Source organism: Nocardiopsis alba DSM 43377 (assembly GCF_000341225.1).
GTDB classification, from domain to species: domain Bacteria; phylum Actinomycetota; class Actinomycetes; order Streptosporangiales; family Streptosporangiaceae; genus Nocardiopsis; species Nocardiopsis alba.
Map to the genome: position 1 here is coordinate 113,472 of NZ_ANAC01000003.1, position 114,857 is coordinate 228,328.

The window sequence follows — 114,857 nt, forward strand, 5'->3', positions numbered from 1 at the left end:
CAGGTCACCCCGCTCGAAGGAGAGATCCCCGCCGGCGAGCACTACCTGATCCGCCAGGCCGCGGGCACCGGCGGCGGCGCCGACCTCCCCGAGCCCGACGCCGCCGGCAACACCAACATGTCCGCCACCGCGGGCACGGTGCTGCTCGTGGACGGCACCGGAGCCGTCGAGTGCCGGACCGCCGCCGACTGCGCCGCCGACGAGAACGTCGTCGACGTGCTCGGCTACGGCGCCGCGACGATCTTCGCCGGATCACCCGCGGCCGGCACCGGCAACACCACCTCCGCCTCGCGCGACGAGGCGTTCACGCACACCGGGGACAACGCCGCCGACTTCACCGTCGGCGAGCCCACCCCCACCAACTCCGTAGGCGAGACCGCCACCGAACCCGGCGAAGGCGAGCCCGGGGAACCGGTCGAGCCGGGCGAGGACCGCATCCACGACGTCCAAGGCGTCACCCGCACCTCGCCCCTGGCGGGGGAGCAGGTCACCGGCCTGCCCGGAGTGGTCACCGCGGTCAACGCCTTCGGCGGCGGCCGCGGCTTCTGGTTCCAGGACACCGAGGGCGACGACGACCCCCGCACCAGCGAGGCGCTGTTCGTCTTCACCGGCTCCACCACGCCCGACGTCGCGATCGGCGACGAGGTCCTGGTCGCCGGACGCGTGAGCGAGTACCGTCCGCAGGCCGGCGCCCAGACCATCACCCAGCTCGAACAGGCCCGCTGGACCACGCTCTCGCGCGGCAACGACCTGCCCGAGGCGATCCTCCTGGAGGAGGACACCCTCCCCACCGCCTACGCCCCCTCGGACGGCGGTGACATCACCGACAGGGAACTCGAACCCGACACCTACGCCCTGGACTTCTGGGCCGCCAACGAGCACATGCTCGTCCGGGTCGAGGACGCCCCGATCATCTCGCCGACCGACGGCTACGACGCCCTGTGGGTGACCACCCGCCCCGACGAGAACCCCACCCCCAACGGCGGCGCCCACTACGGCTCCTACGACGACCCCAACGGCGGCCGGGTGAAGATCGAGTCGCTGCTGGACCGCGCGGAGCGCCCCTTCCCCGAGGCGAACGTCGGCGACACCCTCGCCGGGGTCACCGAGGGTCCCGTCTACTACAGCCGGTTCGGCGGCTACCTGATCCGCGCCACCACCCTGGGCGAGCACGTCTCGGGCGACCTGGAGCGCGAACCGCTCCGTGAGACGGCCCGCCACGAGGTCAGCGTCGCCACCTACAACGTCGAGAACCTCGGCGGCGCCGACGACCAGGAGGCCTTCGACGACCTCGCCGAGGGCCTGGTCACCTACCTGCGCTCGCCCGACATCGTCGGCCTGGAGGAGATCCAGGACAACAGCAGCGAGACCGACGACGGCGTGGTCGACGCCGACGTCACCCTGGACCGTCTGGTCGACGCGATCGCCGCCGCCGGCGGGCCCACCTACGAGTGGCGCCAGATCAGCCCCGAGGACAAGAAGGACGGCGGGGTCCCCGGCGGCAACATCCGCAACGCCTTCCTCTTCAACCCCGCGCGGGTCCAGTACGTGGACGTGGAGGGCGGCGACGCCACCACCCCCGTCGAGGTGGTCGAAGGAGAACGCGGCGTCGAACTGTCGGTCTCCCCGGGCCGGATCAGCCCCGGCGACAGCGCCTGGAACTCCAGCCGCAAGCCCCTGGTCGGCCACTTCCGGGCGCTCAACCGCGACATCTACGTGGTCACCAACCACTTCAACTCCAAGGGCGGGGACCAGTCCCTGCACGGCGTGAACCAGCCGCCGAACCGTACCAGCGAGACGCAGCGCAACGCCCAGGCGGAACTGGTCCGCGAGTTCGCCGACGAGCTCCTGGCGGCGGACCCCCGGGCCAACCTGGTGGTGATGGGCGACCTGAACGACTTCCAGTTCTCCCGTACCCTCGACATCCTCACCGGCGACGGCGCCCTCATCAACCCGATGGTGGAACTGCTGGAACCGAACGAGGGCTACAACTACAACTTCGACGGCAACTCCCAGGCGCTCGACCACATCTTGGTCAACGGCGCCCTGTCCGGTCGGATCGACTACCGGATCGCGCGGATCAACTCCGAGTTCCACGATCAGGTCAGCGACCACGACCCCCAGGTGCTGTGGATCGACACCCGCGCCGGCACCTCGCCCGGCCGGCGCTGAGGTTCCGGAACCGGCGGGGGCATCACGCCCCCGCCGGTTCCGGTCATCCCACGTCCCGTCGGGACAGGACGAACGCGGACAGCCACCACAGGAGGCCGGTGAGGGCCGAGGCGGAGAGCACGATCGCGCCCACCGCGGACGGGTCGATCTCCGCCGAGCCGGAGACGGCCCCGTTCCCCAGGAACGACGCCGAGGTCACCAGGGCCTGGGGGACCAGGTAGGACACCACACCGCCCTCACCGCCGAGCATCGTAGCCACCCCGAGCGCGCACCCGAGCAGCCCCAGGGCCACCGGCGCGGTGAACGACCGGATCAGCATCGACAGCAGGGATTGCAGGGCCGCCACCGGCAGGGCCGCGACCACGGCGAGCAGCGCCACCGGCACGTACTCCCACGGAGGGGCACCCTCCAGCCCGAGCACCCACGTTCCGGTCAGGCCTATCAACACCAGCAGCACCATCTGCATCGCGGTCACCACGAGAGCGAGAGAGACGATCTTGGCCCCCACGATCGCGCTCGGACGCGCGGGCGTGGTCATCAACAGGTTCCAGTTGTTCCCCCGGTGTTCCATCCGCCAGGCGGCGGAGGCCAGCACCGCCACCCCCATCGACATGAAGAACAGCCCGTAGAACAACACCGCCTGGGAACGGTAGGGACCCCAGCCGGAGGAGAGGACGTCCTGGTTGCCGTGGTAGTTCAGGGTCCCGGCGGTGACGGCCAGAACCGGGAGGACGACCGCCACGATCCACAGGGACGAACGCCGGAGTTTGGCCAGTTCGGAGACGATCACGCGGGACCTCCCTCGGCACGGTCCAACCGTCGGCAGGCCGTGAGGAAGAGGACCGCGGCGCCGCCCAGGAACAGGGTGAACAGGACGGGATCCGGCTGGGACTCGATCAGCCGATCTCCCCCCTCCATGCGCAACGGGGAGATGGCCGCGTAGTACCCCCACGGCAGCGCGTACGCCACCCACGAGGGCATGAGCAGGGAGAAGACCGCGTAGAAGGCCCCGAGCAGCCCGACCCCCAGACCCACGAGCTGGTTGTCCACCCGGGCCGCCAGCCACAGGTGCAGACCCATCAGCGCCAGGTGCACCGCCGTCAGACAGAGCGCGTAACGACCCCACAGGAGGAGGGGCGGCGTCGGCTCGATACCGGCGACCGTCCCCGCCAGGATCAGCAGCGCGCACTGCGCCACCACCGTCGAGACCAGGGCCGTGCCCAGGACGAGGGCCTTGGCCCGGCACAACAGCCCCGGCCCCATCCCCGCCGTCCGGGCGAGCGTCCACCCCTGCCCCTGATGCTCGATGTCCACCTGGCGTCCGGCGAGCACCGCGACCAGGATCGGCGAGGTCATCGCCGCGACCATCACGTGGTTCAGCAGGAGCCGCTCCCACGGACGCGCGTCCGGATCGGCGAAACCGGCCCGCGTCGCCTCCGACCCCAGGCTCATCCCGGCCAGGACGACGACGGCCACCACCATCACCAGGCACAGCGCCCACACCCGCATTCGTCGCGTCTTACGGACCTCCAGGTCCACGGCGGTCCGGATCACGACAACCCCTCACGTCCGGTCAGGTCCATGAAGACCTCCTCCAGCGAACGCTCGACCCGGCGTAGACCGTGGACCGGTACGTCGTGGTGGACCAGGTGGCGTACCAGGGCGGCGGTGGACCCGCCGTCCCGTCCGGCCAGCCGCAACCCCTCGCGCACGCGCACGGCGGACAGCCCCGACGCCAGCGCGCGCTCGGGCTCGGGGGTCTCCACGATCAGATCCGGGGCACTGCGGTCGAACAGCTCCTCCCGGGTGCCCTGGAAGATCAGCCGCCCCTGACCGAGGATCCCCAGGACCGACGCCATCCGGTCGATCTCGTCGAGCAGGTGGCTGGAGACCATGACGGTGACGCCCTCTCCGGCCAACGACACCAGCAGAGCCCGGATCTCCTCGATCCCGGCCGGATCCAGCCCGTTGGTGGGCTCGTCCAGGATGAGCAGACGGGGTTCGCGCGCCAACGCCATCGCGATGCCCAGACGCTGCTTCATGCCCAACGAGTAGGCGCGCACCGGCTTGTCCATCTGGTCGCGCAGCCGCACGGTGGCCACGGCCCGCTCCACCCGGCGTTCGGACAGGCCGAGCATCCGACGGACGATCGCCATGTTCTCCCGTCCGGTCAGATGGCCGTAGCCGGGCGGTGACTCGATCAGCGATCCGATGAGCGGGGTGAGCTCGTGCCGGGTGCGGCGGTCCATGGGACGGCCCAGGACCCGGATCTCGCCCCGAGTGGGCCGCACCAGGGACAGCAGCATCTTCATCGTGGTGCTCTTCCCCGAACCGTTGGGCCCGAGAAAACCGTAGACGCGACCTTCGGGCACCCGCAGGTCCAGGGAGTCCACGACCGTGCGCGACCCGTAGGCCTTGGTCAGTCCCTCGGTGGTGATGACGTGACTCATGGAGCCTCCTTCCACCGAGAAGACTCCCGTCGAGGACCCGCGCCGCACATCGGGCCGGGGGACCGGATCCCGCCTCCTACCGGGGGAGGAGGGTGCCCTCAGCGGTCGCGGAGCAGCTCGTCACGGTCCACCACACCGGCCCGGAACGCGAACAGCACGGCCTGGACCCGGTCCCGCGATCCGGTCTTGTGCAGGACGTTGCCGACGTGGGTCTTCACGGTGGGCATGGACAGGACCAGGAGATCGCGGATCTCCATGTTGGTGAGACCGCGCGCCATCAGGGCGAGGACCTCCCGCTCCCGCGGGGTCAACGATTCCAACGCCCGTCGCGTGGCCCGGTCCGCGGGCGCGAACGGACCGGACCGGCCGCTCAACAGAGGGCGTACGTGCCGCAGCAGCCGCCCGGTGGAGCTCGCCGAGATCACCGAGTCGCCGCGGTGGACGGTGCGCAACGCCTCCAGCAGCTCCTCCGGAGGCGTGTTCTTGAGCAGGAAGCCGGCGGCGCCCGCCTCGATCCCCTCGACCACGTACTCGTCGACGTCGAACGTGGTGAGCACGACGATCCGGCACCGCTCCCCGGCGTCGACCAGGGCACGAGTGGCGGTCAGACCGTCGGTCCCCGGCATGCGCACGTCCATGAGCAGCAGATCCACCGGGTCGGCGCGCTGACGTTCGATCGCGTCCGAGCCGTCGGCGGCCTCCCAGACCACCGTCATGTCGGGCTGGGAGTCGATGACCATCGCCAGCCCCGCGGTGAACAGTCGTTGATCGTCGGCCAGCCCCACCCGGATCACGCGTCCTCCCAGGGAACGATCGCCCTCACCCGCCACAGACCCGTGGCCGGATCCTCGCCGACCTCCAGGGAACCTCCGTGGAGGGCGACCCGCTCGCGCATACCGATCAGGCCGTGTCCCGGAGCCTCGTCCTCGCCCTTCCGGCCCTCGGGCCCGGGCCGGTCGGTCACCGTGACCACGATCCTTCCGGGAGAGCGGTCCAGATCGACGCGCACGCTCACGGCCCCCGCGTGCTTGAGGGCGTTGGCCAGGGACTCCTGGACGATCCGGTAGACGGTCAGGGAGACACTGGCGGGAGGGGCTGCGACCTCTCCCGGCGGCGGAACGTCGACCAGCCGGACGTCGAGCCCGGAGCTCCGATGGTCGTCGATGAGTGAGGGAAGGTCGTCCAGACCGGGAACAGGGGAGGGGGCGGGGTCGTCCTCGACGCGCAGCACCCCCAGGAGTCGATGCAACTCCCGTGAGGACTCCCGACCCACACGGCCGATCGTCTCCAACGCCGTCACCGCCCGCTCGGGGGACGTCCGCGCCGCGTAACGCCCTCCGTCGGCCTGGGCGACGACGACGCTCAACGAATGCGCGAGGACGTCGTGCATCTCCCGGGCGATACGGGTGCGCTCATCGAGGGCGGCCAACCTCAGCTCCCGCTCCCGACCCTCCTCCAACAGGCGGGCGTGCTCCACGAGACGGTCGACCTCCTCCCGACGGCGCCGACGGACCGTGCCGAGCAGCGCGAACAGCAGCGTGGTGCTCCAACCGGCCACCACCGAGGTGAGCCGGGCACCGAGATCCTCGACCGGCGACAGACCCGGAACGAACAGGAAGGCCCAGGCCGTACCGGCCAACAGGAGGGCGAGGACCACACGGCGACCGGCCGGGCCCAGCTCCGTCCGCGACGTGTAGGCGCAGACCAGGACGCACACCACCGACAGCACCGTGAACATGCCCGACCACAGGACCTGGATCAACAACAGGACCGCCAACGCCGTCAACGCGGTCCACGGTCGGATCCGCCGCACGCTCAACGCGGCACAGCAGGCCAGGGAGAGAGCGATATAGAGGAGGGCGTCGACGGGCGTCTCCGAGGAGAACGGCCAGAGCGACATCGACAGGACGAACCAGAGGAGCGCCCAGAGCGCGTCCACGGCGAACACGTGGCGACGCGCCCAGGACGAGGCACGGTCCGGGAACGGGCGTGACGACGGGACGGGCATGCCGCCCCACGCTACCGAGGGCACCACCGGCCCGGCCTCATGCCCCGGTACGAGATCCACCGCGACGACCATGGCGTGGATCACCCGATGGGAGGCGCGGGGTTGCCTATCCTGGGAGGTCCGTACCGCCCACCCCAGGGAAGCGAACGATGAACGTACTGCTCACCGGTGGGGCCGGCTACATCGGCTCCCACACCGCCGTCGCGCTGCTCGAGGCGGGCCACGAAGTGGTCGTCGTCGACTCCCTGGTCAACAGCCACGAGGAGGCGCTGCACCGGGTCGAGCGGATCACCGGACGCGCGCTCACCTTCCACCGGGCCGACTGCACCGACCCCGAGGCGCTGCGCGAGGTGTTCGCCCGGAACGACATCGACGCCGTCATCCACCTGGCCGGCCTCAAGGCCGTGGGCGAGTCCACCGAACAGCCGTTGCGCTACTACCGCAACAACCTCGACGCGCTGCTCACCCTCTGCGAGACCATGGACGCCGCCGGCGTGCGCGACCTCGTCCTCAGCTCGTCCGCCACCGTCTACGGAGACCCCGAGCGGGTGCCCATCCCCGAAGACGCACCGCTGTCCACCACCAACCCCTACGGCAGCACCAAACTGTTCGCCGAACGGATCCTCGACGACCTCGCCACCGCCGACCCCCGTTGGCGGATCGTCTCCCTGCGCTACTTCAACCCGATCGGCGCCCACCCCAGCGGCCTGATCGGCGAGGACCCGCAGGGCATCCCGAACAATCTCTTCCCCTACATCGCCCAGGTCGCCGCCGGACGGCGCGACCACCTCAGCGTGTTCGGCGACGACTACGACACCCCCGACGGCACCGGCGTCCGCGACTACCTCCACGTCATGGACCTGGCCACCGGCCACCTGGCCGCCGTCGACCACCTGGCCGACGCCCCGGGCCACCGCGTCTACAACCTCGGCACCGGACGCGGCACCTCCGTCCTGGAGGGCCTGCGCTCCTTCGAACGCGCCACCGGCTCCCCGATCCCGCACCGGGTGGTCGACCGCCGCCCCGGCGACATCGCGGTCTGCTACGCCGACCCGGCCGCCGCCTCCCGCGACCTGGGCTGGAAGGCCGAACGGACCGTCGACGACGCCTGCCGAGACGCCTGGCGCTGGCAGTCCACCAACCCCGACGGCTACACGGACCGACCCGCCCCGGAGCCCGTGCCGGGCCGCACACCGGACCAGGCGTCCTGAGCACGGTGAACGGCCTAGACTGAGAGGACATCCCGATTTTCTGTGGAAGGTCCTCTCCGTGTCCGTTGGTGCTGAGAGCACGTTCGACACCGTCCTCGTCGTCGACTTCGGTGCGCAGTACGCGCAGCTGATCGCACGGCGGGTACGGGAATGTCACGTGCACAGCGAGATCGTCCCCTCGACCATGCCGGTCGAGGAGATGCTCGCGAAGAACCCGAAGGCCATCATCCTCTCCGGTGGTCCGTCCTCGGTGTACGCCGAAGGGGCCCCGAGCGTGGGGGCCGAGCTGTTCGAGACCGGGGTCGCGACCTTCGGTATCTGCTACGGCTTCCAGGCCATGGCGCGTGCCCTCGGCGGTGTCGTCGACAAGACCGACCTGAGCGAGTTCGGCCGTACCCGGCTGACCACGACCGGCGACTCGATGCTCTTCGACGGGCTCCCCGAGGAACTGAGCGTGTGGATGTCGCACGGCGACTCCGTCGTCCAGGCGCCCGCCGGCTTCAAGAGCACCGCCGGGACCGAGGGCGCCCCGGTCGCCGCCTTCGAGGACGCCGACCGCCGCCTGTTCGGTGTCCAGTTCCACCCCGAGGTCATGCACAGCGAGCACGGCCAGGAGGTGCTGCGCCGCTTCCTGTACGAGGGCGCCGGCTGCCGGCCCACCTGGACGATGGTGAACATCGTCGAGGAACAGCTCGACCGCATCCGCGAACAGATCGGTGACAAGCGCGTCATCTGCGCCCTGAGCGGCGGGGTCGACTCCGCCGTCGCCGGAGCGCTCGTGCAGCGCGCCGTCGGCGACCAGCTCACCTGCGTGTTCGTCGACCACGGCCTACTCCGCAAGGGCGAGGCCGACCAGGTCGAGAAGGACTTCGTGGCGATCACCGGCGCCCGCCTCAAGGTCGTCGACGCCGAAGAGCGCTTCCTCTCCGCCCTGGCCGGCGTGACCGACCCGGAGGAGAAGCGCAAGATCATCGGCCGCGAGTTCATCCGCGTCTTCGAGCAGGCCGCCCGTGAGGTCGTCTCCGAGAGCGGCGAGGACGGCAGCGAGGTCGAGTTCCTCGTCCAGGGCACCCTGTACCCCGACGTGGTGGAATCCGGCGGCGGCAGCGGCACCGCCAACATCAAGTCGCACCACAACGTGGGCGGACTCCCCGAGGACCTCCAGTTCACCCTGGTGGAACCGCTGCGCGAACTCTTCAAGGACGAGGTCCGCCGCGTCGGCGAGGAACTCGGACTGCCCCCCGAGATGGTGTGGCGGCAGCCCTTCCCCGGCCCCGGCCTCGGCATCCGCATCATCGGCGAGGTCACCAAGGACCGGCTCGACATCCTGCGCGAGGCCGACGCCATCGCCCGCGAGGAACTCAGCCGCGCCGGCCTCGACCGCGACATCTGGCAGTGCCCCGTCGTCCTGCTCGCCGACGTCCGCTCGGTGGGTGTCCAAGGCGACGGCCGCACCTACGGCCACCCCGTGGTGCTGCGCCCCGTCAGCAGCGAGGACGCCATGACCGCCGACTGGTCGCGCGTGCCCTACGACGTGCTCGCCCACATCTCCAACCGGATCACCAACGAGGTCCGCGAGATCAACCGGGTGACGCTCGACGTGACGAGCAAGCCCCCGGGCACCATCGAATGGGAGTAGACCTCCCCTGAACGACACGGAACCCGGCGCCTGAGGCGCCGGGTTCCGTGTTTGTCGGGGGGTTGAGGTGGGAGGTCGTGTCACCCTTACACCCTGCTGGGGTCGGGGTCCGAAAGTGTTTGCTTTGGCCCTCCGCCGGTGGTTCGGGCACTCCCTGGAGTTGATGTAGGAGAACACGTACCGGTCGCACCCCCTGTGTCTGCGGTAGGAGACCGTGTACTGGTTACACCCTGCTGTGGTTGGGGTCCGAGAGTGTTTGCTTTGCGCCTCCGCTGGCGCTTCGGCGCGTGTTCGGGCGCCAAGGGAGGCGGGAACCTTCGGCACCTACGGTGTGGCCACTCGTACCACGCGACCCCACCTACGGCACCTCCAGAACCCCGCCGGCGCCCGAACGGGCAACCCCCTGGAGTGATGTAGGAGACCGCGAACCGGTCACACCCCCTGGGCTTGATGTGAAAGAACAGGTACCGGTCCCACCCCCTCGTGGTGAGGTAGGAGATCGAGCGGCGGGTCGCACCCCTGGGGGTGAAGGTGGGAGTCCGCACCTTCCGGCACCCCAGGGGGTCGGTACACGCGGTCTCCTACAGCAACCACGGGGGGTTGCCCGTTCGGGCGCCGGGAGTGTTCTGCAAGACGAGTCAAGCCGCCCGCGAGGAACGAGCCAGGCGTAGACGAGGATGAAGAACGCTCCCTCCCTTGGCGCCCGAACACGGCCCGAAGCGCCAGCGGAGGGCCAAAGCAAACACTTTCGGACCCTGACCCCGGCAGGGTGTAAGGGTGACACGCCTTCCTACCTCAACCCCCTGGGGTGTGACGGCCACTCGACCCCCTACCTTCACCCCGGGCTCGCTCGAACCACCAGCGGAGGGCCAAAGCAAACACTTTCGGGCCTCAACCCGAGCAGGGTGTAACTGCCACGCGATCTCCCACCTCGGACACGGGGGTGCGACCGGTACGTGTCCTCCTACCTTCACTCCTTGGGGCGGGGTGGGGGCGGAGGACCCGGTCGGGGTTCTTACTCCTCGACGGTGAGGAGGTCGGCGCGGGTCGAATCCTCGTCCGGGTGGTGGTAGAGCTCCAGGGAATCGGGGTCCTCGTCCGCGGCGAGGACGAACACGAGCCTGCCGGCGGCGGCCGTTCCGGGTTCGATGGTGGACCACAGCGGGTCCGTCCCCTCGGTGGAGGTGGGGGACATGGCCTGGCGCCAGCGCCGCTCGCTGGTCACCATCTGTTGCAGAGCGGCGTCGAAGTCGATGGCCTGTTCGCCGAGGTTCTCCAACTTCATCTCGATGACGCAGTACTTGCCGTTGGTGGAGGAACGTCCGGCGAGTTCGTCGACGCAGTGGGCCTTGTCTATCTGGTAGCGGACCGTGCCGTCGGGTGACACGTACGCACCGTCGGCACCGGCGGAGGGCGGTTCGTTCTTGTCGGCCCCCTCGGCGGGAGGCACCGCGTCCTCGGGCGGAGCCGTGGTCCCGGGCTTGCCGTCGCCGGCCCCGTCGGAGCTCCCCTGGCCGGAGAGCTGACCGTTCAGCGCCAGGACGATCACCAGGAGGGTGCTCAACAACAGGACGGCGCCGCCGATGACCAGGCCCCAGAACACGCCCCTGCGTTTGCCGGGCGAGGCGGGGCGGTGCGGTGGCGGAGGCACCGGTGGCACGTACGGCTGCGGGGCCCGTTGCTGTTGCTGCTGCTCGGGCGGCGGCACCATCGGGATGGGGCCGGTCGCGGCGGGGTGTTGCGCCTGAGCCGGGTGGGCCTGTCCGGGCCCGTTCTGTGGCGGGTGCCCCGGATGCTGTTGGTGCGCCTGATGCGTGAAGTTCCCGGTCTGGTGCGCGGGCGGCGGCATGGGGGGCGCCGCCTGGTACTGGCCGGGCGCCGGGTGGCGCATACCGGTCATGGTCTGGTGGCCCGGATGCGGCATTCCGGGCGGTCCGGGAGGCATCGGGGGCAGGTTGGGGCGCCAGGACTGGTGCAGGGCGTGCGACACCATGTCGTTGGGGTTGCTGGTGTCCTCGCCGCCGGCGAGCTCCAAGAGCAGGTCCTGGGCGGTGGGGCGGCGGCCCGGCTCCTTGGCCAGGGCGCGCGCGACCAGACGGTCCAGGGGCGGGGCCAGCCCGGTGAGCCGGGGTTCGGCGAACAGCACCCTCTTGCCGAGCGTCATGGCGTCGCCGTTGCCGAAGGGGTGGGTCCCGCTTCCGGCGAAGGCCACCAGACAGCCCCAGGCGAAGATGTCGGCCGAGGTGGTGACCTTCTCCTCCAGAAGCTGCTCCGGAGCCATCCAGCCGGGACTGCCCATGACGATGCCGGTCTGGGTGTGGTTGGTGGCGGTGTTCATCGCACGCGCGATACCGAAGTCGATCACCCGGGGGCCGGAGATCGACAGCAGCACGTTGGCCGGCTTGAGGTCGCGGTGGACCAGACCGGTGCGGTGGATGGCGGCCAACGCGGCGGCCACGCCCAGGGCGAAGCCGTGCAGCGTGGAGGAGTCCAACGGACCGTTCTCCGCGATGTGCTCGGCCAGAGCGGTGCCCGCGATGTACTCGGTCACCATGTAGGGACGGTTCTCGAACGTCCCGTGGTCGAGCACCTTGGCGGTACAGAAGGAGGCGACCTTGCGGGCGTTCTCCATCTCGTCGCGGAAACGCGCCCGGGTCTGCTCGTCGAAGGCGAGCTCCGGACGGATGACCTTGATGGCTACCTGGTGGTTCTTCTCCGGCGTGCTACCCAGGTAGACGGTTCCCATGCCGCCGCTACCCAGCTTCCCGGACAGCACGTAGGGACCGATGGTGGCCGGATCTCCGGCGGCCAGCGGTTCCAGGTTCTTCGGGAGCCCATCCGACGGCAAGCGACCCTCCCCGACGGTGTCCAAACTCCGCCTTGCCCCAAGGTAGCGGTGTTTGTGCCCTGATTCCCACTCGTAGGCCGGATCGGGCCGCTTAGGGGACGGGCGGTAATTGACATGACAGTGGTTGCGAGTCCGGGGTCGTGGGGCCCGGTCGCCCCCGGGCGAACAGGTGTTCGCGCCGGTCGAAGGCGGTGAACACCAGGGGCCCCGTGCGGGGGTGTGTGTTCACACAAGGTGGGGGTTCCTTTACGATTGGGGACTCGTGACCGTTAATACCACCGTAACCGTGCGGGTCCCCGCGAAGGTGAACCTCCAGTTGGCGGTGGGGCCCGGCCGCGAGGACGGATTCCACGACCTCGTCAACGTGTTCCACGCCGTCTCGCTGTTCGATGAGGTTACCGTCAAGGAGGCGTCCCCGCGTCGGTCGGCTCCCCTCACGACGTTGACCGCCGAGGGTGAGATGGGATCTCACCTGGCCAGGGTGCCGCTGGACGAGAGCAACCTCGCGGCGAAGGCCGCCCTCGCGGTGGCGGAGGCGTCCGGTCTGGGCGCTCCGGTCGACATTCACCTGGACAAGCGCATCCCGGTGGCCGGCGGTATGGCCGGGGGCAGCGCGGACGCGGCGGCCGCCCTGGTGGCCTGTGACCGGCTGTGGGGTGCCGGTCTGTCCAGGGAGCGCCTGCTGGAGGCGGCGGCGGACCTGGGCAGCGACGTGGCCTTCGGGCTGGTCGGAGCGACCGCGCTCGGGACCGGTCGGGGCGAGATCCTGGAGCCGATGTCGAGCCCGGGGCGCTATCGGTGGGTGTTCGCCCTGTCCAAGCGGGGTCTGTCCACGGCGGACGTCTTTCGCGAGTACGACCGGCTGCGTCCGGACGCGCCGGCCCCGCGCCTGGATCCCGAGCTGGAGAAGGCCCTGGCCACGGGGGACGCGGAGGCGCTCGGCCGTGCCTTGAGCAACGATCTCCAGCCGGCGGCCCTGTCGTTGTTGCCGGAATTGGAGCGGACCCTGGCGGCGGGGAGCGCCGCCGGAGCCTTGGGCGCCCTCGTCTCCGGGTCGGGCCCGACCTGCGCCTTCCTGGTGGGCGGCGGTGAGGATTCGCGGGTTCTGGCCGAGCGAGAGGCCGAGGTGGTGGCGGCTCTGAACGGCACCGGGCTGTGCGAGCGGGTCGTGGCCGCGGACGGGGACGTTCCGGGCGCCATGGTCGTGTGATGCGAATCACTTCCGTTTTTCGGTGAAAGCGGGGCATTCCACCACTTGACCTCAACCTTGATTGAGGTCGAACACTGGTGTGCATGACGACGACAGCGACGTTCTCCAGGTACGCCGACCTCCCGGCGCTCATAGGACTCATGGAGGGGGACGAGAAGCACGACGGTGCCTCGCTCTCCACCGTCGACGTCCTCTGGGTGCTCTACGACCGTGTCCTCTCCACCACGCCCGAGACCGCAGAGGCCCCCGACCGAGACCGCTTCCTGCTCTCCAAGGGGCACGGACCGACCGCCTTCTACGCCGTGCTCGCCGCCAAGGGCTTCCTCAAGGTCTCCGCCCTGCGCGGGTGGGCCTCCTTCGACTCACCGCTCGGCCACCACCCGGACCGCGTCCTGGTGCCCGGGGCCGAGATCGGCAGCGGCTCCCTGGGCCACGGCCTCCCCCTGGCGCTGGGCAGCGCCCTGGGGCTGCGCGCCCAGGGCCTCCGCCGGGCCGACGGGGCCGAACCCCGCGTGGTCGTGCTCGTCGGCGACGGCGAACTCGACGAGGGCAGCAACCACGAGGCCATCGCGGCCGCCGCGCGGCTGGGTGTCGACAACCTGACCGTCGTGGTCATCGACAACGATTCCTCCCAGCACGGCTGGCCCGGCGGGATCGGCCGCCGCTTCGAGGTCGAGGGCTGGGAGACGCGCGAGGTGAACGGTCGCGACCACGACGCCCTCGAAAAGGCCTTCACACCCTCCGACGATGGACGTCCGCTGGTCGTCGTCGCCCGCATCCGCAACGGAAACCGAGGAGCCGACCATGCGTGAGACCTTCGTGAACACCGTCGAGAAGGCCCTCGACGAGGACCCCCGCACCGCGCTCGTCCTCGCCGCCATCTCCGCCGACCGGTTTCAGCGATCGGCCCGGCGCCACCCGGGCCGCGTCATCGACCTGGGCATTCGAGAGCAGGCGATGATCGGGGTGTCCGGCGGCCTGGCACTCTCCGGGATGCGCCCCATCGTGCACACCTACGCGCCCTTCCTCATCGAGCGCCCCTTCGAACAGATCAAGCTCGACCTCGGCCACCAGGGCGTGGGAGCGATCCTGGTGAGCATCGGGGCCTCCTACGACGCCGCCTCGGAGGGCCGCACCCACCAGGCGCCCGGGGACGTCGCCCTGATCGACACCCTGCCCGGCTGGACCGTGCGCGTGCCCGGCCACCCCGACGAGGTCCGCCAGGCCCTGGAACAGGACCTGCCCGGCGACCACTCCGTCTACATGCGCCTGACCGGGGAGACCAACCGCTCCGCGCTGCCGGTCGGACCCCGCCTCCACGTCGTACGCACCGGGTCGCGCCGCTCCGCCGGTGTGGTCGTCGCCGTCGGCCCGACACTGGACCGGGTCCTGGAGGCCACCGAGGGCCTCGACGTCACCGTCGCCTACACCTCCACCGTGCGCCCCTTCGACCGCGAGGGACTGGCCGCCCTGGTCGCCTCGGCCGGCAGCGCCGACGTGCTCATGGTCGAGCCCTACCTGGAGGGCACCTCCGCCCTGGAGATCTCCGAGGCGCTCGCGGACCGCCGCCACCGACAGCGCTCCCTGGGCGTGGGCCGCGGATCCGAACTGCGCGCCTACGGCACCCCCGAGGAGCACGCCCGCGCCCACGGTCTGGACGTCGAGGGGATCGCCAAGTCCGCCCGCGACTTCTTTCTCGTCTGAGACGTCGCCCATCGAACGCACCCGGGGCCCGGCGTGGTGAGGCCCCGGGTGTCCTCGTCCGGACGGGCGGTCCGCGCACCTTCGCGGGGGCAGCACAATGGAAGGTGATGACGAATCTGGTCAACCTTCAGGACGTGTCCCTGGCCTACGGGCCGCTCGTACTCCTCGACAAGGTGTCGCTCGGGGTCGACGAGGGCGAACGCATCGGCGTGGTCGGTCGCAACGGCGGCGGTAAGTCCACGCTGATCTCGGTGCTGTCCGGTATCACCGAGCCCGACTCCGGCCGCGTCGTGCACAACCGGGGGCTGCGCGTCGGTTTCCTGCACCAGCGCGACGACTTCCCCGACACCACGGTGGGGGAGTTCGTGCTCGGCGACATGGCCGAACACGAGTGGGCCGGCAACGCCCGCATCCGCGACATCCTGCGCGGCCTGCTCGGCGGCTGGGACCTGAACCTGCCGATGTCGGGGCTCTCCGGCGGTGAGCGCCGCCGTTCGGGGCTGGCGCGCCTGCTGGTGGACGACCACGACCTCATCGTCCTGGACGAGCCGACCAACCACCTCGACATCGAGGGCATCGCCTGGCTCGCCGGACATCTGCGCGACCGGCCCGAGGCGCTCGTGGTCGTCACCCACGACCGCTGGTTCCTGGACGCCGTGACCACTCGCACCTGGGAGGTCGGGCGCGGCGCCGTCGAGCGCTACGAGGGTGGTTACGCCGCCTACGTGCTGGCCAAGGCCGAACGCGACCGGCAGGCCGCCGCCGCGGAGGACCGCCGGCAGAACCTCATGCGCAAGGAGCTGGCCTGGCTGCGTCGGGGCGCCCCCGCGCGTACCTCCAAGCCCAAGTTCCGGATCGAGGCGGCCAACCAGCTCATCGCGAACGAGCCGCCGCCGCGGGACACCGTGGAGCTGGTCCGCTTCGCCAGCTCGCGGTTGGGCAAGACCGTCATCGACCTGAAGAAGGTCTCGGTCTCGATCCCCGACCGCACTCTCCTGGACGAACTCACCTGGCAGCTCGGCCCCGGCGACCGGGTCGGCCTCGTCGGTGTGAACGGCGCCGGCAAGTCCACGCTGCTCAAGATCCTCGCCGAGGAGCGCGAGCCCGACTCGGGCACCGTGCGCACCGGCCGGACCGTCAGGCTGGCCCACCTGTCCCAGAACGTGGCCGAGCTCGACCCCACCGCCCGCCCCCTCCAGGCCGTCATGGACGTGCGCGAGCACATCACCATCGGCAAGCGGGACTACACCGCCAGCCAGATGCTGGAGAAGTTCGGTTTCCGGGGCGAACGCCAGTGGACCCCGATCGGCGACCTGTCCGGTGGTGAGCGGCGCCGTCTCCAACTGCTGCGCCTGCTCATGGACGAGCCCAACGTGCTGCTGCTGGACGAGCCCACCAACGACCTCGACATCGAGACCCTCACCGAATTGGAGGACCTCCTCGACGGCTGGCCGGGTTCCCTGGTGCTGGTCAGCCACGACCGGTACTTCCTGGAGCGGATCACCGACCGTGTGCTGGCCCTCATGGGCGACGGGACGCTCGCGTTCCTGCCCGGAGGGGTCGACGAGTACCTGGAGCGTCGGGCCGCCGGCGCGGGCGACGCCACCGTGCCGTTGGGCGCCTCCGAGGTGGCCGCCGCGGAGAAGCCCGACGAGGGGCCGGTGGTCTCCGCCGCCGAGCGCCGCGCCGCCCAGAAGGAGATGCAGCGCGTCGAGCGGCGGATGGACAAGATCGCCAAGCGCGAGGCGCAGCTCCACGAGCAGATGGCCGAGGCCGCCGACGACTACACCCGGCTCGCCGAACTCGACGCCGAGGTCAGGACCCTCGCCGCCGAGAAGGACGAGCTGGAGATGGTCTGGCTGGAGCAGGCCGAACTGATCGGCGACTGAGGTCCTCGGGCCCTCAGGGACACCGAGGGCCCGCCGGCCGGCGGGACAGGCGGGTCAGGGCCACGTCGAGGGCGTCCTCGGCGGCGCACGGCAGATCCGGTACCACCCCGGAGCCCTCCCAGTTGGTGCCGGTGATCGGATGTACCGGGCGGCCGGTCGGCACGGCCACCTCCAGGTGGGGATGGATCCGAAAGCCCTCGCGCGGGTGGGCGCCGCCCCTGGTGCGTTCGCCGACGACCGTCGCACGTCCGTACTGCTGTAGGTCGTAGGCGAGCTCCTCCGCGCCGGAGAAGGTGTCCGCGCCGGCCAGGACCGCCAGCGGCCTCCGGCCGCCGAACGTGGGCCCGGACGGGGGCGGGGAGGCCCAGGACTGGACGGGCGCGGTCCCGTCCGCGAAGTGCATCGTGTGCAGGTGGGTCGGCTCGTCGAACAGGTGGCCGCAGATGAACGCCACCGTTTCGGGGGCGCCGCCCCGGTTGTGCCGTAGGTCGATGACGAGCGCGTCCGCGTCGGCGACCGATCGCAGCGCGGCGGTCAGCCGGTCCACCACCATCGACAGCGGGTAGAGCAGCGGTCGCAGCTCCAGGTGGGCGACGCCGTCCGCCGGCCGGTCGATCCCGGCGACCCCGCCGTCCTGTTCTCGGGCCTCACGGGTCATCATCTCGGTCAGACCGGCCTCGTCCGGCGACTCGGGGATCTCCTCCGCGTGGTGCTTCAGTCCCAGGTGCGCGTCGCCGTTGAAGGAGCGCAGGTCGGCGGTGACCAGCTCGGCGAGGGCGGCCGGGCCGTCCGCGCCCCGGTAGCGGCCCGAGGCGTGCCGGTCGGCCAACAGCCGTCGGAGCCGTTCGCCCTGTTCGGGGAAGACGTAATGCCGGGCCACCAGCCGGCCGGTCTCCGCGACGAGGTCGTCGATGTTCATGTCGTGTGCTCCTGCACTGTGACGCGGGGGGGGAGGGCGTTCAGTAGAGCACGGGGATTGACAAAGCGTCAATGATTCTTGACTCTTGGAATCATGACCGACCACTCGGACCCCCCGCTCTCCAAGCCGGAGCAGTTCAAGGCCCTCGCGCATCCCCTCCGGCAACGGATGCTGTTCGTCCTCGGAGAGCGTGAGGAGACCGTCAGCCGACTCGCCACGATCCTGGACACCCACAAGGGCAACATCGCCCACCACCTCAAGGTCCTCGTCGCCGCCGGCATGGTGGAGCCGGCCGGAAGCCGGAAGGTACGGGGCGGTACCGAGTACTACTACCGGCGCTCCACCGGACACGTCGCGATCGAGGAGGCCCACCCCGGACCGGCCGAGGCGATGCTCCGCGCCGTCTCCACGGAGTTCACCGAGGCGCCGGGCGATCCGCTGTTGGCCGTGCGCCACCTGCGACTCACCGAGGCGCAGGCCCGACGTCTCCACGACGAACTGTTCGCCCTGGCGTACGAGGCGGAGGAGGCGGGGGAGGGCGAGGCCCGGTACGGGATCCTGGTCGGCCTCTACCGCCAACCCTCCATGCCCGAGCCCGAGTGACCGACTCATAGGCTGTCCACAGGGCGCGTACGGTTCCGAACGCAAGGAGACGCCATGGCCGACCTGGACTCGATCCCGGTCACCCTGATCGACGGACGCGAGACCACCTTCGGCGAGTGGGCCGGAAAGGTGCGCCTGGTGGTGAACGTGGCGTCCCGCTGCGGACTCACCTCCCAGTACGGTGCGCTGGAGGAGCTCCAGAAGCGCTACGCCGACCGCGGTTTCACGGTCATCGGATTCCCCAGCAACCAGTTCCTCCAGGAGTTCGGCGGCGAGGACAAGATCGCCGAGTACTGCTCGACGACCTGGGGCGTCACCTTCCCGATGACCACCAAGACGAAGGTCAACGGACGCGGGCGCCACCCCCTCTACGAGGAGCTCACCCGGGTCCCCGACGCCGGGGGGAGCGCCGGACGGATCAGGTGGAACTTCGAGAAGTTCCTGGTCCTGCCGGACGGGACCACGCACCGATTCCGGCCGACCACGGTGCCCGACGCCCCCGAGATCGTCGACCTCATCGAGGGTTCCCTGCCCGAGGGCACCTGACCCGACCGATCACGCCGGGCGACCGACGCCCGGCGTCCGGTTCACGACGGGGCGAGCAGCCGGCCGCTGACGACGCTCCCGTGGAAGGTGCGCGTCGCGACGACGATCCAGGCGGCGACGAGCCCGACGTAGAGGACGGCGGCGAGCCAGGCCAGGGTGACCGACCCGGTGTGGCCGGCCAGCGCACCGACGCCGGTGACGCAGGTGCCGACGGGGAAGGTGAAGGACCACCAGGTCAGGGCGAAGGGCGCCCCGCCGCGGAACCGATGGACCGTCACCGCCGCCGCGACGCTCGCCCACAGCAGGGCGAACCCGAGGACGGGGAGCCCGTAGACCACGCCGAAGAGTTCGAAGGCGGTCGCGAGCCGTGCGGAGACGGCGTGGTGGGCGCTGTCGCCCAGGAGGTTCGCCGCGGTGATGGACTGCCCCAGAGGGCCCAGCACGATCCACAGCGTCGGCACCATGGTGGTCTCTCCGGGGCCGTGCTGAACGAGCCTGGTCCACAGCATGACGATGATCGGCAACGAGGCGACCAGCGAGAGACCGAACATGGCGTAGCAGGCCAGGAACATCAGCAGACGTGGCTCACCGGCGGGTATGTGGGGGACGAGCAGGGCTCCGGAGGCCGCCGAGACCATCGGCGGGACGACGGGCATCAGCCGGCCGCCGAAGGTCGACTCCACCGGGCTGTGGTTCCTCCCGATGAAGGTCGTGTAGGTGACGTACCAGGCGCACGCGAGCCCGAGGAGGGTGCCGAGCGTCCACAGGACGGCGTCGACGACGACCACGGTCCGCTGCCCGAGAAGGTCCCCGCCGAGCAGCAGGGTTCCGGTGCCGACGGTGAGCAGCGCCATGGGCGGGGCGCCCAGGAAGTGCGCCATCACCGGATGCGTGAGGTAGCCGCGCGCCTTGGAGGCGGCGACGCGTAAGTGGACGAAGAAGGCCACCGTCAGAGTGATCAGCAGGAGGGTGGCCAGGATCCACACGCCCGTCGCCCAGATCCGCAGGGCCGAGGACTGGAACGGCAGGGTCGCGGCGGCGACGGCGACGATGCCGGTGCCCATGATCGACGCGTACCAGTTCGGGGTCACCGAGCCGAACAGGTCCCTCACGTCGTCGACGTCACGCCACAGCCACCGGCCGCCGGATCCGCGGGCCGGAGCGGAGGGGGTGGGCGCGGACGTCGACGAAGGTGAGAAGGTCATGAGCCCAGAGTGCCGCCGCGCGGCGGTCCCGGGAAGAGTGATGTCCTTGTGGCGGCACAAGCGTTGTTTGTGAAGGGGGAGGCGCCATGGACCCGGTCGATCTGGACCTCGTCGCGCTCCGGGTCCTGGCGATGGTCGGGGACGGTCACAGCCTCACCGAGGCGGCACGGAGGTTGGGGGTGACCCAGCAGGCCGTATCGGCGAGGGCGAAGAAGTTGGAGGCACGGCTGGGCGTGACGCTGGTGGCGCGTGGCGCGCAGGGGGCGCGCCTCACCGACACCGGTGTGCTCGTCGCCGGGTGGGCGGGCGAACTCCTGGCCTCGGCGGATCGGGTGGCGACCTCCCTCGCGACCCTGCGCGGGGACGCGGAATCGCGGTTGACGGTCGCCGCGAGCCTCACCATCGCCGAGCACCTCATGCCGCGCTGGCTGAGGGCCATGCGTCAGGAGACCGGACGGGGAGAGCCGCCCGAGGTGAGACTGGTGGCGGCCAACAGCACCGAGGTCGTCGAACGGGTCCGTGAGGGGCGGGCGGACCTGGGCTTCGTCGAGACGCCCGAGCCGGTGCGCGACGTGGAGTACCGGATCATCGGCTCCGACGACCTGGCCGTCGTCGTCGCACCGGGACACCCTTGGGCCCGGCGACGTGGGCCGATCACGGCGCGCGGGCTCGCCTCCACCCCGCTCGTCCTTCGGGAGCCGGGGTCGGGTACTCGAAGCGCCTTCGAGTACGCGCTCGGGGCGCTACCGGAGCCGTTGGCGCCGGTAGCGCCGGCGGCGGAGCTGCCCACGGCGGCGGGCATCCGGCTCACCGCCATCGAGGAGGGGCTTCCCGCCGTGGTCAGCCGCCGCGCCGTCGAGGAGGATCTCGACGGTGGGAGGTTGCTCGAGGTCCCGGTGTCGGGGGTGCGGTTGACCAGGCCGCTCGCCGTGATCTGGGCCGAGGGGACGAGGCTCTCGCGAGCCGCGGAGGAATTGTTGAGGCACGTCCTCGCCGGCCCGCCCGGGTGAGGTGGGTGGTGGGGAGGTCTGGAGCCTCCGCCTCTCCACCCTCGCGCCCAAGGGAGCATGGGTCACTCGGGGAGGGGATCCACGAGAGGGAGAAGGTCGCCGATCGTACGGGCCTCCGTGAGGCCCGAGGCGGTGGCGACCCAATAGGACTGTGTGGCCTCCCCGAACCACAGGACCAGGTGCGGGTTGAGGGCCTGGAGTTCGGCGGCCCGGAGGTGTTCCCGAGCGAACTCGCTGCGGTGGCCGCCCAGCATGGGCAGGCGGCGGGCACGCCGGGTGCGGCAGGCGCGATGGCCGCAGGAGACACAGGAGGGGCCTGTCCGGGGGACTGATTCGCGGAAAGTCCTGCGGGAGGGGCGGGGCGCGAGCGTAGAATGCATCACTGATCCTGCTTTCTGGCTTTGAACGGGTTGGGACTTCGGGATCGCTCGGGCTCGGAAGGCGTTGCTGCGCCTACCGGGCCCTTTTCCATGCGTGGATGTATGCGGGATTGGTGGGGGCCGTCCGCTCCAGGGGCCTGTGGGGAGTAAGAGGCCTGAAGGTGTCAGGGGTGGAGAAGGGGCCAGCGGCTGTCCTCCAGGTCGTAGGCGAGGAAGAACCACACCTCCCGGTGGCTCGGGAACCCGTTGTCCCCCCAGTCCGTGGCCAGGGCGTCGATCATGGCCAACCCCCGTCCGGCGTCGGCCTCGGGGTCCAGACCGCCGGGGTCCGCCTTCAGGTGGAGGCGGTCGCGGACGTTCCGGGGGCGGTCGGCGGGCACGCCGCCGTCACGACAGATGAGCCGCAGCCCGTTCCGGTGGCGTTCGCACAGCAGTGAGTAGGAGCGGCCGGGAAGCCCGGAGAGGGAGTGCTTGAGGGCGTTACCGGCCAGTTCGCTCCCGAGCAGGGTGAACAAGTGCCGGTAGTCGGCGTTCTGTTGGGCGGCGCAGGTGTCGAGGAAGGCTCGGACCAGCGGCATGAGGGCCGGTGAGGAGCCGAAGTCGTAGCGACGGACCCGGTAGTGGGGTCGGTCGGGGCGGCGGTTGAAGTAGTGCCGGAGGGAGTAGGGGACCAGCTCGTTGAGGGCGATGGTCACCTGGCCCATCTGAGGCACGGGGGCGAGTTTGGGCATGACGAACAGACTCCTAGCGCGGGGAGAAGCGATGAGTGGTTCGGTGAGCGCCCGCAAGGCCGATGACCTTCACGATTTCCCTACGGAGGGAAAGGGGCACGGCGTAGCCTGACCAGCGGAGATCATCTCGACGGAGAGTGATGCTCATGTCACTGGCTACACATCCATGATGTTCTGGAGATTCTCCAGAGTCAAGCATTTCAGAGAATCTCTGGATGGATTTGATAGATTGCCCCCATGGACCCCTCCTTTAGCCCGACCATCAGGCGCCGCCGTCTCGCTCGTATCCTGCGTGATCTTCGTGAGGAGTCCGGGGACACTCTTGACGTCGCCGCCAAGAAGTCAGGGGTTCCGCGAGCGACCCTGGGCAAGATGGAGACGGCTTCTCTCAAGCGGATCAGCGCAAGTCACTTGGATTCCCTCGCGAGGCTCTACCAAGTGGACAAGAGCGTTTGGGAAGGCATGCACCAACTCGCGAAGGATGCGGTGGAACTGGGGTGGTGGTCGAAGTACAAGGATGTCTTCAGGCCAGGTGGGTTGCCGTCCTTCGAAGTCGAAGCCTCGTTCATACGCGTCTACGAGGCGCAGGTGATCCCTGGCCTGTTGCAGACCCCGGCTTATACGAAAGGTGTGTTCCTGGGGGCTAACGCCTACTCGGAGGAGCGCATACGACGCCACATCCAGGCGCGTATGAAGCGCCAAGAAATCCTGAGCCGCCTCCACCCTCCGGAGTACGCGGCGGTCATCGACGAAAGTGCTCTACGCAGGCGTTCCGGTGATGCTGAGAGCATGAGGGAGCAGCTACTGCACCTCACAACGATGGCGACGCGACCCAACGTCGCGATCCAAGTGCTCCCGTTCTCTGCCGGAATGCACGCTGCCAACCTGGGCAGCTTTCAGATCATGGAGTTCTCGGAGCCCAGCGACCCCACAATCGGATACGCAGAGACGCCAACATCCACCCTTTATGTGGAGACTCTGGAAGAGATCCGCCGATATGATGCGATGTGGCGTGAAGCGAGCAGTGCTGCTCTGACCGTGGCCCAGACCATAGACTTCGTGCATGACGTCGCCGAGTCGCTAGAGGATTGATCGTGACCGACCTCGTGTTCCTTAAGAGCAGTTACAGCGGCGCCGGTGAGAACTGCGTCGAAGTAGCCCAGATCCCCGCGAAGTTCAGGAAGTCCAGCTACAGCGGCGTCAATAACAACTGTGTCGAGGTCGCTGACCTGCCCTGTGGTGCCGCCGTTCGAGACTCGAAGAACCCGGCCAAGGGCCACCTGGCCTTCGACTCCGCGGAGTGGACCGCCTTCCTCCGCTCCACCCGCGATCTCTCCTGACCCTCGGAATCACCCGGCTCACGTCTGAACTCTCCTACCTCACCCCGGGGTTCGCCAAGGCGAGCTCCGAGGGAGGCGGGTGGCACGGCCATCGTTCATGCAGCTCTGGACGCCATGTACTCCGTGAACGTCAGAGCATGATGCCACGCGGCGTCTCGTGCTCGTAGCGTGGCCAGGACAAGCTCGGGTTCCTCGGTGAGGGTCGCACCGAGGAACCGATCGCCATCGAACTCCAAACGTGCCACGGTGGTGCTGTCGAAGACCCAGAAGTCGAAGTCGGGAAGCTCCTCGACGATCGGGTGTTCACGCGGCAGGTAGCGGATGTCCTCGCCCACCCCCAGGTTGTAGGGGGTGCCCCACAGCTCCCAACGCAGATAGTCCGAGGGAGGGTCGTCGATCAACCGCACCCGTTCCATGCGCTTACCGGTGGCGAGTTCCTCCCGCATCATGCTCAGCCAAGGCCTGAACCAGTCCAGCCCTGGGTCTTCGCCGGTAAGCCATTGCTGGAACGGTCGATCCTCGTTGAGCTTGCCGTAATGCGTGCGGGTCTCAAGACGCCAGGCGGTGTGACGGTACTTGCGAAAGAGCGCGTTGAAGTCCGCTCCGCCGATGATCTCGGACATCTCACTCCTTGGGGGTAGGGGGTCTGGAGGTTGTGGCCTTCCGCCCGGATGGGACCTCTGCCGGGACTTCCAACAGGAACGAGATCTCTGTCGAGCGAGCGGACACCCGTTGCCATCACCCCTGAGCCGGGCTCATGATCGTGCGAGCTGTCGGTACTCCGACGCGATGCGCTCCAGGTGGGCGACCGCATCGTCGCCGAAGTCGGCCAACTTCTCCAGCTCGCCGAACAACTCGACATATGTGGAAATGTCGGCAGTACCGGTCAGAGTCGCGGTCGCGGTCTCCGTGCCCACCATGACGGCGTCCTCGTCATAGATATGGAACGCATTGCGCGGGAAGATCCGGACAGGAGTACTCCACGGAATGATGCCGATACCGACCTGTCCGCCTGAGCGTGCGACCTCGGCGATGTCCTCCACCTGCTTGGCCATCAACTCGGCTGAACCGGCCTGCCAGCGCAAAGCCCCTTCGGACATGATGAGCCGGTATCGAGTGGAACCCGTGGTCAGTGCCTGACGACGTCCCTGCCTCAACCTGATGGCCGCTTCGGCTTCCTCCACCGGAACCTTGTATCGAGGGACCGTATAGAGACATCTGGAGTACTCATAGGTCTGGAGGATCCCGAAGACCATCAACGGCTGAAACGAACGAACCAGTGAGGACTTCGCTTCGATCTGGGCCACTCGCTGCTGTACAGCCGGCACCCTTCGAGCAAGGATCACTCGTGTAGAGGCTTCCTCGCGTAGGGATTCGGCCAGGGCCAGTAGTTCGGCGCGTTCGTTCTCAGGGACTTCGTAGACCCGGCATAGCGCTGCCACGTCGTTCACGGACGGGAGCAGCAGTGAGCGTTCGATCTTGGAGATCTTCGACTGAGACATGCCCGCCTGCGCTCCGGCGCGAACACCGCTGATGCCGATATGCCGCCGAGCCTCCCGCAGGGCACGGGCGAGCCGGTCGCGGCCTTCCGGCCCGCGACCGGCAGGCGTGTTCTTGGGACCTGTCATACAGTCCGGGTTGCTCTCCATTCCTCGGGATGGCGGGCCCACCACCGCTCGAACGGTTCGGCGCCGGCGAGGGCCGCCTCCCTGGCCTTCTGGTAGCGCTCCAGGTTATCCATGAGCTCTCCGCCCACGAACTCGCCGCTCTCGGTGTAGTGCATACGGATGGGGTACTCGTCGTCGAGTAGCCAGAAGTCGTGGTCGACGACCTCGGCGGGGAGCTCGCGTTCGGCCAGAACCAGGACGTGGATCTCCTCGCCGGCCTCGGAGTTGAGCACGTGCCCCCACTCGCATTCGAAGCGGAGGTAGTCGTTCAGCGGAGTTCTGAGGATCCTCACTCGGTGGCGCCGGAACCCGGACTCCTTCTCCGATCGGAGCTCCGCGAGCCAGGGGTTCTTTCGATCCCAGTCCGGCTCCGGCTCGCCCGCCTTGTGTCGGGCGAAGTCTCCGCCGTCCGAACCGACGGAGTGCTCCGCCAGCGTCTCCAGGCGGAAGGCGGATGCGGTCGCCTTCTCATCGAAGAACCGTACGAGTTCCTTCAGCGTGAGCATGGGGGTTCCTCCAGGGGGTCGAGGTGATTCCATCATTGCAGGAATAATTCTCTGCGTCACCCTCTTGTCACGTAGAGATTATTCCAGTAGTAATGGAATCGCCGGTGGATCGGTCACCGCGAACCCCTCAAGGAGCAGCTCATGCGAGCACCTGGCATCGCCGTGTACGGCAGGCACGAGGACAACTCCTCCTCCGACGGACACAAGCCCGAGCGCCCCATCCCGCCGCCGACCCCCGACGACGGTGGCTCCGGTGGAGGCAGGCACGAGAGGGACGACGAGTAGTGCTTCCCGCCCACGAGGAATTGGTCGCCCGCCTCGAGCAGGCGGGCGTCCTGGCCCGACACTGGCGTACCGCGTTCGAACGGGTCGAGCGGCACCGCTTTCTCCCGGATCGGTTCACCGGCCCGGACGGCGTCACCGCGGACCGTTCGCGGGATCCGGACCACTGGCTGGAACTGGCCTACGCCGACATTCCGATCGTCACCCAGGTGGACGACGGCGCCGAGAACGGTCCCGGATATCCGACCAGCTCCGCGTCCCAACCCACGATCGTCGCCGACATGCTCCGCCGACTGGACGTCTTCCCCGGAATGCGCGTGCTGGAGATCGGGACCGGCACCGGATACAACGCCGCTCTGCTCTCACAACTCCTGGGGGACGCGGCGGTGACCAGTGTCGAGATCGACGCGGACCTCGCCGAGACGGCCCGGACCCGGTTGCGCGAAGCGGGCTTCGGGACGTTCGTGGTCACCGGTGATGGAACGCTGGGATGCCCGTCCCACGCCCCTTTCGATCGGGTGATCGGTACCGCCGCGGTCCAGCGGGTCCCCTATCCCTGGATCGAGCAGACCAGGCCGGGCGGAAGGATCCTCACCCCTTGGGGAAACGCCTTCCACAACGGGGTGCTGGCCGACCTCACCGTCGGCCCGGACGCCACGGCACGCGGCCGTTTCGGGGGAGACGCGGCCTTCATGTGGGTGCGTGGTCAGCGTGTGCCCAGGCGGGTCGTCGAGACCTTCGTGCGTCCCGAGGAACAGGCCTTCGAATCCACCCGGACGGAACTGCACCCCTACGAGCCGATCGGCGACTTCGACGCGAGTTTCGCGATCGGACTGCGCATGCCCACCGTGCTGAACCGGGTCGAGTTCTCCGAGGACGATGGGCAGCGGTACACGGTGTACCTGGTGGATCCGGAGACGGCCTCCTGGGCGTCCTGGCGGATCGAGCCGGAGCACCGGGAGACCGGCCACGAGGTTCGACAGCACGGGCCTCGTGAGCTGTTCACCGAGTTGGAGACTGCCTATCGCTGGTGGCGAGAACGAGGTCGTCCGGTGCACACCAGGTTCGGTCTCACGGTGTCGGCGGAGCGACAGTCGGTCCGGCTCGACGACGAGTCCGATGTCGTCACGTGGACCGGTACCTGATCCACCCCATGGTTCTGGTCCGCACCTGAACACACGTTTTTCCTGCATAGATGACCATGACTCCAAGGAGCGCCGTGACCGACAGCCGTGTACGGGACGCCCTCGCGTCCGTTTCGGAGGACTACTACACCCGAGCCGAGGACGGAGGCCTGATCAGGCAGAGCAGTTCGGTCGAGGCCATCACCGCGATGCTGGAGCGCCTGGACGTGCGGCCGGGCATGCGGGTGCTGGAGATCGGGACCGGGTCCGGTTTCTCCGGGGCGTTGTTGGGTGAGCTGGTCGGAGAGAGCGGCTCGGTGAGCTCCATGGACGTCATCCCCGACCTGGTCGAGCGGGCCAAGGGTCTGCACTCGCGTCGGGGTGTGGACAACATCCGTGTCGTGACCGGTGACGGCGTCGCGGGGATGCCCGAGCAGGCTCCCTACGATCGGCTCGTGGCCTGGGCGGCCGGTGATCGGTTGCATCGGACCTGGGCCGACCAGTGCGTCCCCGGCGCGGTGTTGGTCGTGCCGATCACGCTCGCACCGGTGCTCCGGGCCAACGCCATCGTGCGGGCACGGCGTACCCGTGGGGGAGGTCTGGAAGCGGACCGGTTGTGGTCCGGCGGGTACGTGGAGATGTACCCCGAGGAACTCACCCAGTGGCTGGTGCCGCCGAGTGGTGTCCAGGCTCAGGCCACCGATGCGGAAGGGAATCCGTGGTGGATCAGTGGCACGTGGATCGACGAGGGTGACCGCCACGTGGCACAGAGGCTTGTGGAGACCCTCGCCTCCGAGGCCCGTGTGGAAGGGGAGCTGCTCGGCTCGGGGGAGTCGTGCGAGGACTTCCGTATCCACCTGTACGCGACCGCCTCCGCCGGGTTGAGCATGATCGGTCTGGGAGCGCGTGGCTGGGCTCCGGGACACGCCACCGCCGAGAGCGCCGCCGTGGTGTTGGGCGACGGTGGTCTGCTCACCGCGGGCGGCCCCGAATCCGCTCTGGAGCTGAAGCGCCGGGCGGAGGAATGGCGAAGCTCGGGAAGGCCCGGGGCGGGGTCGCTGATCCCCACTCTGGAAGAGGTGCGCGACGGCTGGTTCGTTCGGTCCCGGGGGATGAGGAGCTCCGTGGCGGAGGCCTGATCCCGGGGGGAGCAGGCCTTCATGGAGGGGCCCGTTCATGCGGGATGAGAACTTTCCCGGTCCGTTCCGTCCGAACGGGCCACACTGTGGACATCCGACCGAACCTCGATCCCAAGGAGCATGGTGAGTACCGAGTCCTCCGCCCCCGGATGTGTCTTCTGTGAGATCGTGGCCGGGCGATCTCCGGCCCATCGGATCTGGGAGGACGAGGCGCATCTGGCGTTCCTGTCGATCTTCCCCAACACCGAGGGTTTCTCCGTCGTCATCCCCAAGGCCCACCGCACGAGCTACGTGGTGGACCTGGAACCGGAGGAGTACACCGCCCTCCACTTGGCCGCGCGGGAGGTCGCCCGCCGGTTGGACGCCGCCTTCCCCGACGTGGCCCGGACCGGGATCATGTACGAGGGCTACGGAGTCGATCACGCGCACGCCAAGCTCTTCCCGATGCACGGAACGGCGGGCAACGCGGGGGAGGACTGGCGGGAGGTGGCCTCGCCGATCGACGGCTACTTCGACCTGTACCAGGGCTATCTGTCCTCGCACGACCATCACAGGGCCGATGACGCCCGGCTCGCGGAGGTCGCCCGCCGCGTCAGGAACGCCGCTTCCTGAACCGCGCGCGCTCCGGCCGGGCCGACGATCCTCCCGTGCCTAACCGAGTCGTTCCTGGAAGGCCTCGGCGATGGTGCGGGCACCGGCGGGGTTGGTGTGGATGTCGGGCCCTCGAGCGGTGTCGCACATCCAGGTGAGGGCGCAGACGGCGCGCAGGTCGGCGGGCAGCCCGGCCCCGTCGCCCTCGGAGGGGGTCTCGGCGCCGGCCGCCTGGAAGGCCCCGGCCACGTCGGCGACCTCGATGCCGGCGGCCTCATAGGAATCGACGAGCGAGGCGTTGACCGCGTCGATGATCTCGACGGTGCGGGCGGCCGGTCCGCTCTCGGAGGTCGCCGCCTCGGGGCCGGTCACCAGGGCCAGGGCCTGGAACGGGTTGTAGTAGGTCATCGCCACGATCCGGGTGTCCGGTGACGCCGCTTCGACCAGACGTTCGGCGATCACGGGGACCTCGGTCTCCAGCCGCTCCAGCCCGTCCGCCACGCACTCCTCGTTCACCCCGAGGGCGTCGGGGTCGATCTCGGCCTCGGGATCGGAGGGGACGCCGTTCACACAGCCGGTGAAGTTGTTGCCGCCGATGGTGAGGGTGACCAGGTCGACCCGGTCGCCGTGCTCCTCCAGGAAGGCCACGGCACGGTCGAGTTGGGAGTCGCCCTCATAACGGAGATCGCACCGCATGAGCCCGCCCTCGATGAAGGTGGTGGTGTCCTCGCCGCCGCACCCCATGCGTTCATGGACGAGCGTGGAGTCCTCGTCCTTTAGCGTGCGGTACAGGACGTCCGTGTAGCCCTCGGAGGTCTCCACCGGCACCCCGGATTCGTCGGGCTGCACACCGACGGTCAACGAGTCGCCGAGGGAGAGGTAGTGGCTTTGTGGGGCCGCCCTCTCCTGAGGCTCCTCGTCGGCCGGTGCCGAACAGGCCGTGATCGTCAGCGCCGCGGCGAGGGCGGCCGTCCATCGGATTCTCACAGTGCTCTCCGACCGGGATCGTGTGCGGGGACCGGCGCGCTCGGCGTACGCCCTAGTTCTGTGGGCCGGAGGGCGTTCTGTCGAGCGGCGCCAGAAGGCTTCTCAGTAACGATGCCAGTTGTTCGCGCTCGTCGGTGGGCATGGGGGCGAGGAGTGTCTCCTCGTAGCTCAGCAACGACTCCAGTGCGGCGTCGATCCGTTCGGCGCCCTTGTCGGTGAGCCGGACCAGGACCCCGCGTTTGTCGGCGGGGTCGGGGCGCCGGCGGACGAGGTCGGCGGCGGCCAGCCGGTCGACCCGGTTGGTCATGGTGCCGGAGGTGACCAGGGTGGCCCTGAGCAGGCGACCGGGGCTCAGCTCGTAGGGAGGGCCCGAGCGGCGCAGCTCGGAGAGGACGTCGAACTCCCAGGGTTCCAGGGCGTGTTCGGTGAAGACGGTGCGTCGAGCGCGGTCCAGGTGGCGGGCGAGCCGGGACACCCGGCTGAACACCTCCAGCGGGGTCACGTCCAAGTCCGGCCGTTCGGAGCGCCACGCCTCCAACAGCCCATCCACCTCATCGCACATGAGGACAGCATATCTCTTGACATCAAGATAGTGGGGCGGGTATGCCGTTGCACACCCGCCCCACACGCGACCTGGGGCGACGCCGGTCCCGTGGACGGCGCTGCGGAGGGGTCAGCCGGAACGTCCCCGACGGTGCTCCTCGCCCAGACTCGGCTTCGCCTCCAGGGAGGAGAGACCGTTCCAGGCCAGGTTGACCAGATGGGCCGCGACCACCTCGCGCTTGGGCTTGCGCACCTCCAGCCACCACTGGCCGGTCAGCGCCCACATACCGACCAGGGCCTGCGCGTACATGGGGGCGAGCGCCGGGTCGTAACCGCGTTCGGCGAACTCGTCGGCCATGATGTGCTCGACCTGGCTGGCGATGTCGTTGATCAGGCTGGCGAAGCTACCTGTTCCGGAGGCGACGTGGGAGTCCCGGGTGAGCACCCGGAAACCGACGCTGTCCTCCTCGACGTAGCGCAGCAGGGCCAGGGCCGCCTTCTCGATCTTGCTCCGGGCGTGATCGGCGGTGAGGGCCTCGCCCATCATGTCCAGGAGCGTGCGCATCTCCCGGTCCACGACGACGGCGTAGATGCCCTCCTTGCCGCCGAAGTGCTCGTAGACCACGGGCTTGGACACACCGGCCCGAGCGGCGATCTCCTCGACGGAGGTCGCGTCGAACCCTCGTTCGGCGAACAGCTCCCGGCCGATCCCCAACAGCTGTTGCCGACGCTCCTTGCCCGTCATGCGCTTGCGGCGCACGCGGGTCCTCTGTTCGCTGTCGGCTGCTCCCATGATGGTTACCGATCCTAGACCTTGACCCGCTTCGCGGCGAGTCGTTCGTTGTTGGGCCAGCGGACCTTGGTGGCCCAGCCGATCTTCTCGAAGGCCCAGATGGCCCGGGCGGAGATGTCGATCTGACCCTTGAGGACGCCGTGACGTGCGCAGGTCGGGTCGGCGTGGTGCAGGTTGTGCCAGGACTCGCCGAAGGAGGGGATGGCCAGCCACCACACGTTGCGGGAGCGGTCGCGCACCTCGAAGTTCTCCTCGCCGATGGTGTGGCAGATGGAGTTGACCGACCAGGTGACGTGGTGCAGCAGCGCGACACGGACCAGACCGGCCCAGAAGAACGCGGTGACGGCGCCCCACCAGGACATGGTCACCAGGCCACCGATGGCGGCCGGGGCGAACAGGGAGAAGAGCACGATCGGCACGAACAGTCGGTCGACGAGGACGACGTCCTTGTCCTTGAGCAGGTCCGGGGTGAAGCGGCGCGGAGAGGTCTTCTTCTCGTCCAGGTACATCCAGGCCATGTGGGCGTAGTACATGCCCTTGGCCACGGACTTCCAGTCGTCGCCGAAGCGCCACGGGGAGTGCGGGTCGCCCTCGGCGTCGGCGTACTTGTGGTGGCGGCGGTGGTCGGCCACCCACTTGATGACGCTGCCCTCGATGGCCATGCTGCCCGCGATCGCCAGGGCGATCCGCAGCGGCCGGTTGGCACGGAAGGAACCGTGCGTGAAGTGCCGGTGGAAGCCGACGGTGATGCCGAGACCGCTGATCACGTAGAAGACCACGGCGATGACGATGTCCGTCACCGACAGGCCCCAGCCCCAGAAGAAGGGCACCGCGCCCAAGAGAGCGAGGAGCGGCACGAAGACGAAGGCGAACACGGTGTAGCGCTCGGCCTTGCCCCTCAGCTCGGGCTCGTACTCGGGGATCGCCTCGCGTTTGGGACGCGTCATGGCGGTGCCTTCCGCGGGTAGTTCGGGAGCAGTGGTCATGGTCTCGCACACCTCGTCACGGGAACGTCGTCACTGGTCAGGACGGCGTCACAGGGATGTGGAGCACCCGTGGACACGGCCTAACCTATTCCTACGTAACCGTAACCTACGAACCCGTAGGTTTGGCAAGCCCTCCCTGGAAGGCGCTATGTTGGTGACGGACGCACGGGCCGAAGGCCCGGCGCGTTCCCGGATGATGTAATCGGCAGCATGTGGGGTTTTGGTCCCCATCGTCCAGGTTCGAGCCCTGGTCCGGGAGCTGTTCCCGACCCTGATCGCCCCCTCGCCCCGGGGCGCGGAGGGTCCACGGCGGCGCAACTCACATCCGACGCCGCTTTCCCGGGCCCCCAGGGGTGTACGGACACCCCGCCGGACGGGCGCCCTCGTCAACGTGCGCCGCCACCGGGGGGCGCTCGTGACGCGCATGTATCCTTCCCCTGTCGGCCGCTGGTCATCCGACGGCCGCCCGCGCGGCATGCGGGACGCGCCGCCGAAGGGTGAGCCGACTGTTCATGTGCCAGCTATCACGAGGGGTCTCCTCCAGTGAGCGTGAAACGCCCGGCTGCCGTCATCGTCCTCTCCGCGGGAGAGGGCACCCGGATGAAGTCGAAACTCCCCAAGATGCTTCACGAGATCGCGGGCCGCAGCATGTTGGGCCACGTCCTCGAAGCGGCTCGGGCGACCGACCCGGAGCACACCGTGGTGGTCCTGGGCCACAAGCGGGAGCGCATCGCCCAGCACCTGGAGCGGGTCGCCCCCGAGGCGCTCACCGCGGTCCAGGAGGAGCAGAACGGCACCGGTCACGCGGTGCGCATGGCTCTGGAGGACCTGGCCGACAAGGGGCTGAAGCTCACCGGCACGGTCGTTCTCACCTGTGGCGACACACCTCTGCTCCGCGGTGAGACGCTCAACGGCCTGATCGCCGAGCACGAGCGCGAGGGCAACGCGGTGACCGTCCTGTCCGCCCGGGTCCCGGATCCGCACGGCTACGGTCGCATCGTCCGCGACGACGCGGGCTCCTTCACCGAGATCGTCGAACACGCCGACGCCACCCCCGAACAGCTCGCGATCGACGAGATCAACTCGGGCATGTACGCCTTCGACGGCTCCCTGCTGACCGAGGTCGTCCAGCGTCTGTCCAGCGACAACGCCAAGGGCGAGGAGTACATCACCGACGTGGTGTCCCTGCTGCGCGGCGACGGTCACCGTGTCGGCGCCTGGAGCACCGCGGACCGCCACGAGGTCCAGGGCGTCAACAACCGCGTCCAGCTCGCCGAGGCCCGGCGCCTGCTCAACGAGCGCCTCCTCGAACAGCACATGCTCGCCGGGGTCACCATCGTCGACCCCGCGACGACCTGGATCGACTCCGAGGTGAGCATCGGCGTGGACACCGTGGTGCTCCCCGACAGCCGCCTGTACGGAACCACCAGGATCGGCGAGGACGCCCGGATCGGCCCCGGCGCCGACCTTCGCGACACCGTCGTCGGCGACGGCGCCGAGGTGCGCGAGACCACCGCCGACCGCGCGGAGATCGGTCCCGAGACCACCGTCGGTCCCTACACCTACCTCCGGCCGGGCACCCGCCTGGCCGAGCGGGCCAAGGCCGGAGCCTTCGTCGAGGTCAAGAACTCGAACGTCGGCACCGGTTCCAAGATCCCGCACCTGACCTACGTGGGCGACGCCGACATCGGCGTGGGCAGCAACATCGGCTGCTCCTCGGTGTTCGTCAACTACGACGGGGTCGACAAGTCCCGGAGCACCATCGGCGACCACGTGCGCATCGGCAGCGACAACACCATCGTCGCGCCGGTGACCGTCGGCGACGGTGCCTACTCCGGGGCCGGGACGGTGGTCCGCGAGGACGTTCCGCCGGGTGCACTCGCCGTCTCCGAGGGGCACCGGCAGCGCAACGTCGAGGGCTGGACGCGTCGCAAGCGTCCGGGAACGGCCTCCGCCGAGGCGGCGGAGGAGGCGGAACGGCGTAGAGCCGACTCCGCGAACGAGTAGTGACTGTGGGGGAGAAACACGTGACCGGGATGAAGGCCACCGGACAGAAACAATTGATGCTTTTCTCGGGGCGCACGCACCCCGCGCTGGCCGAGGAGGTGGCCAAGGAACTGGGGATCGACGTGGTCCCCACCCGGTTCGACACCTTCGCCAACGGAGAGATCTTCGTCCGCTACCTGGAGTCGGTACGCGGTTCGGACGCCTTCGTGATCCAGTGCCACGCGGACCCGATCAACGAGTCCATCATGGAGCAGCTGATCATGGTGGACGCCCTGAAGCGGGCCTCCGCCAAGCGGATCACCGTGGTCACGCCGTTCTTCGGCTACGCGCGTCAGGACAAGAAGCACCGCGGCCGCGAGCCCATCTCCGCCCGCCTGATGACGGACCTGTTCCGGACCGCGGGCGCGGACCGGATGATGGCCGTCGACCTGCACACGGACCAGATCCAGGGCTTCTTCGACGGCCCGGTCGACCACCTGTTCGCGCTGCCGATCCTGGCCGACCACATCGCGGGTCGGGTCGACCGGTCCCAGATCACGGTGGTCTCCCCGGACGCCGGCCGTGTGCGCACCGCCGACCGTTGGGCCGACCGTCTGGGCGCCCCGCTGGCGATCATCCACAAGCGGCGTGACCCCGACGTCGCCAACGAGGTGAAGGTCCACGAGGTCGTCGGTGAGGTCAAGGGCCGCGTCTGCGTCCTGGTCGACGACATGATCGACACCGGCGGCACCATCGTGAAGGCCTCCGAGGCCCTCTTCGAGCAGGGCGCGGCCAAGGTCCTGGTCGCGGCCACGCACGGTGTGCTGTCCGGGCCGGCGGCCGAGCGTCTACAGAACTCCCGGATCTCCGAAGTGGTGATCACGAACACCCTTCCGGTCCCCGAGGAGCGTTCCTTCGAGAAGCTGACCCAGCTCTCGATCGCCCCGCTGGTGGCACGTGCCGTCAACGAGGTGTTCACCGACGGCTCGGTCACGAGCCTGTTCGAGTAACCCCCCCGGGTCATGACATGCCCCACAGGGGCCGCCCGGTCCGCCGGGGGTCTCTGTGGGGCATGTACGGAGTCGTCACCGGAACCAGTAGACTTGGCCGAGTGTCCCCGTGCCCGGACGGATTCCACGTGTCTTCGTGTGTAACCGTTCGGAAACAACGCGGGCAGGGGTGCGCGACGAGCGTTCCCGGGCCGAAGCGGGTCCGGTGACGGCTCGCCGGGCACGCCTGGAACCAAGGCGGTCGAGTCCCCTGCCAGCCGGGCGACCCCGTCGTATTCTCCGCCGAGGGCGAGAATCGTTCGTACTAATGGAGTCGTGTTCCCCGTGTTGCGGGGTTGAACCCGAGGAGTTTTGTCGTGTCCGAGGTACGTATCGCTGCCGAGCCCCGCACGGAATTCGGCAAGGGCGCCTCCCGTCGCGCCCGCCGCGCGGGTAAGGTGCCGGCCGTCCTCTACGGCCACGGCACCGAGCCCCGCCACCTGAACCTTCCGGGCCACGAGCTCATGCTCGCCCTGAAGACCCCGAACGTCCTGATCCGTCTCGACGGCCTGGACAAGAACAACCTCGCCCTGCCCAAGAGTGTGCAGCGCGACGCGATCAAGGGGTTCCTGGAGCACGTCGACCTGCTGGTCGTCACCAAGGGCGAGAAGGTCGAGGTCGAGGTGCCCCTGGTCCTGGCCGGCGAGGTCAAGGCCCCGGGTGTTCTCAACCAGGAGCTGGTGACCGTGCGCGTCGAGGTCGAGGCCCACAACATCCCCGGCCAGGTCGAGTTCGACATTCAGGGTCTGGAGATCGGTGCCGTCCCCACCGCCGCTGAGATCGTGCTGCCCGAGGGCGCCACGCTCATCGACGACCCGGAGACCACGGTCCTGACCGTCTCCGCGCCGCGCGTGGCCGACGAGCCGGAGACCAGCACCGAGGCCGCAGAGGCCGCCGCCGAGTAGTTCGGTGTGCGCATTCCACGCTTCGAGTTCGAACGCGCGGTCCCTTCCTGGGTCCGCGCGTTCGGCGTTTCGGGTTCAGGGTGGACCGACCCCGATAGGCTCGCGGCATGTGGGGCTTGTTGAGCAGGTTGGGCGTCGGGAAGAACAAGGACGACGAGGGCATGGCGGAGAGCGAACGTTGGTTGGTGGTGGGGTTGGGCAACCCCGGCCCCAAGTACGCGGGGAACCGGCACAACGCCGGGTTCATGGTGGTGGACGCCCTCGCGGCCGACAAGGGTGAGCGCTGGAAGGCGCACAAGGCCAACGCCGACGTCGTGGAGACGCGGATCGACGGCTCCTCCGTGGTCCTGGCCAAGCCCCGCACCTTCATGAACGTGTCCGGTGGGCCGATCGCCGGTCTGGCGAAGTTCTACAAGGTCCCGATGGAGCGGATCGTCGTCGTGCACGACGAGATGGACATCGACTACGGCGCGCTCAAGCTCAAGCGGGGTGGCGGTTCCGGTGGCCACAACGGTCTGAAGTCGACCACGGCCTCGCTGTCCGGGCCGGACTACCTGCGGGTGCGTTTCGGCGTGGGGCGTCCGCCCGGTCGAATGGACCCGGCCGTCCACGTGTTGCGCGACTTCTCCTCGACGGAACGTCCCGAGCTGGAGCTGAACGTCGAACGTGCCGCCGACGCGGTCCGCACGATCCTCACCGAGGGGTTGGGCCGGGCCCAGAACGTCTTCCATACCGCGGCCTGAGGTTCGCGGTCGCGAACGTCCCCGTCCCGGGTGCTCCGGGGCGGGGACGTTCGTCGTCGCGGGGGGTCACGTGGTGAGCAGGATCCAGGTGTCGCGGGCGTCGACGCCGGGGGAGCGGTCGGTCTCGGCGGCGGAGGCGATCGCTCCGACCAGGGCGCCGGCGACGAAGGAGGCGTGCAGGGGCGGAGGAACCTCGGAGTGACGGGCCGGTCTCCTGCCCGCGTCGAACCCGGGGAGCAGCTCTCGGGCGACGCGCTCTCGTAGGACCTCGGCGAAGCGGGAGCCTCCGCGCTCGGTGAACATCCTGCGATAGAGGACGGCGTTGTCGGCCACGTGCGAGAACAGGTCGACCAGGGGCGCGGGGGTGGCGCCGTCGGGGGAGTCCAGGGGGCACAGCGCGGCGCATTCGGCGACGTGGGACACCGCGTCCTCCATGGCGTCGGCGACCAGGGCGTCCAGGTCCGCGTAGTGCTGGTAGGCGGTGGCCCGGTTGATCTCGGCCCGTCGCGCGACGGCGGACATGGTGAGGGAGGAGAGCTCTCGTTCCTCGGACAGTGACAACAGTGCGGCGCGCAGGCGCTCTCGGGTACGTCGGACCCGGGGATCGTCGGGGTTCATGATCCACAGCATAAACGACAGGTGTTGCTTTAACAACGCTTGTCGTTTATCTTCATGGCATGAGGATCGAGATCTGGGCGGACGTGGTCTGCCCCTGGGCCTACATCGGCAGGCGTCGGCTGGAGCGGGCGCTGCGGAACCACGAGGGCGAGAAGGTCGAGGTCGTGTGGCGGCCCTACCTGATCGACCCCGCGGCCCCCGCCGTGTCCGAACCCTTGGATGAGGCGGTGCGCGACCCCTTCGTCGAGGACGCGATGCTCTCCTGTGGCCCGGCGGGCACGACTCTGGAGGAGAACTGGGCCCGGGTGTCGGAGATCGCCGCGGCCGAGGGGCTCGGGGATCGCTGGGGTGCCGCGTGGCGTGTCGACAGCCGGCGCGCCCACCGTCTGCTGGCCCTGGCCGAGGAGGAGGGCGGCCCCGCTCTCCAGGACGCCGTGGCCGAACGGGTCCTGCGCGCCCACTTCGTGGAGGAACGGGACATCGGCGACCCGGAGGTCCTGGCGGCGCTCGCCGCCGAGGCCGGGTTCGAGCGGGGCGGGTCCGTTCTGGCCGACGGGGGCGGCGAGCGGCTCGTGCGCGAACGCCTCCTCGTCGGCAAGGCCGAGGGGGTGGCGACCTCGCCGACCTTCGTCCTCAACGGGATGTCCCTGGCCGGCGCCCAGCCCTCCGAACTCATCGAGGAGTTTCTGGGGGAGGCCGCTCGGCGGAGCCCCCGGAGGCTCCCGGAGGAGGTGGAGCGGTTGCGTCGAGCCGAGGCGTTGGTCGACCTGCGCGACCCTTTGGGAGCCCTCGAACTCCTGGGCCCCCTGCTGGAGGAGCACGGTTCCGACCGGGCGCTCCGCCTGCTCGCCGCCCGCGCCTACTACCACTCGGCCCAGCTGGGTCGGGCGCGCCGGACCTTGGAAGGGCTGATCGCCGACGGGGCCGACGACGCCTACGCCCACCTGCTTCTGGGGACCACGCTCCGTAGGCAGGGGGAGAAGGAGGCGGCCGGGCCGCACCTGCGGCTGGCCGCCGTGATGGACCCGAGCCTGGCCTGAGCCCGGAAGGGTCGTCTCCGGTGGGACGTGCTCCACGCCCCGGCCGAGGTGTTCTCCTCGGCCGGGGCGATCACGTTCCGCACAGGGTTTCGGTCGCAGGCGCCGGGCGGTTCGGTTCTGACCCTCGGGGGTGGGCCGAGGAAGGCCTTTCCGGTCTCGGGATAGCCACATTCTCCCCTTGAGCAGGACTTCTTCCTTGACAAGCAACAACTCCGAGCGACTTCTCGACTACTTTTAGCTACTGTTCGGGTTGGCAGTAGGTGTTCTGCGCCCGATGGCGCGCCCCGCTCATACCCTCCACATGAGCCCCATGGCGCCAGGGGCGACTACTCAAGGTGAGTGTCTGAAACCTGAGGGGAAGACGTGGTCACAGGTAGCGGGACCATCCAGGGAGAACCCACCGTCCGGCCGGCGCCGCGTTCGGAGACGGACACCTCGGCCGGGCCGAAGGGCGGCGGCCATCGACGTCCGCCGATCCGGCCGTCCGGAGGCGGAACCCGCGCCTGGGTACGCCCCTACATCGTCGGCCTGGTCGGACTCGACCTGATCGCCGCCCTGACCGCGACCCTCGCAGGCACCGCGGCCCGGTTCCATGACGCCCTCGCGGCGACCACCACCGCGCCCTACCTGGCCCTCTCGCTCGTACTGCCCCTGGTCTGGGTGGTCTTCGTCCGACTCGGAGGCGGGTACGAACGTCGCTTCCTGGGTGTGGGCACCGAAGAGTACCGCCGGGTCGCGGTGGCCGGAACGCTGCTGGCCGCGACCGTCGCCATCGGGGCCTACGCCGTCAAGTTCGACCTCGCCCGCGGTTACGTGCTCGTCACCCTGCCCCTGCTCGTCCTGCTCAGCCTCGGTCTGCGCTACGCGCGCCGCAAGGCCCTGCACCAGAGCCGTCGGGTCGGTGCGTGCATGAGCGGCGTGGTGGTCGTCGGGTATCGGAACGCCGCCGGTGAGCTCATCACGCGCTTTCGCGACGAGATCTACCACGGCATGCGGGTCGTGGGCGTGTGCCTGCCCGCGCACGAGACGGACCTGAGCGAGGTGGAGGGCTGTCCGGTCCTGGGCACCTTCGCCGACGCGGCCGACGCCGCCGCCCTGGTCGACGCGGACACGGTCGCCGTCCTGGCCTGTCCGGAGATGGACGGGGTGGCACTGCGTCGGCTGGCCTGGGAGCTGGAGAAGAGCGGGACCGACCTCACCGTCGCCTCGGCCCTCATGGAGGTCGCGGGCCCGCGCACCAGCATCCGTCCGGTCGCCGGTCTGCCCCTCCTCCACGTGGAACACCCCGAGCTGGTCGGGGCCCGGCGGCTGATCAAGGGGGTCTTCGATCGCTGCGCCGCCTCCCTGGCCCTCCTCCTGCTCTCACCCCTTTTCATCGTGCTGTTCGTGCTCATTCGGGCCGAGGGGGACGGGCCGGCACTGTTCCGACAGACCCGTGTGGGTCGGGACGGGGGCGAGTTCACCGTGTACAAGTTCCGTACGATGGTGGTCGGCGCCGAGACTTTGAAGTCGGTGCTACAACCCCGAAACGAGCACGACGGTGTGCTCTTCAAGATGCGTCGAGACCCCCGCGTCACCCCTGTCGGGGCATGGTTGCGGCGCTACTCCCTCGACGAGCTTCCCCAGCTCGTCAACGTGGTGCGCGGAGAGATGTCGCTCGTCGGTCCCAGGCCGCCGCTGCCGGAGGAGGTCGCCCGCTACGGGCACGACGTCCGTCGGAGATTGGTGGTCAAACCGGGATTGACGGGTCTTTGGCAGGTCAGCGGTCGTTCCGACCTCTCTTGGGAGGAATCGGTCCGCCTGGATCTGCGGTACGTGGAAAACTGGTCGCTGACGTTGGACATCCAGATCCTGTGGAAGACGTGGTCAGCGGTGATCCGTGGGGCGGGAGCTTACTAGCCGGTGAAGAGTATCCGAAACGATCATGAGGTGGCCCGGGACCTGGCCTCCGAGGCCGGTCAGCTGTTGCTGCGCCTGCGAGCCCGGCACGGCTTCGACGAGCCGGAGGTACTGCGCACGCTGGGGGACCGGACCTCGCACGAGTTCCTCTTCTCGGCGCTCGGGCGGCTGCGTCCCAGTGACGCGGTGCTGTCGGAGGAGGGTGTCGACGATCAGTCGAGGCTGAAGGCGCGACGGGTGTGGATCATCGACCCGTTGGACGGCACCCGGGAGTTCTCCGAGCCCGGCCGTACCGACTGGGCCGTGCACGTGGCGCTGTGGGAGAACGGCGAGCTGGTCGCGGGGGCGGTCGCGCTCCCCTCCCAGGGGAGCTGCCTGTCCACGGTGGATCCGCCCTGGCTCCCGGAGGAGCGGCCGGAGGGGCAGCGTCTGCGGATCACCGCCAGCCGCACCAGGCCTCCGGCGTTCGTGCAGCGCATGGCCACCCAGATGGGGGCCGAGGTCGTCCCGATGGGTTCGGCGGGGGCGAAGATCTGCGCCGTGATGCTCGGGATCGCCGACATCTACGTGCACGCGGGCGGACAGTACGAGTGGGACAGCGCCGCGCCGGTGGCGGTGGCGCGCGCCGCGGGGTTGCACGCCTCCCGGATCGACGGGTCCGAATTGCGCTATAACGTGGCGGACCCGCTACTCCCCGATATCCTTGTATGCCGATCGGAATTGTCGGGTATGTTGTTGGCGAGCATCCGCGACGGCGCGGACCTAGATAGCGCCGGTCCACACGCGGGGGGCTGAACGGTAAGGACCCTCCGCCTGGGTCCGGTCGTGTGTCGGTACTTCTAAGGCGGATTCCATGGGTCAGGCGAGTCAGCAGACCCTCGGGCGCTACCAGCTCTCCCAGCTGGACGTTCTCGAGGCCGAGTCGATCTTCATCATGCGCGAGGTGGCGGCCGAGTTCGAGCGGCCGGTCCTGCTCTTCTCCGGCGGCAAGGACTCCATCGTGATGCTCCGTCTGGCGGAGAAGGCCTTCTGGCCGGGGCCGATCCCCTTCCCCGTCATGCACGTGGACACCGGCCACAACTTCGACGAGGTCATCGAGTTCCGCGACCGTCGGGTGAAGGAGGCCGGGGTCCGCCTGGTCATCGCCTCGGTCCAGGAGCAGATCGACGCGGGCAAGGTCGTCGAGCCCACCGGCCGCTGGGCCGGACGCAACCGCCTCCAGACCTCCGCGCTGCTGGAGGCGATCGAGGAGCACGGCTTCGACGCGGCCTTCGGGGGCGCGCGTCGTGACGAGGAGAAGGCCCGGGCCAAGGAACGGGTCTTCTCCTTCCGCGACGAGTTCGGCCAGTGGGACCCCAAGAATCAGCGTCCCGAGCTCTGGAACGTGTACAACACCCGGATCGATCGGGGTGAGCACATCCGGGTCTTCCCCATCTCCAACTGGACCGAGCTGGACGTGTGGGAGTACATCAAGCGGGAGCGGCTGGACCTGCCCTCGATCTACTACGCGCATCGACGCGAGGTCTTCGAGCGCGACGGCATCCTGCTCGCCGCCTCCCCGATCATCCCGAGGGACGAGACCGAGGTGCCCTTCACCGAGACCGTGCGCTACCGCACGGTCGGCGACCTGACCTGCACCGGGGCGGTCAAGTCCACCGCGGTGGAGCTGGACGACATCATCGCCGAGATCGCGGCCACCCGGATCACCGAGCGCGGCCAGACCCGCGCCGACGACCGGGCCGGAGAGGCCGCCATGGAGGACCGCAAGCGCGAGGGCTACTTCTAGCTCGCGCGCAGGCGAGACCTCCCCTTTCAGGCGATAGTCCCCTCCATACCTAGGACCAGGCATCATGAGCAATGACATTCTGCGGTTCGCCACTGCGGGCTCCGTCGACGACGGCAAGAGCACCCTGATCGGCCGGCTGCTGTACGACTCCAAGTCGATCTTCGAGGACCAACTCGACGCGGTGGAGCGCACCAGCGTCGCCCGGGGCGAGGAGCAGACCAACCTGGCGCTGCTCACCGACGGCCTTCGCGCCGAGCGGGAGCAGGGCATCACCATCGACGTGGCCTATCGCTACTTCGCCACCCCCAAGCGCACCTTCATCATCGCCGACACCCCCGGCCACATCCAGTACACCCGGAACATGGTCACCGGAGCCTCTACGGCGGATCTGGCGATCATCCTGGTCGACGCCCGTAAGGGCCTTCAGGAGCAGAGCCGCCGGCACGCCTTCCTCGCCACCCTGCTCCAGGTTCCGCACCTGGTGCTGGCGGTCAACAAGATGGACCTGGTCGACTACTCCCAGGAGCGCTTCGAGGAGATCAAGGCCGAGTTCGCGGAGTTCGCGGCCAAGCTGGACACCCGCGACCTCGCCTTCGTCCCGATCTCGGCGCTGCACGGCGACAACGTGGTGAGCCGCTCGGAGAACATGCCGTGGTATGAGGGCGGCTCTCTGCTCCATCACCTGGAGAACGTCCACATCGCCTCCGACCGCAATCTGATCGACGTGCGCTTCCCCGTTCAGTACGTGATCCGGCCGCACCGTTCCAGCGACCCCGAACTGCACGACTACCGCGGTTACGCGGGCCGGCTCGCGGGCGGAGTGCTCAAGCCGGGGGACGAGGTCGTCCATCTTCCCTCCGGCCTGGCCACCCGGGTGGCCAGGATTTCGACGGCCGACGGCGAGGTCGCCGAGGCCTTCTCGCCGATGTCGGTCACCCTCCTGTTGGAGGACGAGATCGACATCTCGCGGGGCGACATGATCTGCCGGCCCAACAACACCCCGGTGGTCTCCCAGGACATCGAGGCGATGGTGTGCTGGATGACGGACGCGCGCAAACTCACCCCCCGTTCCAAGCTCATCGTGAAGCACACGACCCGCACCGCGAAGGTGATGGTCAAGGATCTGCGCTACCGCCTGGACGTCAACACGTTGCACAGGGACGAGCAGGCCGACCACCTGGCGCTCAACGAGATCGGGCGGGTGCGGCTGCGCTCCACCCAGCCCCTGTTCGTGGACGAGTACGCGAAGAACCGTCAGACCGGCGGTTTCATCCTCATCGACGAGGCCACCAACGTCACCGTCGGGGCGGGCATGGTCGTCAAGGCCGACTGACCTCCCCCACGCCGCACGAGAGCGGGATCGCCTTCGGGCGGTCCCGCTCTCGTGTGTTCGGGGGCGGATCGAGTCGCCCTCGGACCTGCGGATCGAAGGTGAGATCCTGCAGTCGTATTTCCAGATGTAAAAGAAACATAAGTCTTTTTCCGGGCCCCGGTTCCAGTCGGTTCGGTGTTAATGGGGTCTCTGGAGGGGGTGGGGTTACCGGGCGTTAGGTGCCTGTCCAGCGGGTCGGACCTGGCGTGGTGTCAGGCATCGAAGGGGTGAACGTGCCCGGGTGTCAGACATGGGATGAATGAAACGAGAAGAAAAAAATCCCTGGGGCTCTGGCAATAACGGTTCAAGTCTGCCTAAAGTGTCCAAATCGCAGGTGGGTCTCAATCGGGCGAATACGCACGGTGAGGACCCCTCTGTGTACCCCTGACCCCCGATCTCCCTCATAAGGAGGAACCGCGTGAAGAAGCACCCCACTCGCAGGGTCGCGATCGGCGCCGTCGCGGTCGGCGCGCTCACCATCCCCATGGCCCTCTCCGGGGCCGTCAGCGCCGGTGCGGCCGACCTCGCGCCGGTCTACACCAACGCCTCCGCCTCCAGCGACTGGATCGTCGTGCTGGAGGACTCGGTCAGCACGGCCTCGGTGTCCCCCTCGTCCTTCGGCATCTCGCAGGACCAGGTGAACCACACCTACGAGGAGGCCCTCAACGGTTACTCGGCCACGCTGAGCGAGTCCGAGGTCGAGGACCTGCGGGCTCAGGACGGTGTCGCCTACATCGAGCAGGTCGGTGAGGTCACCACCATGGTTCCCTGGGGCCTGGACCGGATCGACCAGGAGGACCTGCCCCTGGACGGTTCGTACACCACGGAGGCCGACGGCTCCGGCTCCTCGGCGTACATCATCGACACCGGCATCGACCCGGACCACCCCGACTTCGGTGGTCGCGCCGAGGTCGGCTTCGACGCCACCGGCGGTGACGGTCTCGACCGTCAGGGCCACGGCACCCACGTGGCCGGCACGGTCGGTTCCGACAGCTACGGTGTCGCCCCCGGCGCTGACCTGTTCGGCGTGAAGGTCCTCGGGGACGACGGCTCCGGCACCTACGACGACGTCATCGCGGGCATCGACTGGGTGGCCGAGAACGCCGGTCCGAACGCCGTCGCCAACATGTCGCTGGGCGGCCCGGCCTCGCAGGCCGTCGACGACGCGGTGAACGCCCTGGCCGAGTCCGGTGTGTTCGTGGCCGTCGCCGCGGGCAACGAGAGCCAGGACGCGGGCAACGTCTCCCCGGGCGGCGCCTCCGGCGTGGTCACGGTCGCCGCCTCCGACTCGTCCGACGGCGCGGCCTCCTTCTCCAACTACGGCTCGGCCGTGGACATCTACGCCCCCGGCGTGGACGTGGAATCGACCATCCCCGGTGGCGGGACCGACAGCTACAGCGGCACCTCGATGGCCAGCCCGCACGTCGCCGGCGCCGCGGCTCTGTACAAGAGCAGCCTCGGTGACGACGACCAGGGCACCATCCTGGACTGGATGATCGACAACGGCGGTGCCGACAAGATCAGCGGCGTCCCGAGCGGCACGGTCAACCTGCTGCTGAACGTCGAGGGTCTGTAGGACCCACCGGGCTGTGGAGACCCCGCGCGTCCACAATCCGGAGTGAGGATCGACGGGACGGCCCCGGGCCGGAGGGAGACCTCCGGTCCGGGGCCGCGTCGTGTCCGGGGCTCCCCGACACCGACGACCTTCCGGTCATGGTCCGTCACCGAAAGTAATAACCTGAAGGTGTGGATGGATATCGTCTGATCTTCGTCGGAGGAATGGGCCGCTCCGGTTCGACCCTGATCGAACGTCTCCTCGGTGAGCTGCCCGGGTTCTGCTCCGTCGGAGAGACCGTGCACCTGTGGCGCCGGGGGCTGTTGGAGAACGAGCGCTGCGGCTGTGGGAAGGCCTTTCTCGACTGCGGCTTCTGGAGCGAGGTCGGGGAACGGGCCTTCGGCGGCTGGGGAGGCCTGGACGTGGACGGGGTCCTGCGCCTCAAGGACGGCGTGGATCGCACCCGTTTCCTGCCGGCCCTGCTCGACGGAGAGTGGGGGAACGGCGCGTTCGCGACGCGCGGCCGCCTCTACGTCGACCTCTACCACCGGCTCCACGGGGCGGTGGCGGAGGTCTCCGGGGCGCGGGTGGTCGTCGACGCGAGCAAACACGCCTCCCTCGCGGCCTGCCTGAGGCGCGGGTACGGCGATCGGATGCGCCTTCTGCACGTGGTGCGTGACCCTCGGGCGGTGGCCCACTCCTGGGGCAGGAGGGTGGCCCGCCCCGACGCCTCGCCCGACAGTCGGGAGAAGGAGATGGCGCGCTACTCCGCGGGCCGTGCGGCGGTCCAGTGGATGACCCAGAACGCCACCCTGGACGCGCTGGCGCGGCGAGGGGTGGCCACGCTCAGGGTCCGCTACGAGGACTTCGTGGCCGACCCCGACCGGGAGTTCGGCCGGATCGCCGACTTCGTGGGCCACGACGGTCCGCCGCTCGACCTGGGGGGCGCGGGGGTGGAGCCGACCGAGGGACACGCGGTCTCCGGGAACCCGATGCGCTTCCGGTCCGGCCCGGTGGGGGTCCGGGCGGATCACCGCTGGCGCGAGGAGTTCGCCCCGTGGAGGCGGTGTCTGGTCGAGGCGGTCACCGCCCCCACTCGTGGGCGCTACGGGTACTGATGTCCCCCTATGTGCTCAGGGGGTGTCGCCTGCACGGAAAATAACGTATCGTCATACCTTTGTTACCCTGTGTCATCTAAGGGGAAGAGGAGGCGATGGATCATGGGTGGCGGACCGATACGGGGCATGGCCGCGACGGGGGCGCTCCTCTTCGCGCTGGGACTGGCCGGGGCCGGAGACACGCCCACGGTCGCGGACGCGCCGAAGGCGCCGAAGGCCCGCCCCCTGACCGCCCTGCGACCACCTCCGAACCCGGAGGCCCTTCTCGGGCTACCGCCGGTCGGAGCGACCGGCTGCACCGTCTCGGAGATCCTCGAGACCTCCTGCGGCGTCTGGTGGGGGGCCAGTCCCTACCAGGACGAGGTCGAACCGCTGGAGGAGGCGGTCGGCCGGAACATGGACATCGTCTACACCTGGCGGGGGATCGACCAGGCCAGGGTGCCCGGAGAGCGCGAACTGCGGATGATCGAGGAGGGCCGCTTCGTCCACACCAACATCGAGGCGCGCCGTTTCGGCTCTCCCGGCCGTCCGGACATCCCCTACCGGGAGATCATCGCCGGAGAGTTCGACGACTCCCTCCGTTCCCAGGCACGCGCCGTCGCCGAGACCGGGGTCCCCTACTTCATCACCTTCGACCACGAGGCCGACGCCAACCGACGCTACAACCGTCGAGGCACCCCCGAGGAGTTCGTCGAATCCTGGCGGCACATCGTCGACCTGTACCGGCGAGAGGGGGCCGACAACGCCGTCTGGGTGTGGAACGTGACCGGCTGGCCCGACAACCTCGATCGGCTCCCCGGGCTCTGGCCGGGCAACGACTACGTCGACTGGCTCAGTTGGGAGGCCTACAACATGACCGACTGTGACTCCCAGCCGAACTGGAACCACGTGGTCTCCTTCGAGGAGGCGTTGGCCCCCGCCTACGAGTGGATCCAACGGGAGGGGCCCGAGCACGGGATCGACCCGACCAAACCGGTCATGATCGGTGAGATGGGCACCACCGACATCGGGGCCACCGAGACCTACGAGTGGTACGCCGAGATCCCCGAGGTCCTCAAACGTTACGAGCGCGTCCGCGCGGTCAAGCTCTGGGACAACAAGGTCTCCGAGGGCTGCGACTTCCGTGTGAGCGTCAACCCCCATGCCCTGCGCGGTTTCAAGCTGGCCGGCCAGGACCCGTACGTGAACCTGCCCGACCGGGTACGCGAACTGGTCGACTTCGCCGAGCGGCGCAAGCAGGGGCGGGAACAGGACTGACGGTCGGGGAAGGCACCGGTCGGGCGCGGCCGGCGTCCTCCCCGACCGTTCAGCCCCCCGCGGGCCGGGACATCGCCCAGGTACGCGGACCGCCGTCGGGAAGGTCGTACTCGGCGTCGACGGTGAACCCCAGAGACTCGTACAGGCGCACGTTCCCCCGGGCGGAGGTCTCCAGGAAGGCGGGCACGCCGCCGGCGTCGGCCTCGCGCAGACCGGCGCGAACGACCTCTCGGCCCAGTCCGCGCCCCTGGGCGTCGGGGCGGACCCCGACCGTGCCCAGGAACCACACCGGTCCGGTCGGGCGGTGGCGCTCCATGGTCGCCTCCGCCGAGGCGTAGGCGTCGGCCCGGTCCCCGGCCAGTTCGATCAGGGTGGGCAGGAGCCGTTCCAGCGTGACGTCGGCCCCACCCGAGTCCGGGGTCGACCACACGGCGACGGCGGCCAGGTCATCGGAGACGTGGACGCGTCCGTGCGGCAGACCGACCTCGGCGAGGAAGATCCGCTGGAACTCCCGGAGCCGCGCGAGGTGGTCGTCGGCGGTGATCGTGTGCCGTGTGAACGGATAGTCGGCGAACGCCTCCGCCAACGTGTCCGCGGCCCCCTCCACGTCCGCGACCGTGGCCTCTCTGATCATGTGTCTCCCCCTTCGAACCCACCGGCGGAACCGCCGGCCTCACCCGGAGGTTAGTGACCCCTCCCCCCGCGACGCCACGTATTTCGAGGCCGTCCCGGACGGGACGGCCCCGAACGTTCTCAGACGCCCTTGCCGCGCAGATGGAGCATGCGCAGGATCCAGCCCGGAGGCACCCCGCAGATCACCAGGAACGCCAGGTAGGCCCGCCCTTCGGTCGGGCGTGCCCGCAGGGTGGTGCCGATCCAGCGGAGAGCCCGCCCACGACGGCCGGCCGAGGCCTCGGCGAAGGCGATCTGGCCGGTGATGCGGGCGTAGCCGCGCGGCACCAGACGGAACTCCGGGTAGCGCCTCAACAACCAGCGCAGCGCGGTGGAGATGGTCTGCCAACGTTCGGCGAAGAAGGACTTGCGATGCCACAGCACCCGTACGCCCGCCTCGGGGATGTTGCGGATCGGCCCCCGCCGCGCCAGACGCAGCAGCAGCTCGTAGTCCTCGGCGTAGCTGCCCGGGATCTCCTCGCTCACCGCGCCGCAACCGTCCACCATGGCCGAACGGCGGATGAGGAAGGTGGAGGGGTGCAGCTCGGTCAGGCGCGAACCCAACAGGTCTCCGAAGGAGACGCTGGTGCGGTCCAGGACCCGCTCGGACTCCACCTTGTCGTAGACCACCCGGATCCCGCAGCACACCATGTCCGTTCCGGGTTCGGAACGCATGATCTCCACTTGGGCGCGGAGCTTGTCGGGCAGCCAGGTGTCGTCGTCGTCGCAGAAGGCCACCAGGTCGGTGACGGCGGCCAGCACCCCGGTGTTGCGCGCTCCCGCCAGCCCGGGCGTCTGCGTGTTGGTCATCACCTCGACCCGACGTTCCCCCTCGTCCAGGGCGAGGGAGGGGTCGGGGCGGTCGTTGTCGAACACCACGATCGTGGTGACGCGCCCCGGGTAGTCCTGTTCGGCCACCGCCCTCAACGTGCGGCGCAGCAGTTCGGGGCGGCCCCGGGTCGGGACGACCACGGTCACCTCCGGCCAGGTGTCGTCCACGACCGCGGTGGGCGTGACCGGTTCGGTCGTGGCGCCGTCGGTCACCAAGTCGATGAGCTCTCCGGCGCGCAGGGCCGCCCGCTCGGCCCCGCCGTCGGTCTCGGGTGCCACGCGGAAGTCCTCCGGGGAGGCCAACGCCTTGTCGATGAACGTGTGCAGTTGTTGGGCGGTCGAGCAGCCGCGGATCCGGCCGGCCCCCTCCATGCGTTCGACGAACAGCAGCTGGTGGTCGTCGACGTGCTCCTCCAACTCCGGGTCCCTGGCCACCACGATGGGCATCCGGCCCGCCGACCTGGCCTGGGTGATCGTGCCGGGGCCGCCATGGGCGACCACCACCCTCGCGTGCCGCATCGCCTCGGTCAGTTCGTCCCCGGGCAGGAACGGAACGCCGGAGGCCCGCTCCGGCGCGGATCCGTGCCCGTACTGGACGAGGATCCTCAGGTCCGGGTGGCGGCGGGCGTAGTCGTCGATCCAGCGCACGAGGCGGTCGAACGCGTGGTGGTCGGTGCCGACGCTGACGACCACGTCGGGATGGTCGTCCTCGTCGTCTCGGTGCGGATTCGGGCGTGTGGTCTGTTCGGTCACAGGAGTGGTCCTACGGTGATCGCGGTCGGCATGAACGAACGCTGTTCCTCCCATTGGGTGAGGAACAGCCTGGTGAACGGCTTGCAGAGACGGGCGGTGAGAGTGGGCGTGTCGATGCGGTCGTAGACCTCGATGTAGACGGTCGGGATCCGCAGCGCCCAGGCCAGCACGAAGAAGGGCAACGCGACCCCGGCTCCGGTGCTGACGACCACGGAGGGGCGCCGTCCGCCCATCACCCGTAGGGCCAGGACCGTGTTGCGCAGCAGGTTGCCGATGTGACGGGTGGTCGGGTGGAAGGCCCACCGCACGTTCTCCCCGCCGAGGGCGGCCTCGGCGTCGGGCGTGCGGAAGGTGACCCACACGCGTTCTCTGTCCCGCCACCAAGGACGTAGCGAGCACAACTGGGTGAGGTGACCGCCGCTGGAGGCCACCAGAAGGACCGGACGTGCAGACATGTCGTGATCAACTCATAACCGTGTGTCATGAACCGGGATGTGCGAGTGCGGGGTCGGGGCTCTCGGGTTCACCTCCACGACCTCAGGGACAGGTGGTCGCGCAGCCACCACAGCGACGCCAGGTGCCCGAGGACGCCCGCGGCGATGGAGATCCCCAGGGCCGGAAGTCCGCCCCCGGTCATCGCCTCCACGACCCGGGGGAGTCCGCCGAACCACACCAGGGCGCAGCCCACGGCGACCAGGACCGGACGACTCACCGGATGCAGCGCCACCAAGGAACGCAACTGCCACAGGGGCAGGGTCTTGCGCACCAGTACCGCGATCACCAGTGCCACCGCCGCGCCCACCGCTCCGTGGGAGGGCACCAATAGCAGGCACACCCCCACGTTGGCCAGCAACGACAGCAGGTTGTTGAGCAGGTTCAGGCCGGTGCGTCCGGTCATGGTGAGCACGAGGTCTCCCATGCCCAGGACCGCCCCGGTCAACTGTCCGAGGCACACGGTCACCAGGACCACGGCGCCGGTCGCGTACGCGTCTCCGAACAGCCGCATCACCTCGGGGGCGAACACCAGCGCGGAGAGGTAGAGAGGCCAGTTCAGACACACCAGCCAGGCCGTTCCCGCCTGGTAGAGCGAGCGCACGCCCGAGTGGTCCTCCGCGGCCAGGAGCTCCACGAAACGGGGCTGTGCCGCGTACAGCACCGCCTGGGTGCCGAACTGGCCCACCACCATGATCCGGGTGGCGGCGGTGAAGACGGCGGCCCCGCTCAGGCCGCCGAGCAGTGCCACCATCACCACCCCGCCCCGCTGCACCCCCATCTGGGCGACCCCGCCCAGGGCGCGAGGGAGCGAGAAGGCCCAGAACCTCGCCGGGGTGACCGGGCCCTCGTCGTCGGGCGGCACGGCGACGCTCTCGGGAACGGAGCGGCGTACGAGTCGACCCACCCAGAACCAGGCCAGCACCGCCGCCGGCAGGTAGGGGCCGGCCCAGGCCAGGGCCAGCAGCCCGACCGAACCGGTCAACGCGATCATTCCGACCAGCGCGAGCTGCGCCAGCGGCCGACCGACCCGGTCCACCAGGACGGTCGCCGACATGTCGTGATGGGCCCGGGTCGCGGCCAGGGCCGTGTCGGTGAGCACCGCGAACGGGAGGAACAGCGCCAGGATCCTCAGGTAGGCGGCGGCCTCCTCGGGGCCGAGGGCGTCGGCGAGGGGGTCGGCGAACACCAGCAGGAGCACCGAGACCAGGGACGCCGTCACCACCGCCGGTCCCATGGCCAGCCGCAACAGCGCGGGGACGCCTCCGGGGCGGCCGAACACCCGGAGCCGGGCGATGAAGTACACCAGCCCGTCCGGGGCTCCCAGGTTGGCCACCGCCGTCATGATCAGGAACACCGACGTCGCGGAGAACAGCAGGCCCGCCGTCTCCTGGGAGAAGGCGCGGGCGATCGCGACGATCAACGCCAGGTTGAGCGCGGCGCTCACCACCGCGCCCGCCATGTTGATCACCCCGCCGCGCAGTACGCGGCGGGTTCCGCGGTCGACGCGGTGTTCCGCCGACGTCACATCGACCACGAGGGGGTGCGCCCCCACCAGTCGGCGAGGCGGGCGTCGCTCTCGGTGAACCGGGCGGTGAGTTCGGCGCGCAGGGAGTCCGGCATCACCGAGCGCTTACGGGCGTTGTGGCGGCCGGGCGCGGCCATGGGGGTGGTGGGCAGGCCCAGGAAGCGGACGATCTCCTCCAACGCGCGGGAGGTTCCGTCGAACAGGTCGGCGTAGTCCACCACGTGCATGCGATCCCGCCCCACCCGGGCCTCCATGCGCAGCAGTTGATCCACGTAGTGTCCGCGCGCCACGTACCCGTGGTGCTGGTGGGAATGGGAGTAGTGGCCCGGGTCCTCGATCAGGCGCTCCTCGGCGCCCGCCAGACGCTCCGGCTCCAATTCGATCGCGCGCGCGAAGGATTCGGTCTCGAAGCCCCGGGCGGTTTCGTGGGCGTGCGCGGAGTAGGCCCGCTCGACCGGATCGCGCAGGAGCACCACGACCTTGACCCCGGGCAGTTCGCGGGCGATCCGCTCCGGGGCCAGGGGGTGGAACAGGTAGTACGGGCTGGACTCGAAGACCAGGGTCCGCGGTCGCCCCCATCGGGACCGCAGACCGCCGCGCAGAGGGAAGTGCGAGCGGTACCAGGACAGGCCGCGGTGGTATCCCGTGTCGAAGTAGTGGACCCCCTTGCGCAGGGTCGGACCGGAGATCGCGGGGTGCGAGCACAAGGCCTTGAACAGCGAGGTGGTACCCGACCGCTGGGCTCCGCAGATGAGGAAGTCCGGCAGGGCCCTCGCCGGACTGGTCACGCCCCCCAGCCCGTCGGCGATCGGTAGCAGGGCGCGCCGGGCCGGGACGGCCAGGCGGTTCAGCGCAGAGGTGGCCCGGGACATCGCGAGCTCCTTCGTTGTGAGACGTGGCCCCGCCGCGGCGACGACGGGGTCGGGACGCGTGCCGTCCGATGACATCGGTCGTTCAACCGGTGTGGACGGCCTCGTGGGCGGCTCGTTCCTGGAGCCCCTCCAGGGCGGGGAGCAGCCAGTCGTCGACGGCGGCGAGGTGACCTCCGCTCTCCGCCTGACGATCGTGCAGGTAGCGGGTGGCCAGGTCGATCAGGTACAGGGCCATCACGGTGGAGACCGTGTTGGGTCGTACTCCGAGCTCGGCCAGGAGAGGGTCGCGCAGAAGCCGCGCGCCGCTGTCCAGCCAGCGGTGCACCCCCGGGTGGACCCCGGCCTGAACGCATTCGTTGAGGTCGTAGTGCAGGGCGTCGAACCCGGCGGGGGCGTCCAAGGACAGGCGTTCCCAGTCCCAGACGAACGCCCGTCTCGCGGTGCCGGCGATGTTCCATCTGGTGAGGTCGCCGTGCCAGGCGCCGAAGCATAGGGACACGTCCGGGAGGCGTTGCAGCGCGGCGCGCAGAGGGCCCACCTCGGGCCGGGAGCCGAGCTTGGCGATCCTTTCGTCCAGCGCGCTCCGGTAGGGGCTCATCGAGAGTCGGCGTTCGGTCACCGGGGCCACGGAGACGATCCGGGTGACGCAGCGCAGGAGCTGGTGGCGGGTGGGGCGGTCGGTCTGGCCGCCCACCGGGAGCCCCTCCTGCACCAGCAGAGGCTGTCCGTTCCACTCGCCCTCGTAGAGGAGACGGGGCACCGTCACGTCCGGCAGTCTCGCCTCCGACAGCAGCCGGAGCGCCTCGGCCTCGGCCCGGACCAGCCGGCCGGTGAGCTCGTTGACCGCGACCTTGGCGTAGCCGATGGTCCGCCCGCCGGGGGTCAACAACAGCAGGACCGGTTTGCGGTTGGCGCGCGGCGGTCCCAGGTGGATCGCGATGGACAGATCGCGGTCCAGCGCGGCGGCGAGCGCGTGCTCGATCCCCGGGCCGGCGCCCACGTACAGCCGGTCGCGCAGCAGGAGCGGGGCCACCCCGCTGGCGAAGGCCCCGGTCAGCAGCAGAGTGCGCAGGCGCTCGCGCAGGGAGTGGTTCTGCGCGAAGGAGGTGATGCCCCGGGTGGCCGCCGAGCGGTCGTGCACGGGCAGGATCACCCTCGGGTTGTGCGCGCTGGGCACCGGCAGGTACTGGTGCCCCCGGCGCCGGGGAGGCGCGTTGCGAGGGCCTCCGTCTCCGGTACCGAGCAGTCCGCCGCAGGGCCACAGCACGGCGGCGAGATCGGTCAGGTAGGTGGTCTCTGTGGTCACCAGGCACCCCCGCCGGTGCGCGCGGGCCCCCGTCGTGCCGACACCCTCGGTTCCTCGACGCGCCACAGGAGGGCGACGGCGATCATGGTGACGGCGAGCGGGGACATGAGCGCGACGTAGAAGAACATGTACCAGAACAGCAGCAGAACGGTCAGCAGGGCTCCCTGCCCGACCAGGGTGGTCGCGGAACGGTAGCGCCACGCGACCAGGACGAAGAAGGCCACGAACAGGGCCGTGCCGACCCAACCACCGGCGATGAGCGTCATCCACAGTTGACCGGCGTTGCCGATCACGTGCTGCCCGCAGCCGGGGCACTCGGCGGTGGGGCCGACCGCGATCGAGTCGGAACTGCCCAACGACTCCCGCGTGGTGCCCCACCCCACGATGGGGGAGAGGTCGGCGGCCTCGACGGAGGCGGAGTTGGTGGCGGCGCGGCCGTCGTCGCTGTGGGGGTTGTCCGCCCGCGCGCGCACGACGTCGGCGAGGGGGGACAGGAACAGGCCCGCCATCAGGAAGAGCATCGCGACCGTGCCGGCCAGGACAGGGACCACCCGACCCCGGCGGAGCGCCTGTACGGCGACGAAGAGCACCGAGAGGACCAGGCCGGCCCACAGCGCGCGGTTCAGCGAGTGGACGACCGGGGCCACCGAGGCCACGACGACGATCAGCGCGGCCCAGCGGACCGGCCCGGTCCGTTGGAGGATCCACCCCAGTACGAGCCACACCAGGAGCAGGGACAGCATGTAGCCCCAGATGTTGGTGTACTCCCAGGGGGCCTTCGGCCGGGCCGATTCATAGCCGAAGATGTCCATGACCTGGGCGGAGGCCGGATGGATCAACGTCTGCATGTAGGGGTCGGAGGCCAGGGAACCGGGCATCAGGTACTCTAGCGGCGCGGTGAACTCGAACCGCGGCGCGAGCATCCCCAGGTAGCCGCCGGCCACGGTGACCAGGCACAGCACGGCCAGGGCCCACACGACGCGGCGCACCGGCAGTTCACGCTCGGTGAGGTTGCCGATGTAGAGCATCACCACGGTCAGCACCAGGTAGTTGACCGCTCTGAGGATCGCCCCCGGAAAGCCCCCGCTCTCGGGGACGGTCCCCGGCATCGTCAGGGGCACCAGGGCCAGACCGAGCAGGGTCCACACCAGGAACAGGCCCCACACCCAGAACCACGGGGGGACCCGCAGGCCCACCGTCCGGTGCCGCCGGACCAGCTCGGCGAACATCGGTACGGCGAACAGCCAGTAGGCGAACTGGCCCATGCCCAGAGCCCACCACAGGGGATAGCCGACGAGCAGCCAGATCAGAGGTCGTCCGGTGACCGGGGCGAGGCCGCGCGCGGGCGCGACCTCCCAGGCCACCCCTTTCGGACGCGTCCCTCGGACGGCCCGGCCCCGGGCCGTCAACGTCGGGATCCCGCGGAGGCGGCCCCGGCGCCGACGGAGGGGGTCGAGTCGGAGCCGTTCGTCTCCTCGTCCTTCTCGGCCTCGGCCTCGGACGTGTCGGCCTCGGCGGGCCGCGGGGGCGCGGACGGGACGGACTCGGGCAGGGGGGCGGGCGCGGGCTGACGGGGGACCGTGATCGAGCCGGGCACGGCCACCCCGAAGCGGGAGCCGGCGGTGATCAGCTCGTTCAGGACCTCGCGGCGGCTCCGGCCCAGCTCCACCACCGGGAGCAGCAGGTCGGCGTGGGCGGCCAGCGCGTGGGCGTCGGCGCGCTCTCCGGCGGAGGCGGTCACGATGACCACGAACTCGGCGCGGGGACGGAGCAGGTCGACGAGCTCGGCGGCGCCGCCTTGGAACGGGGCCGTGACGCCCGGACGGCCGTACCGCAGCGCGCGCAGACGGGGGAGCCCGGAGGGGCGGACCACCAGGTCGTCGGGGTTCTCGCCGTCGACGAGGATCTCGGCCAGACCGGGGCCCTCGTCGAGCCCGAGGAGGGCGTTCATGGAGTCGGCGCGCGGGTCGGCGCACACCAACAGGGTGTCGGAGCCACCCCGGGCCAGGGCGGCGGCCAGGTTCACGGCGGCGGCGATCCCCGAACGCCCGGGAGTGGTGCCCGTGACCACGATCACCTGGCCGGAAGCGGACACTCCGTCGACCACGGAGGCCCCTCCGACGGACGCGCGGGCACGGATCAGGTGGGCGAGTTCGTCGGCGCGCCGGCCGTCGGGGTCGGCCTCGGTGAGCAGCCCCGGGGTCCGGTCGGGGTCCGTGCCGGGAGTGGACAGGTCCAACAGGACGGGCAGGCCGGCGATCCGGGCGGTGTCCTCGGTGTCGCGCAGGCGCGGGTCCAGCCGGTCGCGCACGACGGCGGTCAGGAGCCCGGCCAGGAGCCCGAGGGCCGCGCCCGCGACGATCCACAGTGCCGGGATCGGGGAGGAGGCCGAGGCGGGCAGGTCGGCCGGGGTGAGGACCTGACCGGGGGAGACCGTCTCGCGCAGGGCGCCGAGCGGGCCGATCATGTTGCCGAGGTCGCCGATCTCCTGCCGGAGGGCGTCGGCGCGGGCGCTCTCACCGGCGTTCGAGTCGCCGGGGGCGGTTTCGGACAGCGCGTCGTAACGCTCCTGCTGTTCGGCCCGCAGAGTCTCCAGATGGCCGTCGATGAGGTTCCGGACCTGCGTTCCACGCTGTTCCAGGTAGGCGTCGGCGAGGGCGGCGGCGCCCGTGCGCGCGGTCTCCGGGGAGCGGGCGGAGTAGTGCAGTTCCATGATGTTGCTGTTGGGCGGGACGGTCACGTCGACGTGTTCGCGTACGTCCTCGGCCGAGGGGGAGCCGGGGATCTCCTCGGCGGCGGCGCCGGCGACCCGGTCGGAGAGGACGACCTGGGCCTCGCTGTCGAGGTTGACGTCGCCGGTCAGGCGGCCGGAGCGCTCCCCGGTGAACTCGGCCATGCCGGTCGGGTGCACTTGGACGGCGGTGACGGAGGTGTAGGTGGAGGGCACGGCGAACGCCCCCGCGGTGGCCAGGACCAGTCCGCCCAGCACACCCGCGACCACGAGCCGCCGGCGGCGCCTCAAGAGTGCGGTGTACTCCTTCAGTTCCGGTCCGGACGGGCCGGGGACGTCGGTGGCCATCGGGTCCTCTCCACACAGACATGGCAGCACTTTTAGTAAGTGATTGCATACTAAGTGTAATCCCTTTGGGTCTGCCCGACGGTTTGAGAAACGGCCTTTTCCCTTCCGAAACTGTCCGGAAACCGAGGGTCGAGGGGGAGAATCGACCAGATAAAGCGGACATCAAGCTTCTTCGAGCATGAAAAAGGGCGTCGGGATCTCCCGACGCCCCGCGCGCACGCGCCCGCGGACCTACCCTCCGGCGATCGCCGTGGGCAGCCCGGTCTCGGACTTCCAGGCCTGGTCGCACTCCTTCTGGCTGGAGACCGTCTGGGCCCGTGCCGAACAGTCCCGGTACTCGGTGGCCGGCCCGTTGTAGACGAACAGCACGGCGATCATCGACGCGGAGAGGACCACGCCCACCATGCCCACGGCCATACTCGCCAGGGCGCCGGGGGCCTCGGAGCCGTGGGCTCTGGCCGCTCGGCGGGCGCGTAGCCCCTGCACCAGGCCGAAGGCGGACAGGACTCCGCTGTAGGGCGGGAACAGAAAACCCGCCAACCCGAGGAACAGCCCCCAGAAGCCGCCTCGCTCCACCTTCGGTGGCTGGCCGTCGGTCCGGGACTCCGGGCTGTGGTCGGTCACAGGTTCACTCCTTCGATGGCACCGTGCGGGGCGGGGCGCCGTGGTCCGCGGCGCCGGAGCGGCGCGGGGTCGTCTTGGACGCGAATGGAACTGAGGTCCGCGTGGGGTAGACGCTACCCGGACCGATAGGGTGGGAACGCGGACGGGCCGAGTAGGCCCAGGTCCGGCGTGTGCGCCGGACGTACGCGCATTCCGGATGCCGCGCCGTCCCCCGGCGCCCCCGGGAGCGGAGGGCCTCGGGCCTCTCCGCATCGTTCTTCTACACGTGAGGGAGAAGCACGCTTTGTCCGCGCGAGTGGTGGTTCTCATATCCGGGGCGGGCAGCAACATGGCCGCTCTGATGGAGGCCGCGAAGGACCCCGACTACGGGGTCGAGATCGTCGCAGTCGGTACGGATCGCGAGGGAACACGCGGTATCGAGGTCGCCCGGGAGGCGGGGGTGCCCACCTTCGTGGTCCCCTTCCGCGCCTACGCCGACCGTGCCGAATGGGATACGGCCATGTCCGACCGGATCGCCGAGTACACACCCGATCTGGTCGTCTCCGCCGGCTTCATGCGCATCCTGGGGCCCGCCGTCGTCGGCCGGCACCAGGCGGTCAACATCCACCCGGCCCTGCTCCCCTCCTTCCCCGGCGCGCACGCGGTACGCGACGCGCTCGCCCACGGTGTCCGCATCACCGGCACCACCATCCACTTCCTCGACGAGGGCGTCGATTCCGGGCCGATCATCGACCAGGTCGCGGTGCCCGTCGAGGACGGAGACGACGAGTCCGGCCTCCACGAACGGATCAAGGTCGTGGAACGGCGGATGCTGGTCGACACGGTCGGCCGGCTCGCCCGTGAAGGCTGGACCGTCGACGGCAGGCACGTGCGGTTCGGCCGCACCGACACGAAGGAGAACCGGTGACCCAGCAGGCCATCAGGCGTGCGTTGATCAGTGTGTACGACAAGACCGGTCTGACCGACCTGGGCGCGGGTCTGGCCGAGGCCGGGGTGGAGATCGTCTCCACCGGCTCCACCGCCGCCACCCTCACCGCGGCGGGCGTGCCCGTCACCCCGGTCGAGGACGTCACGGGCTTCCCCGAGATCATGGAGGGCCGGGTCAAGACCCTCCACCCCTCCGTGCACGCGGGCCTGCTCGCCGACCGGAACAACCCCGACCACGTCGCCAAGATCGACGAGTTGGGCATCGCCCCCTTCGATCTGGTCGTGGTCAACCTCTACCCCTTCTCCGACACCGTCGCCTCGGGTGCCTCCGAGGCCGACTGCATCGAGAAGATCGACATCGGCGGTCCGGCCATGGTGCGCGCCTCCGCCAAGAACCACGGCAGCGTCGCGATCGTGGTCGACCCCGCCGCCTACGACTCCGTGCTGGAGGCGGTCCGGGCCGGCGGCTTCACCCTGGACCGGCGCAAGGCCCTGGCCGGGCTGGCCTTCCAGCACACCGCCGCCTACGACGCGGCGGTCGCCGAGTGGTTCGCGACCGCCTACGCCCCCGACACGGAGACGGACGAGGGCGGCCTGCCCGCCTTCCGCGCCTCGGTGTACACCCGTGAGAGCGGTCTGCGCTACGGCGAGAACCCGCACCAGAAGGCCGCCCTCTACACCGAGGTCGGCGCCTCCGGCGGTCTCGCCGGCGCCGAGCAGCTGCACGGCAAGGCCATGTCGTACAACAACTACGTCGACGCCGACGCCGCCCTGCGCGCCGCCTACGACTTCGACGAGCCGTGCGTGGCCATCATCAAGCACGCCAACCCGTGCGGTATCGCCGTGGGCACCGACCTCGCCGAGGCCCACCGCAAGGCGCACGCGGGCGACCCGGTCTCCGCGTTCGGCGGGGTGATCGCCGCCAACCGCGAGGTCGACGCCGAGGTGGCCGCGCAGATCGCCGAGATCTTCACCGAGGTCGTCGTCGCCCCGGGCTTCTCGGACGAGGCGGTCCGGACCCTGTCGGCGAAGAAGAACATCCGCCTGCTGGTGGTCGCCGACCCGGCCAAGGGGCCGCGCCGCGAGTTCCGTCAGGTCAGTGGCGGTCTGCTGGTCCAGGACACCGACGTCGTCGACGCCGAGGGCGACGACCCCGCCACCTGGACCCTGGCCACCGGCACCCCCGCCGACGAGGCCACGCTCGCCGACCTGGCCTTCGCCTGGACCGCCGTGCGCGCGGTCAAGTCCAACGCGATCCTGCTCGCCGCCGACGGCGCCACCGTCGGTGTCGGCATGGGCCAGGTCAACCGGGTCGACTCGGCCCGGCTCGCGGTCTCCCGCGCGGGAGACCGGGTCAAGGGCGCCGTGGCCGCCAGCGACGCCTTCTTCCCCTTCCCGGACGGTCTGGAGATCCTCACCGAGGCCGGCGTCCGCGCCGTCGTCCAGCCGGGTGGTTCGGTCCGCGACGCCGAGGTGATCGCCGCCGCCGAGGCCGCCGGGGTCACGATGTACCTCACCGGCACCCGCCACTTCTTCCACTAACCGAGCAGGAGCAACGCATGAGCGCGATCGTTCTGGACGGAAAGGCCGTCGCCAAGGCCATCAAGGAGGATCTGGCCGGGCGGGTGGCGCGGTTGCACGCCCAGGGGATCACCCCCGGGCTGGGGACCGTACTGGTGGGGGACGACCCCGGCAGCCACTCCTACGTGCGCGGCAAGCACCGGGACTGCGCCCAGGTGGGCATCGCCAGTATCCGTCGCGACCTGCCCGCGGACGCCACCCAGGCGGACGTGGAGCGGGCCGTCCACGAGCTCAACGAGGACCCGGCGTGCACGGGTTACATCGTGCAGCTCCCCCTGCCCAAGGGGCTGGACGAGGGGCGCGTGCTGGACCTGATCGACCCGGTCAAGGACGCCGACGGTCTCCAGCCGGTCAACCTGGGCAGGCTCGTCCTCATGGAGGAGGCCCCGCTGCCCTGCACACCGCGCGGCATCGTGGAGCTGCTCCGCCGCTACGACGTGCCGCTCAAGGGCGCGGAGGTCGTCGTGGTCGGACGCGGCGTCACCGTGGGCCGCCCCCTGGGGCTGCTGCTCACCCGCCGTTCGGAGAACGCCACCGTCACCCTGTGCCACACCGGCACCCGTGACCTGGCCGAGCACACCCGTAAGGCCGACGTCATCGTCGCCGGAGCCGGGGTGCCCGGGCTGATCACCCCCGACATGGTCAAGCCGGGGGCGGCCGTGCTGGACGTGGGCGTCTCGCGCACCGAGGCCGGTCTCGTCGGAGACGTGGCCCCGGGCGTGGAGGGCGTCGCCGGGCACCTTTCCCCCAACCCCGGGGGAGTGGGCCCGATGACCCGGGCGATGCTGCTGGTCAACGTGGTCGAGGCCGCCGAGCGTCAGGCCGCGGCCCGGTCCTGAGCGCACCGGTCCACGGCGAGGGGCGGTTCCGTACGGGACCGCCCCTTCGGTGTGCCGGGCACGGGCTCAGACGGCGCGACGCGAGTGGTCTCCCACCGGCATCGGCCGGACCAACCCCAGGGCGACCACCTCGTTGGCCAGACGGGTACGCCGGTTCTGCCCCTCCGGGATGCGGAACTTCTGGTAGAGCCGCAGGAGATGCTGTTTGACGGCCGCCTCGGTGACCACCAGGGCCTCGGCGATGTCGCGGGCGGTGGCGGGGGCGACGAAGGCCTCCTCGGACAGGGCCGGGCGGCACAGGGCGGTGAGCACGTCCAGCTCGCGTCGGGTCAGCTCGGGGGTGGCACCGCGACGCAGCACCTTGTCGGGGCTCAACTGTTCCTTGGGAAGCCCGCCGATCCGACAACGGGCGGTGCCGAAGCTGACGACGTCGCCCTCCTCCAGGACCCGCCGGGCGATCGGACGGCCGTTGACACGAGTGCCGTTACGCGACAGACCCAGGTCCACCACGTAGACGTAGGGTCCGCGGCGGATCAGTTCGGCGTGCAGCTGGGAGACGCTCTGGTCGTCCAGGCGGATGTCGGTCCCCTCGCCGCGGCCGACGGTGGTGACCTCGTCCGCGAGGGGGCGGACCTCTCCGGTCTCCTCGACACGAAGGTAGGGGCCCTCCACGGCGGATCCCCCCGAACCGCCGGTGTGCGGTCGGTGCGGGTAGGAGCGGCGGTGGGGGAGGGCGGGTTGACGTGGGGTGGCGGTCCGATCGATACGACGCGTGGGCTTCATGGGGGTAGGTCCTCGCTCACCGGTGCACTCAATCTCCAGCTGGGTTACCCGGCTGGTACGTGTTCTACGCGCTTACCCCGCAGTTAGGGGGATAAGGCCCGGGATTACGGTCTTGTGGCCGAACCGGAAGCGGGAAACGGTCGCCGGAGCCTCACTAGGGAAGTGGGTCCGTTTCGGTGAGACCTGAGGTGTCACCGGGGCCGGACACTACAATGGGCGCGGTCCCTCCCAGGGCGGAACGCGATCTCAGAGGGGATCGGCCGGAGCCTCCCGAACGTGAGCCGTGGTCGAGCGCCGTTCGGTTTCGGACAGAGTCCCGGACGAAGGATGGCCGATCCGGGCCGGCGGCCCGGGAGAGACCGTGAGAACGAGCCGCGAGGCGGCCAGGCAACTCGGAAGCGAACAGGTCGGGACGCGGTGAACGACGCGGAGCAGGCTGAGGTGGCGGGGTCGGACGGGAACATCCCCGACGACGGCGCGGGCGAGAGGAAGGCCCCGGTCCGGAGGGCGGTGCCGTACTGGCTCTCCCAGGTCCCCTACGCGCTGGTGCTGTCCACCCTGGCGGCGGGGATCGTGGTCGTGGCCGCCGCCTACTTCAAACGGGGACCGGCGATCATCGCGGGGGCGCTGCTGCTCGCCGCGACCTTCCGTCTGGTGCTGCCCAAGGACTGGATCGGACTGCTGGCGGTGCGGCGCCGATGGGTCGATCTGCTCACACTGGTGACCCTCGCGGTCCTTCTGATCGTCCTGGCATGGGTGGCGCCGCAACTCTCCTCATGAGCGTCTAATAAGCTTGATGTCGAGATACCGCGACACCGATAAGCGCCGCCTCCCCGGATGACACGGACACCGGGCGGGATCAGGGATCGCCGCGCGCGGAGCGGCACCGGTCACGAACCGGCGCCGCCGCTCCGCCGCACGAGGCGGCGAAGACTGAAGGGACAGCCGCACAGCCATGGCCAAGATCAAGGTCGAAAACCCCGTAGTCGAGCTCGACGGCGACGAGATGACCCGGATCATCTGGTCCTTCATCAAGGACCGTCTGATCCTGCCCTACCTCGACGTCGACCTGAAGTACTACGACCTGGGCATCGAGGAGCGCGACCGCACCGACGACCAGATCACCGTCGACGCGGCCAACGCCATCAAGGAGCACGGCGTCGGCGTCAAGTGCGCCACCATCACGCCGGACGAGGCCCGGGTCGAGGAGTTCGGCCTCAAGAAGATGTGGCGGTCGCCCAACGGCACCATCCGCAACATCCTCGGTGGCGTCGTCTTCCGCGAGCCCATCATCTGTGAGAACGTGCCGCGGCTGGTGCCGGGCTGGACCAAGCCGGTCATCATCGGCCGTCACGCCCACGGCGACCAGTACAAGGCCACCGACTTCAAGGTCCCCGGCCCCGGCACGGTCACCATGACCTACACCCCGGCCGACGGCAGCCAGCCGGTCGAGTTCGACGTCGCCGAGTTCCCCGAGGCGGGCGGCGTCGCCATGGGCATGTACAACTACCGCAAGTCCATCGAGGACTTCGCCCGGGCCAGCCTCAACTACGGCCTGGACCGGAACTACCCGGTCTACATGTCGACCAAGAACACCATCCTCAAGGCCTACGACGGCATGTTCAAGGACGTGTTCGAGGAGATCTTCGAGGCCGAGTTCAAGGAGAAGTTCGCCGCCGCGGGCCTCACTTACGAGCACCGTCTCATCGACGACATGGTCGCCGCCGCGCTCAAGTGGGAGGGCGGCTACGTCTGGGCCTGCAAGAACTACGACGGTGACGTCCAGTCCGACACCGTCGCGCAGGGCTTCGGCTCCCTGGGCCTGATGACCTCCGTGCTGCGCACCGCCGACGGCCGCACCGTCGAGGCCGAGGCCGCCCACGGCACCGTGACCCGTCACTACCGCCAGCACCAGCAGGGCAAGCCCACCTCGACCAACCCGATCGCCTCCATCTTCGCGTGGACCCGCGGTCTGGAGCACCGGGGCAAGCTGGACAACACCCCGAAGGTGATCGAGTTCGCGAACACCCTCGAGGACGTCGTCATCAAGACCGTCGAGGGCGGCCAGATGACCAAGGACCTGGCGCTGCTGGTCGGCTCCGAGCAGGAGTGGCTGACCACCGAGCAGTTCCTCGCCGCTCTGGACGAGAACCTGAGCAAGCGTCTCGCCTAGGTCCCACCACGGTCGTCGTGAGCCGACGACCCGAGTGAGACACCGGTCACGCCCGGGTGTCCCCGTGAGGGGGCGCCCGGGCGTCGTCGTTCCCGGATCTCAGCGGGTGAGACGCGCGGAACGCCGTGTTCGCGGGGGTTCGCGACCGCGGAAGTGGCGGACTTCCTCGGCGTGTTTCCCGTGTTCGGGCGACACGGAGGTCCTCGAGGTGGGAGGATGACGGTGTCGGCGTGGGACTCATGGTGCCAATGCGACGTAGGACACGTGGATCCGATTCGCGCCTTTCATGAACTTTGACTTATTGTGGAGGCACGCCGGTGAGAACCGGCAGGCCAGGGCGGCCTCGCGGCCCCTGAGCCACCATGACCGACGTGCCGGCCGTGCGCCCGCTGGGGGGTAGGCGCGCACAGTACGGAACGTCATGAAGAAGGGCCCGTCACCGAGGTGACGGGCCCTTCGTCCTTTCCGGGCGGACCTCCGCCCGCCCGGAGGGGGATCAATCCTGCATGGCCTCCTCGGGGATGGGCTCGCCCTCGCGCATCGCGTCGAACATCATCTCCGACCTGGCCTGGTCCCACAGCACGACCGAGCCCACGCCGTCCAGGGTGGGGGTCTCGCCGACCGGAACCGCGGTCGTCTGCGTGCCGCCGCGCATCGCCATCAGCATGCTCGCCAGATGCCGCAGCTTGTCGCCCTCGTCGACCATGAAGGTGTCGGTGCCCGCCGTCACCAGCGGCACCGCGCGGAAGGGGTTGAACATGGTGGAGGGGGCACTGGCCTTCTGGATCAGCGCCGAGAAGAACTCGCGCTGACGCTGGATCCGGTCCAGGTCGGCCCGGGGGGTGGCTCGTGTACGGACGTAGCCCAGAGCGGTGCCGCCGTCCATCTCCTGACAGCCCGCCTCGATGTCGAGACCGGCCTTGGGGTCCTCCATGGGCTCCTCGGGGCACATCTCCACGCCGCCGACCGCGTCGACCAGGTCGACGAAGCCGCCCATGCCGATCTCCACGTAGTGGTCGATCCGCACGCCCGAGGCGCGCTCGAACGCCTCCACCAGGGGAGCGGGGCCGCCACAGATCTCCTCGCCCTCCTCGTCGGTGCCGCACACCGAGTCCGCGAAGGCCGTGTTGATCTTGTTGTCGGCGTACCCGGGGATGGGCATCGGCACGTAGGAGTCGCGCGGCACGCTGACGATGGTGGGGTCACCGTCGCGGGGCATGTACAGGACCATGATCGTGTCGGTGCGACGTCCCTCGGCGCGACCGGTGGACAGCTCACGGATCTGGTCGTCGTCCAGCCCGTCACGACTGTCGGAGCCCACGATCATGTAGGTGGTGCCGCGGGCCCGGTCGGGACGGCCGTCGTAGTCCTGGAGCGCGTCCACGCGCTCCAGACGGGAGTTCGCCCACAGGTAGAACGAGGTCGGCGCGACCAAGAGCACCACCAACAGGATGATCGCGGTGGTGCGGAACCGTCGTTTGCGCTGCTCCCTGGCCCTGCGCTTGATCCCGCGCCCGTCGTACTCGCGTCCCTCGGCGTGGGTACGACGCCGGGGCGGCCGGTGCGGGGGGACCCGGTCCGCCGGGGGGAGGCGGCGGGTCTCTCCCACCACGCGCTGCTCGGACTCACGGGAGCGGTAGAGCCTCTCGAACTCGTCCGGCTTTCCCGGGTCGCCGGCGCGCCGGAACACGCCGCCTCTGTCGTGCTCGCCGGTCGAGCCGGGATCGTCCCGGTGTCGTCGGTCAGCCATGGGTCTTCGCCTATCTGCTCGGCGCCGTATGCCGCTCGGTGTGTCCTTTGTCCCTTGTGATCGCTGACAGGGTAGTCCGGTTCGAATCGTTCGCCGCCGGCGGCCGTCGGCGAGCGAACCGGGACCCGGGAGGGTCGGGGGATCAGTCCACTCTGCGAGCGCCCTCGGAAGGCAGTGCGACCCGTACCCGCGGTTCGGGGCGACCCCGGACGCGGAAGGCCTCACGGATACCCGAGACGACGTTCTCCACCCGTTCGGACGGCACCAGGGCGTAGGAGGTTCCGGCCCAACCCGACATTCGGGCGCCGCGCGCGCCCGAACGCGCGGCCGACTCCACCGCGGTCTCCACCGCCGGCAGCGGCAGGTCGAACCGGCGCAGGGACAGGTGCGAGGCGGACAGGATCGGTCCGACCTCCCCGAACCGTCCCTCGCGCAGCAGGCCGACCGCGGCGTTGAGCCGATGGGTCTCGGTGACCGCGAACTCCACACGGTCGCGCAGGGCCGGGTTCTGGATCCGGCGCAGCGCGGCGGGGAGGTCCTGAACGGCGCGCAGCGGGCCCAACGCCTCCTGGGCGCGGGCCAGTTCGGCGGCCCGGATCGGTCGGAGGTCCCGCCGGGGGAGCGCGCCGGTGTCCACCACCACCAGCCGCAGGTCGGAGCCCTCCAGATCGAAGGGGAACAGCGCGGTGCGGCCACCCCGCCGGTTCACCCGCACCAGATGGCCGGAGCGGGCCTCCAGGCCGACCTTCAACGCCACGGGAAGCCCGTCGGGCGGTGTGGTCCCGGCCAGGTCGGACAGGGCCAGGGCCACGGCGGCGCCCACCGCGACGGAGTGGCCGAGGGAGGAGTGTTCGGGCAGGTCGGAGCCGAGGACCACCCGCACGCCGTGATCGGCCTTCAGCAGGCCCGCGTCGCGCGCGGACGCCACCACCGACGCCACCTCGCGTACGGCCCGGTGCCGCTCGCTCAGCGGGCCGTTGACCGTCGCCACCCGGACCCCGGGGTCCTCGGCGGTGCCGACGGCGGCCGTCACGCCCCACGGAAGACAGACGTACAGGGCGGGCCCCTCGGAGGCGGCCGTGTGCTCGCCCATCAGCGCCAGACGCCCGGGAGCGTGCCACAGACCGGAAGGGGGCGTACCGAACCAGCGGGTGAACCCCGCGGTCAGGGCGGAGGGACCGGGGGAGGCCTCCGGCCACACCCCCACGGGGCGCGCGTGTCCCGCCCCCAGCACCGCCCGCAGCCGTGCCCCGGTGACGCCCATGTTCAGCCCTCCGCCGTCGGTCTCTCGCCACTCTTCAGTCTGCCGTGGGTTCGGGAGTGTCCGGGCGTGGGGTTTTCTCCGGAGCGCACCGACGGGTCTAGGTTGATCCCGAACTGTGGCTTCCGGCGCCTCCACCGGTACACGGCCTCCCACCTCGCCGCGGGGGCGTGGGAGGTCGGGGAGCCGAACCAACACAGCCTGGAGGAACATGCCCACGATCCTGGAGCGGGCCAAGGGGACGGCCGCGCGCTACCGGCACCTGGTGATGGACGGTCACTGGGAGCTGCGGCGGCGCCACGCGTGGGCGGATCACCTGGTGCGGGCGTACGGTCGCTATTCCGACCGGGGCGGCAGCCAGTTGGCGGGGGCGGTCACCTATTTCGCGTTCCTGTCCTTCTTTCCCCTGTTGGCGTTGGCCTTCGCCGTGGTCGGCTATCTGGCGTCGCTCCAGGTGGAGCTCTCCACGTACCTGGAGAAGGCGCTGGACGACGTCCTCCCCGGGCTGTCGCAACAGTTGCCGATGGACCAGATCGCCGAGGCGCGTGTGGGCGCCGGGGTGATCGGCGCCCTGGGTCTCCTCTACGCGGGTCTGAACTCGATCTGGTCGCTGCGGGAGGCCCTGCACACGATCTGGTTGAGGAAGCCCGGCCAGGGGCCGAACTTCCTGGTGCGCAAGCTGCTCGACCTGGTGGTCATGTTGGGGCTCGGGGCGGCGCTGGTGTTCACGGTGGCCTTCACCGGTTTCGCGCAGAGCTCCACGATGTTCGTGCTCTCACTGGTCGGGTTGGACGGCTCCCTGCCGGCCGGCCTGGCGTTGCGCGCTCTGGGCCTGGTCATCGCGATCGGTGTGAACATGTGCCTGTTCGTGCTGATCTTCTCCCTGCTCTCGGGGGAGGGGAGGCCGACGCCGGTGATGTGGCGGGGCGCGCTGTTGGGCGCGGTCGCGTTCGAGGTGCTCAAGAACCTGGCGACGACGTTGCTGGCGAGCACGCTGGGCAACCCGATCTACGCCTCCTTCGCGGTCCTGGTCGGGCTGTTGGTCTGGATCAACCTGGTGATGCGCGTGGTCATGTTCAGCGCCGCCTGGACGGCGACGGGCCTGACGCTTCCGCCGCCCTACACGGGTTCGCTGCCGTTGCCGGAGGAGAGCGGGGTGGACTGGCGGCGTCCGATCACGGTGCTACGGCCTTCGGAGCGGGACCTGGCCGAACGACGATGGGCCCAGAAGACCCTCGCCCTGTTGTTGTCGCTGGTGGCGGCGGTGATCGCTGCCCTGGGTGCCGCTTCCGCACTCGGTCGCGAGGCCTTCCGGCGGGATTAGGGGAAATTGCCGGAGGGGCAATTCCTTCGTTTATTGGGTGTCTCCTCCGTATGCGCGACGTGTACGGCGGGTAGTCCTCTCCTGTCCCGGTTGACCGGTTCTCCGGGGCTTGCCGTGCTGCGCCGACCGAACGGTCGTCCACACCTTGCGGAGGGCAGATGGGAATCGCATTCAAGTCGTCCGAGCGCGCGACGTTAGGAGTCGAGTGGGAACTCCAACTCGTCGATCGGAACAGCCGTCACCTGCGGCAGGAGGCGGCACAACTCCTCGCGGATCTCCCGGACCTGAGTGGCGACGCGGCGGTCCCCCCGCTGCGCCACGAACTGATGCAGTCCCAGGTCGAGGTGGTGACGGGGATCTGCGAGACGGTGGACGAGGCCAAGCGCGATCTCGAACGCAGCGTCACTCGGATGCGGGAGGTGCTCGAACCTCGGGGAACCGTCCTGACCTGCACGGGGACCCATCCGATCGATCACTGGCGGGATCAGACCCTCAGCCCCGGCGAGCGCTACGGGGAACTGGTCGAGCAGATGCAGTGGCTCGCCCGGCGAATCCTGACCTGCGGGGTCCACGTCCACGTCGGAGTGCGGGATCGGGAGAAGGCCATTCCGATCGTGAACGCGCTCGCGAAGTATATACCTCATTTTCTTGCTTTGAGTGCTTCGTCCCCTTTTTGGAGCGGTCATGACACCGGTCTCGCCTCCGCGCGATCCATTGTCTTCGGTGCCCTCCCCACCTCCGGCCCACCTCCGAACCTGTCCGGGTGGCCCGCTTTCGAGGAATACCTCGAAACCCTTCTGAAGGCGGGTACCATCGCCTCTATCAAGGAAGTGTGGTGGGACGTCCGTCCGCACCCTGATTTCGGCACCATCGAGATCCGGATGTTCGACGGGATTCCCACCTTGCGCGAGGTGGGAATGGCCGCCGCTCTCTCCCAGAGCCTGGTGGAGCTGTTCGATCACCAGCTCGACCGCGGGTACAGCTTGCCCAGCCCGCCGTCCTGGGTGGTGAAGGACAACAAGTGGCGGGCCACCCGCTACGGACTCGACGCTCGTGTCATCACGGATTCGCACGGCACCACCGTTCCGATCCGTGACGATCTCTACGAGTTGGTCCGCGAGCTGACACCGGTCGCCGCCCGCCTGGGCTGCGCGGAGGACCTGGACCTGATCTCCGAGATCCTGGACAAGGGCGCCTCCTACGAACGCCAACGGGCGGTCGTGGCCCAGGGAGGCTCGCTCCAGGACGTCGTGGACATGCTCTCCGCCGAGTTCGTCGGGGACCTCACCCGCGCCACGGTCGGCGTCGGCGACGGAGCCGGTGTGCGATAACGACGCGAAGTTTATAGAGGGGACCCTCCAATGCGGGGACATGACCTGCCGGAACAGTTGACCGCTTTTCTGGCGCGGCATGAACGGGAGCTCACGGGCTTCCGCCGGGACCTGCACATGCACCCGGAGCTCGCCTTCGCCGAGCACCGCACCACCGGCCGGCTGGCCGAGCGTCTGCGCGCGGTCGGACTCGAACCCCGGGTGCTCCCCCAGGGCACGGGTCTGATCTGTGACGTGGGTGAGGGTCCGGGTCCCCTGGTCGCCCTGCGCGCCGACATCGACGCGCTCCCCCTCACCGACGAGAAGGACGTCCCCTACCGTTCGACCGTCCCGGGCGCGGCGCACGCCTGCGGACACGACGTGCACACCACGGTCCTGCTGGCGACGGGGATGTTCCTCGCCCGGCAGGCCCGTGAGGGTGCGCTCCCCGGCCGGGTCCGGCTGCTGTTCCAGCCGGCCGAGGAGCTTCCGGGCGGCGCGGTGGAGGTGATCAACGCCGGCGGCATGGAGGACGTGGAACGCGTCTTCGCACTGCACTGCGATCCCCGACTGATGGTCGGCAGGGTGGGGCTGCGCACCGGTGGGATCACCGCCGCCTGCGACCAGATCATGGTCCGTCTGTCCGGGCCCGGCGGGCACACGGCCCGCCCCCACCTGACCTCCGACCTGGTCTACGCGCTGGGCAAGATCGTGACCGAACTGCCCGCCGCGCTCTCCCGCCGGGTCGACCCCAGGGCCGGCTTCAGCCTGGTCTGGGGGAGGATCAGCGCCGGTTCGGCCCCCAACGTCATCCCCGACGACGCGGTGGCCGAGGGCACCGTGCGCTGCCTGGACGACGAGGCCTGGCACCGGGCCCCCGACATCCTCAAGGGGATGGTGGAGTCGGTCGTCGGAGCCTACGGAGCCGAGGCCGAGGTGACCTACCGTCGTGGCGTTCCCCCGACCATCAACGAGGCGACCAGCGTCGACATCATGCGCGACGCGGTCACCCTCGCCCTGGGCGCCGACGCGGTCTCGCCCACCCCGCAGAGCCTGGGCGGTGAGGACTTCGCCTGGTACCTGGAGCACGCGCCCGGCGCGTTGGCCCGGCTGGGCACGCATTCCCCGGACTGGGACGGGCCCATGCTCGACCTGCACCGGGGCACCTTCGACGTGGACGAGAGGGCGATCGGCGTGGGGGCCCGCTTCATGGTGACCACCGCCCTGACCGCCCTGTGGGACATCTCCCGCCAGGGGGAGACCACGGATCGTGAGGCGATGGCCTGACCGGCCCCCTCCACGACCCGACAGGCGCCTCCATCGGTTTCCCGGTGCCCTCGTTGCGCCGTGTCGGGGCCGCTCATGCGCCGATGGCATCCTGAGTGGATGAACCAGCCACTCACTGTCGAACAGATCCGGCGAGCGCCCAAGGTGCTCCTCCACGACCACCTCGACGGCGGCCTCCGCCCGTCCACGGTCGTCGAACTGGCCCGAGAGGTGGGCTACACCGGCCTGCCCACCTATGACCCGGAGGAACTGGGTCGTTGGTTCCGGGACGCCTCCGACTCCGGTTCCCTGGAGCGCTACCTGGAGACCTTCGCCCACACCACGGCGGTCATGCAGACCCGTGAGGCCCTGGTCAGGGTGGCCGCCGAGGCGGCGGAGGACCTGGCCGCCGACGGTGTGGTCTACGCCGAACAGCGTTACGCGCCCGAGCAACACCTGGAGGGCGGACTCACCCTGGAGGAGGTCGTCGAGGCCGTCCAGGAGGGGCTCGAGCTGGGGGAGAAGCGGGCCGCCGACGCCGGTCGGAGCATCCGTACCGGACAGCTCGTGACGGCGATGCGTCACGCGGCGCGCTCCTCCGAGATCGCCGAGCTGGCGGTGCGCTACCGCGACGCCGGGGTGTCCGGCTTCGACATCGCGGGCGCCGAGGCGGGCAACCCGCCCACCCGTCACCTGGACGCCTTCGAGTACCTGAGGCGGGAGAACTTCCACTTCACCATCCACGCCGGTGAGGCGTTCGGTCTGCCCTCCATCTGGGAGGCCCTTCAGTGGTGCGGCTGCGACCGTCTGGGGCACGGTGTGCGCATCATCGACGACATCACCACCGACGGGAACGGCGCGCCCGAGCTGGGCCGTCTCGCCCAGTACGTGCGCGACAAGCGCGTGCCCCTGGAGATGTGCCCCAGCTCCAACGTGCAGACCGGGGCCGCGGAGTCCATCGCCGAGCACCCGATCTCCCTCCTGCGCGACCTGCGCTTCCGGGTCACGGTCAACACCGACAACCGGCTTCAGAGCGGGGTGAGTCTGTCCGAGGAGTTCGCCAAGTTGAGCGAGGCCTTCGGCTACGACTGGGACGACCTCCAGTGGTTCACGGTCAACGCGATGAAGTCGGCCTTCCTGCCCTTCGACGAGCGTCTCGCGCTGATCAACGGGATCATCAAGCCCGGGTTCGCGCAGCTGAAGTGGGCGACGAGCTGATGACCGCCGATGACAGAGGGGGGTCCGCCCGGGGGACCACCCACGCCTCGACCTCCTCCCGGGTGATGGCGGTCGCGTGGATCGTCATCGCGGTCCTGTTGCTGCTGGACCTGGTGCTGCGCGGGACGGATCGCACCGCCTGGATCGCCGGGTCGGTGCTGGTCCTGAGCGTCGCCGCCGTGTACCTGGCCTGGCTGCGTCCCCGCGTGATCTCCACTCCGCGCGGCATCCGGATGGTCAACCCCCTGCGCGAGACCTTCGTGCCGTGGGCCGCCGTGGTGTGGGTGGACGTGGTGGACGTGGTGCGGGTGCACACCCCGCAGGGGACCTTCCGTTCCTGGCCGCTGAGGGAGACCAAGCGGGCCAAGGTCCGGGAGAACCTGCGTCGGGACTCCGGATACGTGGACCCCGACGACAACGACGATCCGACCACGATGCGTCCGATGGAGCTGGTCGCCCGTGAGCTGAGGCGGGACGCCGAGCGGTACAAGACGCGTCCGCTGAGCGGTCCGATCAAGGAGATCGACGAGGCGGGTCCGGCCGCGCTGGGTGCCGAGGAGCGGCCCCAGACGATGGTGCCGTTGGAGGTCATCGTCGTCTCCGTGGCGGCCGTGGTGCAGCTCGTCGCGGTGCTGCTGCTGACCTGAGCCTCCTCCTCGAGGGTTCTCCCCCCTCTCGGACCCGGCCCCGTGAACACGGGCGACCGGGTCCTTCTCGTTTCCGAGCCGGGGTTGACGCGCACCCCGGGCTTCTGGTTAGGTTAGGCATGCCTAAGGGAGAGTGTTCCGGGTGGGCGGGCTTCGCGCGGATGGCCACCCACCCGGATCCCTCTCGAAGGCACGCGCGCGGTTCAACCGAATAACGGGAAGAAAAGGTGTCGTACGTCGCGAGTCCAACGGGATCTGCGGGGATTCCGCGTGACGGGCGCACCGGGGAAAGCACCGCCCTCGATCGGAACCACGGTCGGTACCGTCCATCCCAAGGCCTCGGGATGTACGCTCGCCACGCCGGTACCGGCCACGTCGTTCCGGTCGAGGGTGCCCCATCCTTCCGACACAGGTGAGGGCCCGGTGGACACCGGGCCTTCGTCACGTCCTCGTGGTCTCAGGCGTCGCCGAGCACCCGTTGGATCAGTTCTCCGAGCTCACGGGAGCGTCGAGTGACGACCTCCAGTGCCCGCTCCTTCCGGAACGGCTCGATCATCGCCCCCAACGCGTCGTTGCTCACGATCGCCAACCCCAGGACCTCGGCCCCCATCTCCACGGCGGCGATGGTCTCCAGGGCGATCGACCGACCGACCACGTCCGCCCCCGCCTGCCGGAGCAGCTGGAGTTCGGCCGGGGTCTGCAACTGGGGGCCCGAGGTCGTCACGTACACACCCTCGGCGAGCGCGCCGTCCACCTGCCGGGTGATCTCCCGTAGGCGCGGACTGTAGGCCTCGCTCAGATCCACGAAGTCGGCCCCCGCCAGGGGCGAGGCGGCGGTGAGGTTGACGTGGTCGCGCAACAGCACCGGCTGTCCGGGGGAGAAGTCGGCGCGCAGAGAGCCCGCGGAGCCCGTGAGCACGGCTGTGCGGGCGCCCGCGGCGATCCCGGTGCGGACGGCGTGCACGGCCGCCATGGGGCCGTGTCCCTCATAGAGGTGCACGCGGCCCATGAAGACGACCACGCGTTTGTCGCCGACCCACATGCTGCGGATGCGACCGCTGTGTCCTTCGGCCGTGGGCTGTACGAAGCCGGGCAGGTCGACCGCGTCGAACTCGATGTCGTCCGTGCCCAGGGTGTCCGCCGCGGCCTCCCAGCCGGAGCCGAGCACCACGAGGGCGTCGAAACTGTCGGCGCCCGCGCGGGTCAGCAGCTCCTTGGCCGCCTCCTCCGCCAGCGTCCTGGCCTCACGGGTGCTTCGGGGTGGCTGCTCTGATTCACTCACAATTCGGATGCTACCTCTGTGTCATCACATGACTCCGCAACGCAACGCTCTTGTGTGCTTCCCTCCCCATTGCCGGCGATCCGTTCTCCGGGCGGGGGTGCCTTGCGGATTCCGATGGTCGGGATGGTCGACAATGGAGGTAAGCGAGAAAATCAGGTGGTGCCCAGCCATGCCCACGGTCACCCCGGACCGGGAACGGGCGGGCCGCATCGCCCCGCAGAGGGAGTGAAGCAGCGTGACGAAGGTCGTGATCATCGGTGGCGGACCCGGGGGCTATGAGGCGGCTCTGGTCGCCGCACAGCTCGGCGCGGACGTGACGGTGGTGGAGCGCGACGGTATCGGCGGTTCCTGCGTCCTCACCGACTGCGTTCCCTCCAAGAGCCTCATCGCCACCTCCACCCGGACCACCTACGTACGTGAGTCCGCGGAACTGGGCATCCACATCCCCGAGGCCGAGGCCGAGGGCTGCGTTCCGGCCGTCGAGGTCGACATCCACCAGGTGAACGGTCGGATCAAACGCCTGGCCCGTGCCCAGTCCGACGACACCCGGGCCCGTCTGATCAAGGAGGGCGTCGAGGTCGTCAGTGGCGAGGCCCGCCTGGTCGACCCGCACATCGTCGCCGTCGGTGAACGCCGTGTCCACGCCGACGTGGTCCTCCTGGCCACGGGCGCCCACCCCCGTGAGCTGCCCACCGCCAAGCCCGACGGAGAGCGCATCCTCACCTGGCGCCACCTCTACGACCTGGAGGAGCTCCCGGAGCGGCTCATCGTGGTCGGCTCGGGCGTCACCGGCGCCGAGTTCGCCGGCGCCTACCAGGCCCTGGGCTCGGACGTCACCCTGGTGTCCTCCCGCAAACTGGTCATGCCCACGCAGGACTCCGACGCGGCCGAGGTGCTGGAGGACGTCTTCGCCCGCCGCGGCATGACCGTGCTCAGCCAGACCCGCGCCGAGTCGGTCGTGCGCACCGAGGACGGCGTCCGCGTCACCCTCTCCGACGGGCGCACGGTCGACGGAAGCCACTGTCTGATGACCGTCGGCATGATCCCCAACACGGACGGGCTGGGTCTGGAAGAGGCCGGCGTCCGCCTCGGAGACGGGGGATTCGTCGAGGTCGACCGGGTCTCCCGGACGACCGTCCCCGGCGTCTACGCCGCCGGCGACTGCACCGGCGTGAACATGCTCGCCTCCGTGGCCGCCATGCAGGGCCGCATCGCGATGTGGCACGCCCTGGGCGAGGCCGTGGCCCCGCTCCAGCTCTCCACCGTCGCCTCCACGGTGTTCACCCACCCCGAACTGGCCGCGGTCGGCGTCAGCGAGGACGACATCCGGAGCGGCCGTGTGGACGGTCGGGTCGTCACCCTTCCGCTCAACACCAACCCGCGCGCCAAGATGAACGAGGTCCGGGACGGCTTCGTCAAGCTCATCTGCCGTCAGCACACCGGCATCGTCCTGGGCGGCGTCATCGTCGGCCCGCGCGCCAGCGAACTCATCCTCGGCGTCTCGATCGCCGTCCAGCAGCGACTGACCGTCGACGACCTCGCGCACACCTTCTCGGTGTACCCGTCGCTGTCGGGCAGCGTCACCGAGGCCGCCCGTTCCCTCATGCTGGCCTCGCCGGAGTAGACGGAGCCCGGTCACGGGTGCCGGAACCACCCGCCGTGTGGATCAGTGCAGGGCACACGGCGGGTTTCGGGCCGGCGCTTACCCCGCCTTGACGGTCGAGGTCTTACTTTTTCGTCGTGATCTGTCCGAAATGCCAGAGCCCGATGCGTACCTTCGACCGTCAGGGCGTCCACATCGACCGTTGCGACGGCTGCCAGGGGATCTTCCTCGACCGAGGCGAGCTGGAGCGTATCGTCAGCGCCGAACAGCGCCACTACGGCATGGCGCCCACCGACCCCCACATGCCCCCGCCCGCGGACCCCTACGCCCCTCAGGGCGGCCGCCGCCCCTACCCGGACTCCCCGCGCGGCTACCGCGGGTACGGCGACTCTCCCCGCCCCTACCGCGGGTACGACGATTCCCCCCGCCCCTACCGCCGTCGGCGCAAGGGCTTCCTGGAACAACTCTTCGACTGATCCGATCGTGCACCCTCTGATCTGCGCGCACTGTGGAGAATGGGACCCCGAACCCGACACCGGGGCCGGGGCCCGGCTGCTGCGCTGCTCCTTCTGCGGACTGACCCGGCCCTTCCTGCGGCTGCCACTGCTGTGCGTGACCGGACCCAGTGGGACCGGGAAGTCCACGGTGGCGCGAGCCCTCCTGGAAGGGCTCCGGGAACGGTGCGTCGTGCTCGAACAGGACCTGCTCTGGGTGGGCGGTCTGCGCGACCCGGCCGACGACCACCGCCTCTTCCGCTCCACGTGGTTGCGCACCGCGGCCATGGTGCAGCAGAGCGGGCGTCCCGTCGTGCTCTGCGGGACGGTGGTCCCTCCGGAATTGGAACATCTGCCCGAGAGGGCCCTGTTCGACGGGGTCCACTACCTGGCGCTCACCTGCGAGCCGGAGGTCCTCGCGGAACGGCTGCGGGCCCGCCCGGCCTGGCGGGGCTGGGACGAGGAGCGGATCATCGAGACCCTGGAGTACCAGGACTGGCTGCTGGCCGAGGCCGACCGGCTCCATCCGCCCGTGTCCCTGTTGGAGACCACGGGACGGCCCCTCTCCGAGACCGCCGAGGCCGTGCTCCGCTGGGTCGACGCACGCCTGTCGGGGCCCTCCGGCGAGGGCCGACCCCGGACACGGGAGAGGGCCCCGGGAGATCCCGAGGCCCTCCACGTGGACACGGCCTAGAAGTCGAAGCCGCCGAAGTCCCCGAAGTCGCCTCCGCCGTCGAAATCGCCGCCGTCGAAGTCACCACCGGCGTCCTCGGCCCCGGCGCCCATCATCCCGGCACCCATCATCGACCCCATCATGGAGCCCATCATCATGCCGGTGAACATGCCCATCATCATGTTCATGCCGAAGTAGCCTCCCGCGTAGGGGGAGTAGGCGGGGCCGGCGTCGTAGTAGGGACGACGCTCACCGTCGACCTCGACCATGCGCACGTCGGGCTGACCGCCGGTGCGCACCGCCTGGGCGCACACCGCGCACGCGGTGACCGATCGGGGAGAACCGCCGGGCGGGGCCCAGGTGACGTCCTCGGACGAGGGGCCGTGCTGCGGGTTGAAGAAACAGGGGCCGCGCCGCGCGGGCACCGGCTCGCCGTTCATCCGGGCCCGGGTGGCGGTCATGTAGTATCGACCGTCTTCCAGGGCGCTGGTCACCTGCTTGACCTCTTCCGGCTCCCGGATGGTGTCCAGCAGCGACTTGGCCTGGTCGTAGGAGTCCATGGCCCGGGAGTAGTCGCTCCGGGTCGCGTCGTCCACCTTGGACAGGTCGATCTCCAGCCGGGCGACGTCCTCGCCGAGGCGCACGACGTCCTCGGTGGCCATCTGCCGGATCTCCTCCATCTGCTTGGCCTTCTCGGCCTCGCGCCTCTTGCGGCTGTTGTAGACGTACCAGCCGCCCGCGGCCGCGATCAGCACCAGGATCGCCAGCAGGACCAGGCCCGAACCGCCGCCGCCCGAGGGGGCCTCGTTCTGGGTCTGCGTGGTCTCGACCGCCTGCGGCAGCGCGGCGAGGGTGTCGATCGGGTTGCCGCCCTCGTTGAGCGCGGTCTCCCTGATGATCGCCGTGTCGTCCAGGTCGGGGGAGGTGACGTAGAAGTGGTCGCTTCCACCCAGGACACCGTAGGCCCCGTCGCCGACCTCGGACATGACGGGTGCCATGAGCGTGTTGATCCCGGCCTCGGAAGTGGCGACCTCCCCGGGCAGGATCACGTAGTAGACGGGGGTGTCGGCTCCCGAGGCCGCGGCCTCCAGAGCCCCCTCGTCGGCGGTGGAGATCTGGTCGATGGAGGGGTCGATGAAGACCCCGTCGTTCTCCAGCTCCTCGACGATCTCCTGCGTGGTGGGTGCCTCGACGGTGTCGGCTGCGGCGGGGGCCGCGACGGCGCCCATCGCCATCACGAGCCCGGCGGTCAGCACTGTGGGTGTTACCAAGCGGCGCAACATGTCGTTCCTCTCGCCTCCCTTGTCCACAGGACGAACGGGAGGGCCGGACAGTTCCCGCCGGCCCGGACACGGAACCCCTTGTGGCCGACCTCTCCCACCTCCGGAACGACGAGGACCCGCCGGGGGATCTCCCGGCGGGCCCTCATCGGTGGCGAGGAAACGGTCAGCTCTTGGAGGCCGTTCCCACGGTGACGCGTTCGCCCTCGGGGGCGTTCTCCTCGGCGTCCTCGGTGGCGGCCTCGGCGGCCGCCTCCTCGGCGCTCAGGGTGCCCGGCTCGTCCACCGGGACGAAGCCGCTCGGGCCGCGACGGGCGTTGAAGCGGACCAGGTCGAGGATGCCCTCGCGCTTGGCGACGATCGCCGGGACCAGCGCCTGACCGGCGACGTTCACGGCGGTACGGCCCATGTCCAGGATCGGGTCGACGGCCAGCAGCAGGCCCACACCCTCCAGGGGCAGACCGACCGTGGACAGGGTCAGGGTCAACATGACGATGGCGCCGGTGGTACCCGCGGTGGCGGCCGAACCGATGACCGACACGAAGACGATCAGCAGGTAGTCGGTGATCGACAGGTCGATGTTGAAGAACTGGGCGACGAAGATCGCCGAGATCGCCGGGTAGATCGCGGCGCAGCCGTCCATCTTGGTGGTCGCGCCGAAGGGCACCGCGAACGCGGAGTAGTAGCGCGGCACGCCCAGGTTCTGCTCGGTGACCCGCTGGGTGACCGGCATCGTGCCCATCGACGAGCGGGAGACGAAGCCGAGCTGGAGCGCGGGCCACACACCGGAGAAGTACTTCGCCGGGGACAGGCCGTTGGCGAAGGAGAGGATCGGGTAGACGACGAACAGCACCAGCGCCAGGCCGATGTAGATCGTGAGCGTGAACTTGCCGAGGGAGCCGATGGTGTCCCAGCCGTAGCTGTAGACGGCGTTGCCCAGCAGACCCACGGTGCCGATCGGGGCCAGACGGATGACCCACCAGAGGGCCTTGAGCACGACCTGAAGGGTCGACTCGGTGAACTTGATGAACGGCTCGGCCGGCTTGCCGACCTTGACGGCGGCGATGCCCAGGACGATCGCGATGACGATCAGCTGGAGGGCGTTGAAGCTGAGCGAGGTGGTCAGGGAGCCGTCGTCGCCCGCGTAGGTGTCGGCGGCCAGGCCCAGGAAGTTGGCCGGGACGATGCTCTCGATGAAGGCCAGCCAGGAGCCGTGGCTGGAGGGCTCGGCGACGGTCGCGGCGTCCACGGCGCTGTTGACCCCGGGACGGACGCCCAGACCCAGGGCGACGCCGATGCCCACCGCGATCAGGGCGGTGATGGCGAACCAGAGCAGGGTCTTCCAGGCCAGACGCGCGGCGTTGGTGACGTTGCGCAGGTTGGCGATGGACGAGATGACGGCCAGGACGATCAGCGGCGGAACGATCGCGCGCAGCAGGGTGACGAAGGTGCTGCCGATGGTCTGGAGGGTGACGGCCAGCCAGTTCGGCTCACCGTCGCCGACCGGACCGATCTGTAGGGCGACGAAACCCAGGAGGAGTCCAAGGAAGAGACCGAGGACGACCTGGACGCCGAAGGAGGGCAGTGGGATACGCCGTTTCGGCTTGACCTCTGCGGTCTGTGCGGACACGAAAGTGACTCCAAGCGTGTGAGGGCCGGAGTTCGGGCACGCGTCGACGATCGGCGGAACGCGAGGGTTCTCCGGCTGGGGGAAAGATGAGTCGGCGCCACCGGAAAGAGGGGTGACGCGGGGACCAAGGGCAGGGCGTGGCGGCGCGCGGCCCGTTACGGGCGGCGCGTGGACCTAGCTACACGCTTGACTGGCGAAGCGGCACAGGTCGATGTGCCACCTTCGTGTCAGTCCCCAAATGTTCGTCACGATGCAAGACGATAACCCGATTTGCCCGGCTTTTCCATACACAGCCGATCGGCTATCTTCCCGGGCCGGCTCGGAGCGCCTATTGCGCAGGCTCTTCCCACCCTCGGACGCGATGAGGATCACCCTGTTCCCCGCCTCACGGACCGAGGAACGACGAAGGGGCGGCGCCGAGGATCGGCGCCGCCCCTTCGGACGGAACGGAATCGGGTCAGGCGTCCTTGATGTCGCAGACCACGGCGCCGCCGCTCACGGTCTCGCCGGGGGAGACCTTCAGACCGGTGATCGTTCCGGCCCGGTGCGCGGTCAGCGGCTGTTCCATCTTCATCGCCTCGATCACCACGACGGTGTCGCCCTCGGCCACGCTCGCGCCCTCCTCGGCCACGACCTTGACCACGGTGCCCTGCATCGGAGAGACCAGCGCGTCACCGCTCACGGCGGCACCGGCCCCGCCCTTGCGGGAGGAACGCTTCCTCTTCCCACCGCCGTTACCGGCGGCCGGGGCCGCGGCCACGCCCAGGGAGGCGGGCAGGACGACCTCGACGCGTCGACCGCCCACCTCGACGGTCACGGTCTCGCGGGCGCTCTCCTCGGTCTCGCCCGGCGCGCCGTCCCAGGGGGCGATCGTGTTGTCGAACTCGGTCTCGATCCAACGCGTGTACACGCCGAACGCCTGATCCGGGTCGGCGGGCGCGAACGCGGGGTCCTCGACCACGGTCCGATGGAAGGGGATCACCGTGGGCATGCCGCCCACGGTGAACTCGGCCAACGCCCGCCGGGAACGGGCCAGCGCCTCCTCGCGCGTGCGGCCGGTCACGATCAGCTTGGCGACCATCGAGTCGAAGGCCTGCGGCACGGTGAACCCGGATTCGCAGCCGGTGTCCACCCGCACACCGGGCCCGCCGGGCAGATCGAAGGTGGTGATGGTGCCCGGGGCCGGCATGAAACCCCGCCCCGGGTCCTCGGCGTTGATCCGGAACTCGAAGGAGTGGCCGCGGACCTCGGGGTCTCCGTAGCCCAACTCCTCGCCGTCGGCGATCCGGAACATCTCACGGACCAGGTCGATCCCGGCGACCTCCTCGGTCACGGGGTGCTCGACCTGAAGACGGGTGTTGACCTCCAGGAAGGAGATGGTGCCGTCGGTGCCGACGAGGAACTCGCAGGTGCCCGCGCCCACGTAGCCCGCCTCGGCGAGGATGGCCTTGGAGGCGCTGTAGAGGCGCTCCATCTGGTCGCTGGACAGGAACGGGGCCGGGGCCTCCTCCACCAGCTTCTGGTGACGGCGCTGGAGCGAGCAGTCCCGGGTGGAGACGACCACGACGTTGCCGTGGGTGTCGGCCAGGCACTGGGTCTCCACGTGCCGGGGCCGGTCCAGGTAGCGCTCCACGAAGCACTCGCCGCGACCGAACGCGGTGACGGCCTCGCGCACGGCCGACTCGTAGGCGTCGGTGACCTCGTCCAGGGTGTGGGCGACCTTCAGGCCGCGGCCGCCACCGCCGAAGGCGGCCTTGATCGCGATCGGCAGACCGTGCTCTTCGGCGAAGGCCACGACCTCCTCGGCCGACTCGACCGGGTCGGGGGTGCCCGCGACCAGCGGGGCACCGACCTTCTGCGCGATGTGGCGGGCCTGGACCTTGTCGCCCAGAGCGGTGATCGCGGACGGGGGCGGACCGATCCAGGTCAGCCCGGCGTCGATGACGGCCCGGGCGAAGTCGGCGTTCTCGGCGAGGAACCCGTAGCCGGGGTGGACGGCGTCGGCGCCGGAGGAGGCGGCGACGGCCAGGAGTTTGGCGATGTCCAGGTAGGAGTCGGCGGGGGTGGAGCCGCCCAGGGCGTGGGCCTCGTCGGCGACCTTGACGTGCAGGGCGTCCAGATCGGGTTCGGCGTAGACGGCGACACTGGCCAGCCCGGCGTCGCGGCAGGCGCGGGCGATGCGCACGGCGATCTCGCCGCGGTTGGCGATCAGAACTTTACGCACGGTGGGAAAACCTCCAGCAGGAGCGTGGAGCGGGTCACGCGCCGACCGCTCGACGAAGAGTCTAGGGAACGAAGGAGCACGTCAGGGGTCACCTCGTGCTCATACGCCAGGCCCCGGGGCCCGGACGCGGCGGGGCCTGCATGCCGCGTGAGCGGTCGCGCCATCCGGAGACGGTCCGCCGTGGTTCCGACGTCGGTACGGCGTGGGCGGCCGCCGCTCGGGCGGCGAGTACGGCCGTGAGCGCGGCGAGCTCCTCGGGGGAGGGTTCGCCGCGCACCACGACCAGGTGCGGCGGGTTCTGCGGCGCGCTCACAGCGGGATGTTCCCGTGCTTCTTGGGCGGCAGCTGCTCGCGTTTGTTGTTCAGGGCCCGCAGCGCCTTGGCCACCTGGACCCGGGTCTCCGACGGCAGGATGACGCCGTCGACGTAGCCCCGCTCGGCCGCCGAATAGGGGTTGAGCAGGGTGTCCTCGTACTCGCCGACCAGACGGGCGCGCTCGGCCTCGACGTCGTCGGCCGCGGCCAGGGTGCGTCGGTGCAGGATGTTCACCGCGCCCTGGGCGCCCATGACCGCGATCTGCGCGGTGGGCCAGGCCAGGTTGATGTCGGCGCCCAGATGCTTGGAGCCCATCACGTCGTAGGCGCCGCCGAACGCCTTGCGGGTGATCACGGTGATCAGCGGGACCGTGGCCTCGGCGTAGGCGTACAGCAGCTTGGCGCCGCGGCGGATGATGCCGTCCCACTCCTGGTCGGTACCGGGCAGGAAGCCGGGGACGTCGACGAAGGTCAGCACCGGGATGTTGAAGGCGTCGCAGGTGCGGACGAAACGGGCGGCCTTCTCGGAGGCGTCGATGTCCAGACAGCCCGCCAGGCTCATCGGCTGGTTGGCGACGATGCCGACGGAACGGCCGTCCACACGCCCGTACCCCACGACGATGTTGGTGGCGAAGCGTTCGTGCACCTCGAGGAATTCGCCGTCGTCCAGGACCGTCTCGATGACCCGCTTCATGTCGTACGGCTGGTTGGCCGAATCCGGCACGAACGTGTCCAACGCCAGGTCCTCGGCGGTGGTCTCCTCGCCCGGGTCGTCCTCGGGGGCGAGCCTCGGGGCGTCCTCCAGGTTGTTGTCGGGCAGGTGCGACAGCAGACTCTTGACGTAGTCGATGGCGTCCTGCTCGTCGGAGCCCATGTAATGGGCGACCCCCGACTTCGAGGAGTGCGCGGCGGCGCCGCCCAGCTCCTCCATGGAGACGTCCTCGCCGGTGACGGTCTTGATGACGTCGGGTCCGGTGATGAACATCTGCGAGGTCTCGTCGACCATGACCACGAAGTCGGTCAGGGCCGGAGAGTAGACGTGCCCGCCCGCGGTGGCGCCCATGATCAGGGAGATCTGGGGGATCACCCCGGAGGCGTGGGTGTTGCGCTTGAAGATCTCGGCGTACAGACCGAGGGCGACCACGCCCTCCTGGATCCGCGCGCCGCCGCCCTCGTTGATGCCCACCACGGGACACCCGTTGGTGAGGGCGTGGTCGAGGACCTTACAGATCTTCTCACCGTAGACCTCGCCGAGGGAGCCGCCGAAGACGGTGACGTCCTGGCTGAACACGGCGATCGGTCGTCCGTCGACGGTCCCATAGCCGGTCACGACGCCGTCGCCGTAGGGGCGGTTGGCGTCCAGACCGAAGTTGGTCGAACGGTGGCGGGCCAGGGCGTCGAACTCCACGAAGGAGCCGGGGTCGACGAGTGCGTCGATCCTCTCCCGCGCGGTCATCTTGCCCTTGGCGTGTTGTTTCTCCACGGCTCGCTCGGAGCCGGCGTGTACGGCTTCGTACCTGCGTCGTCGCAGGTCGGCGAGCTTGCCCGCGGTCGTGTGGATGTCGATCTCGGCCGCGGACAGCGGTTCTGGGGCTTCGGTGGCCATAGCAACCCAGCCTAGCTCCGAGGGGGTCCCGGGCCCACGAGTGCCCCTCGCTTACGTGGTGGTTCGCGAGGTTCGCCGCCTCCCGGCCGAGTCGACGAAAAAGGCGCCCGGAACATACGGGAATTCGTGATCGAATGTGAATTTCCCCTTGGAGGGAACAATGATTAACGCCTTGGTAAAACGTCCGAAAACGCCCCCCGCTCGTTCCCGCCTCGAAGCGATCTCGGTATCGTCCCCCTCATGACAGCGGTTAGCGCAGAACGCGACAGTGCCCGCCAGGAAGTCCCCGAACAACTCAGGAATGACGTCAAACTCCTCGGGGAGATGCTCGGAACGATCCTCGCGGAAAGCGGTGGCGAGGATCTGCTCGCCGATGTCGAAGAACTCCGGCACAAGGTGATCGGTGCCCGGGAGGGTGCCGTCACCACCGAGGAGATCACCGCCCTCGTGGGCGCCTGGCCCCTGGAACGGGCCAAGCAGGTGGCGCGCGCCTTCACGGTCTACTTCCACCTCGCCAATCTGGCCGAGGAACACCAGCGCATGCGCGCCCTGCGCGAGCGCGACGACGCCGCCAACCCGCCTCGGGAGTCCCTGGCCGCCGCCGTGCGCGCCATCCGCGAGGAGGACGGCGGCGAGGAACGGCTGAACGAACTCGTCGCGGGCATGAAATTCCACCCGGTGCTCACGGCCCACCCCACCGAGGCCCGACGCCGCGCCGTGTCCACCTCGATCCTGAGGATCAGCGCCCAACTCGACGCCTGGCACGCCGCCCACGAGGGCAGCGCCGCGGCCGCCGAGGCCCACCGTCGTCTCCTCGAGGAGATCGACCTGCTCTGGCGCACCTCCCAGCTGCGCTACACCAAGCTCGACCCGCTCGACGAGGTGCGCACGGCGCTCTCCGCCTTCGACGAGACCATCTTCGCCACGCTGCCGAAGGTGTACCGGACCCTGGACACGGCCATCGACCCCGAGGGAAGCGGGACGCGGCCTCCGCGCGCCACGCCCTTCGTCCGCTACGGGAGCTGGATCGGCGGCGACCGCGACGGCAACCCCTTCGTCACCCACGAGGTGACCAGGGAGGCCGTCACCATCCAGTCCGAGCACGTCCTGCGCGCCTTGGAGAACGCCTGTGGGCGGGTGGGGCGCACGCTCACCGTCTACGCCAACCTCACCCCGGCGAGCCGCGCGCTGATCGACACCCTCACCGAGGCCGAGGCCGCCTATCCGACGTTGATGGCCGAGATCGGCAAGCGTTCCCCGAACGAGCCGCACCGTCGACTCCTGTTGTTGGCCACCGCGCGGCTGAGCGCCACCCGCGAACGCGACGCCGACCTCGCCTACCCGGGGGCCGACGCCTTCCTCTCGGACCTGCGCCTGGTCCAGGACTCCCTCGCCGCGGCGGGCGCCGCGCGCCAGGCCTACGGCGAACTCCAGCACCTGATCTGGCAGGCCGAGACCTTCGGCTTCCACCTGGCCGAACTGGAGATCCGACAGCACAGCGAGGTGCACGCCGCCGCGCTCGCCGAACTGGAGTCGGGCGGGCCCCTGAGCGACCGCACCGAGGAGGTCCTCGCCACCCTGCGCACCGTCTCCTGGATCCAGGAGCGTTTCGGGGTGGAGGCCTGCAACCGGTACATCGTCAGCTTCACCCGCTCGGCCGAGGACATCGAGGCCGTGCACAAGCTGGCCACCTACGCGCTGCCTCCCAAGCGGGTCCCGGTCCTGGACGTCATCCCGCTGTTCGAGACCGGCGCCGACCTGGAGGCCTCGCCCCGGGTCCTGGCCGGAATGCTGGAGCTTCCGCAGGTGCGACGCCGCCTGGACGACAACGACCGCCGACTGGAGGTCATGCTCGGCTACAGCGACTCCGCCAAGGACGTGGGGCCGGTCAGCGCCACCCTGCGCCTGTACGACGCCCAGGCCCGGCTGTCCGCGTGGGCACGGGAGCACGACGTCCGACTCACCCTCTTCCACGGCCGCGGCGGCTCCCTCGGCCGAGGCGGAGGCCCGGCCAGCCGGGCCCTGCTGGCCCAGGCGCCCGGATCGGTCGACGGACGGTTCAAGGTCACCGAGCAGGGCGAGGTCATCTTCGCCCGCTACGGCCAGTCCGCCATCGCCCGGCGCCACATCGAACAGGTCGGGCACGCCGTCCTCATGGCCTCCACCGACGAGGTTCTGGAACGCGAACGCGCAGCCGCCGAACGGTTCCGCCCCTACGCCGACACGATCGCCGGCGCCGCCCAGGAGACCTACCTCGACCTGATCGGCACCGAGGACTTCGCGGTGTGGTTCTCCCGGATCAGCCCTCTGGAGGAACTGGGCGAGCTGCGGCTGGGGTCGCGGCCCTCCAGGCGCGGGGCCGCCCGGGGCCTGGGCGACCTCCGGGCCATCCCGTGGGTGTTCGCCTGGACGCAGACCCGCGTCAACCTGCCCGGCTGGTTCGGTCTGGGCACCGGCCTGGCCGCCGTCGCGGACCTGCCCGCGCTCCAGGCCGCCTACCGGGAATGGCCGATGTTCGCCTCGTTGCTGGACAACGCGGAGATGAGCCTGGCCAAGACCGACCGGACCATCGCCGAGCGCTACCTGGCACTGGGCGGCCGCCCCGAACTGACCGAGAAGGTGCTCGACGAGTACGACCTGACCCGTCGTCTCGTCCTGCGGGTGACCGGGCACGAACGGCTGCTGGAGAACCGCGCGGTGCTCTCCCGGGCCGTCGACCTGCGCAACCCGTACGTGGACGCGCTCAGCCACCTCCAGCTCCGGGCCCTGGAGGCCCTGCGCGGCGAGGAGGCGGACACGCTGTCGGAGGAGGACGGGCGACACCTGGAGCGTCTGCTCCTGCTCTCCGTCAACGGAGTGGCCGCCGGTCTTCAGAACACCGGTTGATCCACCGCCTTCCCCGGAGGGGCCCGCGTCGTCCGTACGCGGGCCCCTCGCCGTTTCGCGCTCGGGCCCGGCCGCCCGGGTTCTCCCACCGCCCCATGTGCTGCTGTAATGGGGGTATGACCAGCGAACACACTCCGATGATCCCTCCCCTGGACCGCGCCGCGATCGAAGCGGCCGTGGTACGTCCGGGCGGACTGTGGCGGAGCGTGGACGTGGTGCCCGAGGCCGGGTCCACCAACAGCGACCTGGCGGAGCGCTCGAGGGAGGGCGCCCCGGAGGGCACCGTGCTGGCCACCGAACATCAGACCGCCGGTCGGGGCAGGCTCGGACGCGGGTTCACCACCCCGCCGCGGGTCGCGCTCACCTTCTCCCTCCTCGTCCGACCGAAGGTGCCGACGGACCGGCTGGGCTGGGTCTCCCCGATGCTGGGAGTGGCCGCGGTCGCCGCGGTGCGCGGAAGGGCCGGGGTCAAGGCCGCGCTGAAGTGGCCCAACGACGTCCTCGTTCCGGGAGAGCTGCGCTCGGAACCCGGGCAGGCCGACGGCAAGCTCGCCGGGATCCTCGCCGAGGCCGACTTCTCCTCTCCCGACGCCGTCGGAGTGGTCGTGGGCATGGGGCTCAACGTGTCCCAGGGGAGGGACGGCCTGCCGGTCGAGACCGCCACCTCGCTGCGGGCCGAGGGCGTCACCGGTGTGGGACGCGAGGAGCTGCTGCTCGCCGTCCTGGCCGAGTTCGAGGAGCGCTACGAGGCCTGGCTCGCGACCTCCGGGGACGCGGAGGCCTGCGGACTGGCCGACGAGTACCGGGAGATGTGCGTGACGATCGGCCGCCGGGTCCGGGTCCACCTCCCCGGTGATCGGGCCGTCGAGGGCACCGTCTCCGGTGTGGACGACCAGGCGCGATTGCTGTTGTCCGGGCCGGCGGGGGAGCGGGCGCTCAACGTGGGCGACGTCGTGCACGTTCGTCCCGGCTCCTGAGACCCCTGTCCGCTCCCTGAGACGAGAAGTTCGTCCACAGGCCGAATCCGACCTCTCCCACGAAGGGGAGGCTTGTGCCATGATCACCGTTATGGCTATAGCGGATCGTTATCTCTCCGACGACGAGGAGCTCGTCCACGTCGCCCGGCAGCACTGGACCGTCCTCGTGGGCGAGTTCGTCGCGCTGCTCCTCATCATCGCGGTCGTGGCCGTCGCGCTCTTCTTCATCCCCTGGAGCGAGGACTGGAGCCTCATCGCCGGAGGGGTCGTGGTGGCGATCGGGATCGTCGCCGCTCTGGCCTTCTGGTTCGTGCCCATGCTCAAGTGGGCGACGACCGTCTACATCCTCACCAACCGGCGGCTGATGATGCGGGACGGCGTCATCTCCAAGCAAGGGCGCGACATGCCGCTCACCAGGGTGAACGACGTCTCCTTCAACATCACTCTCTGGGAACGGATCATGCGGTACGGAACGTTGTCCGTTCAGTCGGCGTCCGAACAGGAGGGCATGGTCCTCCAGAGAGTCCCCAAGCCCCAGTGGTTCCAGTCGGAGATCTACCGCCAGGTCAACGTGGCCCAGCGGCCGGAGTATCCGCCCGGCCCACAGATGTGACCAGCGGTTCCGGGCCGCCGGTCTCCGCGAGGGGACGGGCGTAGGCTGGAACCGGAGCCAAGGCCGCGCCCCCAGGGGCCGGTGCCGTAGTGACCGCTCCCCGTGCGCCGGGGACGCTCCCGTGAAAGAGAACGTATGCCGTCGCGTCCTGACCCGAAAGCGATCGAGTCCGCCCTGCTCGGTGGTGAGGCGGTCTACACCAGGGAACAGGCGGTCGAGCTCTCCGGAGCCGATCCGGAACTCGCCGGTCGCGTCTGGCGAGCCCTGGGGTTCCCGACCCTGGGCGACGACTCGGTGACCTTCACCGAGAGCGACGTCGAGGCCCTGCGCATCGCCAACTCCCTCCTGGAGGAGGGCATCCTCGACGAGGAGGGCGTGGTCCGCTTCGCCCGCGCGATGGGCCAGACCATGGCGCGTCTGGCCGACTGGCAGACCAGCATCCTCAGCACCCTCATCTTCAAGGACGGCCACGAGGACCCCACGACCAGCTCCCTCATGCAGCAGGTCAAGGGGCTGTTGCCGGACGTCGAACGGTTGCTGCTGCACATCTGGCGCCGCCAACTCGCCGCCTCCACCGGGCGCACCCTCGCGGTGATGTCCAACGGCAACGACATCGTGCCCAACTACTACCCGCTGATCGTGGGCTTCGCCGACCTGGTCTCCTTCACCACCCTCAGCCGCGAACTCGACGAGGTGGAACTGGCCGGGGTCGTGGAGGGTTTCGAGTCCACCGCCGCCGACCTGGTGGCCGCCGGGGGCGGACGGGTGGTCAAGACCCTCGGCGACGAGGTCCTCTACGTGGCCGACTCGCCCCACCAGGCCGCCGACATCGCGTTGCGCCTCGCCTCGGGCGTCAAGACCCACGTGGAGGTCCCCGACGTGCGGGTGGGTGTGGCCTACGGGCCCGTCCTGACCATGCACGGAGACGTCTTCGGCACCACCGTCAATCGGGCCAGCAGACTGACCTCCTTCGCCCGGCCGGGGACCGTCCTCATCGACGAGACGCTCGCCGAGAGCCTCACCGACGAGGAGGGGCTCCAGGTGGTCCAGGTACGGGCCAGGCACGCGCACGGTCTCGGACTCATCCAGCCCTACACGCTGCGCCGCGACTTCGACGCGGGTAACCCCTGACACACGGGGAGAACGGGCCGAACCACGTGTACGAGGGTGGGTGGCGGGATAGGCTCGAGGCTCCTGCCCCGCGAAGAGTTCAGGTGGTGAGCCTGTGAGTGCCCTGTCCCCCGTTCAGCGGCTACGCACCTCGGGAATCCTCAGCCTGGAGGGTGCCGAGTCCGACGTCGAGAACAACGTGTGGATCGTCGGCGACGACGAGACGGCCGTGGTCATCGACGCCGCCCACGACCACGAGCGCATAGCCAGGGGGCTGGGCGACCGTGAACTCATGGCCATCGTGTGCACCCACGGCCACCCCGACCACATCGACGCGGCCGTGGCCCTGGCGGACCTCACCGACTCGCCGATCCTCATCCACCCCGACGACTCCGAGCTCTGGAACCAGGTGTACCCCTACCGGGAACCGGACGCCCCGTTGCTGCACGGTGAGGTGTTGAGCGCCGGCGGCATCGAACTCCACGTCCTGCACACCCCGGGCCACACCCCGGGAGGGGTCAGCCTCCACGCCCCCGAACTCGGCGTGGTGTTCAGCGGCGACACGCTCTTCCCCGACGGCCCCGGAGCCACCGGCCAGCCGTCGTCGGACTTCCCGACCATCATCGCCTCCATCCGCGACCACCTGGTCTCCCTCCCCGGAGACACCGTCGTGCACCCGGGCCACGGAGAGTCCACCACCATCGCCGAGGCCGCCGCCCACCTGGAGAGCTGGTCCCGCCGAGGTTTTTGAGCGGGGGAGTGTTTGCTTTGCGCCTCCGCCGGCGCTTCGGGTGATGCCCGGGGCGGGGTGGGATATCGCGTGCCGGTCACTACAGGGGGTCGGTGTAGGAGACCGTGTCACCCTTACACCCTGCTGTGGTCAGGGTCCGAAAGTGTTTGCTTTGCGCCTCCGCTTCGCTTCGGCGCGTGTTCGGGCGCCAGGGGAGGCGGGAACCTTCGGCACCTCCGGTGTGGTCACTCGTTCCTCGCGACCCCACCTGCGGCACCTCCAGAACCCCGCCGGCGCCCGAACGGGTAACCCCCCGTGACCGGTGTAGGAGACCGTGTGCACCGACCCCCTGTGGCGAGGTAGGAGACCGCGTGCACCGACCCCCTGGGGTGGGGGGAGAGGTTCTCCCGTGCGCCCCAGGGGGTCGGTGCGTCCCGGCGGTCAGGACACGGGTACGACCGGTGACGGTCTCACGCTCGTCTCCGGCGTCCGCACGCCCATCTCCGCCAGACGGCGCAGGTGCGCGTCGTGGCCGAACATCCGCTCGACCACCTCGTGACCGCGGGCGACCTGGCGGGCGTAGCGCGCCTCGTCGGCCATCAGGGCGTCCACCTCGGCACGCACCCCCGCGGGGTCGGTGTAGATGGCCGCGTCACCGAAGACCGGACGGAACGACTCCGGCAGCAGGGTCGGGACCCCCGCCGCGATGGCCTCCAGAGGAGAACGCCCGAACGGCTCCAGGTGGCCCTTGCGTGTGAAGTACACGTACACGTCCAGGCCGTGCAGGAACTCGCGGACCGGGACCGAGTCGAAGGGGTGCACCTGCCAGTTCGACGGGAGATCGCCGAGCATCCGCTCCGGGACGGAGGCCCCGCCCAGCACCCGGGTCTGCCAACCCGGCTCCTCGGGATAGGCGCTCTGGAGCGTCCTCGGGTCGTCGGGCCACTTGTCCTTGTCATCGCGGGAGTGACGTCCCAGCAGGACCCGGCCGTCCGGGGAACGTCGGGTGCCGCGCCGCCAGGCGGGTGCGTCGATGATGTTGGTCCAGTCCTCGTCGGCGAGGGTGATCCCCCACGAGGCCGCCTCGGCCATCTCCGCCGCGTGTTCGAGCTCCATGGCCTCACGGACGCGAGAACTGATCGGGTACCAGCGGTGCTCGCCGAGCATCTCCCCGAACCCCGCCGCGCACCGGGCCACGTTCCAGGCCTCGTTGCCCCGGAAGTCCGGGACCCCGTAGCAGCGGTTCGGGGTCTGGTTGAGGACGACGATCGAGCGCTCCGCCTCGATCTGAGGCATCTCGTCCATGATCCGCTCCCCGATCCTGGGGACACGGACCACGAGCAGGTCACAGGTGATCCTCTCGTCGGGGGCGACGAACCTGACCAGGTCTCCGTCGACGGCGGCGAGGACCTTGGGGTTCACCCCTCCGGAGAGACCGCGTGAGCGTACCGGGTGGTGCACCAGGCCGGTGCGCAGGCCGGCCCTGCGCTGGGCGGTGATCTCCTGGAGGTTGCTGCCCGTACTGCCTCCGGGCAGCCGGAAGTCGGAGAGGACGACCACGTCGAAGTGGCGGTCGCGTCGGGTGCGATCGCGGCCCATGGCGACACGGCGGGGAACGCCGGTGGCCTCTCGGGAGATCCTGGGCGCGGCGAGGTCGGCCAGGTGGGCGTGCTCGCGGGCGCGGGCGCCCTCCCCGGCGGCGGTGTACCAGTTGGCCAGCGAACGGTGGGATTCGGAGCGCACCGACTCGGTGACGTCCATGTCGGAGCCCAGCGAACGCAGACGCTCCAGGCCCTCGCTGGAGAATCCGCACCACAGCAGGTCCTGGGCGCGGCGCAGCCGGACGGTCCCGGGCGGCGGCGGGACCGGAGGGGCGGGGCGTTCGATCGCCTCGCGGTACTCCTGGAGCCTCTCGTCCAGCGTGGTGGCCCGGTGTCGGGCGGCCAGACGCTCCTCGTGCTGGGTGGCGGCGACCTGCTCGACGGCCTCGCCCAGATCGTGCAGCGGCGCGGTGGATTCGCGGCGGGAACGCTCCAGCAGGGCTCCGACGGCGAGGACGACACCGGACAGAGCGATGAAGGCGACGACCAGGCCGATCCGGGGCGGGCTGAAGGCGATGGCGAGGGCGGCGATCCCGACGGCCACCACCGCGACGTACTTATGTGGAATCGCTGAGACTCCCATGGACGGCCCCTGAGTTCTTCTATGGACGGTGAACGTTGGGCCCAGATTCACCCATGGAAGGGTTCGGGGTCGGGAGGTGGTGTTCGAAGGAGGTTCCCCGCTTTCCGGGCGAGAGGGGCACCTCAGGAAAGGGTGGGCCGATCGTCCGGCCGCGGCCTGTCGACGGAGGTGAGCAGTACCTCCAGGTCGGGGCCCAGGTCCTCCGGGGACATCGCCAGAAGGTAGTCGTTCAGGTGGCGGCGGAAGGCGTCCGCCGCGTGGGAGGGTTCCACGTCCTTGCGTCGTGCCAGGGCCACGGTGCGCAGGAGGCGGGGGCGGGACAGCGGGGTGCCGCGCAGGCCGGGGCGGTTGCGCAGGACCATGCTGGGGACCACGGCCAGCCCCAGGCCGGCCTCCACGAACCGCAGCACGGCGTCCATCTCGCCGCCCTCCACGGCGAGTTGCGGTTCGAAGCCCGCCGCGCGGCAGGCGCGGATGGTGGCCTCACGGACGTCGTATCCGCGACGGAACATCACCAGCGGGCGTCCCTGGAGTTCGGTGATCCTGATCGAGGCCCGCCGGTTGGGGGAGGGGCGGGTGGCCGAGCTCGCCACCACCAGGTTCTCCCGCAGTATCGGCGTGGTCGAGAAGTCGGGGTCGCTGCTGTGCAGCGGCAGGATGATCAGGGCCAGGTCCAGTTCGCCCCGGCCCAGGTTCCGGATGAGGTCGCGTGAGCCGCTCTCCTCCACATGCAGTTCGATCCCCGGGAACCGTTGATGGAAGTCGGCGAGGACGTCGGCGAGCAGTCCGGCGCACAGGGAGGGGGTGGCCCCCAACCGGACGCGGCCGCGCCGTACGCCGGCCAGTTCGGCCACCTCGCGTCTGGCCGTCTCCAGGTCGGTGAGGATGCGTTGGGCGAGCGGAAGGAGCGCCTCACCGGCCGGTGTGAGTGTGATGTTCCCCCGGGCACGACTGAATAACGGGGCGCCCAACTCGCGCTCAAGGCTCCGGATCTGTTTGCTCAAGCTCGGCTGCGCGACGCGTGAAAGCTCGGCTGCGCGGGTGAAATGGCGCGTACGGGCCACGGCCACGAAGTACGCGAGCTGTTGGAACTGCATGATCCATAGCCTATGGCTATCGACACCAGGGGCCCGATGACTTGGACGTCGGGCTTACCTCGAATTTAGGGTGGCAGGCTGTGGCGAACAGTACCTTGACCAAGAAGCGGTCTACGGCCTACGGGACCACGGTGGCGCTCAAGTCAGCAATGGCTGCCTCCGGTGCGATCCTCGTGCTGTATTTGATCGCGCACATGTACGGCAACCTGAAAGTCTTCGCGGGCCAGGAGGCCTTCGACGGCTATGCTCACGGTCTCCGCGAGATCGGCTACCCGCTCCTGCCGGAGAGCGGCTTCCTGTGGGTGTTCCGGATCGTCCTGCTGGCGAGCATCCTGATCCACATCTACTCCGCCGCGGTTCTGACCATCCGCGCGCGCAACGCCCGCGAGCAGCGTTACGTGGTGAAGAAGCGGGTGCAGCGCACCTACGCCTCCTACACCATGCGTTACGGCGGCGTGCTGATCGCGCTCTTCGTGATCTTCCACATCCTGCACCTGACGGTGAACGTCATCGCGCCCGGCGGCAAGTCCGACAGCCCGTTCGAGCGGCTCGTGAACGGGTTCCAGCCCGAGTTCTGGTTCGTGACCCTGTTCTACATCGCCGCGGTCATCGCGGTCGGCTTCCACCTGCGTCACGGCATCTGGAGCGGCATGGCGACCCTGGGCTTCAACACGGCCGCCCGCCAGGGCAGGATCAACGCGGTCGCCGTGGCGATCGCGCTGGTCGTGACCGTCGGATTCCTGCTTCCGCCCCTGGCGGTCACCTTTGGACTGGTGAGTTAATTGTCTGACATCGACCTTTACACCGAGGGCGCCCCGATCCGGGACGAGAAGGCCCCCGAGGGGCCGATCAACGAGCGCTGGGACGAGCGCCGTTTCTCGGCCAAGCTGGTCAACCCCGCGAACCGGCGCAAGCTCTCCGTGATCATCGTCGGCACCGGCCTGGCCGGCGCCTCCGCCGCGGCGACCCTGGGCGAGGCCGGCTACCAGGTCTCCTCGTTCTGCTACCAGGACAGCCCGCGTCGCGCGCACTCCATCGCCGCGCAGGGTGGCATCAACGCCGCGAAGAACTACCGCAACGACGGCGACAGCATCCACCGTCTGTTCTACGACACGGTCAAGGGCGGTGACTTCCGCTCCCGCGAGTCGAACGTCTACCGTCTCGCGCAGACCAGTGTCGAGATCATCGACCAGTGCGTCGCCCAGGGCGTGCCCTTCGCCCGTGAGTACGGCGGTCTGCTCGACAACCGCTCCTTCGGTGGCGTGCAGGTCTCCCGCACCTTCTACGCCCGGGGCCAGACGGGTCAGCAGCTGCTGATCGGCGCCTACCAGGCGCAGGAGCGTCAGATCGCGGCCGGCACCGTCAAGATGTACACCCGGCACGAGATGCTCGAGCTGGTCATCGTCGACGGCAAGGCGCGCGGCATCATCGCCCGTGACATGGTCACCGGTGAGATCGAGACGCACTTCGCCGACGCCGTGGTCCTGGCGACCGGCGGTTACGGCAACGTGTTCTTCCTGTCGACCAACGCGATGGGCTCGAACGTCACCGCCGCCTGGCGCGCGCACCGCAAGGGCGCCTACTTCGCCAACCCCTGCTACACGCAGATCCACCCGACCTGCATCCCGGTCAGCGGCGACTACCAGTCCAAGCTGACCCTGATGAGCGAGTCGCTCCGCAACGACGGTCGTATCTGGGTGCCCAAGCAGGGTGGCGACGACCGCGACCCGCGTCAGATCCCCGAGGACGAGCGCGACTACTACCTGGAGCGCATCTACCCGTCCTTCGGTAACCTCGTGCCGCGTGACATCGCCTCCCGCGCCGCGAAGAACGTCTGTGACGAGGGCCGCGGTGTCGGTCCCGGCGGTCTGGGCGTCTACCTCGACTTCGCCGACGCGATCGAGCGCATGGGACGGGACGCCGTAGAGGCCAAGTACGGCAACCTGTTCGACATGTACCAGCGCATCACCGGTGAGAACCCGTACGAGGTTCCGATGCGCATCTACCCCGCCGTGCACTACACCATGGGCGGCCTGTGGGTCGACTACGACCTCCAGAGCACCATCCCGGGTCTGTTCGTGACCGGTGAGGCCAACTTCTCCGACCACGGCGCCAACCGCCTGGGCGCCAGCGCGCTGATGCAGGGTCTGGCGGACGGCTACTTCGTCCTCCCGAACACCATCAACGACTACCTGGCGGCCGGTCCGTTCGAGAAGGTCGACGAGAGCCACCCCGAGGCCGCCGCGGCCAAGGAGCAGGTCACCTCTCGTATCGACAAGCTGCTCTCCATCAACGGTTCCCGCACCGTCGACTCCTTCCACAAGGAGCTCGGCCACATCATGTGGGACTACTGCGGCATGGAGCGCAACGAGGAGGGCCTGCGCAAGGCCATCGGACTCATCCGCGAGCTGCGGGCCGAGTTCTGGCGCGACGTCAAGGTCCTCGGCGCCAACGAGGAGTTCAACCAGGCTCTGGAGAAGGCCAACCGCGTGGCCGACTTCCTGGAGCTCGGTGAGCTCATGTGCATCGACGCCCTGCACCGCCGTGAGTCCTGCGGTGGTCACTTCCGCGCCGAGAGCCAGACCGAGGACGGCGAGGCTCTGCGTCACGACGACGAGTTCGCCTACGTCGCGGCCTGGGAGTTCGGTGGCACTGACAGCAAGCCCGTGCTCCACAAGGAAGCCTTGGAGTACGAGTACGTCGAGATGAAGCAGCGGAGCTACAAGTGAACATCACCCTGCGCGTTTGGCGTCAGAAGGGCCGTGACGACGAGGGCCGGATGGTCACGTACAAGCTCACGGACGTCTCGCCGGACATGTCCTTCCTCGAGATGCTCGACGTTCTCAACGAGAAGCTCACTCTGGAGAACGAGGACCCGGTCGCCTTCGACCACGACTGCCGTGAGGGCATCTGTGGTGCCTGTGGCGTCGTGATCGACGGTGAGGCCCACGGTCCCGAGCGCACCACCACCTGCCAGCTGCACATGCGCAGCTTCAAGGACGGCGACACCATCACGGTGGAGCCGTGGCGGGCCAAGGCCTTCCCCGTGGTGAAGGACCTGGTCGTGGACCGGGGCGCGTTCGACCGGATCATCCAGTCCGGCGGCTACATCAGCGCGCCCACGGGTACCGCCCCGGACGCCCACGCCAACCCGATCCCGAAGCCGGACGCCGACCGCGCGTTCGACGCCGCGACCTGCATCGGCTGTGGCGCCTGCGTGGCTGCCTGCCCGAACGCCTCCGGCATGCTGTTCACCGCCGCGAAGGTCACCCACCTCGGCATGCTCCCGCAGGGGCAGCCGGAGCGGGCCTCGCGCGTGGTGAAGATGATCAACCAGCACGACGAAGAGGACTTCGGCGGCTGCACGAACATCGGTGAGTGCGCGGCGGTCTGCCCCAAGGGCATCCCGCTGGACACGATCTCCCAGCTCAACCGCGACCTGCTGGGCTCCCTCAGCAAGGGCATCGGCTAGTACCGGTCCCGATCGCGACGAAGGGGCCGCCTCCCATCGGGGGGCGGCCCCTTCCGCGTTCTCAGGAGGTGGGACGGAGCATGAAGTGGGTGGTCGGGATCTCGGGGCCCTCCAGGACGTGGAACACGTGGAAGCCGTGCCGCTCGTAGTAGCCGATGTTGGCCGGGTTCATCGTCTCCAGGGAGACCGGGACCCCCTCGGCGTCGGCGCGGTCGAGACCGGACCTCAGCAGGCGGGTCCCCACACCGGTGCCCTGGACCGAGGGGTCGGTTCCCAGGACCGCCAGGTGCCAGTGCGGTTCCTTCGGGGCCGGCGGGTTCAGCTGCGCGAAGTAGCGCATGATCCGGGGGACCCGCCTCGGGCCCACGAGATCGGCCCAGTGCGGCAGGGACCGCAGCAGAGAGGCGACCCCTTGGGCATCGGCGCCCGGAGGGGTCCACAGGGCCGCTCCGCGCACCACGCTTCGGTCCCCCTCGCGTACCCGGAGCACCTCGGCCTGCCCGGCGGGCACGTGGACGAAACCGGCCAGCAGGGCGTTGATCCGGATCGAGCGGGCCATACGGGTCTCGTCGTCGGGGAAGAACCAGCGGTACAGGGGGTCGTCGTAGAAGGCCCTGCCCAGGACGCGCGCGATCGCGGGGACGTCGTCCATACCGGCGTCGTGTATCGAGCGTTCCCGGGTGTCCGTGGGGTGCATCGAACCGTTTCCTTCTCTCGGTGGCATCGCCGCCCACACTAGGGTTCGGGAACGTCATAACGGGCGTTCCCGCCGAGGGGCGGTGGCCTCGGGAAGGGTCAGGCGGCCGGTCGGAAGAGGAAGTGGCTGGTGCCGGCGCCCTCGTGCTCGACCTCGCGGACGACCTCGAAGCCGAAGCGCTCGTAGAAGCCGACGCTCTTGACGTCGAGGGTCTGGGTGAACACGGGGAGGCGCTGCGCGTCGGCCTCCTCCAGCCCGGAGGCGAGCAGGGAACGGCCCAGTCCGAGGTCGGTCGCGCTCGGGTCGACGCCCAGAGCGGCCAGGTACAGGTGCGGCTCCTGCGGGGTGGCCATCTTCCATTCGGCGAACAGGCGGATGAAGGCGGTGAGCCTGGCCCGGCCGATCAGGGCGCCCCAGTGCGGCCAGGTGCGCATCGACACCAGGGGACCCTCCGGGTTGGAGGTGGGCGGGGCCCAGAGCGCGGCCGCGCGCACGGTCGGGGCGGAGTCCTCGGTCTCGGCGAGCTCGGTCACGCGGGTGTCCCCGGCGGGCACGTAGCCGAACCCGGCGGTCAGCGCGAAGAAACGGCGCACCTTGGCCATGCGGGTCTCCTCGTCGGGGAAGAGCCACAGGAAGAGCGGGTCGTCGTGGAGGGCGAGGGAGAGGACCCGGGCGATGCCGGGGACGTCGTCGAGCGTGGCGGCGCGAGCAACTGAGGTGGCGGTCGGACTCATCGCTTGCTACTTCCTGGTAGGTGGGTTCCGTTCATGGTAGATCACGAAGCGGTCACGGTGTTCACGTGGTGCTCGCGTCGGGAACGGGCTGGGCGAAGACGTGGGCCCGCACCCAGGCGTGCATCGCCACCGCCGCGGCCGCCCCGGCGTTGATCGACCGTGTCGAACCGAACTGTGCGATCGACAACACCGCCGCGCACACCTCGCGCACCTCCTCGGAGAGCCCCGGGCCCTCCTGACCGAACACCAGCACGGCGTTGCGGGGGAGGGGATAGGTCTCCAACGGGACGGCGCCCGGAAGGTTGTCCACCCCGATCAGCACCAGATCCCGTTCGGCCGCCCAGGCCACCAGGGAACCGGTGTCCGGGTGGTGGTGCACGTGTTGGTAGCGGTCGGTCACCATCGCGCCTCGACGGTTCCACCGGCGCTTGCCCACGATGTGCACCGCCGAGCACCCGAAGGCGTTGGCGGTGCGCACGACCGATCCGATGTTGAAATCGTGCGACCAGTTCTCCACCGCCACGTGGAAATCGTGCCGGACCGTGTCCAGGTCGGCGATGATCGCCTCACGTCGCCAGTAGCGGTACCGGTCGACCACGTTGCGCCGGTCGCCTCCGGCGAGCAGTTCGGGATCGTAGTGGTCGCCTTCGGGCCAAGGGCCGGACCAGGGGCCCACACCCACCTCACGTGCCTCGTCCATTCCCTCGGTGGACTCGACGGGGATCACTGTCGGTGCGGCCTCGGCGGCGGGGTGCTCGTTCATCGACTCCAGCTTATGAACGGCCCCCACCGGATTCCCCGGACGGTCCGGGGCCCGCGTCGGCGCACGGGCCCCGACCGGCTCAGAGCCGGATGTCCCCGTTGAAGTCCCGGCCCATGATGACCCTGGCGTCACCGGACACGTTCCCCTCGATCACGTTGCCGACGGAATCATCGCTCTCTCGGGTCGCCTCCGCGCGAAGCCGACCCACGAGTTCGCGGATCTCGGGGTCCTCCTCCTCGGCCCGCTCCAGACGTTCGGCCACGACCTCGATGGCCTGTGGCCGTTCGGGCCCCTCGAAGCGGGCGCTCACCAGCGCGCTCTGGGCCTCGGGGTCCTGGACGAAGCGCCGGGTCAGCGCCTGGGCGAGCTTTCCGAGAAGGGCGTTGGCCCCCTCACCGAGCTTGGTGGCGACTCCGGTGGCGACGGCGGTGGCGATGGAGAGGATGACGGGGTCCGACATGGGGGGCTCCTTGTTCGTGGGGTTCTGTCGTCCCCAGTCTTCCCCTCAGGCCGGGGTCCGTCGCCCCTTTCGCGACACCAGGAGGGCGATGGCCCGCCAACCGAGCATCGTCGCGGCCAGGAACAGCGAGGTCACCAGGACGAAGGAGAACGGGGCGCCCTCCCCGGAGAGCAGCCGCAGCGGCATCGCGCCCACGACGGTCACCGCCCACACGAGCACCCCGGTCGGCCAGAGCCGGGCGGGGGAGCGCCAGGCGAGGGTGGCCGCCCACCCGAGGGCGAGCGCGACCAGGAACGGCCACGCCGTCCCGAGCACGGCGGTCGGCGTCAGGCCGGTCTCGTGGTCGGCCTTGCCCACCACGACGAAGACGAGCACGCAGACCAGGTCGGCCGCCAAGGCGAGCGGCACCGCATACGAACGCATAGTCCCAGGCTAGACCCGTCTCCCGTACCCCTGAAGGAGGGGCGGGGATCCGGGCGCGGGCCCGGCCGCCGTCCGAGAGAGAACCGTACAGGGGGAAAGGGCGTCCCAGAGGACGGGCCTCGGAACCCCGTAGCCCTTCTCAGCCCTTCCCCCTCAGATCCGGGAACGCCCCCTTCCATGACTTCGACGTCCCCCCTCCCGAGCGGTGTCCTGCCCCTCGTCCCAGGAGACCCCTCCCACCTGGGCCCCTTCCGGCTGTTCGGCCGACTCGGCTCGGGCGGCATGGGGGTGGTGTACGCGGCGGTGGACGGGAACGACCGTCGGGCGGCCGTCAAGTGCGTCCACCGTTCCCACGCGGCCGATCGGGAGTTCCGCGCGCGGTTCGCCCGGGAGGTGCGGCTGGTGCGCCGGGTCCGGGCGAAGAGCGTTCCGGCCTTCCTGGGCGCCGACACCAGGGCCGACCTGCCCTGGATGGCCACCGAGTACGTCCCCGGTCCCACCCTCGATCGTCATGTACGCGAGCACGGGCCGCTCCGGGGCATGGACGTGAGCGTCTTCGCGCGGGGCGTGGCCGAGGCGCTGGTCGCCGTCCACGCGGCGGGCGTGGTGCACCGTGACCTGAAGCCGGGCAACGTGATCCTTGCTCCGGACGGTCCGAAGGTGCTGGACTTCGGGATCGCCCGGGCGGCGGAGGAGAGCGCCCTGACCCGGACCGGCGGTCTGGTGGGGACCCCGGGCTGGATCTCCCCGGAACAGTACGGAGGCGCGGAGGCCACCGAACGCTCCGACGTGTTCGCCTGGGCCGGGCTGGTCGCCTACGCGGCGACCGGGAACGGGCCCTTCGGGGAGGGGACCTCCGATGTGGTGGCCGCCCGGGTCCTGTCGGAGCCGCCCTCCCTGGTCGGGGTCGCGGAACCCCTGCGCGGTCTTCTGGAGCGGGCCCTGGACAAGGATCCCGGCCGGCGCCCCACCGCCGCCGAGGCCGTGGCCGCGATCGAACCCGTTGGGGGGACGTTCACCGGTGCGCCCGGGGCCTTCACCGAGAGCGCCGAGGCGTGGAGCGGGTACGCCCCGCCCCGTCGCTCCTGGCCGCGCCGCCACCGGAGGGCGCTGTCCCTGGGGGCGGCGGGGCTGACGCTCGCCCTGGTGGCGGGGGTCGGACTGTGGGCCCTGGCCGAGGGGCGTCTCGCCGGTGACGGCGCGACCGGGAATGTCGCCGGTGGGACCGGGTCCGAGGGGGAACCGGTGGGTGGGGCCGGCGGAGGCGGATCGATACCCGCCGACGTCCCCGAGGAGTACCGCGACCTGTACGAGAACGGGATCGTGACCGTGGCCCCGGACGAGAACGCCGGTGACACGCTCGTCCGCACGATCGGGTCGGACGGGGGCGGGGATGCTCTGGACCAGGTCCGGCTCGACATGAGCGAGCACACCTGGTCGTACAACATGAGCCCGACCATCACCGTCACGGCCGAGTACCTCCTGGACTTCGGGGAGCTCCGGATCCACAGCAACGACTTCGCGATGGTCGAACGGATCGAACCCGAGGACACGCATCTGACGACCGTGCCGGCGAACAGCGGCGGAACCCTGGCCGTCCTCTCCCCGGAGGAACCGACCGCCGGGTTCTCACTCGTCTTCGTGACCGGCGGCAACGCCTCGGAGAGGGACGACGTCTTCGCCGTCTACTACGTCCCCGGCGAAGTGGCCCACGGCGGTACCCGGCCGGAGGTCGGGTACCCGGGAGGGCTCTGCTACCTCTGGCGCGGCGCCGGAATGAGCGAATCCTACGGTGTCCCCGATCCGGAGGAGCCCACCCCCTTCGACGCGACCCTCTCGGGGGGCTCGCCGACGAACGGTTGTGTCTACGGCCCCAACAAGGACCTTCTCTCGAACGGCTGACCCCGCCCCACCTCGATATCCCCGACCTCGACAGGAAACGCAGATGCCCCCCAACGCCCCCTTCTCGCACGACCGCCTGCCGCCCGGTGTGGACCCGCCCGGGCGAGGCGACCCCGAACGGCTCGGCGACTACCGGGTGGTAGGGCGGATCGGCGCGGGCGGCATGGGCGCGGTCTACGCCGGTGTCACCGACGCCGGTTCGGCCGCCGCGGTCAAGGTGGTCCACGCACAGTTCGCGGCCGATCCCGAGTTCCGGGCCCGCTTCGCCCGTGAGGTCGGCCTGGTCTCCCGGGTCCGCGCCACCTGCGCCCCGGCCTTCCTCGGCGCCGATACCGAGGCCGCCGCCCCGTGGATGGCCACCGAGTACGTCCCGGGTCTGACCCTGCGGCAGCACGTGAAGCGGAACGGTCCGTTGACCGGGGGCATGCTCACCGCGTTCGCGGTCGGCCTGGCCGAGGCGCTGACCGCGATCCACACCGCCGGCGTGGTGCATCGTGACCTGAAGCCGGGCAACGTGATCCTGGCCCCGGACGGTCCGAAGGTGCTGGACTTCGGGATCGCACGAGCCGCCGACGGCACCGTGCTCACCGCCACCGGCGGCCTGCACGGGACACCGGGCTGGGTCTCTCCCGAGCAGTACGAGGGGGCCGACGCGACCGGTTACTCCGACATGTTCGCCTGGGGCGGTCTGGTGGCCCTCGCCGCGACCGGGAGGGACCCGTTCGGCAAGGGCGCCGTGGACGGGGTCATCCATCGCAGCAGGTACGAGGAGCCCGACCTGGACGGGGTGCCCGAGCACCTGATGTCCCTGGTGGGCCGCTCGCTCTCCAAGGACCCGGGCGGTCGCCCTCGTGCCGATGAGGCCCTGATGGAGCTGACCCGTGGCTGGTCGGCGACCCGGATCATGCCGGCCGGGGCGCCACCGCCCGACGGTGCGGGGGAGTCGGGGACGGACGCGCGTCCCACGGAGATCGTGCCCGAACTGCTGGCCACCGAATGGACCGAGGTGAGCGATCCGGGGACCCGCCGGGTGCGCGGTCCACGCCGTGTCCTGCTCCTGTCCGCCGGGGCCGCCGCGCTGGTGGTCGCGCTGATCGGCGGTCTGCTCGTGGTCGATCGCGTCGGAGGAGAGGGCTCCTCCTCGACCGACGGCCTGCCCTGGGGGAGCGGTGCCGACGAAGGCGATGGCGGGAACGGTTCGGGAGGGGATTCCGGCACGGTGGAGGATGGGGCCCCGCTGGTCCAGAGCATCCCCGAGGACGGTACGGCGGTGGTCGCCGAGGCGATCGAGCTGATGGAGGGGGCGCCGGACCTCCTGTACCGGTCGGACTCCCACGCCGACCAGGAACGAGGCCATCCGGTGGCCTCCGTCGTCGAGTACAGCGGGGATCCTGTGCGCGTCTTCCAGAAGCGGACCTACGACCTGACCGGGATCGGACTCAACCTCCGCTACGGCGACGATCTGGAGAACCAGGTGTTCGGGCTGGTCCCCATGGCCCAACTCGAATCGGAGGAGGACCCCGACTATTACCGGCAGGAGGGGAACCCCACCGGCGAGTGGGACCCCATGGAGGAGCTGGGCTGGGGGCTGGCGTGGATCCTGGAACCGGACGCGGAGATCGAGTATCAGGGGCGAAGCCGGGTCCCCCACGAACAGGAGTTCGTCGACGGTGGCGTCAGCCGGTGGCTGGAGGGCTTCGAGGAGACCGACGGACACCACTACAGCGGGACCGTCACCCAGCGGACCGGCCTGGAACACTCCGACGGCGAGTCCATGAGCTTCGATCTGTGGATCGACGACGAGGGCTACCCGCTGCGCTTCGCCGGCTCCACGCTCTGGGTCCCCGACAACCCCGACCATCCGGACGTGGCCATGACCGAGGTCCGCGACTTCGACTTCGGCGAGGCCCGCGAGATCTACGTTCCCGACGAGGCGGAGATCCTGCCCGATCGGCCCTCGCCCGGTTTCTGACCCCACCGCGATCGAGAACCCGTACCCCCTTCACCCCTAACGGAACAGGACGATCCATGACGTCGCCCACACCCACCGCCCGCGTCGATCGCGGTCACCTGCCCCCCGGAGTCGTGGGGCTCGGGAGGAAGGACCCCGAGAGGGTCGGCCCCTACCGGACGCTCGGCGTGATCCGTCGTGACGCGGCGGGCGCGACCCTGCTGGCGGAGGCCGCCGACGGCGCCCTCGCCTCGGTCCGACTCCTCCCCGCCGAGGTCGCCGACGGCCCCGACGTGCGGGCCCGTCTGGCCGCCGAGGCCGGTCGACTCTCCCGCGCTCGGGCCCTGTGCCTGGCCGGGTACCGGGACGCCGACCTTCAGGCCGCCGAGCCCTGGCTGGCCACCGAGTACGTTCCCGGGCGGACCCTGGGAGAACACGTCACCGAACACGGTCCGCTGCGGGGAGAGACGCTCACCGCGCTGGCCGCGGGGACGGCGGAGGCCCTGGCCGCCTGGCACGCCCTCGGCGGCCTCCACCTCGCCCTGGACCCGTCCAGGGTCGTCCTGTCCCCACGGGGCCCGAAGATCGTGGATCCGGGGATCTCCTCCGCCACCGGCCGCCCGCTCGGCGACGGGCGTTGGGCGGCCCCGGAACAGGGGGCCGTCGACGGATCCGCCGACGTCTTCGCCTGGGGACGCCTGATGCGCTACGCGGCCACCGGCGCGGAACCCTCCGGAACGATGACGGACGATCCCGCTACGGGCGCCGTCTCCGACCCCCTGGCCTCGCTCATCGGCGAGGCGTCGCGGAGGGAACCCGGAGAACGGCCCACCGCGCTCCGGCTGCTGGAGGAGCTCACGCCCGGATCCGGAGGTGACCTGGGGCGAGCGGTCTCCGACCTTCTGGCCGGATCGTGGACCGGGGTGAGCGCCCCCGAACCGCGTCGGGCCCGCCGGTCGCGCACACCGGTGGTGGTGGGCGCGGCCTCGGTCGTGCTGGTGGGCGCGCTGGTGGGCGGCCTGCTGTGGAGCGGAGACGACTCCGGCGGTCCGCTCGGCGCCCTGAGCCCGACCGGCTCCGGATCGCAGGACACACAAGGGGAGGAGGACGCGACCTCGGGTGGAGGAGCCGAGGGGGCCGGAGAGGCCGAGGAGGGGACCACCCTCGCCGTCGAAAGCGATCCCACGGACGGCGCGGCCGTGGTCGCCGAGGCGCTCGAACTGGTTCGAGGGGCCTCGGACCTCCTGTACCGGGAGCACTTCAGGATCGACGAGGGGGGAAGTCCCTCGGTCGCCGTCCTGGAGTACACCGAGGAGCCGGTCCGGGCGGTACGGAACATGAACTACCACCCGATGGGGGCCTCGGTGAGTCTGCGGTTCGGCACCGACCTGGCGGAGGAGGTCGAAGGCATCATCGACCCCGCGACGGGCGACACCGGGAACATCGACTATCACCGGAGCGAAGGAGGGTCCGCCACGGGGACGGAGCTGTGGGAGGAGGCTCAGTGGCCGCTCGAATGGATCCTGGAGCCGGGCGCGGAGATCGAGTACCTGAGTCTGAGTCCGGTCCCCCACGAAACGAGCTTCGAGGACACCATCAGTGACGGTCTGGTGTTCGAGGCTGCCGAAGGCCACCACTACAGCGGGACCTACGTCGACGGGTCCGAGAGGCCGGAGGCCCGGGAGACCGTCGTGGACTTCGACCTGTGGATCGACGATCAGGGCCACCCGCTGCGCATCGAGGCGTCCGGTGTGATCTATCCGGAGAACCCAGCGCATCCGGACACGACCTTCGACCAGGAGCGGGACTACATCTTCCACGAGCCCCGCGAGATCCACGTCCCCGAGGAGTCGGAGCTCGGACCCTGAGCTCGGAACACCCCCGTCATCGTGAAGGGAAACGATGAGCACATCCCCCACCGAGAACCCGGGCCTGCCGCCCGGCCTCGAACCGCTCTCCGAGGCAGACCCCCGTCTGATCGGCCCCTACCGGCTCTTGGGTCGGATCGGGGCGGGAGGGATGGGCGTGGTGTACGCGGTGCTGGACCCCGGTGGCCTCTGCGTCGCGCTCAAGACCGTCCACGCGAAGTACGCGGATCGACCCGGACATCGGGAGGCGTTCGCACGAGAGGTCGAGATGCTGCGCCGCGCCGACGGGGTCAGCACCGCCCGAGTGCACGGCGCGGACCCGACGGCGCCGGTGCCGTGGCTGGCCTTCGACTACGTGCCCGGCCGGGATCTGCGTCGCCACGTGCGCGAGTTCGGCCCTTTGACCGGTGACATGCTGCGCACGTTCGCCCTGGGCGTGGCCGAAGGGCTGGCCACCCTGCACTCGGCGGGGATCGCGCATCGCGACATCAAGCCGGGCAACGTCATCCTGGCCCCGGACGGGCCCAAGATCGTGGACTTCGGTATCGCGGTCGAGGTCGGCACCGACCCGGAGCGGGACGCCTCGGCCTCCTACGGGACCCCGGGCTGGTCCGCGCCCGAACGCTACACCGGCGCCGTCGCCGATCCGGCGGCGGACGTGTTCGCCTGGGGCGGGCTGGTGGCCTTGGCCGCCACCGGCCGCGCCCCCTTCGGGAAAGGGGACGCGGCGGAGTTGGCCGCACGGGTCCAGGCGGGCGACCACGACGTCGAAGGGGTCCCCGAGGAGCTGCTGTCCCTGGTGGAGCGGGCGCTGTCGGTGCTCCCCGCCGAACGGCCCACCGCGTTCGACCTCCTGACCGCTCTGCTGCCGCCCGCCACGATGGAGTCGAACGTTCAGGCCGGGCCGGACTCCGACCGCGCCCGTACGCAGCGGGCGCTGCGCGGGATGCTGGCCGACTACTGGCACGGGGTGGACTCGGCCGGTCACGACCCGGCCCGTTGGGCCGCCGCGCTGGGAACCGTCTCCGCGGCGGGTCTGGGCGTGGCCGGGGCGGGGACCCTGGGCGCCGGCGCGGGCACCGGAGCGACCACGGGGGTGTCCGCCGCGGGTGTGGTGGGAGGAGCCGTGGGCAAGGCCGGTGGCGCCGCGGCCGGCGGAGGGTCGCTCGGCGCGGGCGCGACCGGTGGCGGTGGGCTGCTCGGAGTCCTGGGCGGGACCAAGGGCCTCGTCGCCGCTCTGGGGACGTTGACGCTGGTCGGCGGGTTGGCGGCGGGAGGGGCCTGGTATCTCGGGAACGACGCTCCGGCGGAGGAGGCGGCCGCCGAGGAGCCCGAGGAGGCCGGCCTCGCCGTCGACATGAACCCGGAGGATGGCGCGGCCGTGGTCGCCGAGGCCTTCACTCTGGCGTTGGAGGCCGACAGCTTCACCACCTACGACTTCGTATACGCGAGTGGTCTCGGTGACAGACCCGCCGGCTACTACGTTCAGACAGGGGGGCCGGTCCCCGCGATCCTCGTGAACAACTACATGATCACCGGCGGGAGCATGGCTCTGGGGGAGGGTCTGGACGATGTCGTGTACTTTTCCAACACGTCCTTCGACCCCGGTGAAGCGCCGGAGCGCGAGTACTACCGGTCGGACGGGTACGGGACCAGCGCGCCGGAGCACCCCCGAGAGCTTTGGGAGGAGCTTCTCGACGTGGTGTTCGCCTATCTGGAACCGGTCGATCTGATCTACGAGGGCACCGGTACGACCCCGACGGAGTTTCTCCCCGACGAGTTCTTCGCCTATGGCCAAGTGTTGGAGCGTCCGGGGCATCGATATACGGGCACCTATATCGAAGAGGATTACCTGGATTACGGGGACGTGGAGGCCACACTGGAGTTCTGGGTCGATGAGGCCGGGTATCCGTTGTACTTCGATCAGAACGTCTCGCCGGGAGGAACGGACCCGGACACCGGGAGACCCGTCGAACACGGGTATCGCGTCGAGTTCGCCGGTTTCGACCAACCGATCGACCTCTACGTCCCCACCGCGGACGAGATCCGGGACGAACCTTCGTGATCTTCAGGTGGCGTCCCCGCCTCTTCGGAAATGATGGGCCCCGGCGCCGTTACGGCACCGGGGCCCATGCGCGCTAGGCGCCCTTCAGGTTCTCCTTGAGGAAGTCGACCTGGAGCAGCAGCAGGTTCTCCGCGGTCACCGGGTCGGCGGGGCTGTGCGTCACGCCGGCGAGCGGCAGCACGGTGTGCGGACGGCCGGCGGCGAGCAGGGCCTCCGACATGCGCTGGGTGTGCGCGAACACGACGTTGTCGTCGATGAGCCCGTGGACGAGCATCAGCGGACGTCGCAGTTCTACGGCGTCCGAGACCAGCGACAGACGCTCGTACACCTCCTTCTGCTCCTGAGGCGTGCCCAGGTAGCGTTCGGTGTAGTGCGTGTCGTACAGCGCCCAGTCGATGACCGGGGCGCCCGCCACCGCCGCGTGGAACACGTCCGGGCGGCGCAGGACCGCCAACGCGGACAGGTAGCCGCCGAACGACCAGCCGTGGATGCCCACCCGGGTCGCGTCCAGGAAGTCGAACCGGCCGAGCGCGTCCTCCAGGGCGGCCACCTGGTCGTCCAGCACCGGGCCGGCCAGGTCGTGGTGGACCTCCTGCTCCCACTCCACGCTCACGCCCGGGGTGCCGCGTCCGTCCGCGATGAGGACGGCGAAGCCCTGCTCGGCGAACCACTGGGCCGTCAGGTAGGCGCCGCGCGCGTTGAGCACCCGCTGGGCGTGGGGGCCGCCGTAGGGGGCCATCAGCACCGGCAGGGATCCCTCGCCCTCCTTCCACCAGGACGGCAGGAGCAGCGAGGTGGGGACGCGACGTTCGCCGGCGAACCAGGTCTCGACCCGGGGCTCGGGCAGTTCGGGGGTCTCGGCGAGGCTCTCGATCTCACCGTGCGTGCGGCGGGTCTCGGTGCTCGCGCCGCGGATCACGTGGGTGCGCACCCCGGTGAAGTCCAGGGAACGGTGCTGGAGCACCAGGGTGTCGCCGCGCAGGCGCCCGGAGAGCAGACCGCCCTCGCCGCCGCCCGGTACCTCCACCGGAAGGCAGGTGCCCTCGCGGGTGTCGGCCAGCCACAGCGCCAGGTCGCCGGGGCGGCCCTCGGGTGAGCCGGAGAACAGTACCCGGTCGCCGTCCACGTCCACCACGCCCCGCAGGTACACGTCGGCGGCGCTCACGGCGTTCTCGCCCACGTACACGCGACGGGCGCCGGTGCCCTCCTCACGGGCGATCCACACCGGGGCTCCCGAGGCGGTGAAGTCCGGAACACCCGGCATGAGCTCCACCCACACCTCGTCGCTCTCGGTGCGCACCGCCGAGACCAGTCCGGTGGCGGGGTCGGAGCTGAACAGGGTGAGGGTCCGCTGGTCGCGGCTCTGGGCGGTGAAGATCAGGGTGGGGTTCCCGTCGGGGCCGGTCGTCCAACCCACGGTGGGCAGGTAGGGCAGCGCCTCCCGGTCCCACTCGATCGGGGCGGGGGTGGGGCGGCCGTCGGCCCGGTAGGCGGTGGGGGAGGGGACGGAGACGACCGCCAGCCGCACGTCCGGGTTGGCGGTGCCCGCCGCCGGATAGCGCAGCGGCTGCGGTTCCCGATCGGGGCGGTTCGGGTCTCCGACGAACCAGCGGTTCACCTCGGACTCGTCGACGCGGCTCACCGCGAGGGAGGCGCCGTCGGGCGACCACCAGAAGCCGCGGACCCGGCCCATCTCCTCCGCGGAGACCAGGTCGGCCAGACCCCAGGTGACGTGCTCGCCGTCCGGCTCCACGAGGATCCGGTCCCGGTCCTCGTCGCCGTTGTCGGTGATGTCGATGACCCGGACCGCGCCCTGGTGCACGTAGGCCACCCGGTCGCCGGCCGGGTCGATCCTCGGGTCCACGGCCGGGGTGGCCACCGGAAGCTCGCGCGGAGCGGTGTCGTCGCCGACCAGGTCGACGTAGAACACGCGACCGGACAGGGTGAACACGGCGCGGGTGAAGGCGTCGTCGACGGTGTAGGAGACGATGCCGCCGCCGTGCTCGCGCATCCGCTCACGGCGGGCGCGCTCCTCCGGGGGGAGGTTCTCGTCGTCCGCGCCGAGCTCTCGGGGGTCGGCGAGCACGGTCACCGCGCCGTTCTCCGGGGTGTACCGCCACAGGCAGGTCGCCGTGTCGGTGCCGTTCCGGCCGCGCAGGAAGGTGACGCTCTCCCCGTCCGGGGAGATCTGGAAGTTGCGGGGGACCCCGATCGTGAAGCGCTGGGTCCGGGCCTGTTGACGAGGAAAGCTCATAGGCCGATTGTGTCCCATCACCTGGACGGGGCGCTGCGGCGGCTTCGACGCCCGGGGAGCGGACCGGTCGAATTCAGGCCTTTGTTCAGGGAAGGCCTGGTCCGGGGGGTATTGTTCGCTGGGTGATGGACAGGCGACTGATGATGGTGCACGCGCACCCGGACGACGAGAGCATCGTCACCGGTGCCACGCTGGCGAAGTACGCGGCCGAGGGGGTCGGGGTCACCCTGGTGACCTGCACCCTGGGCGAGGAGGGGGAGGTCATTCCGCCGGAACTGGCCCACCTGACCTCCGACCGTGATGACCGACTCGGCGAGTACCGGATCGGGGAGCTGGACAAGGCCTGCGGGGCCTTGGGGGTGCGGGACCACCGTTTCCTCGGCGGCCCCGGGCACTACCGCGACTCCGGGATGATGGGCGGCCCCACGAACCGTCACCCCAAGGCCTTCTGGGGCGTGGACGTCGAAGAGCCGGCCGCCCTGCTCGCCGAGATCATCCGCGAGGTCCGTCCCCACGTGCTCGTGAGCTACGACGAGCACGGCGGCTATGGGCACCCCGACCACATCCAGGCCCACCGGGTCACCCGCCGCGCCTGCGCGAAGGCCGGCGAGCGCACCCTCCCCGGCGCCCCCTGGAAGGTGGAGAGGCTCTACGCGATCGCGCAGCCGGTCTCCCGGATCGAGGCCTCCATCGCCCGCCTCAACGAGGAGGCGGGGCCCTTCACCCCGCCGAGTCGGGTCTCCGACATCGCCCGAGGCACCCCGGACTCGATCGTCACCACCCGGATCGACGCCACCGACCACTGGGCGGCCAAGGCCCTGGCGATGCGCGCGCACGCCACCCAGATCACCGTCGAGGGGGAGCGCTTCGCCCTCTCCAACGACATCGCCCAGGAGATCGACGCGGTCGAGTACTTCACCCTGCTGATGGGGACTCCCCCCAAGCCCGGCCCCGACGGCTACGAGACCGACCTCTTCGCCGGTCTGTGAGCTTCGGGCCGGCCACGGTCCGCCGAGCGCCTACCCTCGGTTTCCGTGAGCACACCTGTTTCCACCCCACAGCCCCAGGGCCGCCGTCCCGTGCCCTCGTTCGTGTCCCCGACGGTGACCGTGCTGTCGTTCCTGGTCCTGATGGCGACAGGGGCGGCCACCGGCGTCCTGTCCGGCTTCGGGGTGTCCTGGTTCGCCCGTGAGTGGCCCCTGGGCGGCCTGGCCCAGGTCAAGGCCGTCGCGGGGGTCCTGCTCCTGCTGGTGGCGCTGTACGCGCTGACCCGGCTGGCCGGCTGGGGGAGCCGCCGTCAGTCCGGGGCGCTGGGATTCTCGGCGGGCTTCGCGCTGTCCCTGATGGGCATGATCGGCTATCTGCCCGGCGGGGACATCATCTTCCCCGACGCGATCGTCAACTACGTCTTCCTGTTCGGCTCGATGGTGGCGTTGGCCCTCGGTGTGGTGCGCAGCGCGGCGCCCTTCCAGTGGCCGCCCGCGCCCACCACCGGAGAGAACGGGGCGGGGCGGATCGACGCTCCCGCCGATCCGCCCCGCTCCGTCGGAGACTGAGCCCGCTCAGCCCCAGAACTGCAACAGCAGCTCGCCGTGGAACATCATCCCGGTGATGGCCGGGTTGGGCAGGAGCAGCTCGAACAACGCGTAGAACAGGTCGTCGAAGAGGTCCCGGACCACCGGCAGCCAGAGCACGGCGAACACGGCGATCGAGCAGAAGAGGCCGTTGGCCGCCACGAACGCGGTCCAGCGCGTGCCGCGGAAGGCGGCCAGGACGTGGTAGCAGTCCAGGCCGGGCAGCGGCAGCAGGTTGACCGCCGCGCTGGTCATGTTGGCGAAGGCCAGGAAGGCCATCGAGGAGATCGCCCAGTTCACGCTGTCCTGGCCCGCCGGGACCAGGATCGACACGGTGAACGCCAGCACCGCGGACAGCAGCAGGCTCGCCAGCGGTCCGGCCAGGGCCACCATGACCCGGCGACCGCGACCCGGGATGTTCTCCCATTCCACGTAGGTGGGGGGCCCGTTCAGACCGAAGCCGCCCAGCCCCAGGTAGGCCGTGGGCAGCACGAGGCCACCGAAGGCCTGCCGGTATCCGAACGGGTTCAGCCGCAGGTAGGCGCTTCCCCGCAGGGAACGATCGCCGGCCAGGTAGGCGGCCAGGGCGTGGGCGAACTCGTGCACGGCCACCGACACGATCCAGCCGAGCAGGATGAGCAGGGGCGGGATGAACGGGGTGACCGCCGCGCCGTCGGCGGCCCAGTCCAGTTCCACGGCGCGCCAGGACAGCCAGCCCGCGAACCCGGCCAGGCCCAGGACGAGCAGGAAGAGGGGGCTGGGCAGGAAGTCGGCCGGTCCCCGCGAGGGGGTGTCGGACTCCGCGCTCTCGGGCGTCTCATCGGACTCATCGGAGTCGGTCGCGTCGCCCTCGCGTCCCTCCTCGGAACCGCCGTCCTCGTCCGCCCCGACCCCCGATCTGTTCAGGGCGTCCTCGGGCATCCGGGACCACGGATCGGCGGAGCGGGCCTCGTCGCCGCTGCCGGGGTCCTCGGCGTCGGGAACGGTCGTGTTCTCGGGTTCCGTCTGCTGGGGTGACTCGGGCGTGGGCATGAGGCTCCTGCTGGTCGCGGGTGGTTCGCGCTCCAGGTTAGGCCCTGATTTCGAGCTCCGCGCAGCGGGTGCCCTCACGTGGAGTGGTCGTACGGGCGGGGTCAGACGACGGCGCGAGGGGACACCGCCGACCTGTGCAGACAGGCCAGGGCGAACGATCGTCCCACCGGGGTCAGTTCACGGCGGCCCACGCTCTCGTCCCCCACGACCAGCCCGAGCGCCTCCAACAACCAGCCCACCGCCATCACCATGGCGCGTATCCGATCGGAGGAGTTCTCGGCCGTGCGGCGGTGCGCGGCCGCGTGCCGGCCGGAGGCCACAGGGGGTTCGAACGGACGCCACCCGGACTCGGTGAGCACCCGCTCGGCGGCCTCGGCGTCGGAGGTGCCCCGCCGGGCGTGGGACCCCAGTCCTTGAGGGGAGCGGGTCAGCAGCAGCCCCAGAAGCGTCTCCGCGGCGGCCTGTTCCAGACCGCCGCCCCGTCCCAGGGCCTCGGTGGCGGCGACCCACAGGGAATCGGGGTCCTCGCGCAGCCGCCTGCCGCGGCGGGTGAGTTCGAGTCGGCGTCCGGATCGACGGACCGCGCGCATGGACCTCAGCACCTGGTGCAGAGCGATGAGCTGGGTGGCGTCGGTCTCGTTGCGCGGCGGGTCGGGTGTGGTGCGCCAGCCGAAGTCCTCGCACATGAGTCTGACCACGCCGGGGGAGATGTAGCCGATCTGGGTGAGGGAGATCCCCTCCGCCGCCAGATCGAGCAGACGGCGTAGCGGGGCCATGGCGGTCTCGGCGTCCCTGGGGGTGTCCGCTCCGGCGATGATCTGTCCGACCAGAGGCCACAGGTGCTGCCGATGCGGGTGGGCGGAAGAGCCCAGCCAGGCGCGGACACGCTCCTCGCGGATCCGGTCCAGCCGGCTCAGGCCGTGCCGGTCGGGCTGGGTGAGGAAGGAGCGGGCGAAACGCTCCTGCGCGGGTCGCCAGCCGCGCTTGCCCGGCCGGATGTCACCGAGGGAGACCGCCAACTCCAGGGCCGCGGCGGTCTCGCCGCGCACGGTCAGTTCCACGTCGCCGACGGCGGTGCCCCAGGTCAGTTCGGGAAGGTCGGGGGGCTCCACCCCGGATTCCCACATGAGCCGCTCGTACATGGCCAGGGCGGCGTTGTGGTCGCGTTCGTACAGGTCCAGCAGGGCGGCGGTCTCGGGGGAGGAACAGACACCGGCGTAGCGGAACAGTTCGAGGAGTTGGAACAGTCGCCCCAGGGAACCCACGGCCAGCCGACGGTCCTCGGGGGAGTTCTGGAACCTGAGGGGGAGTTCGTACCAGCAGAGACGCTGGACGGCGTGTTGATGGAGCCGTTCGAGATCCTGCTCCGGGGCCAGGGTGTGCAGTGCAATGGCCGCCATCTCCGCCGACCGCTCGTCCCTACGGGCCAGTTCGGCGAGAGCCGACGCGACCGCCTCCCTCATGGTGGGCACCACCTCCCCGCGTGCCTAGGGCCCGTCCGTCCGGGGAACAGGACGTCCGGGCACGGTGCTTCGTTGTCGGCCCGAGGTCACGGTTGGGGGGCGCCGTCGACAGGGCTCAGCCTCTCCTACCCGGGAAAGGGTGAAGAATGCCGTGATGTGGGGTCTAGGAACGCTCACCCCGCCGTCGTGGGGGTACGGGGGGAACGACACGGCTGGCGACGATGGCGTTCTCGGCGACCTCGACCGTCGACTCGTCCCTGCGGCGCACGGTGAGGATCCCCTCGGACCAGGACTCCACCACACCGACGATATCGGTGAAGTCCCCTTCGGGGAGGGTGATTCGCAGGGAGACGCGCCGACCGACGTCATCCCGTGTGATTCTGTGGACCAGCCGGCCCCGCAAGTGCATGATTCCCGCCCCCGAGTGTGCGCCGAATGTCGTCCGGCGC

The 114,857-nt window shown here is 69.9% G+C and carries 102 protein-coding genes (1 of these 102 only partly in view); 55 read left to right on the forward strand and 47 right to left on the reverse strand.

Annotation, left to right across the window (positions count from 1 at the left end; translation table 11 throughout):
* On the forward strand, positions 1 to 2,172 hold the 3' portion of the coding sequence (locus D451_RS0102880; protein ID WP_017533354.1) for an endonuclease/exonuclease/phosphatase family protein. 312 nt of this gene lie to the left of the window's left edge; the window shows 2,172 of its 2,484 coding nt (coding positions 313–2,484); its start codon lies beyond the left edge, outside the window; it ends in the stop codon at positions 2,170 to 2,172.
* A gap of 43 nt (positions 2,173 to 2,215) precedes the next feature.
* Here D451_RS0102880 and D451_RS0102885 read toward each other — a convergent pair whose 3' ends face one another.
* From D451_RS0102885 to D451_RS0102905, 5 genes are all read right to left on the reverse strand, one after another.
* The gene (locus tag D451_RS0102885) at positions 2,216 to 2,962 is read right to left on the reverse strand and encodes an ABC transporter permease (protein WP_017533355.1); all 747 of its coding nucleotides are present in this window, start codon (positions 2,960 to 2,962) and stop codon (positions 2,216 to 2,218) included.
* Positions 2,959 to 3,726: an ABC transporter permease gene (locus tag D451_RS0102890; protein ID WP_017533356.1), complete on the reverse strand. Its 768-nt coding sequence runs from the start codon at positions 3,724 to 3,726 to the stop codon at positions 2,959 to 2,961. Before D451_RS0102890 ends, D451_RS0102885 begins: the two co-directional genes overlap by 4 nt.
* Complete coding sequence (locus D451_RS0102895; protein ID WP_017533357.1) at positions 3,723 to 4,622, reverse strand: ABC transporter ATP-binding protein; 900 nt, start codon at positions 4,620 to 4,622, stop codon at positions 3,723 to 3,725. The genes D451_RS0102890 and D451_RS0102895 overlap by 4 nt, the downstream gene beginning before the upstream one ends.
* Positions 4,623 to 4,720: 98 nt before the next feature.
* Positions 4,721 to 5,416: a response regulator gene (locus D451_RS0102900; RefSeq protein ID WP_026124776.1), complete on the reverse strand. Its 696-nt coding sequence runs from the start codon at positions 5,414 to 5,416 to the stop codon at positions 4,721 to 4,723.
* The gene (locus tag D451_RS0102905; protein ID WP_026124777.1) at positions 5,413 to 6,630 is read right to left on the reverse strand and encodes a sensor histidine kinase; all 1,218 of its coding nucleotides are present in this window, start codon (positions 6,628 to 6,630) and stop codon (positions 5,413 to 5,415) included. The genes D451_RS0102900 and D451_RS0102905 overlap by 4 nt, the downstream gene beginning before the upstream one ends.
* A 149-nt stretch (positions 6,631 to 6,779) precedes the next feature.
* On the opposite strand from D451_RS0102905, the gene galE reads away from it, so the two are divergent.
* Complete coding sequence (galE, locus tag D451_RS0102910; RefSeq protein ID WP_017533360.1) at positions 6,780 to 7,841, forward strand: UDP-glucose 4-epimerase GalE; 1,062 nt, start codon at positions 6,780 to 6,782, stop codon at positions 7,839 to 7,841.
* 58 nt (positions 7,842 to 7,899) lie between these two features.
* Positions 7,900 to 9,480: a glutamine-hydrolyzing GMP synthase gene (gene guaA, locus D451_RS0102915; protein WP_014909507.1), complete on the forward strand. Its 1,581-nt coding sequence runs from the start codon at positions 7,900 to 7,902 to the stop codon at positions 9,478 to 9,480.
* Between the two features lie 1,015 nt (positions 9,481 to 10,495).
* Here the strand turns inward: guaA and D451_RS0102920 are convergent.
* Positions 10,496 to 12,328 (reverse strand): serine/threonine-protein kinase, encoded by a 1,833-nt coding sequence (locus D451_RS0102920; protein ID WP_036567723.1) that lies wholly within the window; start codon positions 12,326 to 12,328, stop codon positions 10,496 to 10,498.
* Between the two features lie 262 nt (positions 12,329 to 12,590).
* On the opposite strand from D451_RS0102920, the gene D451_RS0102925 reads away from it, so the two are divergent.
* From D451_RS0102925 to D451_RS0102940, 4 genes are all read left to right on the forward strand, one after another.
* A complete protein-coding gene (locus D451_RS0102925) occupies positions 12,591 to 13,538 on the forward strand; it encodes a 4-(cytidine 5'-diphospho)-2-C-methyl-D-erythritol kinase (RefSeq protein WP_081616045.1) in 948 nt (315 codons plus the stop codon).
* Positions 13,539 to 13,621: 83 nt separating this feature from the next.
* The gene (locus D451_RS0102930; RefSeq protein WP_017533363.1) at positions 13,622 to 14,350 is read left to right on the forward strand and encodes a thiamine pyrophosphate-dependent enzyme; all 729 of its coding nucleotides are present in this window, start codon (positions 13,622 to 13,624) and stop codon (positions 14,348 to 14,350) included.
* On the forward strand, positions 14,343 to 15,242 hold the full coding sequence (locus D451_RS0102935; protein WP_017533364.1) for a transketolase family protein: 900 nt from the start codon (positions 14,343 to 14,345) through the stop codon (positions 15,240 to 15,242). Before D451_RS0102930 ends, D451_RS0102935 begins: the two co-directional genes overlap by 8 nt.
* 107 nt (positions 15,243 to 15,349) lie before the next feature.
* Positions 15,350 to 17,131: an ABC-F family ATP-binding cassette domain-containing protein gene (locus D451_RS0102940; RefSeq protein ID WP_017533365.1), complete on the forward strand. Its 1,782-nt coding sequence runs from the start codon at positions 15,350 to 15,352 to the stop codon at positions 17,129 to 17,131.
* Positions 17,132 to 17,144: 13 nt separating this feature from the next.
* Here the strand turns inward: D451_RS0102940 and D451_RS0102945 are convergent, their stop codons facing one another.
* Complete coding sequence (locus tag D451_RS0102945; RefSeq protein ID WP_017533366.1) at positions 17,145 to 18,050, reverse strand: S41 family peptidase; 906 nt, start codon at positions 18,048 to 18,050, stop codon at positions 17,145 to 17,147.
* Between the two features lie 93 nt (positions 18,051 to 18,143).
* Between D451_RS0102945 and D451_RS0102950 the strand changes: the two genes are divergently transcribed.
* Both D451_RS0102950 and D451_RS0102955 read left to right on the forward strand, forming a co-directional pair.
* Entirely contained in the window at positions 18,144 to 18,653 is a 510-nt protein-coding gene (locus D451_RS0102950) for an ArsR/SmtB family transcription factor (protein WP_017533367.1), read from the forward strand.
* Positions 18,654 to 18,707: 54 nt separating this feature from the next.
* Positions 18,708 to 19,199, forward strand: a complete 492-nt coding sequence (locus D451_RS0102955) for a glutathione peroxidase (protein WP_017533368.1) — start codon at positions 18,708 to 18,710, stop codon at positions 19,197 to 19,199.
* Positions 19,200 to 19,240: 41 nt separating this feature from the next.
* On the opposite strand, the gene D451_RS0102960 is transcribed toward D451_RS0102955, so the two are convergent.
* Positions 19,241 to 20,404, reverse strand: a complete 1,164-nt coding sequence (locus tag D451_RS0102960) for a TDT family transporter (RefSeq protein ID WP_017533369.1) — start codon at positions 20,402 to 20,404, stop codon at positions 19,241 to 19,243.
* 86 nt (positions 20,405 to 20,490) lie between these two features.
* Between D451_RS0102960 and D451_RS0102965 the strand changes: the two genes are divergently transcribed.
* Complete coding sequence (locus tag D451_RS0102965; RefSeq protein WP_017533370.1) at positions 20,491 to 21,414, forward strand: LysR family transcriptional regulator; 924 nt, start codon at positions 20,491 to 20,493, stop codon at positions 21,412 to 21,414.
* Between the two features lie 62 nt (positions 21,415 to 21,476).
* Here D451_RS0102965 and D451_RS26230 read toward each other — a convergent pair whose 3' ends face one another.
* Together D451_RS26230 and D451_RS0102975 are read right to left on the reverse strand one after the other, a co-directional pair.
* Positions 21,477 to 21,794 (reverse strand): hypothetical protein, encoded by a 318-nt coding sequence (locus D451_RS26230; RefSeq protein WP_036567724.1) that lies wholly within the window; start codon positions 21,792 to 21,794, stop codon positions 21,477 to 21,479.
* Between the two features lie 164 nt (positions 21,795 to 21,958).
* Entirely contained in the window at positions 21,959 to 22,525 is a 567-nt protein-coding gene (locus D451_RS0102975) for an ATP-binding protein (protein ID WP_017533372.1), read from the reverse strand.
* Positions 22,526 to 22,762: 237 nt separating this feature from the next.
* Here D451_RS0102975 and D451_RS0102980 point away from each other — a divergent pair, with 237 nt between their 5' ends.
* Positions 22,763 to 23,617 carry a DUF5753 domain-containing protein gene (locus tag D451_RS0102980; RefSeq protein ID WP_017533373.1) on the forward strand — a complete coding sequence of 285 codons (855 nt, stop codon included), beginning with the start codon at positions 22,763 to 22,765 and terminating at the stop codon, positions 23,615 to 23,617.
* Positions 23,617 to 23,865 (forward strand): DUF397 domain-containing protein, encoded by a 249-nt coding sequence (locus D451_RS0102985; RefSeq protein ID WP_036567725.1) that lies wholly within the window; start codon positions 23,617 to 23,619, stop codon positions 23,863 to 23,865. The genes D451_RS0102980 and D451_RS0102985 overlap by 1 nt, the downstream gene beginning before the upstream one ends.
* A gap of 95 nt (positions 23,866 to 23,960) precedes the next feature.
* Here D451_RS0102985 and D451_RS0102990 read toward each other — a convergent pair whose 3' ends face one another.
* The 3 genes from D451_RS0102990 to D451_RS0103000 form a co-directional block, all read right to left on the reverse strand.
* On the reverse strand, positions 23,961 to 24,488 hold the full coding sequence (locus D451_RS0102990; RefSeq protein ID WP_017533375.1) for a DUF6879 family protein: 528 nt from the start codon (positions 24,486 to 24,488) through the stop codon (positions 23,961 to 23,963).
* Between the two features lie 132 nt (positions 24,489 to 24,620).
* Positions 24,621 to 25,493, reverse strand: coding sequence for a helix-turn-helix domain-containing protein (locus D451_RS0102995; protein ID WP_081616046.1), 873 nt, complete (start codon positions 25,491 to 25,493; stop codon positions 24,621 to 24,623).
* Positions 25,490 to 26,038 carry a DUF6879 family protein gene (locus tag D451_RS0103000; RefSeq protein WP_017533377.1) on the reverse strand — a complete coding sequence of 183 codons (549 nt, stop codon included), beginning with the start codon at positions 26,036 to 26,038 and terminating at the stop codon, positions 25,490 to 25,492. The genes D451_RS0102995 and D451_RS0103000 overlap by 4 nt, the downstream gene beginning before the upstream one ends.
* 141 nt (positions 26,039 to 26,179) lie before the next feature.
* Between D451_RS0103000 and D451_RS28155 the strand changes: the two genes are divergently transcribed.
* The 4 genes from D451_RS28155 (at position 26,180) to D451_RS0103020 (ending at position 29,195) form a co-directional block, all read left to right on the forward strand.
* A complete protein-coding gene (locus D451_RS28155; RefSeq protein WP_159068783.1) occupies positions 26,180 to 26,323 on the forward strand; it encodes a hypothetical protein in 144 nt (47 codons plus the stop codon).
* Positions 26,323 to 27,465 (forward strand): methyltransferase domain-containing protein, encoded by a 1,143-nt coding sequence (locus tag D451_RS0103010; protein WP_026124778.1) that lies wholly within the window; start codon positions 26,323 to 26,325, stop codon positions 27,463 to 27,465. The genes D451_RS28155 and D451_RS0103010 overlap by 1 nt, the downstream gene beginning before the upstream one ends.
* 74 nt (positions 27,466 to 27,539) lie before the next feature.
* Positions 27,540 to 28,583, forward strand: coding sequence for a protein-L-isoaspartate O-methyltransferase family protein (locus D451_RS0103015; RefSeq protein ID WP_017533379.1), 1,044 nt, complete (start codon positions 27,540 to 27,542; stop codon positions 28,581 to 28,583).
* A gap of 120 nt (positions 28,584 to 28,703) precedes the next feature.
* Positions 28,704 to 29,195, forward strand: coding sequence for an HIT family protein (locus D451_RS0103020; RefSeq protein ID WP_017533380.1), 492 nt, complete (start codon positions 28,704 to 28,706; stop codon positions 29,193 to 29,195).
* 39 nt (positions 29,196 to 29,234) lie between these two features.
* Here the strand turns inward: D451_RS0103020 and D451_RS0103025 are convergent, their stop codons facing one another.
* The 4 genes from D451_RS0103025 to D451_RS0103040 form a co-directional block, all read right to left on the reverse strand.
* The gene (locus tag D451_RS0103025; protein WP_017533381.1) at positions 29,235 to 30,161 is read right to left on the reverse strand and encodes an SGNH/GDSL hydrolase family protein; all 927 of its coding nucleotides are present in this window, start codon (positions 30,159 to 30,161) and stop codon (positions 29,235 to 29,237) included.
* 52 nt (positions 30,162 to 30,213) lie between these two features.
* Complete coding sequence (locus D451_RS0103030) at positions 30,214 to 30,723, reverse strand: MarR family winged helix-turn-helix transcriptional regulator (RefSeq protein ID WP_017533382.1); 510 nt, start codon at positions 30,721 to 30,723, stop codon at positions 30,214 to 30,216.
* Between the two features lie 111 nt (positions 30,724 to 30,834).
* Entirely contained in the window at positions 30,835 to 31,497 is a 663-nt protein-coding gene (locus tag D451_RS0103035) for a TetR/AcrR family transcriptional regulator (protein WP_026124780.1), read from the reverse strand.
* Positions 31,498 to 31,511: 14 nt separating this feature from the next.
* A complete protein-coding gene (locus D451_RS0103040) occupies positions 31,512 to 32,483 on the reverse strand; it encodes an acyl-CoA desaturase (RefSeq protein ID WP_017533383.1) in 972 nt (323 codons plus the stop codon).
* A gap of 543 nt (positions 32,484 to 33,026) precedes the next feature.
* On the opposite strand from D451_RS0103040, the gene glmU reads away from it, so the two are divergent.
* The 4 genes from glmU (at position 33,027) to pth (ending at position 37,166) form a co-directional block, all read left to right on the forward strand.
* Positions 33,027 to 34,490 (forward strand): bifunctional UDP-N-acetylglucosamine diphosphorylase/glucosamine-1-phosphate N-acetyltransferase GlmU, encoded by a 1,464-nt coding sequence (gene glmU, locus D451_RS0103045; RefSeq protein WP_026124781.1) that lies wholly within the window; start codon positions 33,027 to 33,029, stop codon positions 34,488 to 34,490.
* 20 nt (positions 34,491 to 34,510) lie between these two features.
* Positions 34,511 to 35,479: a ribose-phosphate diphosphokinase gene (locus tag D451_RS0103050; protein WP_014912904.1), complete on the forward strand. Its 969-nt coding sequence runs from the start codon at positions 34,511 to 34,513 to the stop codon at positions 35,477 to 35,479.
* A gap of 356 nt (positions 35,480 to 35,835) precedes the next feature.
* Positions 35,836 to 36,423: a 50S ribosomal protein L25/general stress protein Ctc gene (locus D451_RS0103055; protein WP_017533384.1), complete on the forward strand. Its 588-nt coding sequence runs from the start codon at positions 35,836 to 35,838 to the stop codon at positions 36,421 to 36,423.
* Positions 36,424 to 36,530: 107 nt separating this feature from the next.
* Entirely contained in the window at positions 36,531 to 37,166 is a 636-nt protein-coding gene (pth, locus tag D451_RS0103060; RefSeq protein ID WP_017533385.1) for an aminoacyl-tRNA hydrolase, read from the forward strand.
* 66 nt (positions 37,167 to 37,232) lie between these two features.
* Here pth and D451_RS0103065 read toward each other — a convergent pair whose 3' ends face one another.
* Positions 37,233 to 37,796 carry a TetR/AcrR family transcriptional regulator gene (locus tag D451_RS0103065; RefSeq protein WP_017533386.1) on the reverse strand — a complete coding sequence of 188 codons (564 nt, stop codon included), beginning with the start codon at positions 37,794 to 37,796 and terminating at the stop codon, positions 37,233 to 37,235.
* A gap of 47 nt (positions 37,797 to 37,843) precedes the next feature.
* Between D451_RS0103065 and D451_RS0103070 the strand changes: the two genes are divergently transcribed.
* From D451_RS0103070 to D451_RS0103105, 8 genes are all read left to right on the forward strand, one after another.
* Entirely contained in the window at positions 37,844 to 38,824 is a 981-nt protein-coding gene (locus D451_RS0103070; protein ID WP_017533387.1) for a DsbA family oxidoreductase, read from the forward strand.
* A 363-nt stretch (positions 38,825 to 39,187) separates the two neighbouring features.
* Positions 39,188 to 40,723, forward strand: a complete 1,536-nt coding sequence (locus D451_RS0103075; RefSeq protein WP_017533388.1) for a sugar transferase — start codon at positions 39,188 to 39,190, stop codon at positions 40,721 to 40,723.
* Positions 40,724 to 40,726: 3 nt separating this feature from the next.
* The gene (locus D451_RS0103080; RefSeq protein ID WP_014913556.1) at positions 40,727 to 41,518 is read left to right on the forward strand and encodes a 3'(2'),5'-bisphosphate nucleotidase CysQ; all 792 of its coding nucleotides are present in this window, start codon (positions 40,727 to 40,729) and stop codon (positions 41,516 to 41,518) included.
* Positions 41,519 to 41,576: 58 nt separating this feature from the next.
* Positions 41,577 to 42,509 (forward strand): sulfate adenylyltransferase subunit CysD, encoded by a 933-nt coding sequence (gene cysD, locus D451_RS0103085; protein WP_017533389.1) that lies wholly within the window; start codon positions 41,577 to 41,579, stop codon positions 42,507 to 42,509.
* Between the two features lie 64 nt (positions 42,510 to 42,573).
* The gene (gene cysN / locus D451_RS0103090) at positions 42,574 to 43,842 is read left to right on the forward strand and encodes a sulfate adenylyltransferase subunit CysN (protein ID WP_017533390.1); all 1,269 of its coding nucleotides are present in this window, start codon (positions 42,574 to 42,576) and stop codon (positions 43,840 to 43,842) included.
* 457 nt (positions 43,843 to 44,299) lie between these two features.
* Complete coding sequence (locus D451_RS0103095; RefSeq protein WP_017533391.1) at positions 44,300 to 45,457, forward strand: S8 family peptidase; 1,158 nt, start codon at positions 44,300 to 44,302, stop codon at positions 45,455 to 45,457.
* Between the two features lie 203 nt (positions 45,458 to 45,660).
* Positions 45,661 to 46,554 (forward strand): sulfotransferase, encoded by an 894-nt coding sequence (locus tag D451_RS0103100; protein ID WP_036567692.1) that lies wholly within the window; start codon positions 45,661 to 45,663, stop codon positions 46,552 to 46,554.
* 102 nt (positions 46,555 to 46,656) lie between these two features.
* Positions 46,657 to 47,811 (forward strand): glycoside hydrolase family 26 protein, encoded by a 1,155-nt coding sequence (locus D451_RS0103105; RefSeq protein ID WP_017533393.1) that lies wholly within the window; start codon positions 46,657 to 46,659, stop codon positions 47,809 to 47,811.
* Positions 47,812 to 47,860: 49 nt separating this feature from the next.
* On the opposite strand, the gene D451_RS0103110 is transcribed toward D451_RS0103105, so the two are convergent.
* From D451_RS0103110 to D451_RS0103150, 9 genes are all read right to left on the reverse strand, one after another.
* Positions 47,861 to 48,445 (reverse strand): GNAT family N-acetyltransferase, encoded by a 585-nt coding sequence (locus tag D451_RS0103110; protein ID WP_017533394.1) that lies wholly within the window; start codon positions 48,443 to 48,445, stop codon positions 47,861 to 47,863.
* A 119-nt stretch (positions 48,446 to 48,564) separates the two neighbouring features.
* Positions 48,565 to 50,067 carry a glycosyltransferase gene (locus tag D451_RS0103115; RefSeq protein WP_017533395.1) on the reverse strand — a complete coding sequence of 501 codons (1,503 nt, stop codon included), beginning with the start codon at positions 50,065 to 50,067 and terminating at the stop codon, positions 48,565 to 48,567.
* Complete coding sequence (locus D451_RS0103120) at positions 50,064 to 50,522, reverse strand: glycosyltransferase family 28 protein (protein WP_017533396.1); 459 nt, start codon at positions 50,520 to 50,522, stop codon at positions 50,064 to 50,066. The genes D451_RS0103115 and D451_RS0103120 overlap by 4 nt, the downstream gene beginning before the upstream one ends.
* 68 nt (positions 50,523 to 50,590) lie before the next feature.
* Positions 50,591 to 52,114, reverse strand: coding sequence for a lipopolysaccharide biosynthesis protein (locus tag D451_RS0103125; protein ID WP_017533397.1), 1,524 nt, complete (start codon positions 52,112 to 52,114; stop codon positions 50,591 to 50,593).
* On the reverse strand, positions 52,084 to 52,959 hold the full coding sequence (locus D451_RS0103130) for a sulfotransferase domain-containing protein (RefSeq protein WP_017533398.1): 876 nt from the start codon (positions 52,957 to 52,959) through the stop codon (positions 52,084 to 52,086). Before D451_RS0103130 ends, D451_RS0103125 begins: the two co-directional genes overlap by 31 nt.
* An 82-nt stretch (positions 52,960 to 53,041) precedes the next feature.
* Positions 53,042 to 54,265 carry an aminoglycoside phosphotransferase family protein gene (locus D451_RS0103135; protein ID WP_014910832.1) on the reverse strand — a complete coding sequence of 408 codons (1,224 nt, stop codon included), beginning with the start codon at positions 54,263 to 54,265 and terminating at the stop codon, positions 53,042 to 53,044.
* Positions 54,262 to 55,629: an ABC transporter permease family protein gene (locus tag D451_RS0103140; RefSeq protein ID WP_017533400.1), complete on the reverse strand. Its 1,368-nt coding sequence runs from the start codon at positions 55,627 to 55,629 to the stop codon at positions 54,262 to 54,264. The genes D451_RS0103135 and D451_RS0103140 overlap by 4 nt, the downstream gene beginning before the upstream one ends.
* A gap of 41 nt (positions 55,630 to 55,670) precedes the next feature.
* A complete protein-coding gene (locus tag D451_RS0103145; RefSeq protein WP_026124783.1) occupies positions 55,671 to 57,344 on the reverse strand; it encodes a YveK family protein in 1,674 nt (557 codons plus the stop codon).
* Positions 57,345 to 57,575: 231 nt separating this feature from the next.
* Positions 57,576 to 57,968, reverse strand: coding sequence for a hypothetical protein (locus D451_RS0103150; RefSeq protein ID WP_017533401.1), 393 nt, complete (start codon positions 57,966 to 57,968; stop codon positions 57,576 to 57,578).
* 295 nt (positions 57,969 to 58,263) lie between these two features.
* Between D451_RS0103150 and purN the strand changes: the two genes are divergently transcribed.
* From purN to D451_RS0103165, 3 genes are read left to right on the forward strand one after another with little or no spacing between them, the layout of a single operon-like run.
* Positions 58,264 to 58,875, forward strand: a complete 612-nt coding sequence (purN, locus tag D451_RS0103155; RefSeq protein WP_026124784.1) for a phosphoribosylglycinamide formyltransferase — start codon at positions 58,264 to 58,266, stop codon at positions 58,873 to 58,875.
* Positions 58,872 to 60,437, forward strand: a complete 1,566-nt coding sequence (purH, locus tag D451_RS0103160) for a bifunctional phosphoribosylaminoimidazolecarboxamide formyltransferase/IMP cyclohydrolase (RefSeq protein WP_014909912.1) — start codon at positions 58,872 to 58,874, stop codon at positions 60,435 to 60,437. Before purN ends, purH begins: the two co-directional genes overlap by 4 nt.
* 17 nt (positions 60,438 to 60,454) lie before the next feature.
* On the forward strand, positions 60,455 to 61,315 hold the full coding sequence (locus tag D451_RS0103165) for a bifunctional methylenetetrahydrofolate dehydrogenase/methenyltetrahydrofolate cyclohydrolase (protein ID WP_014909936.1): 861 nt from the start codon (positions 60,455 to 60,457) through the stop codon (positions 61,313 to 61,315).
* 66 nt (positions 61,316 to 61,381) lie between these two features.
* Here the strand turns inward: D451_RS0103165 and D451_RS0103170 are convergent, their stop codons facing one another.
* Positions 61,382 to 61,987, reverse strand: a complete 606-nt coding sequence (locus D451_RS0103170; protein ID WP_014909505.1) for an FHA domain-containing protein — start codon at positions 61,985 to 61,987, stop codon at positions 61,382 to 61,384.
* Positions 61,988 to 62,515: 528 nt separating this feature from the next.
* Between D451_RS0103170 and D451_RS0103175 the strand changes: the two genes are divergently transcribed.
* Together D451_RS0103175 and D451_RS0103180 are read left to right on the forward strand one after the other, a co-directional pair.
* A complete protein-coding gene (locus tag D451_RS0103175; RefSeq protein WP_017533403.1) occupies positions 62,516 to 62,878 on the forward strand; it encodes a DUF3017 domain-containing protein in 363 nt (120 codons plus the stop codon).
* Between the two features lie 175 nt (positions 62,879 to 63,053).
* Positions 63,054 to 64,271 (forward strand): NADP-dependent isocitrate dehydrogenase, encoded by a 1,218-nt coding sequence (locus D451_RS0103180; protein WP_014908604.1) that lies wholly within the window; start codon positions 63,054 to 63,056, stop codon positions 64,269 to 64,271.
* Between the two features lie 496 nt (positions 64,272 to 64,767).
* Here the strand turns inward: D451_RS0103180 and D451_RS0103185 are convergent, their stop codons facing one another.
* Positions 64,768 to 66,021: an LCP family protein gene (locus D451_RS0103185; protein ID WP_014910162.1), complete on the reverse strand. Its 1,254-nt coding sequence runs from the start codon at positions 66,019 to 66,021 to the stop codon at positions 64,768 to 64,770.
* A gap of 142 nt (positions 66,022 to 66,163) precedes the next feature.
* Entirely contained in the window at positions 66,164 to 67,285 is a 1,122-nt protein-coding gene (locus D451_RS0103190) for a galactokinase family protein (protein WP_014910863.1), read from the reverse strand.
* Positions 67,286 to 67,493: 208 nt separating this feature from the next.
* Between D451_RS0103190 and D451_RS0103195 the strand changes: the two genes are divergently transcribed.
* The 5 genes from D451_RS0103195 (at position 67,494) to D451_RS0103215 (ending at position 73,047) form a co-directional block, all read left to right on the forward strand.
* Positions 67,494 to 68,606, forward strand: a complete 1,113-nt coding sequence (locus D451_RS0103195) for a YihY/virulence factor BrkB family protein (protein ID WP_026124785.1) — start codon at positions 67,494 to 67,496, stop codon at positions 68,604 to 68,606.
* Positions 68,607 to 68,764: 158 nt separating this feature from the next.
* Entirely contained in the window at positions 68,765 to 69,937 is a 1,173-nt protein-coding gene (locus tag D451_RS0103200; protein WP_017533404.1) for a glutamate--cysteine ligase, read from the forward strand.
* A gap of 30 nt (positions 69,938 to 69,967) precedes the next feature.
* Positions 69,968 to 71,203, forward strand: a complete 1,236-nt coding sequence (locus D451_RS0103205) for a M20 family metallopeptidase (RefSeq protein ID WP_017533405.1) — start codon at positions 69,968 to 69,970, stop codon at positions 71,201 to 71,203.
* A 99-nt stretch (positions 71,204 to 71,302) separates the two neighbouring features.
* Positions 71,303 to 72,400, forward strand: a complete 1,098-nt coding sequence (locus tag D451_RS0103210) for an adenosine deaminase (RefSeq protein ID WP_026124786.1) — start codon at positions 71,303 to 71,305, stop codon at positions 72,398 to 72,400.
* Positions 72,400 to 73,047: a PH domain-containing protein gene (locus D451_RS0103215; protein ID WP_014913315.1), complete on the forward strand. Its 648-nt coding sequence runs from the start codon at positions 72,400 to 72,402 to the stop codon at positions 73,045 to 73,047. The genes D451_RS0103210 and D451_RS0103215 overlap by 1 nt, the downstream gene beginning before the upstream one ends.
* Positions 73,048 to 73,504: 457 nt before the next feature.
* On the opposite strand, the gene D451_RS0103220 is transcribed toward D451_RS0103215, so the two are convergent.
* Positions 73,505 to 74,329, reverse strand: a complete 825-nt coding sequence (locus tag D451_RS0103220) for a purine-nucleoside phosphorylase (RefSeq protein WP_017533407.1) — start codon at positions 74,327 to 74,329, stop codon at positions 73,505 to 73,507.
* Positions 74,330 to 74,564: 235 nt separating this feature from the next.
* Between D451_RS0103220 and D451_RS0103225 the strand changes: the two genes are divergently transcribed.
* The 3 genes from D451_RS0103225 to D451_RS0103235 all read left to right on the forward strand — a co-directional run bounded on the left by D451_RS0103225 (position 74,565) and on the right by D451_RS0103235 (position 77,120).
* Positions 74,565 to 75,953, forward strand: a complete 1,389-nt coding sequence (locus tag D451_RS0103225) for an NAD(P)H-quinone dehydrogenase (RefSeq protein WP_017533408.1) — start codon at positions 74,565 to 74,567, stop codon at positions 75,951 to 75,953.
* Between the two features lie 143 nt (positions 75,954 to 76,096).
* Complete coding sequence (locus D451_RS0103230) at positions 76,097 to 76,408, forward strand: TFIIB-type zinc ribbon-containing protein (protein ID WP_014909029.1); 312 nt, start codon at positions 76,097 to 76,099, stop codon at positions 76,406 to 76,408.
* Between the two features lie 7 nt (positions 76,409 to 76,415).
* The gene (locus tag D451_RS0103235) at positions 76,416 to 77,120 is read left to right on the forward strand and encodes an AAA family ATPase (RefSeq protein WP_014912215.1); all 705 of its coding nucleotides are present in this window, start codon (positions 76,416 to 76,418) and stop codon (positions 77,118 to 77,120) included.
* On the opposite strand, the gene D451_RS0103240 is transcribed toward D451_RS0103235, so the two are convergent.
* The 5 genes from D451_RS0103240 to D451_RS0103260 form a co-directional block, all read right to left on the reverse strand.
* On the reverse strand, positions 77,117 to 78,355 hold the full coding sequence (locus tag D451_RS0103240) for a hypothetical protein (RefSeq protein WP_017533409.1): 1,239 nt from the start codon (positions 78,353 to 78,355) through the stop codon (positions 77,117 to 77,119). The two genes, D451_RS0103235 and D451_RS0103240, sit on opposite strands and share 4 nt — an antisense overlap.
* A 190-nt stretch (positions 78,356 to 78,545) precedes the next feature.
* Positions 78,546 to 80,009, reverse strand: coding sequence for a dicarboxylate/amino acid:cation symporter (locus tag D451_RS0103245; RefSeq protein WP_014909129.1), 1,464 nt, complete (start codon positions 80,007 to 80,009; stop codon positions 78,546 to 78,548).
* 457 nt (positions 80,010 to 80,466) lie between these two features.
* Positions 80,467 to 82,233 (reverse strand): acetyl/propionyl/methylcrotonyl-CoA carboxylase subunit alpha, encoded by a 1,767-nt coding sequence (locus D451_RS0103250; RefSeq protein ID WP_017533410.1) that lies wholly within the window; start codon positions 82,231 to 82,233, stop codon positions 80,467 to 80,469.
* A gap of 88 nt (positions 82,234 to 82,321) precedes the next feature.
* The gene (locus tag D451_RS0103255) at positions 82,322 to 82,546 is read right to left on the reverse strand and encodes an acyl-CoA carboxylase subunit epsilon (protein ID WP_014909689.1); all 225 of its coding nucleotides are present in this window, start codon (positions 82,544 to 82,546) and stop codon (positions 82,322 to 82,324) included.
* Positions 82,543 to 84,153 carry an acyl-CoA carboxylase subunit beta gene (locus D451_RS0103260; RefSeq protein ID WP_017533411.1) on the reverse strand — a complete coding sequence of 537 codons (1,611 nt, stop codon included), beginning with the start codon at positions 84,151 to 84,153 and terminating at the stop codon, positions 82,543 to 82,545. Before D451_RS0103260 ends, D451_RS0103255 begins: the two co-directional genes overlap by 4 nt.
* Positions 84,154 to 84,477: 324 nt before the next feature.
* On the opposite strand from D451_RS0103260, the gene D451_RS0103265 reads away from it, so the two are divergent.
* The 5 genes from D451_RS0103265 to D451_RS0103285 all read left to right on the forward strand — a co-directional run bounded on the left by D451_RS0103265 (position 84,478) and on the right by D451_RS0103285 (position 90,490).
* Positions 84,478 to 87,039 (forward strand): phosphoenolpyruvate carboxylase, encoded by a 2,562-nt coding sequence (locus D451_RS0103265; RefSeq protein WP_017533412.1) that lies wholly within the window; start codon positions 84,478 to 84,480, stop codon positions 87,037 to 87,039.
* Positions 87,040 to 87,176: 137 nt separating this feature from the next.
* On the forward strand, positions 87,177 to 88,016 hold the full coding sequence (locus D451_RS0103270; protein WP_017533413.1) for a biotin--[acetyl-CoA-carboxylase] ligase: 840 nt from the start codon (positions 87,177 to 87,179) through the stop codon (positions 88,014 to 88,016).
* A 91-nt stretch (positions 88,017 to 88,107) separates the two neighbouring features.
* Entirely contained in the window at positions 88,108 to 88,629 is a 522-nt protein-coding gene (locus D451_RS0103275; RefSeq protein WP_026124788.1) for a PH domain-containing protein, read from the forward strand.
* Between the two features lie 135 nt (positions 88,630 to 88,764).
* Positions 88,765 to 89,760 (forward strand): adenylate/guanylate cyclase domain-containing protein, encoded by a 996-nt coding sequence (locus tag D451_RS0103280; protein ID WP_017533414.1) that lies wholly within the window; start codon positions 88,765 to 88,767, stop codon positions 89,758 to 89,760.
* 94 nt (positions 89,761 to 89,854) lie between these two features.
* Complete coding sequence (locus D451_RS0103285) at positions 89,855 to 90,490, forward strand: MBL fold metallo-hydrolase (RefSeq protein ID WP_017533415.1); 636 nt, start codon at positions 89,855 to 89,857, stop codon at positions 90,488 to 90,490.
* Positions 90,491 to 90,910: 420 nt separating this feature from the next.
* Here D451_RS0103285 and D451_RS0103290 read toward each other — a convergent pair whose 3' ends face one another.
* Both D451_RS0103290 and D451_RS0103295 read right to left on the reverse strand, forming a co-directional pair.
* A complete protein-coding gene (locus tag D451_RS0103290; RefSeq protein WP_026124789.1) occupies positions 90,911 to 92,653 on the reverse strand; it encodes a glycosyltransferase family protein in 1,743 nt (580 codons plus the stop codon).
* A 122-nt stretch (positions 92,654 to 92,775) separates the two neighbouring features.
* On the reverse strand, positions 92,776 to 93,750 hold the full coding sequence (locus tag D451_RS0103295) for a LysR substrate-binding domain-containing protein (protein ID WP_014913455.1): 975 nt from the start codon (positions 93,748 to 93,750) through the stop codon (positions 92,776 to 92,778).
* Between the two features lie 131 nt (positions 93,751 to 93,881).
* On the opposite strand from D451_RS0103295, the gene D451_RS0103300 reads away from it, so the two are divergent.
* Genes D451_RS0103300 through D451_RS0103310 form a run of 3 tightly spaced genes read left to right on the forward strand, consistent with a single transcriptional unit; the run spans position 93,882 to position 97,222 of the window.
* Positions 93,882 to 94,532 (forward strand): succinate dehydrogenase cytochrome b subunit, encoded by a 651-nt coding sequence (locus D451_RS0103300; RefSeq protein ID WP_081536465.1) that lies wholly within the window; start codon positions 93,882 to 93,884, stop codon positions 94,530 to 94,532.
* Entirely contained in the window at positions 94,533 to 96,479 is a 1,947-nt protein-coding gene (locus D451_RS0103305) for a fumarate reductase/succinate dehydrogenase flavoprotein subunit (RefSeq protein WP_017533417.1), read from the forward strand.
* The gene (locus D451_RS0103310) at positions 96,476 to 97,222 is read left to right on the forward strand and encodes a succinate dehydrogenase/fumarate reductase iron-sulfur subunit (protein ID WP_014913004.1); all 747 of its coding nucleotides are present in this window, start codon (positions 96,476 to 96,478) and stop codon (positions 97,220 to 97,222) included. Before D451_RS0103305 ends, D451_RS0103310 begins: the two co-directional genes overlap by 4 nt.
* Positions 97,223 to 97,283: 61 nt before the next feature.
* Here the strand turns inward: D451_RS0103310 and D451_RS0103315 are convergent, their stop codons facing one another.
* From D451_RS0103315 to D451_RS0103335, 5 genes are all read right to left on the reverse strand, one after another.
* On the reverse strand, positions 97,284 to 97,919 hold the full coding sequence (locus D451_RS0103315) for a GNAT family N-acetyltransferase (RefSeq protein WP_017533418.1): 636 nt from the start codon (positions 97,917 to 97,919) through the stop codon (positions 97,284 to 97,286).
* 98 nt (positions 97,920 to 98,017) lie between these two features.
* Entirely contained in the window at positions 98,018 to 98,653 is a 636-nt protein-coding gene (locus D451_RS0103320) for a GNAT family N-acetyltransferase (protein ID WP_017533419.1), read from the reverse strand.
* A 61-nt stretch (positions 98,654 to 98,714) separates the two neighbouring features.
* Complete coding sequence (locus D451_RS0103325; protein ID WP_017533420.1) at positions 98,715 to 99,416, reverse strand: TrmH family RNA methyltransferase; 702 nt, start codon at positions 99,414 to 99,416, stop codon at positions 98,715 to 98,717.
* 79 nt (positions 99,417 to 99,495) lie between these two features.
* Positions 99,496 to 99,876: a hypothetical protein gene (locus tag D451_RS0103330; RefSeq protein WP_017533421.1), complete on the reverse strand. Its 381-nt coding sequence runs from the start codon at positions 99,874 to 99,876 to the stop codon at positions 99,496 to 99,498.
* 45 nt (positions 99,877 to 99,921) lie between these two features.
* Positions 99,922 to 100,299, reverse strand: coding sequence for a DUF3054 domain-containing protein (locus tag D451_RS0103335; RefSeq protein WP_014910708.1), 378 nt, complete (start codon positions 100,297 to 100,299; stop codon positions 99,922 to 99,924).
* 177 nt (positions 100,300 to 100,476) lie between these two features.
* On the opposite strand from D451_RS0103335, the gene D451_RS0103340 reads away from it, so the two are divergent.
* Genes D451_RS0103340 through D451_RS26235 form a run of 4 tightly spaced genes read left to right on the forward strand, consistent with a single transcriptional unit; the run spans position 100,477 to position 108,085 of the window.
* The gene (locus tag D451_RS0103340) at positions 100,477 to 102,201 is read left to right on the forward strand and encodes a serine/threonine-protein kinase (RefSeq protein ID WP_017533422.1); all 1,725 of its coding nucleotides are present in this window, start codon (positions 100,477 to 100,479) and stop codon (positions 102,199 to 102,201) included.
* A 43-nt stretch (positions 102,202 to 102,244) separates the two neighbouring features.
* Positions 102,245 to 104,173, forward strand: coding sequence for a serine/threonine protein kinase (locus D451_RS0103345; RefSeq protein WP_017533423.1), 1,929 nt, complete (start codon positions 102,245 to 102,247; stop codon positions 104,171 to 104,173).
* A gap of 56 nt (positions 104,174 to 104,229) precedes the next feature.
* Entirely contained in the window at positions 104,230 to 106,020 is a 1,791-nt protein-coding gene (locus D451_RS0103350; RefSeq protein ID WP_017533424.1) for a serine/threonine-protein kinase, read from the forward strand.
* 34 nt (positions 106,021 to 106,054) lie between these two features.
* Positions 106,055 to 108,085, forward strand: a complete 2,031-nt coding sequence (locus D451_RS26235) for a serine/threonine-protein kinase (RefSeq protein WP_017533425.1) — start codon at positions 106,055 to 106,057, stop codon at positions 108,083 to 108,085.
* A gap of 73 nt (positions 108,086 to 108,158) precedes the next feature.
* Here D451_RS26235 and D451_RS0103360 read toward each other — a convergent pair whose 3' ends face one another.
* On the reverse strand, positions 108,159 to 110,339 hold the full coding sequence (locus D451_RS0103360) for a S9 family peptidase (RefSeq protein WP_017533426.1): 2,181 nt from the start codon (positions 110,337 to 110,339) through the stop codon (positions 108,159 to 108,161).
* A gap of 122 nt (positions 110,340 to 110,461) precedes the next feature.
* Between D451_RS0103360 and mshB the strand changes: the two genes are divergently transcribed.
* Together mshB and D451_RS0103370 are read left to right on the forward strand one after the other, a co-directional pair.
* Complete coding sequence (gene mshB, locus D451_RS0103365; protein ID WP_193789587.1) at positions 110,462 to 111,328, forward strand: N-acetyl-1-D-myo-inositol-2-amino-2-deoxy-alpha-D-glucopyranoside deacetylase; 867 nt, start codon at positions 110,462 to 110,464, stop codon at positions 111,326 to 111,328.
* A gap of 45 nt (positions 111,329 to 111,373) precedes the next feature.
* Entirely contained in the window at positions 111,374 to 111,895 is a 522-nt protein-coding gene (locus tag D451_RS0103370) for a hypothetical protein (RefSeq protein WP_241463279.1), read from the forward strand.
* Between the two features lie 6 nt (positions 111,896 to 111,901).
* Here the strand turns inward: D451_RS0103370 and D451_RS0103375 are convergent, their stop codons facing one another.
* The 3 genes from D451_RS0103375 to D451_RS0103385 all read right to left on the reverse strand — a co-directional run bounded on the left by D451_RS0103375 (position 111,902) and on the right by D451_RS0103385 (position 114,817).
* Positions 111,902 to 112,945: a site-2 protease family protein gene (locus tag D451_RS0103375; protein WP_017533429.1), complete on the reverse strand. Its 1,044-nt coding sequence runs from the start codon at positions 112,943 to 112,945 to the stop codon at positions 111,902 to 111,904.
* Positions 112,946 to 113,046: 101 nt separating this feature from the next.
* Positions 113,047 to 114,408: a hypothetical protein gene (locus D451_RS0103380; RefSeq protein ID WP_014909873.1), complete on the reverse strand. Its 1,362-nt coding sequence runs from the start codon at positions 114,406 to 114,408 to the stop codon at positions 113,047 to 113,049.
* Positions 114,409 to 114,571: 163 nt separating this feature from the next.
* On the reverse strand, positions 114,572 to 114,817 hold the full coding sequence (locus D451_RS0103385; RefSeq protein ID WP_017533430.1) for a putative acetyltransferase: 246 nt from the start codon (positions 114,815 to 114,817) through the stop codon (positions 114,572 to 114,574).
* Positions 114,818 to 114,857: the final 40 nt, after the last annotated feature.

Coding starts and splice junctions, on each gene's coding strand:
- D451_RS0103315 (WP_017533418.1), bottom strand. CDS start 97,919: ATGCACCCCACGGACACCCGGGAACGCTCGATACACGACGCCGGTATG.
- D451_RS0103345 (WP_017533423.1), top strand. CDS start 102,245: ATGCCCCCCAACGCCCCCTTCTCGCACGACCGCCTGCCGCCCGGTGTG.
- D451_RS0103340 (WP_017533422.1), top strand. CDS start 100,477: ATGACTTCGACGTCCCCCCTCCCGAGCGGTGTCCTGCCCCTCGTCCCA.
- D451_RS0103070 (WP_017533387.1), top strand. CDS start 37,844: ATGAGGATCGAGATCTGGGCGGACGTGGTCTGCCCCTGGGCCTACATC.
- D451_RS0103360 (WP_017533426.1), bottom strand. CDS start 110,339: ATGAGCTTTCCTCGTCAACAGGCCCGGACCCAGCGCTTCACGATCGGG.
- D451_RS0103260 (WP_017533411.1), bottom strand. CDS start 84,153: ATGGCCACCGAAGCCCCAGAACCGCTGTCCGCGGCCGAGATCGACATC.
- D451_RS0103380 (WP_014909873.1), bottom strand. CDS start 114,408: ATGAGGGAGGCGGTCGCGTCGGCTCTCGCCGAACTGGCCCGTAGGGAC.
- D451_RS0103295 (WP_014913455.1), bottom strand. CDS start 93,750: ATGCAGTTCCAACAGCTCGCGTACTTCGTGGCCGTGGCCCGTACGCGC.
- D451_RS0103215 (WP_014913315.1), top strand. CDS start 72,400: ATGACCGCCGATGACAGAGGGGGGTCCGCCCGGGGGACCACCCACGCC.
- D451_RS0103145 (WP_026124783.1), bottom strand. CDS start 57,344: ATGGCCACCGACGTCCCCGGCCCGTCCGGACCGGAACTGAAGGAGTAC.
- D451_RS0102995 (WP_081616046.1), bottom strand. CDS start 25,493: ATGACAGGTCCCAAGAACACGCCTGCCGGTCGCGGGCCGGAAGGCCGC.
- D451_RS0103290 (WP_026124789.1), bottom strand. CDS start 92,653: ATGGGAGTCTCAGCGATTCCACATAAGTACGTCGCGGTGGTGGCCGTC.
- D451_RS0103020 (WP_017533380.1), top strand. CDS start 28,704: ATGGTGAGTACCGAGTCCTCCGCCCCCGGATGTGTCTTCTGTGAGATC.
- D451_RS0103280 (WP_017533414.1), top strand. CDS start 88,765: ATGCCGTCGCGTCCTGACCCGAAAGCGATCGAGTCCGCCCTGCTCGGT.
- D451_RS0103275 (WP_026124788.1), top strand. CDS start 88,108: ATGGCTATAGCGGATCGTTATCTCTCCGACGACGAGGAGCTCGTCCAC.
- D451_RS0103120 (WP_017533396.1), bottom strand. CDS start 50,522: ATGTCTGCACGTCCGGTCCTTCTGGTGGCCTCCAGCGGCGGTCACCTC.
- D451_RS0102905 (WP_026124777.1), bottom strand. CDS start 6,630: ATGCCCGTCCCGTCGTCACGCCCGTTCCCGGACCGTGCCTCGTCCTGG.
- D451_RS0102955 (WP_017533368.1), top strand. CDS start 18,708: ATGGCCGACCTGGACTCGATCCCGGTCACCCTGATCGACGGACGCGAG.
- D451_RS0103230 (WP_014909029.1), top strand. CDS start 76,097: ATGCGTACCTTCGACCGTCAGGGCGTCCACATCGACCGTTGCGACGGC.
- D451_RS0103165 (WP_014909936.1), top strand. CDS start 60,455: ATGAGCGCGATCGTTCTGGACGGAAAGGCCGTCGCCAAGGCCATCAAG.
- D451_RS0103180 (WP_014908604.1), top strand. CDS start 63,054: ATGGCCAAGATCAAGGTCGAAAACCCCGTAGTCGAGCTCGACGGCGAC.
- D451_RS0103100 (WP_036567692.1), top strand. CDS start 45,661: ATGGGCCGCTCCGGTTCGACCCTGATCGAACGTCTCCTCGGTGAGCTG.
- D451_RS0103350 (WP_017533424.1), top strand. CDS start 104,230: ATGACGTCGCCCACACCCACCGCCCGCGTCGATCGCGGTCACCTGCCC.
- D451_RS0103330 (WP_017533421.1), bottom strand. CDS start 99,876: ATGTCGGACCCCGTCATCCTCTCCATCGCCACCGCCGTCGCCACCGGA.
- D451_RS0102965 (WP_017533370.1), top strand. CDS start 20,491: ATGGACCCGGTCGATCTGGACCTCGTCGCGCTCCGGGTCCTGGCGATG.
- D451_RS0102895 (WP_017533357.1), bottom strand. CDS start 4,622: ATGAGTCACGTCATCACCACCGAGGGACTGACCAAGGCCTACGGGTCG.
- galE (WP_017533360.1), top strand. CDS start 6,780: ATGAACGTACTGCTCACCGGTGGGGCCGGCTACATCGGCTCCCACACC.
- D451_RS0103185 (WP_014910162.1), bottom strand. CDS start 66,021: ATGGCTGACCGACGACACCGGGACGATCCCGGCTCGACCGGCGAGCAC.
- D451_RS0103210 (WP_026124786.1), top strand. CDS start 71,303: ATGAACCAGCCACTCACTGTCGAACAGATCCGGCGAGCGCCCAAGGTG.
- D451_RS0103195 (WP_026124785.1), top strand. CDS start 67,494: ATGCCCACGATCCTGGAGCGGGCCAAGGGGACGGCCGCGCGCTACCGG.
- D451_RS0102960 (WP_017533369.1), bottom strand. CDS start 20,404: ATGACCTTCTCACCTTCGTCGACGTCCGCGCCCACCCCCTCCGCTCCG.
- D451_RS0103110 (WP_017533394.1), bottom strand. CDS start 48,445: ATGATCAGAGAGGCCACGGTCGCGGACGTGGAGGGGGCCGCGGACACG.
- D451_RS0103105 (WP_017533393.1), top strand. CDS start 46,657: ATGGGTGGCGGACCGATACGGGGCATGGCCGCGACGGGGGCGCTCCTC.
- D451_RS0103030 (WP_017533382.1), bottom strand. CDS start 30,723: ATGTGCGATGAGGTGGATGGGCTGTTGGAGGCGTGGCGCTCCGAACGG.
- D451_RS0103335 (WP_014910708.1), bottom strand. CDS start 100,299: ATGCGTTCGTATGCGGTGCCGCTCGCCTTGGCGGCCGACCTGGTCTGC.
- D451_RS0102975 (WP_017533372.1), bottom strand. CDS start 22,525: ATGCCCAAACTCGCCCCCGTGCCTCAGATGGGCCAGGTGACCATCGCC.
- D451_RS0102940 (WP_017533365.1), top strand. CDS start 15,350: ATGACGAATCTGGTCAACCTTCAGGACGTGTCCCTGGCCTACGGGCCG.
- D451_RS0102950 (WP_017533367.1), top strand. CDS start 18,144: ATGACCGACCACTCGGACCCCCCGCTCTCCAAGCCGGAGCAGTTCAAG.
- D451_RS0102990 (WP_017533375.1), bottom strand. CDS start 24,488: ATGTCCGAGATCATCGGCGGAGCGGACTTCAACGCGCTCTTTCGCAAG.
- D451_RS26230 (WP_036567724.1), bottom strand. CDS start 21,794: ATGCATTCTACGCTCGCGCCCCGCCCCTCCCGCAGGACTTTCCGCGAA.
- D451_RS0103190 (WP_014910863.1), bottom strand. CDS start 67,285: ATGGGCGTCACCGGGGCACGGCTGCGGGCGGTGCTGGGGGCGGGACAC.
- D451_RS0103265 (WP_017533412.1), top strand. CDS start 84,478: ATGCTCGGAACGATCCTCGCGGAAAGCGGTGGCGAGGATCTGCTCGCC.
- D451_RS0103375 (WP_017533429.1), bottom strand. CDS start 112,945: ATGCCCACGCCCGAGTCACCCCAGCAGACGGAACCCGAGAACACGACC.
- D451_RS0102935 (WP_017533364.1), top strand. CDS start 14,343: ATGCGTGAGACCTTCGTGAACACCGTCGAGAAGGCCCTCGACGAGGAC.
- D451_RS0102980 (WP_017533373.1), top strand. CDS start 22,763: ATGGACCCCTCCTTTAGCCCGACCATCAGGCGCCGCCGTCTCGCTCGT.
- D451_RS28155 (WP_159068783.1), top strand. CDS start 26,180: ATGCGAGCACCTGGCATCGCCGTGTACGGCAGGCACGAGGACAACTCC.
- pth (WP_017533385.1), top strand. CDS start 36,531: ATGTGGGGCTTGTTGAGCAGGTTGGGCGTCGGGAAGAACAAGGACGAC.
- D451_RS26235 (WP_017533425.1), top strand. CDS start 106,055: ATGAGCACATCCCCCACCGAGAACCCGGGCCTGCCGCCCGGCCTCGAA.
- cysN (WP_017533390.1), top strand. CDS start 42,574: ATGAGCAATGACATTCTGCGGTTCGCCACTGCGGGCTCCGTCGACGAC.
- D451_RS0103385 (WP_017533430.1), bottom strand. CDS start 114,817: ATGCACTTGCGGGGCCGGCTGGTCCACAGAATCACACGGGATGACGTC.
- D451_RS0103040 (WP_017533383.1), bottom strand. CDS start 32,483: ATGACCACTGCTCCCGAACTACCCGCGGAAGGCACCGCCATGACGCGT.
- D451_RS0103205 (WP_017533405.1), top strand. CDS start 69,968: ATGCGGGGACATGACCTGCCGGAACAGTTGACCGCTTTTCTGGCGCGG.
- D451_RS0103270 (WP_017533413.1), top strand. CDS start 87,177: ATGATCCCTCCCCTGGACCGCGCCGCGATCGAAGCGGCCGTGGTACGT.
- D451_RS0103130 (WP_017533398.1), bottom strand. CDS start 52,959: ATGTCCCGGGCCACCTCTGCGCTGAACCGCCTGGCCGTCCCGGCCCGG.
- D451_RS0103320 (WP_017533419.1), bottom strand. CDS start 98,653: ATGAGTCCGACCGCCACCTCAGTTGCTCGCGCCGCCACGCTCGACGAC.
- D451_RS0103325 (WP_017533420.1), bottom strand. CDS start 99,416: ATGAACGAGCACCCCGCCGCCGAGGCCGCACCGACAGTGATCCCCGTC.
- D451_RS0103000 (WP_017533377.1), bottom strand. CDS start 26,038: ATGCTCACGCTGAAGGAACTCGTACGGTTCTTCGATGAGAAGGCGACC.
- D451_RS0102945 (WP_017533366.1), bottom strand. CDS start 18,050: ATGAACATCGACGACCTCGTCGCGGAGACCGGCCGGCTGGTGGCCCGG.
- D451_RS0103035 (WP_026124780.1), bottom strand. CDS start 31,497: ATGGGAGCAGCCGACAGCGAACAGAGGACCCGCGTGCGCCGCAAGCGC.
- cysD (WP_017533389.1), top strand. CDS start 41,577: ATGGGTCAGGCGAGTCAGCAGACCCTCGGGCGCTACCAGCTCTCCCAG.
- D451_RS0103200 (WP_017533404.1), top strand. CDS start 68,765: ATGGGAATCGCATTCAAGTCGTCCGAGCGCGCGACGTTAGGAGTCGAG.
- D451_RS0102930 (WP_017533363.1), top strand. CDS start 13,622: ATGACGACGACAGCGACGTTCTCCAGGTACGCCGACCTCCCGGCGCTC.
- D451_RS0103065 (WP_017533386.1), bottom strand. CDS start 37,796: ATGCTGTGGATCATGAACCCCGACGATCCCCGGGTCCGACGTACCCGA.